Source organism: Paenibacillus sp. 7541 (genome assembly GCF_002276395.1).
GTDB lineage: Bacteria > Bacillota > Bacilli > Paenibacillales > Paenibacillaceae > Paenibacillus_AQ > Paenibacillus_AQ campinasensis.
Genome location: NZ_NQLZ01000035.1, coordinates 1 through 105,581, shown reverse-complemented (window position 1 = coordinate 105,581; position 105,581 = coordinate 1). Strand labels below are relative to the sequence as shown.

Sequence of the window (105,581 nt, the reverse complement as noted above, 5' to 3'; positions counted from 1 at the left end):
AGTATGCGGGCCGTCACCACCGGGTCCATGTAGCGGCCGTTGATAGTCGCCCCGGGCGATGGCGGGGTGCAGGAGGCCGTGGGTGGTGGCGGGGGTGGCTTATCCTGTGCTTCATAATAGAAATACAAGTAATACGTCGGGAATGAAGCATCATACGTAAACGGAGGATGATCCCCCGGCGTAATGGTTCCTCCACTCGGAGGGGACACTGTACTTTTTTTGTGTCCTACATAGGTGTAATCCGCATTGCCTGGGGTATGCGCGAAAGTATAAGACTTGCCTTTCTCCAGCTTCTCCTCACGGTCCGGGAATACTCCATTCAGTGAACGACCGTTCGTAGTATAGTGCTTGATAATCGCTTTGCCTTCCTCCGGTTCGAGCTCAATTTCGAACAAGGTTGGGAAGTAGAAACGCCAGCCTTGAACCAGAGGAGCAAATTGTTGGCCTTTTTGTTCTTCTTCCAATCTTCTGTTTACTGGATATTCAGCCTCCAAACGAGCCTGCACAACATATACAGGAACATTGGCTACATTTGTACCCTTTCCTGTCCAAGGACGATTGGTTAGGGAATAGTTCCTTGAAGTTGCCTGAACATAATAGGACTTTGAATTTTGTGACATTTCAAATGAACGCGAGGCTTCGAAAATTTCGTCACCATATTCTCGATAGTAATCAAATTTACTTACACGGACGTCCTTTATTTTTCGAGATGCACTGAACTCAAACACATAGTCAAAACCATCCACGTCAGTAATTCCTCCCGGAGGAGTACTGATCCATTGGCCGCCTGCATTGCTCCAAGTGTCATAATAGACCATTCCTACAAAATAATATTTATTCGGATTCTGTGGATTTTGGAACATTCGGTTAATCCCGATAGCTTCCGCCTTCCCGGGATTGACAAACATGACGGTAACAAGACACATTATAAAGCAGGACACAATCTGGATAATTGCTTTCACCCTGATTCTCATCTTGTACAATTCCTTATTTAAACGGATTGACTATTGCCACAAGATAGTCCTTCGGTTGATGTGTACTAAAAGCAATATAATCTGCAGTAGTTAAGCGGAATTTGGTCCAGTCATAATATTGGTTGTACTGTCCATTTTGATAAACATCAGAGGTGCTCATAACTGGATAATAATTGGTTGCCGTCCCGTCCTTATGATTTACAAAAGCATTATCAAGACCTTGACGGTACTTAACAAAATCATTCTTTACCATAAAAAACACGGGGGTGCCTCGCTCCGAACTACGAATCGCTATATAATCATTTCCATTACTTTTTTCAAGCCTTATGTCATAAATTATTTCCCCATTACCAAGTTTAATGGGCAATTGATTCGCCTGAATTATTTTGATCCCATCAAACGGTTCCTTATTGGCAGAGAATTTCCGGAACTGATTTGTTGATTTCATATACGCCTTAAAATCGCTGAGCGGCTGTAATTTGAACTCCGGGTCGTCCGTGTTTCGGAAGTTCTTCTCGCCGATCCATACCCACCGTCCGATTTTATCCCACTGCACCTTCTCACCGAGTCCTTCGCTGACGAGGCGTAATGGGACAAACGTGCGATTTTGCTTCAGAATGACCTTGGTGCCGTAGTCTTTTATTTGCCCATTCACCTCGGCGCTCGTTTGTCCTACCGTCATTTTCACCGTGTGATTGCCCTTCCTTACTTCTACCACCGATTTGCCGCCTGACTTGCTATAACTGATTGTTCCTCCGAGCGCATCCGATACAAACCGGATCGGAACCATTACGCTGCCTTGTCCATCCTGAAACGGTTTGGCATCGGGGAAATTCAGCTTGTTAGCATTCAGAAGCACTTCAACCGGCTGACTGGCTGCAGACACAGACCCTGCTGCAAAAGCGGATATCCCCAGTGCTAGAATCCCTGCCGCAACCGTTAACACTGCCTTTTTCATTTGTCCACTCTCCCTAACGCAAGAATGCGTTGTAGTCGTATTCAAATATGAAACCTCTTCCTCTCTACCTCCTCACCTCTCACAAATAAGGCACTGCTTTATGTATGATGAATCTCCTTCCTACGCCCTTGCTTAGGGACATGTGCGACTTCTCTCACAATCTTTTAATGAAAATTCCATATATTCATGCAAGAGAAATTGTAGATATTTTATCATAAATTGGAGTATAATGGTACAAATTCCCTATTAAATAATAATTTCATAGTCACCTTATGTTCTCCATCTAAATCCGCTACAATAAAAAAAGACCCAAAAGCCTCGTTACATACGAGACATTTTGGGGATTCTTTACCTCCATATATGTTCTATCAACTATGAAATCATCATAGATTAGGATTATTTCGCACTTCCACTTGACTTTCGTGTTTGTCTACCCGCTGTTTGTATACAGCAGCCAGCACTTTTTCATACGCGCTTTCAAAACTGTCTGGAAGTTTCGGTTTAATTTCCTCCATAATCGCAAGCAGCTTGTACAGGGATTGAACCTCGTCTTCTGTCAGTTCCATTGGATACATTGCAAATTGACCGATAAACATATAGCCGCGCCCTCTCCCTCTGTGGCTTATCGGGATATGCATAGCGCTCAATGCATCCATATCCCGATAGATCGTTCTTTCACTGGTTCCGCAGCGTTCCGCTAGCTCCCGGGCTAAAATTCCTGGTCTTGCTTGCACGAGTGTGATAATTCTCATGAGTCGAATCAGTCGATCAGTCATGTTTCATTCTCCCTATCTTCTAGTAAATTTGACATATTTGCCAATGTCAAATTAGTACATTCGACCCTGGAATAGGTATTCCCTTTTTGTTTATGATCATAATTTACCAATCGGAAGATAGGTATTTAGACTTATTCGATTTTTCGTTTATATGTATCTATAGGACTAAAGGTGCCAAAATACAATGTGCTTAACCTGTAAAGCGTCTCTGCCTCCTTCAAATAATCCTCATCATCTGCGCGAAGCGCGCACAGCATCATCTCATCTGCCCGCCTGCGGAGCATGCTTTCCCCCGCTTCCAGGTCACCTTGCTTAAACAGCTGCTCCGCTTCGTCCAGAATCAAAGGATTTTGAAGCAGCCTCAGCGCCTTCTCCACCCGTTCATCCGGCTTGCGGCTCCTCAGGTCTGTATGATTGCTGAATTGGAGCTGCAGCGTATACGATGGAAAATTGGTAACCTGCAGCGTATCCCGGTCCCGGTACGACCATCCGGATGTGATAACCGGATAGATACCGGAACGATAAGGCCCCGCCAATAACTCAAGCACGACTTGCTTGGTTCCATTATCGGACAATGGACCAATGGACACCGTGATATGCTGTCCCATCCGTGAATCGAGAATACCTCCGTATACGTTGGTAAGTTGGATTGGTTCCTCTAACTGGAGGTCCAGCTGCACATGTTCAGCAATCTGATGAGATTTCATGCCTTTATGCCTGCTCGGCCCCTGGATACCGCCTCTCCACTCCACCAAAAGAAATATCTGGGTTACGCCTCCGGCCGCTACACGATTCGTGCTCCATGTAAAATCCGAATTCAAGTCCGATCGCAACGCATCCACCTCTTTCCTCTTCTTCTAATAATGTACCAATAGAGACGGACAACTTACTGTCACGGAACAAATGTTCTCATCTAAATTTCGACAAAAAAAAAGAACCCCTCCACAAGTTGGAGGAGTTTTTTTGCAATATTTTTCGTTATGGATGTGGATACAAGGTACTTACGATGTGCATAAATTCCTCATATCCTTCCCAGATCCTCTCCAGACCAACAAAAAAAGGCGAAGGGTAGGGACGATTCCCTCCATTCGCGCTTGTTCAGCCGTATTCGCATCGGACGGCGGATTGTCAAATGCCGCTCTTAACGCAATCTTTGACATTAGATGGTGTCGGATGCACGGGGGCATAGGTGATTTTGTCGATGAACAATCCGTTCCCGACAGGCTTTCCGTTCACTGTAATCATAATCTTCTTAATATTATTATCTTTCATAATTGTAATCTCCTCTTCCAATAAGTTTTATATAATAACACAAATAAGATACATTATTTGGAGCAAGCTTTAGTGCGAATCGTGTATCTGGTGCAGCAAGCCGACGTTATGACTTTACCCAGCATTCCCGCCATTTAAACACCGAATCAATCACACTCGCTGACAACCGGATACGAGAAATTGTCGCGCCCTATCATTGTCGAAGTCTGTCTGTTAATTGGAAGGTATTACAATATTACAAACTACTGGGACAAGGAGTGATTGTGGCTATGAGAGATCGTTGGCGGATGAAGACGCTTCGTCTTTTTTCCACCCTGCTGGTAGCCGGGATCGCATTTTCAGCAGGAGAGCGTACAGTCAGTGCAAGCTTGGGCGGCTTCTATAACGGAATCAAGCAGTTTTCCGAGCTACCTCAAGAGGTTAATGAGTTAAAGGAAGGATACAACCATACCCTGCAGGAGCTGGAGCAGGCCCGAAATGACGTAAAGCAGTTCCAGGAGCAGAACGCCGAATTGGCTGAGCAGAATCGTAAACTGACCGAGATGGTGCTGGAGCTGCAGCAGGCCGAGATGGCCCGAAAACAAAACGCCGAGCGTATCAAGACGGTCGTATTGACCGCGATCGGACTCGCTCTTGGATATTTCGTACTTATTCGCGCCCTTCGTTTCGGCATGCGCCGAACCAATCGCTATCGGCGCTAACGCAACGAAGCACATAGGAGGTGACCTGATGATTATTCGCATGGAAGATACGACGGCTGCCGGCGCCGGACAAGCCGTTACCTTTTCACTGACAGAGGGCGATATGGCTCATGTGCTGCATCCCGACCAAATTGTGGCCTACCGTGGTCCGGCCTTCGGACGAAGCGACCGGCTGATGAACGTGAAGGGAATGTACCGGAAGAAGAAGCTGATTCGTGCGGATATGAAGGGCCCCTGCCAATTCACCGCAGCCCTTCCCCCGGGCTTTAGCATGCATGAGATCGAACTTACAGGAGAAGAGGACATGCTCTACGATTTTCGTCATGTGTTCTTCTACACACAGGGAATTCATATGCAGACGCGGATTCTGAAATTAAAAAATATGCTTGTCACCCGCGATGCCATAAAGATGAAGTTTTCCGGCAACGGAAGCCTCGGAATTCTTACGCAAGGGCCCGTCTGCAAGGTGAAACTGCATGCAACCGAGCCGCTGTATGTCGATGCCGGCAGCATTATCGCCTATCCCGAACAGGCCCAGCTGGATTTGACCGTCTACGGAAACCATCTGGCCAGCCAGCATATGAATTACCATTGGAAGCTGACAGGAGAGGGCTATGTGCTATTTCAGGCCGGAAGGCAAAATCAGAGGCTGGCGCAAGAATTCAACGATGAAGGACTGGTCAAACGCTTTCTAAGGGAAGTAATTCCTTTTGGCGGAGTGTTTATCAAATAACAGGAGCATGGTATAATGTAGGGCGTGCACAGCCGAGCTTAGACAAAAAGGCCCGTGTACATCACAACAGAAGACAAAGTCCATGCGCGAAGAGGCGTATGGGAGAGGTTCGCGAACTCCCTCTATAAAAAACTAAGTTGTCTTATTCAGGGCTGAATAAGGCTTGTTTTTTTACGGACTAGTTCAAGAACTTCTCTTCTTCTTCGGGTTCCATGACCAACCCATCATATTGAAGAATGAGAGGTTTTTTTATGCTTAAAAATGAAAAAGCAGTCGTTGTATTCAGCGGCGGTCAGGACAGCACCACCTGTCTGTTCTGGGCGAAGGAGCGCTTCGCCGAGGTCGAAACCGTCACCTTCGATTACGGTCAACGGCATAAGCTTGAGATCGAGTGCGCCGCACAAATTGCCAAAGAGCAGGGTGTTCCGAATACCGTGCTCGATATGAGCCTGCTGAACCAGCTGGCACCGAACGCATTGACGCGAAGCGATATCGCGATTGAGGAAGGGCCCCAGGGGCTGCCGACGACGTTTGTGGACGGCCGGAATCTGCTGTTTCTCAGCTTTGCAGCTGTGCTGGCCAAAGGAAAAGGCGCCAAGCACCTCGTGACCGGCGTCTGCGAAACCGACTTCAGCGGCTATCCCGATTGCCGGGACAGCTTCATTAAATCGCTGAATGTGACATTGAATCTGGCGATGGATTATCCATTTGTTATCCATACCCCGCTCATGTGGCTAAACAAAGCGGAAACATGGGCGTTGGCCGATCAGATGGGCGCGCTCGATTATATCCGCAATCATACACTGACATGTTATAACGGAATCAAGGGAGACGGCTGCGGGGAATGCCCGGCCTGCAAACTGAGAAAAGCGGGACTCGATCAATATTTAAGCAGCCGCTCTGCAGCAGAAGGAGGGCATGCAATATGAGCCGACAACCCGGCGAATTTCGCATTGTAGACCGTCTGCAGGAGCTCGGCAAAGACATCGATGCCGGAAGCCTGCGCTATCACCGCAAGCGCGTGCTCGTCTCCAAGGAATTTACCTTTGATGCGGCGCATCATCTGCATGCCTATGAAGGCAAGTGTAAAAATCTGCACGGCCACACGTATATCGTGGTGTTCGGCATCAGCGGCATGCCGGATGACGTCGGCATCACCGTTGATTTTGCGCAGATCAAGCATATATGGAAAACAGAGATCGAGCCTTTTCTCGATCACCGTTATCTTAACGAGACGCTTCCGCCAATGAATACGACCGCCGAAAACATGGTCGTCTGGCTGTTCGAGCAAATGGAAGCGGCGCTTGTGAAGAATGAAGCCTACCAGCGTCAGGGCTTGCGTACCGAGTTCGTGCGGCTGTTCGAAACGCCGACCAGCTATGCTGAGGTTAGACGGGAGTGGATGGAACATGAATAGCACGGATGCCACGCTGAGCCGAAACGCCGACGCTGAGCCCACATTGGCGCGTCCCATCCCCGTGATGGAGATCTTCGGCCCCACCGTCCAGGGCGAGGGCATGGTCGTCGGCCGCAAAACGATGTTTGTCCGCACGGCAGGCTGTGATTATCGCTGCTCTTGGTGCGATTCCGCATTTACGTGGGACGGATCCGAGGCTGGCTCCATCACCCGGATGAGTGCGGAAGACGTTTGGCAGGAGCTGTATCGTTTAGGAGGCGAGCGCTTCGACCATGTCACCCTTTCCGGGGGCAATCCAGCCCTTCTCTCCCAGCTTGGCACACTTGTTGACGAGCTGCATCGGCACGGCATTACCGTTGCGGTGGAAACCCAAGGATCGCGCTGGCAGGATTGGCTGATGGACGTCGATGAGGTGACGATCTCGCCCAAGCCGCCCAGCTCCGGGATGAATACGGATTGGACGAAGCTGGACGATATCATCTCCCGCTTGTCAGGACGCCCTCCCGGCAGAGCGTTCAGCCTGAAGGTCGTTGTGTTTGATGAGATTGACTTGTCCTATGCCGAGAGTGTACACGAACGCTACCCGAACGTTCCGTTCTATTTGCAGACTGGGAACCCGGATGTCAGCACGGGCGACACGCAGAGCCACGCCTCCCGGCTGCTGGAGCGCTACGAGATGCTGGTCGATGCCGTCATGAAATCGGATCGTCTGAACGATGTGCGGGTACTGCCTCAGCTGCACACGCTTGTATGGGGCAATAAACGGGGCGTTTAACGCTGCGAGCGCATTTTTTCTCATATTAAATGATAAAGGAGCTGCACCAACATGGCCGGAAGACAGCCGAATGAATTGGAAGATATCACCCTGCTCGGAAATCAGGGAACGAAATATACGTTTGAATATGACCCGGGCATTCTTGAATCCTTTGATAACAAGCACCCTTACCGGGATTATTTTGTGAAATTCAACTGTCCGGAATTTACCAGTCTCTGTCCGATTACAGGACAGCCCGACTTCGCCACCATTTATATCAGCTACATTCCGGATATCAAAATGGTCGAAAGCAAATCCTTGAAGCTGTATCTGTTCAGTTTCCGCAACCACGGAGATTTCCACGAGGATTGTGTGAACATCATCATGAATGACCTGATCAAGCTGATGGATCCGCGCTACATCGAGGTATGGGGGAAATTCACCCCGCGCGGAGGGATTTCCATCGACCCTTATTGCAATTATGGCCGTCCCGGAACGAAGTACGAGGAAATGGCTGCCCAGCGCCTGATGAACCATGATCTGTACCCTGAAAAAGTCGACAACCGCTAATATTTGAGCCATAACCTAAGGTTCGGTAAAAAAACCTCCGTCTGACGCGCAATAGGAACATTGCGTATCAAACGGAGGTTTCGTTTATGTTGATCAATCTTCTGAAGGCTTCATACTGCGCAGCCGATGCCGAATCCGCCGCTTTTTATAAAGCATCTTTCCGGCTTCGGCGACGTCTCGAATCGTACCTCGGTTGGAAATGGAGCCAAAGACGATGCCCGCAATCGGGATCAATTGGAACAGCTTTTTCATTCCGAAGCTGTCCGTATATGACTGAACCACCTCTCGCCAGCCCTGAAGCTGGGAGATAACCTGCTCACTTCCATCCTGATCGTCAAATTCGCCAAGCTCGTCCAGGATCGCCTTTTTCCCAACAATGTCTGCGGATGCAAACTGCAGGCATTTAACGATAAAAATGCGTTCCCGCTCCTCGTTCGGATCATATCCGTAGCATAGGGCCATCTCCTGAAGAACCTTTAGCGACTGGCCCAGCACGAGCGGAATATCTACTGCCATCGTGAACAAGCCGCCAGTGCCTGCAGCCGCTCCTTGAGCGGCAGCGAATTTCACGCGTTTCGCTGCAATGGTGTCGGCAGCGCTATCCATGATGGCCAAAGGCAGACGTGCAGCCTGTTCGAGGGTTAAACCGGAACCGGATGCTTCTTCACCTTCCCCATCGCGGTTATCCTCCTCATCCCCATAAACACTCGGACTTCCGGCAGTCTGGGCAAGCACATCCAGCACCGCCCGCTCCCTGATCAGATGTTTTCCTCCGGTCTGGATAAAACCTCCCACCTCGTTTAAAGCGCTGCCGATTTTCTCTCTTACGATCTTCGGCGTAATACGGTCCAGCAGCATAAACGGGATTCTACCGAGCTTCTCCCAAAACATAACATCCTTCTGCTCTTTCTCCCAGCGCTGAATATCCAGCAGCTGGGACTCCAGCTGCTCAAGCGATTCCATCCTGATCATCCCTATTCTCCCTTAAGTCATATCATTACACAGCTTATATACGCAGGAAAAGGAAAAAGGACTCACGCGGCAGATGCAGATTGTAAAAGGCTTCACGTTCGTCCGCCTTCACTGGGAGCATATAAAGATCAAAGCCCCTGCTTGATGCACGCAGGGGCTTTGATCCTATGAACGAATATGACCTGTTCCTGTTATTTTCCGAGAAAAGCGTTCAGCATCCACGCCTGCTTCTGAACATCGGCCACCATGCCAGTGAGCAAGTCGGCGGTTGCATCATCACCCAGTGAGCCTGCAACCTCAATGCCTTGCTTCAGCTCTTCTGCCAGTACGCCGAAATCAGCCACCAGCTGCTGCACCATTTGCTCCGAAGTATTCTCTCCAGCGGCTTCGGAAATGGTAGCCAGCTTCAAATATTCGGACATCGTTCCGGACGGCTTGCCGCCAATCGCCAGCAGGCGTTCCGCGAGTTCATCTACATAGCCTGCCGCTGCATTGTACAACGCTTCAAACTTCTCATGCAGAACAAAAAACTGCGGGCCTTTCACATACCAGTGGTAATGATGTAGCTTCACACCAAGCAGGCTCCAGTTCGCAACCTGAACGTTCAGAACTTGTTGCAGCTCCTGTACAGCATTTCCTTGGGCATCACGTGTCATATGACTCATATATCATCGACTCCTTATATTGTATTTAGACTTATTCTAAATCTTTGTATTAAGTATAGCATACAATCCTCGGTTTGGCAAAGACATCAACCGAAAAAAAGATGAAGAAACGATGAAGAAAATTCCAGTCTCGGCTTGCTCCTTTAATAATAGAACAGCTCTACCCGAATCGGCTGTGACCGCACTCATAGGATATACACATAGGATGTACAAACCGCCCCGTCCCTAAACAAATGCTGGATATCGGCAACCTCGTCGCCTTATACTGGTTACATTAAGCATTTTCATGACCTATGAAGGAGGCGTCGTAAAGTCAGTGAATATCGGCCTTTTGAACAAAGAACAGTTGCAGCAAGCCGTTGAATTGTCAGACCGCATTTTTCTTAAACAACCGGAGCAGCCCTCCATGGGCGTATCCTTCCCTTTGATCTTTCGTCCGGGAATCAATCATTCCTACGGTGTCAGCGATGGAGACAAGCTGGTGTCGTTCATGGGCTTCGTCCCTTTTACTATGAATGTCCGTGGAGCTTCGCTCCGCGTCTATTCGATTGGCTCCGTCTGCACCGACCCGGCCTACCGGGGCCAGCGCCTTGCCGGGACGCTGCTGGACTTATGTATGAAGCATGCCGAAGCAGCGGCCGCCCCATTGATATTCATTTCCGGCGCGCGCTCCCTTTATACCCGGGCCGGGGCCCGGCATTTTGGCCGGGCAATCAAGTACCGGCTGGGCGATGCGGTGGCGGACGCGCTTGAAGCCCGCAGCGCTCAAGACATTCACGTCCGTCCCATGGTTCCCGAAGATCTGCTGGCCGTGCATGATCTTCTGACTGCGCGCGAAGCGGCCTATGCGCTCACGCCTACCGAGCTCGGCAGGCTGCTGGAAGCAAGCGCCTATGCCAATGTGCTCCGCCTGGAGCAGCAGCTTCTCGTTGCCGAGAAGAACGGGCGTGTCACTGCCTTCGCTGCTATCGGTGTTCCTGGCGAGCGCATGACAGCCTCCCGTCCGGCCACCCTCGTGGAATGGGCCGGAGAGGCGGAGGCTGCCTCCCGCCTGCTGGCTGCCTGCATGCGAGGCTTCCAGCTGCCGGAACTGGTGGCCACCTTGGCCTGGCAGGATGACAGCCTGGGCGCGCTGCTCCAGGCCGCTGGCGCCGAAGCCGAGACCGTGCCGAACGATGGCACTGTCTATCTGGCTGACGGACGTGAGCTGCTGCGCCAGCTCCGTCCGTTTCTGCCGCCCGGCGCACTGATCGCCGAAGGCCAGCATGGCCCTTACCGATACCGGGCAGGCGGCAAGACCATCGAGCTTGACGACGAAGGGCTGCTGTCACTTCTGTTCGACCCGGCCTCTCCGTATCGGTTATCCGCCGAGCATCCTCCGGCGTTCAGTCCGATCCCTCTGCCATACTTGTCAGGGCTGAATTACATCTAAGAAAGCATGCAGCCAAGCCAAGCAGCTGTAGATGCTTCACCCCCACAACAAAGAACATCCGCACATGATTCGGCGGATGTTCTTTGTCCATGATATGATCAAGTCCAGACGCATATCGGCGTCGTGACTATCCTGTGCGCCATCTTCAGGTCCTTGTCAGGAAGGACCTTGCCCATGTTCAGAAGCGGTGTCCCTCAAGATCAGCGTCTTCTCACGTTCTCTTCTTCCATATCCGGGCTGACTGCACCGCCATCACCGCGTCCGTAACCATGATATACGTTCGGATCAGGCACAGCCTCCTCGGAAGCTGCCGCTGCCTCACGACTCGGGTCCAGTGCAGATCCAGTGCCGGTGAAGTTTCCTGTTTCGCGATAATGATGCTCATTCAGTGCCTGATTGCTGCGGAATACGCCGTACACCTGTCCCTCATTATCCGGATTGGTATCGACGATGACAAGAATGTTGCCTTCATGCACATAGTTGTCATATTCCTTGGCCCGGTCCTCCGGAATGCCAAGACCGATCAAGCCGCCTACCAGCCCGCCAGCGCCAGCACCGACAGCTGCTCCGGTCAACGTTGCCGCAATCGGGCCAGCCGCTATAATCGGGCCGATGCCTGGAATGGCGAGTGCGCCGATGCCGGCCAGCAGACCGGTTACGCCACCAAGCACACCGCCTGTGGCTGCACCGGAAGCCAATCCTTCAGGCGCTTTCGTATCCGTCTCATCCTGAATCGCGGCCGACTCCCCTCGATCCTTAGCGATAACCGAGATCTCTTCGGTACTGAAGCCTTGGCGCTTCAGTTCCTCTATCGCACGCGTCGCTTCCTGTTCTGTCCTAAAGGCTCCAACAATTTTGTGAGTCATATGAATTACCTCCTTAAAATCGTGATGCGCCTTACACTCCTTTCTTAAACGGGATCCCTTGTCATCAAACACTTATCTCGAAGACCGACCAGCGATATCCATCCATTCTGCACGAAGGACCTCGCTTATTCGAATGGTAATATTTAACTCATCGACCATATATGTTACGATAGATTTAGACATTACGCCCTGTTATTTGCCGTCACCTATTGACGATATTATGCGAAGGCTGGTGATTTGATGGAATGGTTCAAATCGTATGAGGACGAGCTGTCATCCGTGTTCTCCATGTGCGAAGCCAGCATCACAGAGTTCCCTTCCCCCTTGAACGAACTCGGCCTCCATTACCTGAAGAAATTCGACGTATTCGAGAAAGACAGCGCCAAAAACTACATCTGCTACCTGCTCCCCTTCTGGATGAGGGAGTCAACCAGACTTGCCCCGGAAATCTACCGTGACATATCGACAGCCAATATTTTCGGCATGCTCTACTATTTCATTCAGGATGATCTCATGGACACGCCCACAGATTCGACAAACCGCCCCACCCCACAGGATTTAAAAAGCTATCTTGCCCTTGCCAACTTACTCTATTATGAATTCATCTCGATCTATCAGCAGTACTTCCCTACGGATTCTACCTTCTGGCAGTACTTCCGCCAGTACACGCATGAGTGGGCCGAAGGCGTCCTACACGAGAGCCGCCATGACTACTTCACGGCCAACCCTGCCTTGGTTGCCAAAAAAGCGTCGCCCGTCAAGCTCGGCAGCACGGCCCTGCTTCTATTGTCAGAGCTTCCAGCCCAGATTGAACCCGCCAATGAACAGATGGCCCTCGTGCTGTTGACCCTGCAGATGATGGATGACTGGACGGACTGGAAGCAAGATCTCGAGGATGGGAGCTACAACTGCCTGCTCTCGCTGATCAAATCGGAGAAACAGCTCCCGCGCGACTATTCGCTGTCCGTGTCTGAAGTGGAGCAAGCGATTTATGTAGAGCAGATTGTGACAAAATATGCCGAGATCGCATCAGCGACTCACCGCCAGCTGAAAGCAGCGGGGATCCACACGCCGGATGTGCTCGCCTTCCATCAAACGCTGGTAACGGAGCTCGTGAACGATGCAAATGATATCGAAAATGCGAAAACATCGCTGGTCTATGGCGGATTAAACTATCATTTGTCTATTTTAAGAAAAAAATAATAGATTTCGTCTGAATTCCATGCTATTCTTTAAGAGTAAAAAATAACCATTTTTTTTGAAAGGGTGATTCTAATGTCAACAGAAGCCATCTTTCAAACACAATTGATCCAGAAAGCATGGGAAGATCCGAGCTTTAAGGCTAAACTGCTCAGCGATCCGAAAGCCGCAATCAAGGAGGCCCTTGGCGTGCTCATTCCCGACCACATCCAGGTAAGAACGGTTGAAGAGAAGAGTGATGAGCTGTTCCTCATCATCCCTCCGAACCCTGCGGGCGTCATCAAGTCCGAGGCGAAAGAGAGAGCCATCTGGTAATTGCATAACAGCAGCATGGGCTGTCACATAGAATGAAGAAGGAGCGGGGATGCGCCACACACTCCTTGCAGCGAATACCGGTATCAATCCGAAGCTGCAGGGAGCATGACCAGGGCAGCTGTCCCCACTCCTTTTTTGCTGGAAAAGTGTATGCTCCCGCCCATCGCCTCAATGATGCGAAACGTCACCATGAGCCCGAGACCCGTTCCTTTCGTTTTGTTGGAGAAATACGGCTCCCCCAGCCGGGCCAGCACTTCCTCCTCCATCCCCTCCCCGTTGTCCTGAACGTGGATATACACCTTGTTCTCATCGCGGTAAGAGCAAATATGCACCCGCCCTTCCTTGTCCAGCGCTTCAATGCTGTTCTTGATAATGTTGATAAAAGCTTGCTTGAATTTCGATGAATTGCCGCGTATGACGAGGTCCTCCGGAACATCTACTGAAATCCGGCCGCCGCGCAAGTTCGCCAGCGGTGCCAGAATGCCTTCAATGAGCTTGAATTCCTCCGCGATCTGCAGCAGGGAATCCTTGCCGAGCTCCGGCTTGGCGAAGGTAAGAAAATCCGTAATGATCCCGGCCGCCCGGTCCAGCTCGGTTAACGCGAGATCCAGATACTCCTGCTCGCCAGTCCGCGATCTGCCGGACAGAAGCTGAAGGAAACCGCGGGTGACCTGGAGTGGATTGCGTACTTCATGAGCTACAGACGCTGCCAGCTCGCTGATCATCTCCACCTTCTCCGAACGCTGCAGCTGATTGTTGAACATCTCCAGCTCTTTGGAATATTTCAAAATCTGCTCATGGTTCTGGGCGAACTGCCGACCCAGCATGACGATCAGCGCAATGATAAAGCTGACGACGCCCCACTTCCACAGCACAAAGCTGTAAGCGCCCCGGCTCATAAAAAACTGCAGCAGCTCCGCCAAACCCAGCAGGGCAAAAAAAGCGAACCCGATATTAAAAATGAGCGCATCCTTGTTTCCCTTAAAGGCATACATCGTCGAGCTGCCGACCAGGATCACGAATTGGATGATCATCAAGTATCCCAACACCTGCACGGAAAAGAAATAATACATATCAAAAAAGCGATTGTCCGTCACACTGTTGATGACAAGAAGCAACACGCAAAAAAGGGAGTACACGATTTGGAATTTGCGCAGCTTGGTTAGAATCTGATTCCGTCCAGGCCCGAATACCGTTTCGAAAAAATGACTGAAAGAAGGAAGCAGTACAAACAACGAGATGTCATACAAGTGAGTGTATAGGTGTCCGTATTCATCAAAGATGGTGTATAAAAACGGGGAATAGGTAATAACGACAATGCCGACCGATAAAATGATCAGCGACAGGGAGAACACGCCGGATAAATACTTTTTGTTCAGAAACAGGATGCAAATCAGCATCACGAGAGCTATAAATATAAAGGCGCTTCCAAGCACGATATCAGCCAGATTCGCTTTCACGAACTTTTGCAGCAGACGGTAGAATTCACCGGTCATGATCTTGCCTTCCAGCATGACATGATCTCTGTTCGTATCCAGCCATATGTAAAGGTTATTGTCCGACATACTCTTCGGTAAGGGGAGTAAAATATGGTTAAGCTCATAATTATATGAACGGCTCGATTCGTAGATCTTCTCATGTCCCGCGTAAACAGCTACCCGCTGGCCAAACGTTTCCCGAATCAGAATCCCTTGAGATAAGGAATCGAAAGCTGGCAGCTGCAGCCGAATCCATGCCGAGTGTGAGGCGGATGGCTTCATGTGGTCCGGTGCTTCCCTTCTGTCTGTCCAACCAGGCTCACTGGCATCAGGAATACCGAGCGGCATCTGTCCGCCTTCATCAGACCACAGAATACTCCACTCTGTAATCGGTGTGAAATCCGCTGACTCCGCCCGGACAGATGCGAAACTGCCGCATAAAGTCGTCATGATGAGTATGGCAATCATGAGAATTAACGTGTTCGATCGAGACTTCATTAACACACCTCAAACATTATAATCATTCGTCCTCTAAACAACTAATTCGCTACCCTTCACAGCGACACCTTCTAAATTTCGGTATTTTAAAAAATATTTTCTAAACGTAAAAAGAGATGCCCTCCGGCATCTCTTTCCAACATCTTGTGTTATGCTCCTGTCAATTCGGTATTCGGCGGGACAGCCGGGAAACGGATGATCGCTTCGGTCCCGCTTCCCTTGCGGCTTGAAAACTTAATCGTCCCTTTCATGCCTTCTATAATCCGGAAGGTAACCATCAGTCCGAGGCCGGTGCCCTTCAGCTTGTTTGTAAAGTAAGGCTCGCCGAGCCGTGACAGCTCGGCCGTACTCATGCCAATACCGTTGTCTTTGATATGGATGGCGACCTCGCTTCCCTCGGCATAAGCCCAGATCCGGACGACACCCTCTTCATCGAGCGCCTCGATGCTGTTCTTAACGATATTGATCATCGCTTGTTTCAGCTTAGAGGAGCTGCCGCTGATGTACAGTTCTTTCGGTTCGTCCAGATGAATGCTTCCCCCGGCCAGATTCGCCAGCGGCTGCAATATGCTGGTCACATGCTTCAACTCTTCATACACATCCAGCGTATTGACCTGCTCGGTCTCCGGCTTGGCAAACGACAGGAAATCCGAAATGATGCCGGTTGCCCGATCCAGCTCGTTGAGCGCCATTTTCAAATATTCGGCATCGCTCTGCTTCGATTTCTGGGCCAGAAGCTGCATGAAGCCCCGCGTAACCTGAAGCGGATTGCGGACCTCATGGGCGACGGAAGCCGCCAGCTCGCTGATGATCTCCATTTTCTCGGAGCGCTGCAGTTCATTGTTAAACAGCTCCAGCTTCTTGGAATACAGCAGCACCTGCTCGTGGCTGCGGATGATTTTGCGGCCAAGAATGACGATGAGGGAAGCGATCAGGCCGATGATCCCCCATTTCCACCAATAAAATTCGTAAGGCTCGTTCGAAATATAGAACCAGAGAAGGTCCCCAAGGGACAGAATTGCCAGCAAGCCGAATCCAAACGTGAATATATAGGCGTCCTTGTTTCGTTTGGATATGTTCAGCACCGTAATGCCGATCAGCACGAGAAACTGGATGATGAGCAGCACGCCCAGCACTTTGACGCTAACCCAATAATAAATATCATACAGCGCATAGCCGCTGCATAAGTTGGCCGCCAGCAGCAGCAAGCACAAGCCGGAATACACCAGCTGAAACCTTCTCAGATATCGGATCATTTTGTATGGACCAGGTCCGTAAATCTTCTCGAAATAAAAGTATACCGCCGGCATTACCGAGAATAGCGCCAGATCAAACAGCGTGGTCCAGACCGCCCCATAGCCCTCGTAAAATGTATACAGAAAAGGCGAGTACGTCAGCATCAGCGCCCCGGAGGATAGAATGACGAGACTAAGCGCCAGCCACGTAGAAATCGTATGCCGCGGCAGGAAGAAGGAGCAGAACAGCATGACAATCGCAATAAATAAAAAAGAGCTGCCGAGAATAAAATCCTGCATGTCCTTCCTTATGAAATTGCCTCGAAGTTCCTCATAGTCACCGACCAGCACGGCGCTTGTAATGCCCTGCGTTTCATCTCTGCCTGAAGTCCAGACGTACAGGTTCTTCCCAGCGCTGTCCGCTTGAATCGGAAGCAGGATGGAATGCTTGGTATAGCCATAATTCCGCCTTGATTCGTACAGCGGCTCATGCTCAAGATAAACCACGACTTCCTGCCCTTCCACTCTGTCCAGCATCAGCGCCGGCTGCTTCCATGACAAATCGGGCACAGTGAAGCGGCTCCAAGCCGAATGTACCCCCTCCGGTTTCGGAGGCTTCGCATCGCCTGGGGCTGCGTGAACCCAATCCGTCCTGTTCTGTAAGCCGTCAAGGGCAGGCTGGTCATCCGGCCAATCCCATATAAACTGCCAATCCGTTATAGCCGTGTGCGTATGAAGGGGCTCCGCTGCTGCGGGATACACCTTGAAATCAAGCACTAACATCAGTGCCATCAGAAGCAGGACTATGTAATTAGGCACATCCTTCATCTCTCCAGCACCTCTAACCGTGTATAGTCATTATGTGTATGTCAATAAGCTGATGAGCGGGCTATATTCGACAAACTTCGGGCCTTTCACATCCAATATACCATGAACGGGGCTACTGTTAGTAAAATTTTTTGAAACGCCTTTCAAAAATCAAGTCTAGGTCCTTTCTATCATCTAAGCCCTCGCTCTTGCCCTAGCCGTATCAGCCTAAACTGGCCGCCAGACCCGGACTGTACATAATTCGGAATTTGTTGAACACAATAAAGCAGTAAAGCAGAGAGTAAGCAGGAAGACTTGAGGTTGCCGCCTCAAATTCCGATTCAATCAACAGTCAGAGGGTAAAGTCCAAGTATAGATCGGCATACATGCCTGTGACAAGGAGATGAGAACGATGCGAGATGAGACGAATTTTAATAGACCGGCGGATATCAGCTCGCTGGAGCTCGAAGCCAGAGATAGAGTGGGCCAGACAAGCAGCAACACGAAAGTGGAGCCGCATTCGGCGGAGCGGCTGGGCACGGATGAAGAGACACCATCCCGGCTTGGCGACAGCGTCCTTGAAGAATATCCCCGGCAGGATGTCGACCGCGTTCACGCCGACGCAGCCTTGAGCGGAAGCGGAACCGCCTTCCTCAATCCGGCGCAGCCGTCCGCTTCTGCCGAAGCCGAGGCGGAAGGCGACGCTCCGCTTGAGGATGTGCCCGATGCAGATGAAATCCAGGCGAACAGCCCGGTTGACCCGGCAGCCCCGCCTGTCGATCATATGCATGGCACCGATCTGCTGAACGGCAGCAACGGGGACAATGTGGCGTACGAGGAACACGAGGAGTCATAACGCAATAAGACCTGCCTTTTACCCTCAGGGAAAAAGACAGGTCTTGCTGCTATATATGCGATTTATATGCATGTTTGCATGCACTTCCTAGCAAAACTTATGCGCTTTTATTTGCCGAACAAAATATCCATCCAGCCAAGAAAGGACATCCATAATACAAGGCCAATTACCGTGCCCCATATGATTCCTGTCACGATACTCCCCTGCTTTTCCATCCGGGTCTCCCCCCTTGTCTTCATGAACTCTATGAATTTCAGTATGGACAAGCCTCGGGGAAATATACCTGATAGCAGCGCTGTCTGTTCCTAGTTTATAAGAGAGTGACGAGAAGCATAATCATCAAATCATCAATCATCATCCACTTGTAGAGGAGGAAGCCATCATGAACACACACAATGACGATCCCAAGGACAGAAACAAGAACAACACCAAGTCCCATCCCAAGGAAACCAAGCCGCTTGTAACCGAGCGGGATATCGATGCCGAATTCGGCCTATTCGCAGAGGAAGCTGATCCATCGTATGTGCCCCTTCCGGAAAGCGTGAAGCAGGAGAAGCCCGACGGCAGCCCGCGGGGCCGCCACCGCCGCTCCTCCACCTGAATCATCTGCCCTGTCTCCCCATGCACAGCAAGCGGCTAGGGTGCGTATTCACCCCTGGTGCCCCTTCCGTCATATAATAGTGCATACGATCTGGAAGGATGATGCTGATATGACACGCTTGCTGTCTGGACGGATATGGAGCAGCTGCACGCTCCAGCAGCGTCTTGCAAGATTTGCGGGCCATCTGGTGGAGATCAACACGCCCAATACGGGCATGGAACCCGGCCGCCTGCAGCGAATATTCAAAAAGAATTTCATTCTCGTCCACGGGCAGCTCTTCGTCCCGTCCAGCCTGAATTCGATTCGGGTATTCGACGTGAAAGCTCCCCGCTATACGATTCCGGTCGGGATACGAACCACCTTCCGTACCGGCAAAGCCTTCAACCGGATCCGGCTCGTTCACATTGGCGCGGACTATATTGAGCTGCTTGCCAAAGACAAGAACCGTTCCCGGATCCTGCTGCCGCTGAACAAGGTGGAGGGAATCTATCGCGTTAAATAACGCACTCTGTCAGAGCGGCGCCTCCCTATTTTTCTGTCCTGGTCACCTGTGATAATATAGAACTGCACATCATGCAGCATAAGCATGGTGGAGGAATGACAGGAGGAATCAGGATGCTGAAACAACACAAGCGCTGGATGCCCGCTCTGATGATCATCTGTGCCATGTTGCTGGTTCTGGCCGGATGCGGCCAAAACCAAGGTCAGGCAGGGTCCGGTGAGCATGCCGGGGGCAACGATGCTGCTCCAACGGAAGAACAGACCCCACAGGAAGAAACGTCTCAGGAGGCGAATGTCCCTGATCCGAATGCAAGTCATCCGATCGTTACGATCGAGATGGAGAACGGGGATATCATTACAGCCGAGCTTTACCCTGAAGTAGCTCCAAATACGGTCAACAATTTTATATCCTTGATTAATCAAGGCTTTTATGACGGGACAGGCTTTCATCGGGTGATCCCGGGTTTCATGATTCAGGGCGGAGACCCTGACGGCAAAGGAACCGGCGGACCGGGTTATGGTATTAAAGGCGAGTTCCGCAACAACAACTTCCCGAATGATCTGAAGCATGAGACCGGCATATTGTCCATGGCCAGAGCGATTGACCCGGATTCGGCGGGCTCCCAGTTCTTCATTATGGTGGCTGACGCGCCGCATCTGGATGGAGATTACGCCGCATTCGGCAAAGTGATTGAAGGCATGGAGGCCGTTCAGGAAATCGTGATGCTGGAGCGTGACGAGATGAACAAGCCGTTGAACATGCCGCTCATGAAAAAGGTGACCGTCGATACGCTGGGTGAAGAGTACCCGGAACCTGAGAAAGTTGAATAGATAAAGGCTAAGCAATAGAGCAGCCATTAGGGAATTTCGGACAACGTGGGGCGGCCGACCGCCGGCATGCAGCCACCGCGCGCTGGGTTCCCCGTCTTCACGAACCCGGCTTCTGTATGGTACAATTTTTGTCCCGGTTTCAACATGGTGCATGAACAGGTTCCTGACGAAGCCGGATACTTACATGCGAATAGCGGGAGCCTCAATGGATAGGAGCCCCGCATCATTTTAAAAGGAGTGAGAGATTTGAGTCTACAGAACAAAACAGCTCTGATTACAGGAGCAGGAAAAGGAATCGGACGTGCCATCGCGATTGCCCTGGCCAAGGAAGGTGTACATGTCGGGCTCGTATCCCGTACAGCCGCCGACCTTGAGGCGCTATCTGAACTGATCACCAAGGAATACGGCGTGAAAACCGCCTCGGCCGTAGCCGACGTATCCGTACAAAGCGAGGCGGAAGCCGCTTATGCCGCCATCAGCATGGAGCTGGGCAATGTGGATATTCTGATCAACAATGCCGGCATCGCCCAGTTCGGCAATCTGCTGGAGATCGAGCCGGAGGACTGGAAACGCATCGTCGACGTCAATCTCATGGGAACCTACTACATGCTTCGCGCCGCACTGCCAGGCATGATCGAGAACAACAAAGGCGATATTATCAACATTTCATCGACTGCAGGCGAGCGCGGATTTGCAACCGGATCGGCTTATAACGCATCGAAATTCGCCGTTATGGGGCTTACCGAGGCCGTGCTGCAGGAAGTGCGCAAGCACAATATCCGTGTGACCGCTTTGACGCCAAGCACCGTGAACACCGAGCTCGCTGTGAAAACCGGCCTGAAAATCGGAGATGAAGACCGGATGATGCAGCCTGAGGATCTGGCTGAGCTTGTGGTCGCTGCACTGAAGCTGCCGCAGCGGGTATTTGTGAAAACGGCCGGCATCTGGACAACGAACCCGCAGTAAGGGCTTTAACCAGCATGCGGGTTGGGCGCTGGAGCTCGCCAAGCATCAACATGAACCATATCGCGATATGAATCGAGGGGATCTCCTGATAACAGTCCAGCCGGACCAGGGCCCCTCTTTTTCATGAAACCAGCTCACCGCATTAGGCAGAACCTTGGGCTATGCCCCATTTCACAAGTGTGTGTACGACATTCTCATGATATAATGACAGGGCATTCTTTAATCAGAATAGGCGCGCCTTTTACCAGCCATAACGAAGAAAGAAGATGACAACTGGCATGATTGCAGACATTTTACTCGAAGTAGTCCTTCCGATTTTTGTGCTGATTGGCTTTGGGGTGATTATGCAGTATGCCTTCAAGCTCGATCTGTACACGCTGGCCAAAATCAACTTTTATTACATCACGCCCGCTGCGGTTTTCATGAGCATGTACGAATCCGAAATGTCGCCGCAGCTGCTTGGAACCGTATCGCTGTTCTATTTTCTATACATACTCATTCTGTACGGCATAAGCTCGCTGATCGCTTGGCGGAAGAAATACTCCCGCGGCATGAAGGCCGCATTCACCAACAGTCTGATTCTGGACAATTCCGGGAACTACGGGCTGCCGGTCAACGCTCTCGCCTTCAAGGGAGATCCGCTCGCAGGCTCGGTTCAGGCGCTGATCATGTCCTTTCAAAGTCTGCTGACCTTCACCTATGGGGTCATATCCATTCAAGGCGCCAAGTCCAACGGATTATACAAGCAGGCCTTTATCGGATTTCTGAAAATGCCGGTCCCTTATGCGCTCGTGCTCGGGCTGCTGCTTCATGCGCTCGCATTGCCACTGCCGGTCTTTATATCCCAGCCGCTTGTATATGCCCACCAGTCCATGGTCGCCATCGCGCTGCTCACCCTCGGTGCGCAGATCATCAAATATCCGCTGCGGCTCAACCGGCTTGATGTATATTTAAGCGTGCTGCTGCGTCTGCTCGTCGCGCCGGCCGTCGGCATCACCATCGTGCTGTTGCTTGATATGAAAGGGATAGCCGCACAAGCGCTCATTATCGCTTCCGGCATGCCTGTCGGTGTCAACTCATCCATTCTGGCCGAAGAATACCAGAATGAGCCCGACTTTGCTGCACAAACCGTACTCATATCGACCATACTAAATATCATTACGATCACAGCCTTAATTTCGCTTGCCCAATATATCGCCTAACTTCATCGACATAAATGCTGACAAGGAGGATTTTCAATTATGAATTTTGATTTAGCCATTGACCGTAACCGCACCTCATGTGAAAAGTGGGATAATCTACAAGCCGTATTCGGCAACCCGGATGCGCTCCCGATGTGGGTAGCCGATATGGATTTTGCAGCGCCCCCTGCGGTAATTAAGGCACTTCACGAACGGGTCGAGCACGGCGTATTCGGGTATACCTTCCCGCCGGTGTCGTATAAGGAGTCCATCGTGGACTGGATGCAGACTCGGCACAACTGGTCCATCCAGCCGGAGTGGATTCAAAACTGTCCGGGTGTCGTTCCGGCGCTCAGCCTATTGGTTGAGGCCTTCACCTCGCCGGGGGATCAGGTGATGATTCAGACACCGGTATATCCTCCTTTTTATCAAGTCGTCAAGGAGCATGGCCGTGAGCTGATCACGAATCCGCTGATCCAGAACGAAGACGGAAGCTACGTGATGGACTTCGACCATCTGGAGCAGAGCTTGTCCGGCGGCCAAGTGAAAATGCTCATTCTGTGCAGCCCGCATAACCCGGTTGGCCGGGTATGGACCCGGGAAGAGCTAAGCCGTCTTGCGGAGCTATGCATCCGGTACGATGTGCTCGTCGTCTCTGACGAGATCCATTCCGACCTGGTGTTCGAGCCAAGTAAACATGTTCCGTATGCCGCCCTGTCCGAAGAGGCTGCTCTCAACTCGATCATCTGTACGGCGCCAAGCAAAACGTTCAACATCGCCGGTCTGAACACAGCCAATATGATCATCCCGAATGAGCAACACCGCTCCAAATTCCGCAAAGCACTTAAGCGGTATGCGCTCGGCTCGATTACACCTCTGGGCGCTGCCGCCACGGAGGCCGCATACCGTGAAGGCGGCGAATGGCTGGACACCCTGCTCGACTATATCCGGGGCAATATGGAGCTCGTGCACCGCTATGCCAGCGAGCATCTTCCGGAGGTCAAGCTGTCCCTGCCGGAATCCACTTATCTGTTGTGGCTGGATTTCCGTAAGCTGGGAATGGATAGCGATGAACTGAATCGCTTTCTCGTTCACGAGGCCAAGCTTGGTCTGAACAAAGGTTCAACCTTTGGCGATGAAGGAGAAGGCTTCATGCGAATGAATGTGGCCTGCACCCGGGCGACCGTGCAGGAAGCTCTCTCCCGCCTGCATAACGCGCTAGAAGCATGGCGGGCACGGAAATAATATAGCCAAGCTATGAAATGAAGCAACACCCCGAGCATTCCGGTTCCGGCCGGATTGCTCGGGGTGTTGCTCGTTGGCTTCGATTACAGCGACTTCTGCACGTCTTGCGTTCACGAAATAGAGGATCATGATCGTCGATGCCCTCGGCGACATCCGCATCCCGGTGCGGCGGCTTCCCTATATCCGCCTCCCAGCCGTAAGCCGCTTCCTATATAACGGTTTAACATTCAGCAAATTCAGGAGTACAATCCGGTATCATCCTCTGTCCCTACTGTATACGCATCGGTCTCTACCGCTTCTCCGGCACTCGGCGCCAGCTGGCTCCGGCCCATCTGGTACCCCGCATCCAGCAAAGACCCATCCAATTGATGAATTTGCTGGCTAAGCTGATCCAGCTGGTAGAATGCCTGCCTGTGGCGATAGCCCTCCGGGCTGCGGCTCTGCTGGCTGGCCTCGTCCAGCTGTTCGAATGCATCCTTCTCCTCCCCCAGCGCTTCCCGGTAACGCTCAGCGGATGTGGTCCGGAGCTGCTCAATTCGGCTCATCATCTCATGCAGCACCATTCTGCAATGCACCAGCTCTGTTCGAACCTGCTCGGAGCGATCCGGACTTGCCGCGGACTGTGCGCTCTGAATATCGCTTCCCATCTGCCCCAGCTCCTGAATGATCGAAGCAAGCGAATCGGAACTGCCTCCCTGCTCTACCTGCGCCAGCTGGGCAGATACCCGATTCAGCCGATCGGTCAATGCTTGTACGGACTGATCACTGTTCATGCGAATCCCCTTTCTTCAAGTATGCAGCTAGCTATAGCATGTGGATCACGATGGAATTGTATGCGCTGAAACTGCCGCAAACCATCCCTGGGATGTAAGAAACGACAAAAACCCCCACGCCCGATAAGTTCGGACACAGGGGCTACTCCGGGATAAGTCGGGGAAGCACAGGGAACAGCCAACACTTTGAAACTGGGGGAAGAGAAGATACAGGGCGATAAGCCCGACAAATGGCCGCTGTTTATTGGGGTGTGCGCAGCTTCAACTCCTTTGATCCTGGATAGTCCAGCTTATGCTGCCACTCTATGAAAAGTTCGGATTTCTATCACGTCTGGAAAAATTAGGGCTGCTATAATCATAGACTCTACCTGGCTGTTAGCTGGTCATGACAACAAACGAACTGGTATAATCGAATAGATGTCGAATCACGAATAGATCACGAAAGCAGGTAGATTCCGAGAAAAGATGGTTAAACGCAGAAAAACAACAATTCTTCTCATCGCCGTAGCGCTTCTGGCCTTCTATTACATGCAAATTCAAACCTCCATCCCGGGCGTCCTGCCCGAGCTGGAATGGAATAAAGAAGAGGCTCCGCCCATCACGGATCTTCATCCCTATGTGCTTGAACAGAAGAACAAGCTCGTAAGCCGTGCCAAAGAGCAGAAAATTTCGATCATTATTACCGACGGATTCCGCAGCCACGAGGAACAGACACGCCTATACAATCAAGGCCGCACGACTGACGGAAGCATTGTCACCAATGCAAGAGCAGGCGAGTCCTACCACAATTACGGATTGGCCATCGATTTTGCCCTGCAGCTGGAGGACGGCACCGTCATTTGGGATATGGAGTATGACGGCAATCGGAACGGGAAATCCGACTGGATGGAAGTTGTCGCCATCGCCAAGGACCTCGGTTTTCATTGGGGAGGCGATTGGACAGGCTTCCCCGACTATCCGCATCTGCAGATCGATTTCGGGTTGACGATTCGCGAGCTTCAGCGCGGGGAGCGACCGCCGCTGGATCCGGAAACCCGTGAGTAAGGAGTGGGAAACGGTGCAGTAAAGGGACGCACCGATGCAGTAAGTCCTTCAGCTGCCCTGTCTATAACCTTGAGAAAAGTCGCATGCGATAAACCGCATGCGACTTTTTTAATGGGATTCGGCCTCCCGCGGATTGTTTCTCCTTCGACTTGACATTACACACATCCGGTTATATAGTCATATATATAAGTATATAACTATTGTTGAACTAAGGATCAGGGGGTGATTCGAATTAACGGTTCCGTGCATCCGGACAACAAGCCTCTGTTTATCCAGATCAAGGAGAAGATTGAGGATCAGATCGTGAACGACCAATTGCTTGAAGGGGAGCAGGTGCCTTCCACGACGCAGCTGTCGAATTTTTACAAAATCAATCACATTACGGTCCTGAAGGGAATCAACATGCTTGTGGATTCCGGGCTCATTTATAAGAAAAGGGGTGTAGGCATGTTTGTTGCAGAAGGAGCCAAGGAGATGCTCCTCCGTACCCGAAGAGGCGCATTCGCGGATGATTACGTGGCACCCATGGTGCGTGAGGCGGATAAGCTCGACCTATCCACCGAAGATCTGTTTGAGATCATAACGCAAGTTAAGGAGCGTGAAGCGCATGAATCTTGATATACAATTCGATCAAGTCTCCGTCAACTACGGCGACGTCGAAGCTGTCCGGGACGTATCCTTCCAGCTTGACGGCGGGAAAATTTACGGCCTTCTCGGACGAAACGGCGCGGGAAAAACATCGCTGTTGTCCGTCCTGGCTTCCTTTCGCGAGCCATCCTCGGGGAAGGTTACGGTCGGCGGAGAGCCCCCCTTCGAAAACGCAAAAATCATGCGGGAAATCTCCTTCATGTATGATGTCGATTACAAGGACGAGTCGGATAAAGTGAAAGAGGGGATCGAGGCGGTTGCCCGATATCGGCCCCGCTTCGACAAGGAGTTTGCTTACGAGCTTGCCCGCAAGTTCAATCTTCCGATCGATAAGCCGGTCAAGGAGCTTTCCAAGGGCATGCAGTCGGCGTTTAATGTAACGATCGGGCTGGCGAGCCGCTCGCCGGTCACGATTATGGACGAAGTATACTTGGGGATGGATGCGCCGGCCAGGGAAACATTCTACCGGGAGCTGCTTGAAGAACAGGAGCGGCATCCCCGCACATTCATTCTATCGACCCACCTCGTGTCGGAAATGGACTATCTGTTCGAGGAAGTCATCATCATCCATCAAGGCCGGTTCATCTTAAAAGACGACTACGAATCCTTGACGTCCCGCGGCGTTTCCGTTACGGGACCAGCGCCGAAGGTGGACGAATTCATTCAAGGCATGAAGGTGCTGAACGTCCAGCAGCTCGGCCATACCAAATCCGTCATGGTATACGGGGAATTGAGCGAATCCTCCCGGTCGGCTGCTCACCGTGCCGGTCTGGAGCTCGGGCCGATCTCACTGCAGGACCTGTTCATCCATTTAACCGGGGAGGGATACACCACATGAAACAGTCTTCGTCCTCATCATCGAAAATTGCAGCCGAGATGTTCTATCATCAGGGCTCCTGGGCTTTGGCGTACCTGGTCATCGTCTTCCTCATCCACCTCGTGATCGGGATTACGAACAGCAGCGCTAGGCAAGAGGATTTCTTCTCCATCACGTACAGTTCAACCAAGGGCTTCATGCTGGTCATCGGTATTATTTCCGCCTTTGGCTTCCTAAGCTATTACGTGCGGAACGGCTTCACCCGCAAAGACTTCTTTACCGGCGCTGCCCTGGCCGCCCTGTTGCTGTCCCTTGCTTTTCCTGTCGTCGTCGGTCCCATCAGCATGCTGCTCAGAGCATTGAACGGGATGGGGGAGGATTCCACCGTCCTGCAGCAGTTCGGTGGCAGCTGGCTTATAGCGTTAGCCTCATACGGGATCCAGATTTTTGTCTTTTATTTGGTGGGCTGGATGATCGGCTCTGCCTTTTACAAATATAACTGGATTTACGGTCTGGGCTTCATTGCCATCGGCATCGTCCTGATCGGCATCCTGGATGTCTTGTGGCAGTTCGAGCTGGCCTCCCTATGGGAAAACTTCCTCCCTCCGGTATCGCTTGACGTATCGCTTCCCGTTTCGTTTGCCGGATCGGCGGGCTTCATCATCCTAGGACTCACGCTGATTCGCCTGTTAACCCGCCGCGTGACCATCAAGCTGTAAACCGAAATCGATGTTTTCGTGCCCAAAAAATAAACGGCCGGCTCCGCAGATTACAAATCATCTGCAGAAACCGGTCGTTCTTGTCTATCTTGAAGGAACAGGACTACGAAACGCTGTTCTTCTTCTTGTTATAAATATCGAAGGCGACGGCTGCGAGCAGAACCAGGCCTTTAATGCCTTGCTGCCAGTCGATGCCAAGGCCGATGAGCGACATCCCGTTGTTCAGAACCCCCATCACAAGACCCCCGATAATCGCACCGAACACTGTCCCGATTCCGCCGGTAGCCGAGGCTCCGCCGATGAAGCTGGCCGCGATGGCATCCAGCTCGAAGTTCGTTCCCGCCCTAGGCGTGGCCGCATTCAAGCGAGCCGCAAAGATCAAGCCGGAAATGGCCGCCATCACGCCCATATTAACAAACACCCAGAACGTTACCTTTTTGGTTTTGACACCGGACAGCGCCGCTGCTTTCTCATTGCCGCCAAGTGCGTAAATATGACGCCCCATCACCGTGCGGTTCATGACAAAAGAGTAGATAAGGATCAGCACGAGCAGCAGTATAAGGATGTTCGGCAGCCCGGCATAGCTGGCCAGCATATACGTAAATGCGTTAATGACCGCCGCCATGACCACGAGCTTCAGCACAAACAGGCTGTTTGAAATGACCTCGAATTGATATTTTTGCTGCGCTCTGCGGTCCCGCAATTCGTTAATAATATAGATCAGCGTGAATATGATACCGGCCAGAATCGCGATCAGATTGACACCAAAATCCCCGAAATCCGGTATAAATCCGGAACTGATCTTCTGGAAGCCGGCCGGAAATGGCGAGATCGACTGTCCCTCCAGCACAATCATCGTCAGCCCCCGGAAGAGCAGCATGCCGGCCAAGGTCACGATAAAGGCCGGAATTCGCACATAGGCAACCCAGAAGCCTTGCCAGGCGCCGATCAGCCCGCCGACAATCAGGGAGGCGATCACCGCCACCACTGGGTGAAGCTGCATATCCACCATCATAATCGCGGCTACAGCGCCAACAAATGCCGCAACCGATCCGACCGACAGGTCGATATGCCCCGTAATAATGACCAGCACCATGCCGATCGCAAGCACGAGAATGTAGCTGTTTTGCAGAATCAGGTTCGTAATGTTGATTGGCTCAAGCAGCAGCCCGCCCGTAATCAGCTGGAAAAAAATCATGATGACAACAAGCGCGATAATCATGCCGTACTGCCGTATATTATTTTTGAACAATTTCATCAGTGTTTCCATGCCCGTTCCCTCCCGTCTTGGTCATATATCTCATCAGTGTCTCTTGAGTCGCATTCTCCCGGTTGACTTCCCCGGTAATCCGGCCTGCGCTCATCACATATATCCGGTCGCAAATGCCCAGAATTTCCGGCAGCTCGGACGAGATGACCAGGATGCCTTTGCCTTCATCCGCAAGCTGATTAATGATCGTATAGATTTCGTATTTAGCTCCGACGTCGATGCCCCGTGTCGGCTCATCCAGAATGAGGATGTCCGGCTCGGAATAAATCCATTTGCTCAGCACAACCTTCTGCTGGTTGCCGCCGCTCAAGTTGCCGGTTTTCTGCAGAATGCTCGGCGTTTTGATCTTGAGCTTCCGTCTCATCTCCTCGGCCACCAGAACCTCCTCCCGCTCATTGATCACCGTACGATGGGTCAGCTTGCGCAGCCCGGTGAGCGAGATGTTGCGCTTGATATCGTCGATCAGGATAAGCCCGTAATCCTTCCGGTCCTCCGTCACATAAGCGAAGCCGTTCTCTATCGCCTCGGTGACGCTGTTGTTCTGAATTTCCTTGCCGTCCTTCAAGATGGTGCCGGTAATGCCACGTCCGTAAGACTTGCCAAAAATACTCATCGCCAGCTCCGTCCGCCCCGCCCCCATCAGACCGGCGATGCCTACAATTTCACCTCGCCGTACCACCATGTTGATCCGGTCCAGCACCTTGCGCTCCGCCTGCTGCTCGTGATACACCGTCCAGTCCTTGATCTCCAGCGTCACCTCGCCGATATTCGGCGTCCGCTCCGGATAGCGGTTCGTCAGATCCCGGCCGACCATCCCGCGGATGATCCGGTCCTCGCTCACTTCCCCGCTATGCATATCCAGCGTCTCAATCGTCTTGCCGTCCCGGAGGATCGTGATGGAATCCGACACCTTGGAGACCTCGTTCAGCTTATGGGAGATCAGGATACAGGAGATTCCCTGCTTCTTGAACTCCAGCATCAGCTGCAGCAGATTTTCACTGTCATCCTCGTTGAGGGCTGCGGTTGGCTCATCCAGAATGAGCAGCTTCACTTTTTTGGAGAGCGCTTTCGCAATTTCGACCAGCTGCTGCTTGCCGACACCGATGCTGCCCACCGGCGTGTTCGGATTTTCATCCAGGCCAACCTTGGCCAGCAGCTCCTTGGCACCGGTGATCGTTTCATTCCAGTCCATAATGCCGCGGCGGGATCGCTCATTGCCAAGATAAATGTTCTCCGCAATCGACAGATAAGGGATGAGCGCCAGCTCCTGATGGATGATCACGATCCCGAGCTCTTCGCTCTGTTTAATATTTTTGAATTCACATACGCTGCCTTTGAACAGAATCTCCCCATCATACGATCCGTGCGGATACACACCGCTCAGCACCTTCATCAGCGTGGATTTGCCTGCCCCATTCTCACCGCACAGCGAGTGGATCTCACCTTCGCGCACCCGCAAATTGACATTCTCAAGCGCTTTGACACCGGGGAATTCCTTCGTAATATTGCGCATTTCCAGAATGTATTCCGACATACGCCTCACCTTCCCTTCCTTTCCTTCGGGCTGTACCTTCGCTCCAGCCGCTCGATCTTGTCTCGAAGCTCACTCATTTCAGTCCGATCTCTTCGCGGGTATAATAACCGGTCTCGACCAGCTCCTTCTCCACAGCCGAAGCGTCTACCGGCACCGGAGGAAGCAGATAAGCCGGAACAACCTTGACTCCGTTATCGTAAGTTTCCGTATCGTTCACCTCGGCCTCCTGCCCGTTAATGATGCTTTCAGCCATATCGACCGCCTTCTCGGCCAGCTTCCGCGTATCCTTGAAAATCGTCATCGTCTGCTCGCCCGCAACGATCGATTTCACCGAGGCCAGCTCCGCATCCTGTCCGGTAATGATCGGCAGCGGCTTGTTCGCAGATCCGTACCCGACACCCTTTAGCGAGGAAATGATGCCGATGCTGATCCCGTCGTACGGCGAGAGCACCGCGTCCAGATTGGCATTCGAATAGTTCGCGCTGATCAGGTTGTCCATCCGGGCCTGGGCCAGCGCCCCGTCCCAGCGCAAGGTGGCGATTTGGGCCATCGTGGTTTGCTTGCTGCGGACGACCAGTTGTCCGCTGTCGATATACGGCTTCAGCACGGACATCGCGCCGTCGTAGAAGAAGTAGGCGTTGTTATCATCCGGGGAGCCGCCGAACAGCTCAATGTTGAACGGGCCTTTTCCCTCCTTCAGCCCCAGCTTCTCCTCGATATAGGAAGCCTGCTGCACCCCGACCTGGAAGTTGTCGAAGGTAGCATAGTAAGACAGATGCTCCGTATTTCGAATCAGCCGGTCATACGCAATGACCCTGATGCCCTGATCATGCGCTTTCTTGATCACATCGGTCAGCGTGTTGCCATCGATGGAGGCAATAACGATCACATCGACCCCTTTGGTAATCATGTTCTCGATTTGCGATATCTGGTTCTCCACCACATCCTCCGCAAATTGCAAGTCCGTCTTGTACCCTTTCTCCTGGAACAACCGCTCCATGTTCTTCCCATCCGCTACCCAGCGTTCCGACGACTTGGTTGGCATGGCCAAGCCCACGTAGCCTTTATCCTTGTCGCCAGCGCTGCTCTCCGCCAGATTGCAAGCCGTCAGAGCCATCAGCAATACGGCGCTCCATAGCGCTAACCATCCTCTTCTCATCGGCTTTTAGGTCTCCTTTCCGTCATGCTGATTGGAGAGCGCTTACATTCAGTGGAAATGTAAACCTCCCTTTACCTCCAAGGATACACCGACGTTGCTGCAGGGTCTTTTTAGGAATCCAACCTTTTTTATAAATTTCATACCTTTGTGGTAAAAAAATCCTCATCTACAAGCAGCACGCCCCGTTCACTCCTGCTCAGGCAGAAATGATCGGGGCGTAGAGTGCTTCGCCATATCGGTGGCTATGTACTTTGTCTTTGCGCTTTATGCTTTGTACTTTGTGCTTTGTGCTATGTACGATTTGTCGTACAAATCCGAGGCGACACCCAGGGAGGGCAGCCCATTTGTATGATTCATCATACAAATATCCCTCACGAACACATCCAAACCTTCGATGATGTACGATCCATCGTACATAACGGCCCATTCCATCGAATAAAAGGGGAATTTGTACGACACATCATACAATCCCCCTCTCCTTATTCATACCGCCTCGAAGCGGAGAACAATGCCGCCCGAGAATATATACAGGCGACCATGTCATAGTAAACAGCCGATCTCACGATCGGCTGTCTTCAAACGCATACATCTCATCCCATAACGCTTCGGTTATTCCTCGGCATAAGCCGCTCCCTTCCGGTAACGGTTGGGCGATACGCCCATCACCTTTTTGAAGGCAGTGCTGAAATAATGCTGACTGTCATAGCCGACCTGCTCTGCGATTTCATGAATCGTGTGATCGGTGGAAGTGAGCAGCTCGATCGCCTTCCGGATCCGGGTCTGGGTCAGGAAGCCGACAAAGGATGTGCCCAGCTCTTTTTTCAGCATGCGGCTTAAATAGACGGGCGACACCTGCAGCCCCGCTGCAAAAGCTTCCAGCGTCAAGTCATGCTGTGCGTATACCTCGTGGATAAGCTGCCTTGCTCTGCGCACGATCGGCGACAGCTGCGATTCCCGGAACACCGCCTCCCGGCAAGCATCATACGCCTCGCTGACGCCGCCCAGCTCTGACTCGACCGGCTCCAGATGCACATTGACGGTCCGTTTGATATATTTCAGCACCGCCTTCTCCATGTCCACGGCCGCTTCAACCGGAAGCTCTTCCCATAAGCAGATGCCGATCAGCCCGGTCTGCTCGCGAAACAGCATATGCGGCACATCGTGGATCAGCTCAGCGATAATGTTCTCAATCGCAAACAGGTACAGCTGCCGTTCGCCCTCCTTCATCAGCGGCTGATTCGAGGCCGTTTCCGGCCAGCGGACGATGCCAATCTGCAGCGGCAGCCTCGGGGGCAGCCCCAGAAACTCCAGCTGCTCCAGCGCCTCGTTATGACTGATCAAGCCATGAATCCATTCCAGACAGAAGCGCTCGCGCAGCAGCGGAATATTCTTCTCGATCTGCTCCGACGCTTTCTGGAAATACAGATCGCGCACATGCAGCTCGTCCAGCTCCTGCTTCACACTTCGCAGCACCTGATTCAGATGCTCGGCGTTCACCGGCTTTAAAATATACTCCTTCACGCCCAGCCGGATCGCCTCCTGGGCGTAAGCAAATTCATCATGCCCGGTGACGATCACAAACCGGCAGGACGGGCGCTCCTCCTTCAGCCGTTTCATCAGGGCAATGCCGTCCATAAACGGCATATTCATATCCACCAAAGCAATGTCGATATTCTCCTGCAGCGCCAGCTCCAGCGCCTCTTCCCCGTCCTCCGCTTCACAGGCAACTTCCATGCCCAGCTCTTCCCAACGCACCGCATCCCGAATCCCTTCGCGAATGATCGGTTCATCATCGGCAATCAATACCCGGTACTGCCTTCTCATCTTCTCACTCTCCTTGCTCGTTTGAGGCTTTGGGGACGGTATGCAGCAGCGGATGGCGAATGATGACGCGGGTCCCTGTACCCTCAGCGCTTTCAATATGAATGCCATATGCCTCGTGGAAGGTCAGTCTAATCCGGGCCTGCACATTCAGCAGACCATAGCTGCGGCTGGACCGCTCCTCCCCGCCGGCTGGCTCCTGCATCGCCGACAGCGGGTCTTCCAGCAGGCGGCGCAGCTCCGCCAGCCGCTCCGGCGACATGCCCGCACCGTTGTCCGTCACCGTCAGCAGCAGCATTCCCTCCTCCACTTCGGCCGAAATGACGATGCTGCCCGGGCCTCGCCGGGCTTTGATGCCATGATAGATGGCGTTCTCCACAATCGGCTGCAGCAGCAGCTTCAGCACATACAGGCCCTCCGCTTCCGGAGCCAGATGCAGCTCGTAATGCAGCCGGTCGCGGTATCGGGTCTTCTGGATTTGCAGATAGCTTGTAATATGCGTCCATTCGTCCTGAATAGGGATGATATCGCTTCCCTTGCTCAGCCCGATCCGGAACAGATGCGACAACGACTCCACCATGCCGGACACATCATCCGCCCCTTTTTTCAGCGCCATCCAGTGAATCGTATCCAGCGTGTTATACAGAAAATGAGGCTTGATATGCGCCTGCAGGCTTCGCAGCTCCGCCTCCCGCTTCTGCCGCTCCTTCAGCTCGCTCAGCTTCATCAGCTTGCGAATTTGCAGCAACATGCGGTTGAAGCTGCGCCCGAGCATGCCTACCTCATCCTGCCCTCCGCCCCAGTAACGGATCGTCAAATCCCCGGACTCCGCTTTCTGCATGAACGACATCAGCTGGCGAATTGGCCTCGAGATCGATTGTGACAGCGTGTACGATGCCGTTAAGCCGAAGAGACAGACGACAAACAGGAAGCACACCAAATAAAATTGAATTTTCCGGACCTCATGCACCGCCTCGCTCGCCCCGAATACCCCGAGCGTGCTCCAGCCTGTGAAGGAGGACGTCACGTACATGAACTGCAGCATCTGACCGCCGACTTCACGCACGAACGTGCCGCTCTCCTCTTCCGGAAACCAGGCGGGCGGGATTCCCGCAATCGGGGAATGATCCGGAGTGTAGATCGGCTTCCCATCCCTCGCGGTGACCATCAGATAGCCGTCTTTTCCAAGCGTAACCCCGCGCACGGCACCCGCTACCGCTCGCAGCTTCAGATCAATCAGAACAGCGCCAGTCACCTCCCGCGTATCCGGATCCACGAAAGAGCGCACAACCGAGATCAGTTCATCGTTGGAATAGAACACATGCGTGGTCACATTGCGCTGCACCGGATGGCCCAGCACAGTGAAGATCCCCTCGCGCTGTGCCGCTTCCACATACCAGCTTTCCTCCGTCAAATTCCCGTCGCTTCGGGCATACATCTCGTTGCTGATGTAGTCCCCCTCATGATTCACGACCAGGATCGCCGCAATCTCCGGATACAGCGTGGTGAATCCTTGGAGCAGCTGACGGATCTCATACCGCTCACTCTTCTCTTCGCTCAGCAGCGCATGCGGAGCTTCGCCATTCCCCTCGCCGCTCTCGGTGCCGTCCCCGGACATCTCCCCGCTTAAGAAACGCTTGACCGCAGGGTCAAATCCGATCAGATACGTAATGCTCTGCAGATTCTCCATGTTGTTGTCGAGCGTTTGATTCACTTTCCCGATCAGCTGAAGCGTATTGGCTGTCATCTGTTCGTCAACGATGCGGTTGACCGTCCAATTCACCAGCACGCCAAGCGCAATGGAAGGAAGGATGCCAATCATTAAGAATAAAACAATAAGCTTGTATTGCAGCGGCCAATCGCCGAAACCTGTCCACCGTTTAAAACGTCTCCGCCAGCTGCCCGGTTTGAATTCGTAATTATTTGGCATAAAAATCATCCACATTCTCACGGGTCACAATCGTGATCCCGGTATCTACGCGCGGCGGAAGCGGAGCCACATCATTGCCCAGCGTCGGAGCCGGAACGGTCAAGCCATGATGAAGGTGAAACAGATACTGAAGCGACCAATAGCCCATATTCCATGTACCCTGGGCAATCGTGGCCGACACCGTCCCGTCCGATATTCGGTCAAGCGTCTCCTTGTTCGTATCAAATCCGATAATTCGCAGCTCCCCCTTCCTGCCTGCCGCAATGACCGCATCAGCCGCGCCTGCCCCGCCGCTTGCTTCGGTGGCAAAGACGCCTCGCAAATCCGGATGCTCCTCCATCATCTCCAGCACCGCATCCCGCCATATAATCGCGTCACCCTTGCCTTCCTTCACCGCAACCACCTTCATGGCCGAATATCGATGGGCAATCGCTTCCTTGAAGCCGCTGGTGCGATCCGCGTGATTCTGCTGTCCGGACTGCGTAATGATGCCCACCTCGCCCTCTCGGCCCAGAAGCTGGGCCATCTTGTCGGCTGCGGCAGCCCCTGCGTTGTAATTGTTGGTGGCCAGAAATGAGTATGCCTTGCTTCCTTGCGCATCCGCATCAAACAGCACCACCGGGATGCCTGCATCCACCGCCTTGTTGATCGTCGCGGTCAATGCGCTGGAATCAATCGCTGACAGGGCGATGCCGGCCGGCTTCTTCGCAATGACCTGCTCCAGCACCATGATCTGCTCCTTCACGTCATACTGCGTAGCGCCTCGGTATTCGACCGACACGCCAAGCGCGTCGCCTCCGTCCTCAAAGCCTTTTAATATATTCTTCCAATATTCCATCCCTGACTGGAACGTGACCATGACGTAATTCTCGCCAATGCTTCCCCGCAGTCCTCCATCCTCCCAGGCCGCGGAGCGTCCCTCATCCATCCGGTACATCACCACATACACCAGAAACGATACAATCAGCAAGCCGTAAACCACCATCAGCTTTTTCACCGGTGCAACCTCCGATCCATTTCTCCCATGCTCTCATGCAATCGGTTACAAAAGTAATATACTGCAAGAACCGGGAAAATTTCAAACGCATGCCACTGCCAAGACTTCAGCTTAGCGGCATTCACGGCAAGCTGCCCTATGAAAAAAGACTGCGGCGGCCTTCACTTTTGGCTGCTGCAGTCCTCGGTCATTACGAGCATCTTCACTGTTACATATCTGCTATAAACGATCCGTTCAGGGGAACATGTCCAGGTATGCTATGTATGTAAACGTCTTGCTCATCAACGGTTTCATTATCGGACGATTTCATCCCGGGTGCAAGCCCGATCACTCGAGCCCGACGCTATAAAATTGGGCGACCTCCCCAGCCAGTTCCTCTGCCGAACGCTTGCCTGGGAGCAGCTGCTGCAAGGTCAGTCTCTCCACCGCCCCTACAAGGCAATCGGCCGCGACCGCCACATCGAATCGGGACTCCCCATCAAGCCCATGATGCCTGGACAGCAGACAGCGCGCAATTACCGCAGCCAGCTCCTCCTTCATATCCGCTGCTTCCTCGCTAAGGAAAAAACCGATCCGTGTCAAATCGGGATGGTGAGCCAGCTGTGCAAACAGCCGCGCCAGGAACGAGCGAACAGCAACCGTTACCGACTCACAGCCCCGCTCAGCCTCTCGCCCGCACTCTTCCATGAGCGCTTTCAATCCCGACCGGAACATGCCTGTCAGTTCGGCGAATATGGCCTCCTTGCTTTGAAAATACAAGTAAAACGACGGCTGTGTTAACCCCGCTTTGGAGACAATTGCACTGACCTTCGTCTCGTGATACCCTAACCGGGCGAATTCGCTGGCGGCAGCTGCGAGTAATCGTGTCCTGCTCTCTTGTCCATTGGCACCCTTCTTCCTCAAAGCTATCGAACCTCCGCATCCATCATGTTGTGAGTAAAAGTTATCGTTCATTATACTCCAACGTATTTGCCGGATGCCACGAAAAGAATGCAATAGAATGCAGAATCTATCTGTTCTGCAAATGACCTCCAAATGGCTGTCACCCATTTAAAACTTTACATCCGTCCCGGAACACGATAACGTTATTTATAGTGAAACTCACAAAATCCTGAGCAGCACAAACGATACTTAAACTGCCTTGGCACATCCAGAAGGAGAAATATAGCATGTCGGATATCGCATATACAAATTCATTCCCCTATGATTCCGGGGAAGCCTCGTCTTCCCCGGAATCCGCGCTGCATCGGCCGCATGTGCTGATCGCAACCGCTGTCGATGCCGAGCGGGAAGCGGTCCTGCGCGGGCTCGGTCAAGACGGCCGGTTTGATGTTGTTGCCGTCGGCGTCGGACCGGCGGCAGCAGCGGCCTACACCGCACGCGCCCTCGCCCGGCACCGCTATGGCCTCGTCATCAGCGCAGGCATCGGCGGCGGATTTGCCGGACAAGCCGCGATCGGCTCCCTTGTCATCGCGAACGCCATCGTGGCCGCCGATCTCGGTTCAGAGACCCCGGACGGATTCCTTAGCGTTCAGGAGCTTGGCTTCGGCACGGATCGAATCGTACCGGACGCCGATCTGTCACAGCGCTGGATGCAAGCGCTGGAACGAGGCGGATTATCGGCATACCACGGGCCGATTCTGACCGTGTCCACAACGACGGGCAGCGCCGAATCCGCCGCCTTCCTTGCCCGGCGCATTCCCGGCGCTGCTGCTGAAGGAATGGAAGGGTTCGGCGTAGCGACGGCGGCGGCAGCTTATGAACTGCCCGTTCTGGAGATCCGGGCCATCTCGAACGCCGTCGGTCCTCGCGACCGGGGGGCGTGGAAGATCAAGGAGGCGCTTGAAGCGCTGGAAGCGGCCAGCTCACATCTACTGGAGGTATTGACATGAAGATTGCATTTTCCCCTTGTCCCAACGACACCTTTGTATTCCATGCCTGGGTGCACGGGCTGATTCCCGGCGCGCCTGCGCTGGACGTGTCCTATGCGGACATCGATATAACCAACCACTGGGCTGCCGAAGACAGGCAGCATGATATATTGAAAATATCCTATGCCGCCTTGCCCTGGGTGCTGGACGAGTATGCCCTGCTTCCGTGCGGCGGCGCACTCGGCCGCGGATGTGGGCCGCTCGTGCTGACAGCGGACCACCTGACGGACGGCAGTGCGCCGGTTGGCCCTGCCAGCCTGTCCGGGCGCCGCGTGGCGGTTCCGAGCGAACGCTCCACCGCCTATCTGCTGTTCCGGCTGTGGGCTGCGCAGAACGTTCCGGGCGGACTCGGTGAAATTGTCGTGTTGCCCTTTGACCAGATTATGCCTGCCGTCCGGGACGGCAAGATCGATGCCGGACTCGTCATACACGAGGCCCGGTTCACTTACCCTTCCTACGGCCTGAAGCTGATGACAGACCTCGGAAGCTGGTGGGAGACCGACACCGGGCTTCCGATTCCGCTCGGCGCCATTGTCGCGCGCCGGTCGCTGGATCTGGCTCAAATCTCGGCCTGGGCTCGCGCTTCTGTCGAATATGCCTGGAAGCATCCTGAAGCCTCACGGCAATACGTACTGGAGCACGCCCAGGAGATGGACCCGGCCGTGGCCGATGCCCACATCAAGCTGTACGTCAATTCGTTTACTGCCGATCTCGGTGCTGACGGGTACGGTGCCATCACCGCGCTGCTAACCCGCGCTGCCGATGAAGGGCTAGTTCCGCGGGTAGATCCCGCCCTGCTGCGTCTGCCTTAACCGCATCATCCCACGACTAAAAGAGGATTGCCGCCCCCGGTGTCTTACCGGGTACTTGCGGCAATCCTCTCTGTGGTGAATCGGACATTATCCCTGTTACCTCCAGTCAACCTCTGTCCTCGCCATCTATTGCACCCTCTCCGCGGATTGCTTCTGACAGCTGGCGATATATGCCCACAATCTCCTCCATCGGCATGCGAACCAGCCCGCTGGAGGAAGGAGCAACGAACTCCCGGATTCCCTCGGTCACCGGTTCCGCCTGAAAGCCCCAATCCACCCGCTGCCTGCCGCTATATTCGGTATAAACTCCTTTTCCGACAAAGCAGGCTATCTGCGGCTGGTACTTCTGCAGCTTCTCCCTGAGCAGCGCCCGGCCAGCCTTGTATTCCTCCCGGGTAATGTCCTCCGCTCCCCTTGTCGGACGGGAAACAATATTCGTGAAGCCATAGCCGAGCTTCAGCAAGTCCCGATCCTCGGAAGCCGCGTATCGGCGCGGGGTCAAACCGGATTGATTCAATATTCTCCAGAAGTTGTTTCTCGGGTTGGCATAATGGTGGCCAACTTCCCCTGAGCGCAAGCTCGGGTTAAATCCGATAAACAAAATGGACAACCTATAATCCAAATGATCCGGAATTTCGTTCATGTCCATCCCTCCAAGCTCCATATCTCCTTCAGTGCAGCCCGAAACAAGGCATCCACTTCACTTTCCATCCCGCCTGGGGCAGCTCGATATTCACGGGTTGTATGTTCATAATGACCGATCTGCTCGGTCAGATAATGACGAAGTGACTGCATGCGCACTGCAGGCAGCGTCCGACTCCCCGCTCTTTTGGCCTCCAGCAGTTCGAGTGCCTCCGCGCGCACGATATCCTCTCCTCCCAGCAGCGTTTCCGTCAGCGCTCGGAGCGGAACCGGCGGCATATCGCCGAATCTCTCGATCCACCCGCAAGCCAGCATCGGCCGCAGCACTTGAATCAACCGTTTGACCTGAACCTGGTCCTGCTCCCAGGCTTGTCGGTCATTCCGAGCCGCCATCTTCACATAGTGATGAATACAGGCCTTCGGAGAGAACAGCATCCCGGCCAACCTACGGAGCTGCTCAAGAATAGCGCCATGCTCGATATACCGGATCGGCGAATTCAAGCATTCCAGCAGTGTGGGATTGGATTTTTGCATAAGCCTTAACGCTTTTATCATATCCCAGCCGCTCATATCCTCCTGGCCTTCCAGCGGATATACGAGAACGTCCTTTTTCTCCATAACGGATAAATACCACTCCACCGGCCGGAGGTACAGAAAACGAACGTCATAGTCGCTGTGTGCCGACGCAGTTCCTACAGCCCGGCTGCCAAGCTCGCAGGCATACACAACCACGATATTTTCTTTCCGCTCGATTTCCTTCAGTTTCTGCACAATCCCCTTGCGATCCCATAAACGCATTCTCCGCACCTCCAATCAGACAGCAACGTCAATGAATGGTCCAGCACCCCGAACTTATGCATGATTCCCACTCTTGCCCGTCCCATTGCCCATCAATCGATGCCATTATACCACGGTATGGCCCCTATCATTCACTTGACCATGATCCATGTAACCATGTTAATACACCGCAGGAACAAAGAAAGCTGCCCGTTCTGTAGAATATATCTGCAGATACGGACAGCCTTTCCCTGACTGTGGTTATATCTTATTGCGCATCTAGCGCCTCTTGAGGCACTTCGATTTTGTTGATGGCATTATGCTGGGCATAAGTGCTCTTCATCTTCATGTCAAGCTCTACCGATTGACCCTCGGCCTCCATCGTCAGAACCATGTCAACATCCGATCTCATCGGCAGATAAGATTCCTTGTTCACACTGTACACAATTTTGATGCTTTTAATATCCATTTGCTCAATCATAGCTTCAGTCTGTGGATCGCTTCCTGCCTGATCCATAATAGACTTGGCAAGATCCTTGAGGTTATTGCCGGACACATCAGCCGTCAGGACATACTCGTCACCCTCTTCGGTGATCTCAGTATCCTGTGCAATCATTTTGAATTGCTCAACCTGTTGTTCAGCGCTCTGTTCAACGCCTTCAATGGAGCTTCTGATCTCCCCTTCGGACTCCTCCGGAATCTTCATCCATTCGTCATCCATCTGCAAGTAGATTCCATTCTCCGTAATATATTGCAGCATCTCCATATTGCCTTCTGGAGAGGACATAACCATATTCTGCTTCATCTCCAACGGCTCGATGGTCACCTCGGAGTCCAGCTTCATATTAATCGATTGTTCTTCTTGACCTTCCCCATGGCTAACCACAAAATTCTGCTCGATGTCTGCTGCAAGCGCAAAACTTTTCATTTCTTTGCTCGCTTGTGCAGCCTTCTCGATCAGTTCATCAACCGTTGGAAGCTCCGATTCCTTTGGTTCTTCTTCATTGACCGGCGTCTCCTGCGGCTCAGTAGACTGCTCCTCCGATGATGGTGTTTGTGCCGCTGTTGGTTCGTCTTTCTTTGCATCCCCGCACGCGGTCAGACCGATTGCTAAAATTGCTCCCAGTAATAATGCTGTCCATTTCTTCAAAACAAGTTCCTCCTAAACATTATAAGTCCTGTTGCTTTGTCTTCTTTGCCCTATGTAATCTATCTCGTGTTGAAAAAAATGTGGAAAGAAGCTACATTAATTCTAGCATCAATGCGAGGTGAACTCAAATTGGAAAATCTGCTCGTCACTGGTTACCGTGCGCATGAGCTTGGCATATATGACCAGAAACATAAAGGCATACCTTACATTCTGCAAGCGATGGAGAACCGGCTCATTCCATTGCTGGACGAAGGTCTGAAGTGGATCATCACTCCCGGTCAATACGGGGTTGACCTGTGGGCGATCGAGGTTGCGATCCGGCTTAAACAACATTACCCCGAACTGCGATGTTCCATTCTGACCGCCTATCAAAACCCGGAAGAACGATGGAATGATCAGAAAAAAGCATACTACGAGCAAATTCTCCGCGGTGTGGATTACTATGCTCCCGTGAGCAAACAGCCTTATGCCGGCAGCTGGCAATTTGCCGCCCGGGATGAGCTTCTGCTTCGCAAAACCGACGGCATCCTGCTCGTCTATGATGAAGAGGCCGGTGTTGCCAGTCCGAAATTCATCAAGGAGCGGGCGCTGGCCAAGCAAGAAACGGAAGGGTACCGGTACATTAGCATCGGCACTGAGGAGATCCAGGCCGTCGCCGATGAAATGAACAGCTCGATGTTTGAGGAATGACAAGGTCCATCCCCGGCTATGATCCGCTATAGAAACGTGTAAACAACAAAGAGCCATCTCTCCAATCGCTCGGTCTGAAAGGATGCTCTCCGTACATGCTTGAACGTCCTCCCCCATGTGAGGCTTCCATCGAAATTGGAGTATGGCTCTCGCTATTAGAATCTGGCGCGATTATGCCAGAAGCTTATGGATATCTGTATAGGCATAGCCGTGCGCTTCTGCGACCGCTTTATAGCTGACCTTGCCGTCCATGACATTGATCCCCTTGGCCAGTGCCGGATCCGCAAGCGCGGCTTGACGCAGCCCCTGGCTGGCAATCTTCAGCCCGTAAGGAGCCGTCACATTCGTCAATGCGAGCGTCGAGGTACGGGCTACGGCGCCAGGCATATTCGCAACGGCATAGTGAATGACGCCGTGCTTCTCGTAGGTAGGATGATCATGGGTTGTAATCCGGTCGATCGTCTCGATCGAACCGCCCTGGTCGATAGCCACATCGACAATCACAGAGCCGGGACTCATCGCCTTGACCATCTCTTCTGTAACGAGCCTTGGCGCGCGGGCACCCGGAATCAGAACCGCCCCGATGACGAGATCGGCGGACTTGACCGTTTCAGCGATATGATAGGAATCGGAGATGATCGTTTTGACACGGCCTTGGAACAGATCGTCCAGCTGACGCAGCCGATTCGGATTAATGTCGAGAATGCTGACCTCCGCCCCCATGCCAAGAGCGATCTTCGCTGCATTGGTACCGACGATGCCGCCGCCGATCACCGCGACCTTTCCGGGCGCAACCCCGGGCACGCCGCTCAGCAGCACCCCTTTGCCGCCGTGGGCCTTCTCCAGAAAATGCGCGCCGATCTGAATCGACATTCTGCCTGCCACTTCACTCATCGGTGTCAAGAGCGGCAAGCTTCCGTCCGGAAGCTGAATTGTCTCATAGGCTACCGCACTCACCTTGCGTTCAACCAGCGCCCTGGTCAACTCTGCCTCAGGGGCCAGGTGGAGATAGGTATACAGAATTTGCCTTTCCTGAAAGTAAGCATATTCCTCCGGAAGCGGCTCCTTGACCTTCACCACCATCTCCGCTTGCCACGCTTCGGCAGCTGTGGGCACTATCCGTGCGCCGGCAGCCTCATAATCTTCATCTGTAAATCCAACACCAGCGCCTGCGCCGGATTGCACCAGCACCTCATGGCCGGCATGCTTGAAGCTGAGCACCGTTCCGGGGGTCATCCCGACCCGATTCTCATTGTTCTTAATCTCTTTAGGTACCCCTACCCTCATAAACTGTGACCTCCCGCATGCATTCTTGATTCTTGCACAATGGCCCAATGAAACTGTAGTTCGATCTATAGGGTCTAGCATGATGCCGATAATTGCAGTGTACTATATCCTATGAAAATATACGAGCGTCTGCAGCAGGAAAACGCCCCTAAATCATATTAGGGGCGTCCAGGCATCACAGCTCAGAAGCGATGATCAATACTCAGCGATCATAGCGCCTTCTCGCGATCCTTTCCTTTATCTGACTCGCCAGCGTTCTTGTTCGCGGCCTCCCGGTCCAGCTTCATTTCCTCCACCGTCTTCACCTTGAGCCTGGCCGCTCCCTCGTAATTGCGGGTTGGAACCTGCCGACCTGATGCTAACCGCTGCTTGGCCTCGGCAATCGCAGCTTTATACTGAGGCAGCCACGGCTCATGGGCGACCAGCATCTCATCTACCATCTGCCATATTTCCGGCGGATTGCAGACCGCGCCCACGAGCGGATCCATCATGAACGCCTGCCTAAGCAGCTTGTCATCCCCGTGAACGGCGGCCTCCACCGCAAGCCGCTGCACGGAAATGCTGGCACTGCACACCGCAGCCGGACCAAGCGGCAGCGGGCCGACATGCGGCATGGAGATGCCATTGCGATCCACATAGCCTGGCGCTTCGATCACCGCATCATCCGGCAGATTGGATATGATGCCGCGATTCACGACATTGAAGTGACCGCGGTATACCCGCCCGGTCTCCAAAGCTTCAATGATATATGATCCATGCTCCTCTCCCCGATTCTCCGGCTTAAACGGCATCGCCGGGTCCTTCATCCAGTTCGGGAAGTCCGTCTCGAACCAGTTCCGCCCTTCCGTGCAGACACGCAGGTAACCTCCCGTCTCCCCGTTGATCCAGCTTCCAAGATCAATCCAGTTCGGAATCTCCTCCGGACGTTTGCGGTACCATGGCACGTATTCGCTCAGATGGCCATTGGACTCCGTGCTGTAATATCCGAAACGCCGCAGCATGTCGATCCGCACCCGCTCGGTGCGGCTGTATTCGGGATGACGCTCGAAAGCTTCGAGCAGGCCCTGGGTCAAGTCCTCTCCCTTATGGGAAATTTGGATGTACCAGGTCTGGTGATTGATGCCTGCGCAGACGATATCAACCTCCTCTTTTGCCAGCCCATAGACGCTTGCTATCTGATGATGCCCGTGCTGCACCCCGTGACAGAGTCCGACCGTTCGAACACCGCCATACTGATTGCAGGCCCAGGTCAGCATCGCCATCGGATTGGCGTAATTCAGCAGCAGAACATCCGGTGCGCATACTTCGCGTATATCCTGACAGATGGACAGCATCTCGGCAATGCCGCGCTGACCGTACATGATCCCGCCCGCGCACAGCGTGTCCCCGACGCATTGATCAACACCATACTTAAGCGGAATGTCGACATCCGAGGCAAAGGCCTCAAGCCCGCCTACGCGAATCGTACAGATTACATATTTTGCATCCTTCAGCGCCTCCCGCCGGTCGGTCGTAGACTGGATCGCAATCTTCAGCCCATTCTCACGAATGTCCCGTTGACACAGCTCGGTAACCATATCCAGATTATGCTGGCTGATGTCCGTAAACGCGATTTCGATCTGATGAAACTCCGGCACCGTCAGCAAGTCCCGCAGCAGTCCCCTCGTAAATCCGATGCTGCCCGCACCGATAAAAGCAATCTTGAATGACATGTTGCTTCCCCTCCTGCACAAGTAAATTCAATCTGATTGTAGCAATCGGGGATTCGTAAGCGTTATCAAAATCATGACCACTTTGCCCGTAAAGAGTCAAAAATTCGAACTTCCGCACCGCTCCAGCTATTGTGCTAGTGGCCACCAGGTTCTGCTAATCTCCGGTCCCAGCTGTATTTATCCGAATTTTGGCGATATTGAGCGGGAGTCAACTTTGTATACTTTTTGAACAAAGCATGAAAGTACTGGCGGCTTGCCACACCGACATACTCGGAAATTTCGGGGATCGGGATATCGGTCCGGGACAGCAGCTGCTTCGCCTTTTCCATCCGGATCATGGTCAAATACGCCGTCAGCGTATGGCCCGTCTCCTTGCGGAATATTCGCTGCAAATAGCCGGGATGCAGATTTACGGACGAAGCAACGTCCTTAATCCGAATGTTCTGATCATAATGCTGATGCAAATAATCGATGCTTCGCTTGACGTACAGCTCACTGTGCCCGAATGCGCCCCGCTCCCGCTCCTCCACCAGCCTCGAGATCGTGACGAGCAGCTGAATAAACAGCACATTCGTGATCGTCCTGAGGTCCGTTCCTCTTTGATCCAGCTCAAGCACAAGGCTTCTCAGCACCGGATACACCTCTTCCTCATCGGACAACACCAGATACGAGCGGTCACGCCGCAAAAAAGCAGTAACTTCCTCTTCCTCTTCAGCAATCGTGCGAATGTCGGGAGCCGCCTGGCCGCGATCCGTAAAACCAAACTCCACATTCAGCATTCTGCACGAGCTGTCGGCGTCCACAATCAGACGATGAGGAACGCCGGAATCGAGCACAATAAACTCCCCTTTTCGAAGAACGACCCGCTGTTCCTGGCCTTCCCCTGCCCGCACGTCGATTCGGCATTGACCTGATATCATATACATAATCTCCGTGGAGTCATGAACATGAAACGGCATCTGGTAGTTGCTCCACTGCTTGTAATAAAAGGCGTAGAACTTCGGCCCGTAACTCCCGCTTAGCAGCGCCTCCTGAAATAAACTGCCATTCACCTGACGTCACCTCATCCTTTTCTCCCAAGCTCGGGTTCAGACAATCCCCTGGGCGTACTTGGGGCATCTGCGCCCTTGTTATCTACCAGTCTACTAAAAGCAGCCCCCGCCGAGAAAGTCCGTTTTTCGATCTTTCCCAAAATTCACGCTTGGTTTCAGGATAAGTCCCAGGCTTCATGCACCTTGGGCACATCGGAGATCAGCTGCCTCGTGTACGGATGCTGGGGATGGATGATGACGTCCTCGGCAGGTCCGCTCTCCACCACCTTGCCGCGTTCCATAATATACAGCGTATCGCTCACATAGTAGGCCAACCCGACATCATGGGTAATGAAGATGATCGTCATCTCATTCTCATCCCGCAGCTTTAACAGCATGTCAAGAATGGTCGAGCGGGAGCAGGCGTCCACCATCGAGGTCGGCTCATCGGCAATGAGCAGCTGCGGGTGCAGCATGAAGATGCGCGCGATCATCAGCCGCTGCATCTGGCCCCCGGACAGCTCGAACGGATACTTGTTGTGCAGCTCCTCATATTTCAGGTTGACGAACGAGCAGGCTTCCTTCATCTTCTGCAGCTGCTCCTCCTTGCTGCGCTTCAATCCCTGCAACCTGATGCAATCAAGCAGCAGCTTCTCGACCTTGTAGAATTGATTAAAGGAAGAGAACGGGTCCTGAAAAATCGCCTGGATATGCTTCCAGTACTTCTTGCGGTCGGCGTGGCGCTTAAGCTGTCTCGGCTTTCCCATATACGAAATGGAGCCGCTGCTCTCCTTCAGCAGGCCCATGATCATTTTGGCCAGCGTGGTCTTCCCGCTGCCGCTTTCCCCGACAATCGATATAATCTCGCCTTTATGGAATTCGAAGCTCACATCGTCCACCGCGGTTGTTTTATGTTTGCCATAGCCAAATACCTTCGTCAGATGCTTGCCGCTGATCAGCACCTCATTCGTCTTCATGGGCATACCACTCCCTTAATGTGTCTGCCGGAACGATGCAGCGATAAGACCGGTCCTGGAAGGTTTGCAGCTCGATCCTTCCTTGGCGGCACTCGCTCTGGGCATACGTGCACCGGTCTGCAAAACGGCAGCCTTCCGGCACCGTCTTCAGGTTTGGCGGCGTTCCGGGAATGGCCGCAAGCTTGTGGCCTCTCATCCCCTCTTCCGGCACGATGATGGAGCCCATCAGCTTTTTCGTATACGGGTGAATCGGATCAAAGATCATCTGCTCCGCCGTTCCGCGCTCCACGATCTCGCCTGCATACATAACCATAATATCGTCGGTCACATGGTACAGGAGCGGCAGCTCATGCGTGATGAACACAAGCGACTGGATATAGCCTTTCTCCAGCAGATGCTTCAGCAGCTTGATCACCGCTTTCTGTGAGGTAACATCCAGCGCGGACGTTGGCTCGTCGGCAATCAGCACTTTCGGGTTCAGAATGGTGGAGATGGCAATGACGGTCCGCTGCTTCATCCCGCCCGACAGCTCGTTCGGGTAGGACTCCAACACCCGGGCCGACAGATTCAGCGTTTCGAATCGCTCCACTGCCAGCTCCCACACCTGCTTCCTGCTCAGCTCCGGCCTGTGCTCCTTCATAATGTCTTCGATAAACCGGATAATGCGGAGCGTCGGATTCAGGGCGTTCATCGCCGCCTGGGGAATGTAGGAGATTTCCCTGCCGGACACCCGGGAGCGAAGCTGTTCCTTGCCCAGCGTCATAATGTCTGTCCCGTTCACGATGATGGAGCCCGAACCGAAATGGAGCGGGGGAAAATAAAATCCCATCAGGCTGAGCGCAAGCGTGGACTTTCCGCAGCCGGACTCGCCTGCAATCCCGAGCGTGCGCCCGGCCTCCAGCGTAAAGCTGACGCCGTCAACGGCGTGGACATGCTCCTTGAGACGGGTCCGATAGTACGTCTTCAAATCTTTCACTTCCAAAATATTGGTGCTCAAGGGTCATCAGCTCCTAATTTTCGGATTGAAGATTTCATCCATCCCGGTATTCATCATATACAGCGAGAATGTAATGACCGCGATGGACAGCGCCGCCGGAATGAAGGCCCACCAAGCCCCGGCTACCGGCGCCTCGAATACGAGCGCCCAGTTCATGATGATGCCGAGGGAAATCGTGTTGTAGGGGCCGAGGCCCAGCATCGAGATTGAAGCCTCCGCCAGAATCCCGGACGCCATCTGCAGCACAAAGGCCATCACTACATACGAAGCGATGTACGGCAGAATCTCATACATGATGATCCGGGGCGTGCTGTAGCCCGAGATTTTGGCAATATTGACATGATCGCGATTGCGGAGGGAGGACGTCTGCGCCCTAACGGCCCTCGCGGTCCACGGCCAGCTCGTAATGCCGATGATCGCCGCGGTCACGAAGGAACTGCGGGAATCAATGCTGACTGAGATCAGAATCAGTATGACGAAGGAAGGGATCACAATGAAGATGTTCGTGACAGCAGTCAGCAGATTGTCAATCATCCCTCCGATATAGCCTGAGGCGAGCCCGATCACAAGACCGATCGCGGTTGCGAACACCCCGGCAATCAGCCCGACCTGAAGCGAGGTTCGGATTCCGTAGATGAGCTCCAGGAACAGATCGCGTCCGAAATTGTCCGAGCCGAGCAGCAGCTTGGAATCCGGCGGCTGATAAGCGAGCGCAATCATCTCCAGCGGATCATTGCGATTGATCAGCGGATAGATCATAACTACCCCGATCATCAACAGCAGCAGGACCGCGCCCAGCATAAACTTAGGCGACTTGAGCAAAATGCGAACGGAATGATTCATATTACTGATCCTCCATCTGTGCAGCCTTGATTCTAGGATCAATCCAGCCGTAAATCAGATCGATGGTGAAGTTGGCCAGCAGGACAGCCAGCGCGATCAGCAGCGTACAGCCCGAGATGAGCGGATAGTCCAGCTGACGAATCGCCGTAAACATCCACGTTCCGATTCCCGGGTAGCTGAACACGATTTCGCAGATAAGCGATCCGCCAACCATCGTGCCGATCGATAGCGCCAGCCCCGTAATCTGGGGAAGCATCGCATTGCGGAACACATAGCGGGCAATTCGCGAATCGCGGATGCCAAGCAGCTTGCTATACAGCACATAGTCGGAATTCAGTTCATAGATCGACATCTCCCGCATTCCAATCGCTTGCCCGCCAATGGTCACCAGCACAATCGATAGAAACGGCAGCGTATGATGCCTCAGCACCGAGCCGATGAATTCCCTGCTTAGCGAAGGAATCATCTGATAATCATAGCCCCCGTGCATCGGGAACCATTTCAGTGTCAGAGCAAACGCATACAGCATGATGATAGCCAGTGTGAAGAAAGGAATCGAGTTCACAAACAGGGCTACCGGAAAAATCACTTTATCGAAGACACCCTTCCGATAAGCGGCCACCGCGCCGAGCACGTTGCCGATGATCCAGCCGACCAATATCGCGGGCAGTTGAAGCCCGATGGTCCACGGGATGGCCGAGGCCAGGATTTCCGTAACCGGCTTCGGATACAGCCCGAAGGAAGTGCCCCAATTGCCAGTCAGCAAATTTTTGACATAGATGAAAAACTGAACATGGAGCGGCTGATCGATGCCAAACTCGGCAGCAAACGTGTCATATACCCGCTTGATCGTATCGCTTTCGGTCATGCCCTGGGTCATCTGGGCCACAATGACGCTGACGGGATTGCCTTCAATCATTCGGGGAAGCAGGAAGTTCAGTGCGATCGCAACGATCAAGGTCACGAAGTACCAGAAGAACTTTTTGACGACATACTTTCCGTAAGCGCTCATACAGCATCACCCCTCCACATGATTCAGGCTAAAGGGAGCAGGCCTTGCAGGCAGATTCAGTATGCCATGGCCGAGCCAAGCCATCAGCCTATGGCAATGTCCCTTCACTGGGTGCCACTTGGCGATGCTCCTTGGCACGGCCCTTCGCTACGTCCCGATTGGCCAAACGCACTTTGGCGCCCTTTGCGACGTCCGGATTGGCCATACGCGCCTTAGAGTACCCCTGCCATGCCTGCCCCCTGCGATCAGTTGTGTATTTGGTACAAGGCTTTAATTCCCGCACCGTCCATCGAAATTTGCGGAGGAATATTGCTGCCGTCCCCTTCCTGCGGGAAGCCCTTCCATACCGTCTCGTTCACCGTGTCAAACACCCACGGGCGGTACATCAGCGGAATGGAAGGAATATCATTCAGCCAAATCTGGGTCAGCTCGGTATACAGCGCTTTCAATTCAGCTTCATCGGTAACCGTCGGAATCTTCTCAATGATGGCATCGGCACGGTCGTTCTGATACCGCCCCCAGTTCCAGAAAGCCATCTCTCCGATTGGAGCCACCCCTTTGGAATACATAATCGTCTGGGCCCGGTTCCACGGCTGGCTCGGGCTGACACCCCCGGCCGGGGTGTTCATAATGATATCGAATTTGCCGGTCTGCAAATTGTTCGTCCATACTGGCGCTTCCGGGAATTTGGTCCGAATTTCGACGCCGATGGCCTTCGCATTCTGGGCCACGATCTCCAGCGCTGCATTCCAGTCCGACCATCCGTACGGACATTCAATCTCGTAAGGCCCAAGCCGGACGCCGTTCAGTACGCGAATCCCGTCCTTGCCACGCGCAGCCCCGATGGAGTCGAGCAGCGCATTGGCAGCCTCAACATCGGTCGTCCACTGAAGCGGCTTGATTGCGGCCTGATCCACATATTTGGACTCCGCATCCGTATTCAAGGTAAGCGACGGCTGCATCGGCGCGGAATAGCCGCTGATCGCCAGCTCTGATATTTTGCCATAGTCGATGCTCATCGCAATGGCCCGGCGAACATCCGGGTTGTCTAGCCCCTCCTTGGACATATTGAAGAAGATCGAAGGCATCGAGCCCGGAACATAGTACGGCTCTTCCTTCAGATAGGTTTTCACCGGGGCTCCGTCCTCCCACATCTTCCATACCTGCGGGATGAACTGCTGGGACACGTCCACTTGGCCGCTCTTAAATGCGAGATCGCCGGCGGCATTGTCTTTATAGATGACATGCGTAATATATTTCGGGGCCGGAAGCTTGCCGAAGAGCACCTGTCCCCAGTAGTTGTCGTCCCGGACAATCGTAATTTTCTGATCGTTGTAGTAATACATTTTGTAAGGCCCGGTCCCGATCGGATCATCATTGATCTCCTTGCGAATCGTGGCCAGATCCCCGCCTGCCTGCTGCTCGATCTCTTCCCATACATGTTTCGGAAGCATCGGAATAAGCTCTATGCTGTCAAGCACCGTCAGCTTGTTCGGATTATCCTTGTTCAGCATGATGTCAACCGCATGTTCTCCGTCGGCAGACACCTCTTCGATGTACGTCCAGAAATTGCTCCAGTTGATATCATATCTCTGGCCCAGCTTGTAAGTGTATACGACATCATCAGATGTGAACGGCTGTCCGTCGCTCCACTTGGCCTCCGGATGCAGCTCAACACGCAGCGTGAGATCGTCGGTCCATTCGTACTTGGTTCCAAGCAGCGGCTCCAGTTCACCTGTGAGCTGGTTGACCATAAACAAGGTTTCATAGATCAGCTCTCTGGAGTTTCCATAGTTGATCGGGAAGGCCGGATTGCCGCTCAGCAAATTAAAGTTGGTCGGCGCTCCCCACTGCAGCCCGTTGACATACAGCGTTTCATTCCTCGGCGTTGCCCTCGGATCCTCCTGCGGCGATGTCTCCTCGCCGCCCCCTGGAGCCGTCACCTCCTGATTCGGCGGCGATTCTCCCGTTGGCGGCGGGGTGACCCCCTGACAACCTGCTACCATAAAAGATACGACAAGCAGCAACATCAACATCGGTCTGACAATCATGTGCACCTTCATTTCTGAACCCTCCATTCTTGGAATGAGTACGGCTCTAAAAAGGCTGATTAACACCCGTGCAGGTACTCCCCTGCTTTTTTGTAAACGCTTTCTAAAACGAATATATGTAGTCTTGTCATGTCTGATTCCATAAAAAAAGCCCGGTTGAAGGATACCTCCTTGACCGGGCCCCATCACTCGCATGATGTAAGGATTAAGAGAATTTCGGCAGCCAATCACCATGCGCTTCAATCAAGTCATCACAGAGACTTCTGATATCGTCTATGGACAGCTCTGCCGCTGTGTGCGGGTCCAGCATCGCCGCATGGTAGATATGCTCCCGCTTGCCTGTGGCCGCCGCCTCCAGCGTAAGCAGCTGCGTGTTGATGTTGGTGCGGTTCAGCGCCGCGCATTGCGGTGGCAGGTCGCCGACGAAGGTAGGTGTCACGCCGCTGGCGTCCACCAGGCACGGCACCTCCACGCAAGCTTCCTTCGGCAGGTTCGTAATGAGCCCTTGGTTCATAACGTTGCCTCCGATTTTGAACGGCACATTCGTCTCTATCGCTTCCATAATATACGAGGCGTACTCATGGGAACGATGATGCTCAAGATCCTTGTTGTTGACCAGTTCCTCACGTCTTGCCTTCCACTCTTCAATCTGGCTGACGCAGCGGCGCGGATACTCATCCAGCGGAATGTTAAAGCGCTCAATCAGCTCCGGATAATTGCGCTTGATGAAGTACGGATGATATTCCGCATTATGCTCGGAGGATTCGGTAATGTAATATCCGAAATTAAGCATCATCTCCAGGCGAACCATATCGTGATGCTTCTCCTTCTGCTTCTCGGCAGCACGGCGCTTGATCTCCGGATACAGGTCCACGCCATCCTTCGTCACTTCAAGCAGCCAGGCCATATGGTTGATGCCGGCGATTTTGGACTGAACGCCTGTCGGGTCCATGCCCAGGTTCTTGAACAGATCCGGCACGCATACCTGTACGCTGTGGCACAGTCCTACGGTCTGCACGCCGCCAAGGGTAATCATGGCGTTAGTTAGCACCGCCATCGGATTGGTGTAGTTCAGGAACAGGGCGTTCGGACATACTTCGCGAATATCAGCGGCAAAATCCATCATGACGGGGATGGTGCGCAGGTTCCGGAAGATGCCTCCGATGCCGACGGTATCAGCGATCGTCTGTCTCAGGCCATACTTCTTCGGAACTTCAAAATCCGTGATCGTACAAGGATCATAGCCGCCGACCTGAATGGCATTGACGACATATTTGGCACCGCGCAGCGCTTCCTTGCGGTCGCTGTACGATTTGACGACACAAGTGCTCCCGCTCGTTTTCTTTATATTATTCAGCATGTTCTCGGAGTCTTGGAGACGAACCGGATCGATATCATACAAAGCCAGCTCGAACCCTTGCAAAGCAGGCGTCTGCATGCAGTCGCCCAGCACGTTTTTAGCAAATACGGTACTTCCTGCTCCGATAAATGTAATTTTGGACATCGTTATGTTCCTCCCTATATTCTATGGAATAATCCGCTTTCACAAGTTAACTATAAGGGAATCGGCTTCCTTTGAATATGGAGCAAAACAATCACGATATGGACATTTGTCGTCTCATTGGCTAAGCTAGTGTCAAGCATGCGGAAGGCGCCGGCAGGCCTCTCAGCACCCGGCCGAGGCCCTTCACCACCATTCACCATCAAGGAGGACTTACCCGTATATGTCGATTTCACCGGATCATACGCTGTATGAAATCGGAACGAACCCTGCCCCCGGCGGGCATGATCTGGCTGTGCTGTTCAGCGGTGAAGGCAGACCCATTCCTCGCCACAAGGTCGGGCCGATGATTCATGATTACTGCCTCATTCATACCGTGCTGTCAGGCGAAGGATTCTTCGAGTGCGCAGGCAAGTCTCATGCATGCCGGGCCGGGGATACCTTCGTTATTCTGCCGGGCGTACTGTTCAGCTATGAGGCGCATGAACGAAATCCGTGGCACTACCAGTGGGTAGCCTTTCAAGTGAAAGGAGCCCCTCTGCTCATGAGCGACATGGGCGTTACGCCAGCCAGGCCGATCATCCGCTGCAGCGGTCAGGAAGCACTGGACAGCCTTTCGCTTATGTACCAGCACATCCGGCTGGGCTTCAACCAGTCCGCCTACCCGTGGCTGGAGGATCTCGAAGCCTCGGGCTGGCTGAAATTGCTGCTGCACAAGCTGGCCATGCTCAATTACGCGCAGCTGCCCGAGCCGGATACCTCCGATATTGAAAGAGGGGTCCGACAGGCGGAGCGATGGATATCTACCCAGTACCATCAGCAGCTGTCGATCGACCAGATGGCCAAGACGCTTGGCTATCATCGGGCTCATCTGTCCAAATTGTTCAAGCAGCATACAGGCCTGTCGCCAATGCAGTATTTGATGAAGGTGAGAATCGACAAAGCCAAGTCCCTGATGAATACCTCCTTCTCCATTCACGAGATTGCCGCCTCGGTCGGATTTAACGACGCCCTTTATTTCTCCAAGCAGTTCCGCAAGTGGACCGGCATGACACCAAGCGAATATCGGCGGCAGTCCGAATAAGGAAGGGCCGGGGCAGCTTCCGTCGGTGAAGCCGGTGAGAAGCCTGTCATAACCAGGAAGGATGACGGTTGCCCCTGAATCCTTAATCCTTAATCCTTGGGTAAATCCGGGAGCGCCGCCATCCCTGCTTATTCTTTGACCGACCCGAGGGTGATGCCGTGAATGAAGAACCGCTGCAAGAACGGATACACCACGAGCACGGGAATCATTGCGATGAAAATTTTGGCGCTGTTCAGCGTCTGATTCGACAGCTCGTTCATCCGCTTGTACTGATCCTCGGTCATGTTGGCCGCGTCGATAATGACAACAAGCTGCTGAATATAAGTTTGAAGCGGATAATGATCCTGTCTGGACATCAGCACCAGCCCATGAAAGAACTCATTCCAGTGATACACAATGGTAAAAAGCAGAACGGTGGCAAGAACCGGCACGGCCAGCGGCACAAACACGCTCCACAGCATCCGCCACGGTCCGGCGCCGTCCACGAGCGCAGCCTCCTCCATCTCCTTGGGCAGATTGCGGAAATAGTTAATGATCAGGATGACATGGAAGACCGGAAGACCTCCGCCAAGCACCAAAGCCCAGATATTGTCCATCAGCCCGAGCGACTTCATCGTCATATACCACGGAATCAGCCCGCCGTTAAACAGCATCGCAAAGATGAGAAACCACATGAACACGTTGCGCAGCCGGAATTGGCGCGGGGACTTGGACAGCGGGTAAGCCATCAGCGTCCCTATGCCGGTGGAAATAATGCCGCCCAGAACCACCCGTTGAACGGAGGTCAGGAACGAGCGGAAGAAAGCGCCATCTCCCATAATCTGCTTGTAAGAGTTGAAATTGAAGCCGACCGGCCACAGCCATACCCTGCCTGCCGCTGCCGCGGACTTCTCGCTCAGAGACACGGCCAGCGTATAGATCAGCGGAACGAGACAGAGTGCGGTAATGAGCAGAAGAATGGCAAGAAGAAGCCCATCGAATATTTTGGAGCCGATTGTAGATTCCTTGACCACCTCTTTATCCCTCCTTTGCAGGTTGTTCTTGAACGCATACGATCCCTTTAGAAGATGCGATAATTCGCGAATCTTGAAGCCAGTGCATACGAGATAATGATCAGGATGAAGCTGACCACCGACTTCAGCAGCCCGACCGCTGTCGCCAGACCGTACTGCAAATTGAGCAGCCCCTCCCGGTACACCCATGTGTCAATAATATCTCCGGTCGAGTAGACCAGCGGGTTATACAGGTTGAAGATTTGATCAAAGCCCGCATTCAGCACGTTTCCGAGGCTCAGCACCGCAAGCAGCACAATCGTGGTGGTAATCCCCGGCAGCGTCACATGCCAGAGCCGGCGGAACCTCGAGGCCCCGTCAATCGCCGCAGCCTCATACAGCACCGGGCTGATGCCCGTCAGAGCTGCCAAATAGATAATGGTGTTAAATCCGAATTCCTTCCACACATCGCTGGCCACAACCATGAACGGGAACAGCGTCGAATTGGCGAAAAACAGTACAGGCTCAAACCCCAGCGCCTTGAGCAGTCCGTTGACCGGCCCGCTAAAAGAGAAAATATCCAGTAAAATGCCGGCCAGAATGACCCATGACAGAAAATGCGGCAAGTATACAATCGTCTGAATCCAGCGCTTGATAAGCGCGAGCCGCAGCTCATTGAGCATGAGAGCAAACACAAGCGGAACCACCAGGTGAGCGGCCATCTTCATGACGGCAATGAACACCGTGTTAAAAAAGATCGAGCGTATGTCCGAGAGCGCAAACATATAATCAAAATTTTCAAGCCCAATCCAGGCCGAGCGGAAGAAGCCCGCACCCGGATTAAAGTCCTGAAACGCGATGACGATGCCAAACATCGGCACAATACTGATCAGAATCAACCAAACCATGCCGGGAAGCAGCATCAAATAGTAATGCTTGGAAAAGCTGCGGTTGTTCATAGGTCACCCCTATCCTTCACCTCGTCCAGAGGCGAACGTTCATCAGGAAGGTTTACTGCTGGATGTATTCTTTTACCTCTTCGGTAATTTTGTCGCCGCCTTGCTTCTTCCAATTGTCAACAAACGTATCGAACTCCTCGAGCGGAGCGGCACCTACGATAATTTTCAGAAAGGTTTCGTCCTCCAGCTTTTTCAGGTTCGTCCAGCGGGATTCCATCGTTTTCGTTTGGGAATAGAGCAGGCTGTACACTTTGTTATAGTCCTCAAGGAGTGTGGACGCCCCGACCAGGAGCGAATACTGGCGGCTCCATACGCCAAGGTCGGCCTGCGGGTCCCAATACTGGATATCCATGTTGTCATACGGCTCTTTTTTCACTTTTTTGACATTCTGCAGGTCGGCGGCAAGCAGCTTGTATCCCGGATCGTTGAAATCCTCGGGCGTCTTGGTGCCGGCCAGCACTTCCTGCAGTGCCTTGGCGGAATATTCGCTCTCATCCGGCGCCGATTGCGGCACGCGCAGCGGGTAGTAGCCGATGCCTACGCTGATATCAAACTTCGCCTCATCACGTATCAGCAGATTGAGCATTTTGACCACGGCCTCCGGATGTTCATAGTCTTTCCGGACGACCACGAACTGGGTGGAAGATGTGCCCATCCGGGCATTAAACTGACCTTCCGAATCCAGTGGAAGCAGATAGGCCTGCCAGTTGGCATCCGGGTCATTCTTGATCGCATCGGGCAGCGGACCGTAGCCCATCCACCACGGAGCGAAGAAGATGCCGGACTGACCGCTTTTGACCGGCTCATGGGCATCCTTACGGACGCCGATCTCCCGGTCGATCAGCCCTTTCGCATACCAGTCACGCAGCTTGCCGAGCGCCTCCTTCGTTTCCGGCAGTATTGAGCCGTATACCGGATCTCCGTCCTCACCTTCGATCCAGAAGCCCGGGTAAGCCCGGAAGGCGCCAAACACAGGATCAAGCCCGTACAGGTTGTTCGTTGAAGCCAGGAAATGAGCGTACAGCAGGCCGCCGCTTTCCGGTCCGGAAATGCCGATGGTGTCGTCCTTCCCGTTGCCATCCGGGTCTTGGGTAACAAAAGCCTCCGCTACTTTTTCAAGATCATCGATCGTCCGGGGCGGCTCCAGGCCGAGCTTATCCAGCCAATCCTTGCGAATCCAGAGCTGATGCACGCCATCCGCATGCACCTGCACGCTTGGAATGGCATACATTTTGCCATCGAATGTGACGGACTGAGCGGCGATGCCGCCGGTTTTTTCAATGAAGCTTTTCATGCTGGGCGAAGCGTAACGATCATAGATGTCAGTCAGGTCAGCCAGCTGGCCCGCCTTCACCATCTGCCTGAGCTGCATGTCATTCACGACCAGCGCATCCGGCAGATCGTTGCTGGAGATGGACAGATTCACCTTCTGATCGTAGTTGGGCCCCGAAGCCGCCTGCCAGGACACCTTGGTGTCTATGTTCAGCATGTCCTTGACGTAACGGGAATACTGATTGGTCTCGGGTGTATCGCCAACCGGCAAGCTTTTATCCGTAGCATCCACCGATTTGCCGTACGTCAGCGTAATCGTCTCCTCATACTTTCCGAACGGATCGGGCGTCTCCTCCTTCACCGCCCCGCCGCCATCCGCACCCGCGGATGCAGGACCAGTACTGCTGCCGCCTCCGCTGCAAGCCGTCAGGAACACAAGCAACAGTGTTAATCCAAGCAAACCTACCTTTTTCATCCCTTCATTCCTCCCCCTTCGAAATCAACAGATGAGTATGTTTGAATACCTGTATCCAAGTTAACATATATGAAAGCGCTTTAAGTTGGATGGATGGCGTCAATCCAGGGTGAGATATGAACGAAAAATACGAGCATTTACAGCCCCTTTCCTGATGCCGGTCAAATCTCCCCCTCTTATCGGTCAGATGTCTAACCTTCCGCCTCCCCGGAAGCCGATGAAGAGCTTCATGGGTCGGGTTCCTTAGCTTCCCGCTAGTCATAATCGTTCATCAACTGGAGCGGAACGGTGGCTTCGGCAGTGTTGGCGGTACTCGCTGGGCAGCATCGAGGTGAGTCGCCGGAACACTCTGCTGAAGTACTTCTCATCCAGATAACCCGTTCTTCCGGCAATCCACGGAATCGGCTTGGATGTTTCCCTCAGGTACACCTTCGCCTGCTCAATCCGGCACCAGCGTAAGTAATCATTGAAGGGCTGACCCACCAGATCCTTGAAGCACTGATTGAAATAGCTTCTGCTCATGTTGACCCGCCTGGATACGTCAACGGCATAGAGCGGCTGATCAAGCTCTGCGTGCATGATGGCCACCGCGGCTCGAATGCTCTCGACCACCTCGGGGGAATACTTGTGTCCCTGCCCTTCTTGCGGCAGCTGTGGCAGCTGCGGCTGGGCAGACCCGATGTTCACTGTCTCGGGCTGCTGCATCCGGGATGAGGAATGGCCAGGATCACGAGCGGCCCCGTCATAACGCTTCGCCTCTTCCTCTGCGATTCGCTTCCGAATCCGACCCAGCACCTCCTCAAAATGCTCCTTCTCCAGCTGAATTTTCGCTATATAATCGATGGCGCCGAGCCTCAGCGCCTCCTGTACATATTCAAAGTTCTGATGCAGCGTCAGCACAACGATATACATCTCAGGATACAGGCGCCGCACCTCCCGCATCAATTCGATGCCGGACATGACCGGCATCGCCAGATCCGTGAACAGAATGTCGGCCTCGTTACCTTCAAGCCATTCCAGCGCTTTCTCGCCGCTCGCTGCATCATGCACCACCTCCATGCTGAAGCTTGTCCACGGCATGGCAGAGAGCAGCCCTTTACGCACCAGCTTGTCGTCATCCACAATCAATACTTTCATCATCCCGATCCCCTCCTGTCATCGGCAGCCGCAGTACAACGGTCGTGCCTTGACCGCTCATGCTGTCCAGATTCAGCACGGCCTGCCCTTCGTAATGTGCGGCCAGCATCCGCTTCACATAGTTCAATCCAATGCCCATGCCAACCTTCTCATGATCGGCTTCCTCCTGCTCCAGCAGCCTGCGCAGCGCCGCCTCCGGAATGCCCATGCCATTGTCCCGGATGGCGATTTCGGCCATCTCCCCGTCCGGACGCACTTCCACCTCAATCCGGCCGTCATCCTTCAGGCCGTGGTAGAGGGCATTTTCTACGAGCGGCTGGAGGATGAACCGTGGAACCGGCGTATCCAGGAGCGCTTCATCCGCATGAATATGAACGTCAAACCGAAAATCGTATCGGATTTGCTGTAGTGTCAGATAAGCTCTGAGGGATTCGATCTCTTCGCCAATCGTTGAAATCTTGCCAAGCTTGCCCAGGTTATAATACAGCAGCTTGTTCAGCGACGTTACGAGCCGGTCGATTTCCTCCTGCCCATTCATAACGGCCAGCCAATGAGCCGTATCCAGCGTATTCATTAGAAAATGCGGATTAATCTGGTACAGCAGCTTCTCGATTTCAAGGTCAGCTCTCCGCTTCTCCTTCCGCTCCACGTCTGCGAACAGCTCGGCAATCTGCGCCTTCATCCGCCGAAACTGCCGAAGCACATGCTCGAATTCCGGAATGCGAGCGGCAGCCTTCTCATCAGCCGGACGATAGCTGTTATCTGTCATATGCTTGATCTCAGCCTGGAATTTGCGCAGCGGGTGGTACACCATTGCCCATAGCAGCCAGGCGAGCCCCAGACTGACCGCACCGAACAGCGCCGAAAGTCCTCCCATCTGAAGCAGCCACAGGTTCCGCTCGGCATTGTAATCCGCGGCCGGAATCAATGAGACGATGCTCCAGCCCTGATTGCTGGTACTTTTATTCCAATAATAGCCGTTATATACGCCGGAGGAGTCGGTTATCATTTCGGGGAGACGCATATTCTCCGGAAACACATCCTGCACTTCGCTGAACGAGATGCGCCCGTCATTGTCGAGGATCAAATGTCCCATATGCTTGCCAATTCTGTCGGTCTCCAGAATGTTCTGCGTAAGCTTGAAGCCGGATTCCACATAGACGTAAATATCATCGTACTCCGGGAGCTCCACCTTGCGCAGCGCTGACAGCACATATTGGTTGCTGAGGACGTCCTGGCTAATATGAGGCCCGTAATAGGAAATGGTATAATATCGTGCCAAGAGCGGAAGAGACTCCAGATTAAACGTGTCCTTGACATCAGAATTCTCGAACAGCGTCGCGCCGCTCTGGCTGAAATAATAGGTGGTAAGCCCGATATTCGGATTGGTAAAAGTGATCAGATTGAGCTGCGTCTTGATATCTTCGGTGCGCCAGATGCGCCCGTAAGGCTCTCTTTCCAGCAGAAACTGTTCCAGCTGCTTGCCGATGCTGCCTTGATATGCAAGCTGCTGGGATACATGATTCAGGTTGCTGATCGTGGTCTCCAGCGACAGCTGAACCTGCCGGAGATTGCTCTCAATGCTGGACTGCAGCTTGGTGTTCTGGATGGAGGTAATGGCGTTGTACGACACAAACGCTGTACTAATAAAGGGGATTAACGTGCTTGCGGTAAAAATCATCAGGATTCGTTTCTTCAACGTCAGTGAGATCGGGGCTCCTCGAGACAGCGCTTTCATCATTTTGAACGACATATTTCGGCATCACTCCCTTGCGATCGTGTACAGCTATCATGGCATGACTTCAGCGCACCCCGCAATCAGAACATATCATCGCGCCGATTCTGTCCGCTCCTCCGCGAAAAGGAGACTCATAGAAAAAGCCCGGGTACGCGGCACCGAAGCTGTATGCTTCGATGCCGCTCCCGGGCTTACACCGCTGCGATATCCTTCCTTTAAGCAGGCTGCGGGGCACAGCTGCTCCGCTGCTTCCTATACGCTGCAGGCTTAGGCCTGCGCTTCATACAGCTGCACGATTTCGATTATGGTCTTCACCGCCAGCACCATATTGTCGGCGGATATGTACTCGAATCGCCCGTGAAAGTTCTCGCCGCCGGTGAAAATATTCGGTGTCGGCAATCCCATATAAGACAGCTGCGAGCCGTCGGTTCCCCCGCGAACCGGTTCGATGATCGGCTTGATGCCAAGCTTCTCCATCGCGGTCTGGGCAATGTCCACCACTTCTTTTACAGGCTCAATCTTCTCTCTCATATTGTAATACTGATCGCGCATCTGAAGTATAATCCGCTCTTCGCCATACTTGCGCTGGAGCTGCTCCACGATGGAGGCCAGTGTGCTCTTCCTTGCTTCAAAACGCTCCCGATCATGATCGCGGATAATATACCGGAGCTCGGTCAGCTCTACATCGCCTTCAATGGAAGTGAGATGATAGAAGCCCTCATAGCCCTCCGTAAACTCCGGCGCCTCGCCTGCCGGGAGCATGCCATGCAGTTCCATGGCGATTTTGGCGGCGTTCACCATTTTGTCTTTTGCCGTGCCAGGATGAACATTTTTGCCCTTGCACGTCACCAGGGCTGCCGCGGCATTGAAGCTTTCATATTGCAGCTCTCCAAGCGGGCCGCCGTCCATCGTATACGCATACTTGGCGCCAAAGCCTTCCACATCGAACTTGTGCGGCCCCCGGCCAATCTCCTCATCAGGCGTAAAGCCTACGCGAATCCGGCCGTGCTTCAGCTCCGGATGCTGAATCAAGTAGGCCATCGCCGTCATGATCTCGGCAATTCCGGCCTTGTCGTCAGCGCCCAGCAGCGTCGTGCCGTCGGTTGTAATCAGCGTATGCCCCTTGTAGCGTGCCAGCTCGGGGAAGTCTTTAGGGGAAAGAATCACCTGCTGCCCCTCGTTAAGTACGATATCCCCGCCATCATAACTGTCCACGATCTGTGGCTTTACACCCGCTCCGGTAAAGTCAGTGGCTGTATCCACGTGGGCAAGGAACCCGATCGTCGGCACATCCTTGTCCGTGTTCGCCGGAAGGGTTGCCATCACATAGCCGTTCTCGTCCATGGTCACTTCCTGCATGCCGATCTCCTTCAGTTCTTCCACCAGCATGCGAGCCAGCGTCAGCTGTCCCGGAGTGGAAGGGCAGGTGCTGCTGTTCTCGTCCGATTGTGTATCCACCTGGGCGTACCTCACGAGTCTGTCGATTACTTCGTTTTTCATACTCTCAACTCCTATTACGGTTTAGGGCTTCTATATGTGACCCCGGCTTCATCAATCAAAATGAGTATACCATAATCCATGATGGACATTAAAAAGCAGCCGCGCCCTGTTTCTTAGGGTACGGCTGCACAGACATTCCTTAAAATGCAGGAAGCGCAATATCCGAATAATTCTCTTCGAAGAAGGCTTTCACTTCCGGGCTCGTCATGGCTTCGGCCAGCTTCTGAATCGGCTCGGAATCGACGTTATCCTTGCGTGCGATCAACGTGATCGTAAACGCCGAATCATTGCCCTCCGTAATGAGCGCATCCTTGTTCGGCGTCAAGCCGAGCGGCTTCGCATAGGCCGGTGTCATCGCCACCATGTCCACATCGTCCAGCGTGCGCGCCAGCATCAGCAGATCGACTTCCTGGAACTTGAAGTTTCTGTTGTTCTCGACAATGTCTGCCTGGGTCGCCTTAATGCCGACACCCTCCTTGAGCTTGATCAGCCCTTCCTTCTCGAACATGACCAGGGAGCGGCCAATGTTGGAAGGATCGTTCGGAATGGCGATTGTCGCACCGTCCGGCAGCTCCTCAATATCGCTGTAACGCTTCGAATATGCTCCGAATACCGCGTTGTAGATCGGAACTACAGGCACGAGCTCGGAGCCGTTGTTGGCGTTGTACTCTTCCATGTACGGCACATGCTGGAAGAAGTTCGCATCCACTTCCTTGTTGGCAAGCGCATTGTTCGGCTGCACGTTATCCGACAAAATAACGACCTCCAGCTCAATGCCCTCCTCCTGAAGCTTCGGTTTCACCAGATCGAGCACTTCCGTCATCGGCGGAATGAGCGATGCAACCTTCAGCTTCACAGGTTGTGCAGGCGCGGATTCTGCGCCGTCGCTGCCGGATGTTCCCTCTTCTGCAGGCTGTTGCCCGCAGCCGGCCAGAACCAGCATCACGGACATAAATAGTGCAAGTGCTTTATATTTCATGTTGATCTAACCCCCAAGTTTATAAAAATATCGCGATTGCTCTCGCTTCGTTGTATCACGGCCCCTTATCAGGCCCTTCTCTTATCCAGCAGCCTTGCGGCCAGGCTGCCGCCAAACTGGATGGATTGTACCAGTATGATCATGACGATAATCGTAAATACCATGAGCTCATTCTCGAATCGCTGGTATCCATAGCGGATGGCAAAGTCCCCGACACCGCCGCCCCCGACGATACCCATCACGGTGGAGTAGGAAATAAAGCTGATTGTCGATGTGGTGAGGCCCAGCGTCAGTCCGGACCGCGCCTCGACATACAGAAACTTGATGATCAGCTGCAGGGTGGAAGCACCCATGGAGGATGCGGCCTCGATAACCTCCTTCGGCACTTCGAGCAGCGACTGCTCCACCAGTCTGGAATAGGTGGCAATCGCTACAACGGATAGCGGCACCGCCGCAGCTACCGTGCCCAGCGATGTGCCAACGATCATGCGGGTGATCGGAATCATGGCCACCACGAGCAGCAGAAACGGAAAGGAGCGGATGATGTTCACCAGACCGTTGACGATGGAAAACACCGCACGATTCTCGTACAGCTGACCCTTGCGGCATAGGAACAGCAGCGTTCCGACCGGAAGGCCCAGGCATAGCGCAGCGGCAATCGAAATGCCCACCATCACGAACGTCTCCCCAATCGCATGCCAGATTTCCTTCTGGTACGGCATCACATGGGCCATGAAATCATGCAAATACTGAACAACGTCCAATTGCATCCCATTCATGTCGGGTCTCCCTCTTTCACAACCGGATAAGTCGTCACCAATCGTCCGCTCTCCATCACCGATATATGATCACAAATGCGGTTTACCACATCCATTTCGTGGGACACGATCACAATCGTCACCCCAAGCTGAAGGTTGATATCCTGCAGCACCGATAGAATGTCCGCCGTCGTCCTCGGGTCAAGCGAAGAGGTAGGTTCATCGCATAGAAGCACCTTCGGGTAATTGGCCAGCGCCCGGGCAATCGCAACCCGCTGCTTCTGGCCTCCGCTGAGCTGTGAAGGGTAATGCTTCGCCTTATCTTCAAGCCCGACATACTTCAGCACCTCGGCAGCGCGCTTCATCCGCTCCGCCTTCGGCATCCTGGCCAGCTCAAGCGGCATAGCCACATTGCCAAGCACGGTGCGGTTGCTGACCAGCTGGAATTGCTGAAAGATCATGCCGATCGCTCTTCTGGCTTCCCTCAGCTGCCGCTCTCCCAGCAGTGTCAGGTCCTGCCCGTTCACCATAACTTGACCGGAATCGGGCCGCTCCAGCACATTGATCATGCGCAGCAGCGTCGATTTCCCTGCCCCGCTGGTGCCGATAATGCCGTGAACGCTGCCTTCCTCAATATGAAGTGATACCGGCTCGACCGCCTGATGGCGGGTTCCCCCGGTAACAAAGCTTTTGCTGACATTGTGCAGCGATATCAGAAGAATCCCTCCCTTTCTTGGCCGCCGTGCTAACATGAAGAAAGCCCGCCCGGCCTTGCGGCCAGCGAGCGTAATTGCTTGAGCAACATATAGAATCATACCACAAATTAAACGGCAGGTGTTCATTCGTTCATCCAAACTTCAGGATAAATACAGCTGCTGGCCATACATGCCGGTCAGCCGCTCGACTGCACGGCTCAATATGTCCTCCTCAAATCCTTCAAGCGCCTCGATCGCTTCGACCTTCTGTGCGGGCGGCATCTCCTTGTCCAGATGGAGACTCCAGTTCACAATCGCCTGAACTGCATCTTCCATCTCGAATTGATGGTAATAGATGTAGGCTTTGTACAAATAGGTCTCTGCGTGATCCGGGATAATCTCCAGCACCTGGTTGAAGGCGTTCAGCGCCTCTTCTTCCTCGTTGTCCTTGTAGAGAATCTGACCCAGACGGAAGTATGCGCCCGGATGCCCCGGCGCCAGCGACAGAAATTTCATTGTGTCCTCCCTGGCCCGGGCATAGTCGAGCATGGAGTAATAGACGCCGCTGCGCAGGCTGTACAAGCTGCCAAATTCCGGATCAAGCTCAAGCCCCTGCGAGCAATCGGCCAGCGCCCGCTCCAGCTGTCCCGTTTCGATAAAGCAGACGGCCCGGAACTCATAAAACTTGGGACTGCCAGGCACGATCTCAATCGCGCGGGAATATGCATCAATCGCCAGATCCCACAGCTTCATCTCCTTATAGATATGTCCGCTTCCGGTCAAGAAAGTCGGATGATCCGCAAAGTCTTCATCCAGCCTCGCAGCTTCCTGCAGCTCGATCAGCGCCTCTTCATTGCGCCCCTGCAAATACAGGACATAGCTCAGCTTGTTGTGAAACTCGGCGTCATCCTGAAGCTCAAGGGCCTGTCTGAGCGCCGCTTCCGCCAAAGGCAGATCATACAGCTCGATGCCAATGTTGGCGCGCTGAACATAATTCGGCGCATCGTCATCCTCAAGCTCAAGCAGCTTGTTGTTCATCGCCAGCGCTTCCTCGTTGCGTCCCAGCCGATAATAGCCATCCGCCATCCAGTAGCACACCAGCGGATGCTCAGGCAGCCGGTCATACAGCTTGCGGATTAACTCGAAGGCCCGATCCTCCTGATCTTCTGCGCGGTACATTCTGGCCAGTTCGAAATAGCCCCGATAGTCCGCCGGTGCAGCCTGGATCACATGCTCCAGATCGGCCTCGGCCTTCGCTCTCCAGCCTGCTTTGGCGCGGATTGCTGCCCGCTTCAAATACAGCTCGTGGTCTTCCGGATACATCACGATCGCTTCCGTGATATACTTCTCCGCCTGTTCCCAATTCTCCAGCTGCACATAAAGCTCCGCCATCGCCGGCCGGAAGAATTGAGCCTCCTCCATCTCCTGCTGGAACGACTCAAATGCATCGAGGCTGTAATTCGAGCTACTCGCGAACAAGGCATAACCACCGTCGTCAGCGGCTGCATACCGATCGGCAAGCCGGATTCCTTCCAGCAGCACCTCAATCGCTTCCTGAACCTGACCGGTCAAGCCGAGCGAGACGGCCAGCCGGTAATAGTATAACGGGACGGCCCGATCCGGCCGGACGACACTCTGCCGCAAACAGTTCACCGCCTCCGCCGGGTTCCCGCTATCGTAGTAGGCCATTCCCAGCTCATAATAGGTAGAGGTAACGGTGCTCGCATCTTCACGCTTGATGCTCTCCTTCAGATCCCGGATGGCCTCGTCATAGTGCCCTAAATCTCTATTGGTAATTCCCCGGGTATACCAGGTGAGGTAATGATCCTTGTTCAGCCCAAGCGCCTGGTTCAAATCCTGGAGGGCTTCTTCATCCCTGTTCAGTTCACGCAAAACATGAGCCCGGAGCTCATAAGCGCGGCTGCTGCCGCTCGTTTCGATGACTCCGTCAAGATAAGCGAGCGCTTGCTCGGAATGACCGTTATGATGAAGCAGATTGGCATACTGAATCTTATCCTCAAAGCTGGTGATGGCGCTTTCGCCCCGGCGCAAATAGTGCAAGGCCTGATCCCAGTTCCGTTTCTTGTGATAATGCTTGCCGATAACAACCCAGATTCGTTTCATTATCTTCATGGTGCGTCACCCTTTTAATATAGTCAGTCAGGCTCCCGTTTGTCCTGTTTGCGTCTAGTCTCTATACTGTATGACGTTTTTTACCAAAAAGTAAAGAGGAACCTGTGCGGTTCCCCATTCTCTCGCCTGTTCTATTATATAGTACAAGATTGCCCAAATTGTCCATAGGATGATTCTAATACACCTTATGAATGACGTCCTCGAAATCCGGGTCCTGCATGTCAACGTCGGCCAGTTCGCCCCATTGCGCCAGCAGATTCAGAATATCCAGCGTATGAATCTCCTTCCGGTTCACCTCAATCGTTACGGTATGATCCTCCACCGCTATAATGTTCAGCCGAATCGGCAGCTCGGGTTCAGATGCCTCTTTGCTTATGCGGTAGCCTTCGGGAATGTGAAAAGCTCCCCGATAGGTGACCGTAATGACGGTGGGCAGCCCAATCGTATCCCGCAGCGACCGGACCGTGCCGTCATAGGACAGCTGACCGTCATTAATCACCATAACGCGCCGGCACAGCTGTTCAATATCATCCATATCATGCGTGGTCAGCAGAATTGTTTTGCCAAACTCGGTGTTGAGACGCTTCAAAAATTGCCGGATATTCCGCTTGGCGTTGACGTCCAGGCCAATCGTCGGCTCGTCCAGAAACAGCACGTCCGGATCGTGGAGCATCGCAGCGGCGAGATCGGCGCGCATGCGCTGGCCCAGAGACAGCTTCCGCACCGGGGTCGCCCAGAACGACTCCAAATCCAGCAGCTCCGCGAACTGCCGCATGCGCTTCACCTTCTCCGTTTCCCTGACCCCGTACATCCGGGCCAGAATATCAAACGAGTCTATCACCGGAAGGTCCCACCACAGCTGGCTCCGCTGCCCGAACACCACGCCGAGATTTCTTACGACCTCGCGCCGGGCCTTATGCGGGCTCAGGCCTCCGATGGACACATGGCCCGAGGTCGGGTGCAGAATACCCGTCAGCATTTTGATCGTTGTCGATTTTCCGGCCCCGTTCGGACCGATATAGCCTACAAATTCGCCTTCTTCCACCTGAAAGCTGATGCCCCGGACCGCCTCCTTCAGCCGATATTCCCTTGTAAACAGCGTGCGCAGGCCCGAGAAGCGCCCCTGCTTCACAACCGGTGTTCTGAATTCCTTGCGTATATTGCTCACTTCGATCATCACGTTCTCCTCCTCTAGCTACCGGTGCTCTGATATTTCGTAATTCCGTACTGCCAGAACCTCACGCTTAACAGCAGGCAGAACAGCGCCGCCACAGCCAGCAGCGGCAGTATCCATCCCCCGAGTTCACCGCGCAATATATACAGGGCCGGCACATAATTGACCAGTCCGACCGGAATGGCAAACAGCAGCAGCGAGATCATCCATTTTGGATACAGCGTCAGCGGATACTGGGCTGCCGAACGGGCGGCATCTTCCGTCAAATTTTGCAACACGGTAATTCTTGTCATCCAGAACCCGCAAGTTGCTGTCGCGAGTCCAATGGAAAACAAAATGACCGCACCCGTGCCAATGATGAGCAGCGTATACGGTACCGCTACCCAGCTGATCTGCCCGTCCGCCATCATGCCGTCAAGCGACCACCAGAGCAGAAACCCGCCCTGCAGGATTTCCCCAGGCATGAGCCGGAATTTCTGCGGCAGCAATGCCAGCAGCACCGGCATCGGCCGGGTGAGCAGCTGATCCAGCTCCCCGTTCACCAGATACTTTTCCAGATGATGCACTTCGTCGGCAAACATGCGGTAGATCGTTTTGGATAAGGTCATGACAGCAAACAGATATCCGATCTCATGCATGGACCAGCCTTGGATCGCTCCGAATTTATAAAGCACGATCGCCACCATCAGAAACTCAGAAATTTGGATCAGCGCAGCAAGCAGGGTGCCGAGCAGAAAGTTGAACTTGTACTGCATGCGGCTGCGAATGCTCGTTCGAATCAGCAGCGCATACAGAGATATCCAGGATCTCATCGTCATCCTCCCTGCACCTCCACCTTCCGTCTAAGGAGCAAAGTTGCCGTCAAACAGATGAGGGTCAGCAGTACGCACCAAAACAGCGTCCCCCATAAATAAGAGGCATCGCCAAAGCCTAGATAAAGTCTTGTCGGCACATACAGCAGATACGGATAAGGAGAGAGCCAGGCGATCGTTTGCAGCCAGGACGGGAGCCATTCAATCGGAATAAAAAAGCCTGCAAGCAGGTTGATCATGGCATGATTGCCCCAATACAGCCAGCTGGACTCCGTCGTCCATAACGCCGAGGCGCCAATGAGATAGTTCATGCAGATGGACAGATACGCAGCGCCGATCAGCGCGATGGCAACGTAAAGATAAGATGTAAGCGTGCCGGGTAATTGAATGGAGAACACGAAGTAATACACGAGATAGATCGGGATCGATTTGTAGATGAATTGGTAGGCGATTTGCCCCCATTCCCTAGCCATGAGGTGGGGAAACAGATGAACAGGCCTCATGAGGTCAAGCGAGATATGTCCGGTTCGGACCGTCTGGGGAATACCCAGACCGTTCGTGATGAAGCTGGTGACCCAGAGCGCAGACTGCGTGAAGGCGATATAAGCGACCATTCCCTGCGTCCCGTATTCTCCGAGCGCATGATCAGCACCGAGGCCGATCCAGATGCAGGCATACATGAAGCCGAACATCGCGCTGGCGATGTTGTGAACCATGTGGGCCCCACGGTACTGCAAATTGCGGGCATAGGCCTTCGAGGCCAAAGTGAAGTAAAGCATGTGACACCTCCGATAAGCATATTAGACGGTGAATCCGTCCACTTCAGACAAGGCGAAAATGAGAGAAGGACACCATCATACCAGATCCTTCCTAAGGAGGCAACCATTTTTTAGGCGTGAACTTCGGCCCTCGCCGTTTTGATTCAAACCGCTTTTTGCATTATTTGCATTATTCGGAACATCCGTTGTCTGACAGAGAGAACACCCAATAAGAGCTGTATACGATCCCAGAGCTTCCTCGTCCAATGTGGAATCCTAACCCGAAAAAAATAAGACGCGAGTCGTCACATCGCGTCTTTGCGCTGCACCGGTTCCTGCAACCTGCTGAAATAATCGACCAGAAACTCCCGGAATAGGACCGCCGCTTTGGACAAATAACGTCGTTCCAGCCATGCGACGGAGAACGTTCGGTAGCACGAAGGCGTCTCGATCCGTACCAGCGAGTAAGGCGGCTTGTCGTCGCCTTTGCAGCCTGGCACAAAAGCCAATCCGAGGCCCGCAGCCACAAGGCTCGACAGCGCTTCCGGTTCGTCCACCTCGCAGACAACGTCCCTGCGAATGCCGGCGGCTTCGCAGTTTTCGTCGTTCATTTTACGGAAAGGATGGCCCGCTTTGTACTCGATGAACGGCTCGCCTTCGACTTCCCGAAGCGCGATGCAATCGCGCTCCTCCAGCCGATGCCCAGACGGTACGGCCAGAAAGACCTCGGCGCGCAGGACGGGAAGCTCGCGAAGCCGTTCTTCCTCTAGCGAGGCTCCATTAAAGCACAAATCCACCTCGCCGTTCTCCAGCATCTCGACCATATCCATCATCGAGCCGGGGGCAATCTGGACAATTCGGAAGTTTACTTCGGGATGAGCCGCGCGGAAAGCGCCTAGCGCCTTCGAGAGGCGATTTAAGACGGTCGTCGCAAGGCGAATGGTGCCCTTCTCCATTCCCGCCAGATCTGCCACTTCGCGGCGTCCCTCCTCCAGCACGGACAATGCCGTATCCACACTTTTCAAAAAAGCCCTGCCAAATTCATTCAGCTTGATCTGCCGGTTTTGCCGATCAAATAGCGGGACGCCCAAATCCTCCTCAAGTCGGGCGATCGTCTTGCTAAGGGCAGGCTGGGCAATGCGCAGCTCCTTCGCAGCCTTGGTCATATGCTCCATGCGGGCAACGGTCCGGAAATATTGAAGCTGAAGCAGCTCCATAATATAACCCTCCTTTTCATAACCTTTAGTATATGAATTTATAACTTAATATATATTTTTATTTATCAACTATCGATTGTAAAATAAATCGTATCCAAAGGAAAGGGGGAATCAACATGCAAGCCGATCCCGTTCGGCCTTACGCCGACAAATTGATTCGCATTCTTGCTTTGACGATGATTATCTCATCGATGAGCGCCACGATGTTCAACATCGTCCTGCCTGAAATGAGCAGGGATTTTCGGCTCTCCTTTGCCGAGGTAAGCTGGGTATCATCGATTTACATGCTCATTTATGCCATCGGCTCAGTCATATACGGCAAGCTGGCCGATACGTATAAATTGAAAAATCTGCTGACCTTTGGGCTGCTCCTGTTCTTCGCCGGCTCTATGGTCGGCCTCGGAGCGCAAGCTTATTGGGTGGTTCTGCTCGGGCGGATTCTCCAAGCCATGGGAGCAGCGGTCATCCCGGCGACGGCCATGATCATTCCGGTCCGCTATTTCCCTCCAGAATCGCGCGGCCGGGCACTGGGCATTACGGCAACCGGGCTTGCGATCGGCAGCGCGATCGGCCCGATCGTTTCCGCGCTGCTGGTCAGCGCGTTCCATTGGCGGTGGCTCTTCTGCATTCCGCTGCTCATTCTGTTCACTGTGCCCCTGTACCGCAAGTACTTAGGCGACGAGCAGAGGCAGGGCGGAACGATCGACTGGCTTGGCGGTGGACTGCTCGCCGGAACGGTTGCCCTGCTGCTGCTCGCGGTTACGCAAGGCGGCTGGTTATACGCCGCAGGCAGCCTGGTTTTGTTCGTTCTGTTCATGATACGCATCCGGACGGCGAAGGCTCCCTTCGTCCAGCCTCGACTGTTCTGCAATGCCGGCTATTCGGTCGGCCTGACTCTTGGCGTCCTCGCGGTGAGCGTCGGCTACGCCCTGCCGTTTCTGACCCCGCAGCTGCTGTCGGACGTCCACCAGCTCCTGCCAGGATGGATCGGATTCGCCATGGTGCCCGGGGCTGTCGTAGCCGCGTTCCTTGGCAGAACCGGAGGCCGTTTGGCCGATACGAAAGGAACGTCCTTCCTATTCTATGCCGCCTCCGCACTCCTTCTGTCCGGCTTTATCCTGCTGTCTTCCTTTGCGGGCGTATCCCCGTTCTGGATCGCGCTGTTCCTCATATTCGGGAACGTCGGGCAAATGTTCACGCAGATTTCACTGTCGAAGACGATCTCGCTGTCCCTGCCGAAGGAGCAGACCGGGGTCGGAATGGGGCTGTTCTCCCTGTTGAACTTCCTGTCCGGCGCAATCTCGACGGGCATATATGGCAAGGCGGTCGAATTGGACGCTTCCTCGGCCTGGAATCCACTGAGCCTCAATCCGGGCGCCTCCACTTACAGTAATATTTACGTCGTGTTGGCGGCTGTGCAGCTCGGCATCCTCCTGCTGTTTTTTGTCCAGTTCGGGCGGCGCGGGCGTCTGCTCCCTGAGCTTCAGGCGACAGGCAGCAAGGGATAGGCCGCTTACACTAGCGGCTGCTATTGACGCCGGCCTGGCTCTGCAGTTCGAGGAAGCCTGCCGCGATGCGACAGGGGAGGCATCGCTTGCTCCCACCTCCATGCAAGCCGGCAGCAGGCGGCCTTCGCGGCGGCGCTGAAAAAACCACCGGGCAAGGGAACTTCATTCTCCCTTGCCCGGTGGTTCTGTTGTACCGAGCAGACCCTCGGCAAACACGCATCGTTGCCCCATGGTGCCCGAAACTTTAGCTGCTCAGCCGTTGCGGCGCAGCCCGTTCGGCTTGGGGGTTCCCGCATTCATCCTCGGATCCCCTCGTTCATCGCCGCTTGCATCACCGCCCGCTTCAGCTGCCCGTTGTACAGGTCGCTGTAGAAGCCGCCCTGCCGCAGCAGCTCGTCATGCGATCCCTGCTCAATCAGCTTGCCTTCCTTCAGCACCAATATCCGGTCGGCCGAGCGGATCGTATTCAGACGGTGAGCGATCACAAAACTGGTGCGCCCCTGCATCAAGCGCTGAAGCCCTTCCTGGATCTTGATCTCCGTCACCGTATCGATGCTGCTGGTCGCTTCATCCAGCACGAGCATCGCCGGATTGGCCAGAATCGCACGGGCGATGGCAAGCAGTTGCTTCTGCCCCTGGCTGATGCCGCTGCCATCGGCGTCCAGCATTTTGTCATAGCCGTCCTTCAGCCGGACGATGAACGAGTGGGCATTGGCCAGCTTGGCCGCTTCCTCCACCTCTTCATCGGTTGCGTCGAGCCGCCCAAAACGGATATTTTCACGAATCGTGCCTTTGAACAGGAACGAATCCTGGAGCACAAACGCCATGTGGGAGCGAAGGCTTTCCCTCTGAATCGTGGACAGATCGCGCCCGTCGAGCGTAATCTGACCGCTATCGGGAATGTAGAACCGGGATATGAGCTGAATGAGCGTCGTTTTGCCCGCGCCTGTCGGCCCGACGAGCGCAATCATCTCCCCCGGCTTCGCCTCAAAGCTGATGCCTTCCAGCGTATCCCCGCCCTTGTCATAGGAGAAGGACACGTTGTTGAACTTCACGGCACCCTCCACTTTGCTCAGCGTAACGGCACCCGTCTCGTCCTTGGCCTCCACTTCCTCGTCCAGCACCTCGAATACCCGCTCCGCTCCGGCAATCGCCGAAAGCAGCGTATTCCACTGGTTGGCCAGGTCGTTCAGCGGCCTGGTAAACTGTCTGGCGTAACTCTCGAATATAATGATGACTCCGACCGAGATGTAGCCTTTAATGGCCATAATCCCGCCGATGCCAGCCACGATTGCAAAGCTGAGGTTGTTTAAGCCGTTCATCAGCTTCGGAATAAAGCCTGAAATGCTCTGCGCCCAAAATCCGGACCAGCGAATTCGCTTGTTGCGCTCCCCGAACTCGCGGATAACCCGCTCCTCCTGCGAGAACGCCTTAATGATCCGCTGTCCCGACAGCGTCTCCTCGATGTAGCCGTTCAGGTCTCCAAGGTTGCGCTGGCGCTCCTTGAACAGCGGACCGGTTCGCCGGGTAATCCAGCGCATGCCGAGAACCATCAGCGGCACAACAAGGAAGGTGAGCAGCGTAAGCAGCGGGCTGAGCCACAACATGACCGACACCGTTCCGACCAAGGTCAGCACACTGGAAAAGATCTGAATCGCCGAGCTGTTCAACGTGGAGCTGACATTCTCGATATCGTTGGTCAGGCGGCTCATGATTTCGCCCTGCTGCCGCTTCCCGTAGAACGGAATCGGCAGGCGATGCAGATGGGTGAACAAATCCATCCGCATTCGGTACACCGTCTCCTGGGCAATCCCGATCATCCAGATGTTGTGCAGCCATGTTGTCAGTGCCAGAAGCCCATAGACGCAGGCCAGACCGACAAGGAAGTATATCCAGTCAGGTCCCCCCGGGCCTTCCAGGAAGTTGTCCACGCCTACGCCCAAGAGGTAAGGACCGAGCAGAGACAAGCCGGAGCTGGCTACAACCATCAGCAGCACAAGGGTCAGCTTGCCCTTGCGGCGGGCCAGATAAGACCAGATGCGGCCCAACGTTCCCGACCAGTTCTTGGCCTTGGCTTTAGGCTTGCTTCCACTGCCACCCTTCGCGCCGCTGAGATCCAGCTTCGGGCGCGGATGGCGGAAAGGTTCAATCAATGCCTTAAGCATGGCGCACCTCCTCCTCTCCGTATTGGGACTCATAGATGCGTCGATAGAGCGGAGAGCTGTCCATCAGCGATGCATGATCCCCCTTGCCGATCAAGCGGCCGTCATCCAGCAGCAGGATCAGATCCGCCGACGTAGTGGAGCTGATCTTCTGCGTGATCAGGAATGTCGTACAGGACAAATCCTTCAGCGCATCAAGCAGCTTCGCCTCCGTGCTCACATCGAGCGCGCTCGTGCTGTCATCCAGAATAAGAATGGCCGGACGGCGCACCAATGCCCGGGCAATGGAAAGGCGCTGCTTCTGCCCGCCGGACAGATTGACGCCACGCTGACCGATGATCGTATCATACCCGTTCGGCAGCTGGGCAATCGTGTCATGGATTTGCGCTCTGCGCGCCGCCTCCTGGATCTCCTCCAGCGAAGCATCCTCGCGGCCCCAGGCGATGTTCTCGCGTATCGTGCCCGAGAACAGCATCACCTCCTGCGGTACATAGCCGATGCTGCTCCGCAGCCGGAGCGGATCGATCTCCTTCGCCTTGATCCCGTCGATGCGGACCGTACCGCCATCCTCCTCGTAGAGCTGCGGAATGAGCTGCACCAGCGTTGACTTGCCGGAGCCGGTTGCGCCCATAATAGCGATTCGATCCCCCGGAGATGCCCTGAACGAAATGTCAGACAGTACCGTTATCTCGCTGCCAGGGTAACTGAAGCCGACCTTGTCAAATTCGACTTCGCCTTTCAAGGACGCAGGAACCGATGCGGACCGGGCCCCAGCCGTCTGCTCGGAAGCATCCTGGGATGCTGTGCTCATGACATCCTGCACCCGGCCGGCCGAAGCCTGGCCGCGGGAAAAGGCAGCCACAACCCAAGACAGGGTGGACATGGCGCCGATGCAGCGCAAAGAGTAGTTCAGTACGGCAACGACCTGCCCGAGCGATGCGCTGCCAGCCTCGATATCGTTTCTGCCAAACCATAGAATGGCCATGATGCTGGCATTCATGATGAGCAGAATGAACGGCATCGTGATTTCCGTCAGACGCAGCGTGGACACGGTGCTGCGCATCAGCTTGCCTGTCGTGTTGGCAAAGCGCTCAATCTCGTGACCCATACGTACAAAAACGCGAATGAGACGGATACCCGTCAAGTTCTCCTGGATTACACCGTTCACCGCATCCAGACGCCGCTGTACTTGACGAAAGGAATCGGCCGCTTTTTTCATCATCCATGCGATGAAGATAAATAGCGGAGGTACCGTGAGCACAAGCATCAGCCCGAGCTTGACATTCACGACCAGCGCCATCACAATGCTGCCGATCACAACAAGCGGGACCCGCGTCATAAAGCGCAGCCCCATAAACACCGTGTCCTGGATCTGGGTCACATCCCCTGTCAGCCGAGTGATCAGCGACGAGGTTGCGAAACGGTTGAACACGGAGTAGGTGAAGGATTGGACCTTCTCATATAGACTTTCCCGCAAATCATATGCAAGCCCCTGGCTCGCATGCGCGGCAAAGAAGGAGCTCGCTATTCCGGCAGCAAAGGCTATGGCAGCGCTTCCCAGAAGCACGCCTCCCCACATCCATACCACCGACATATTTTGAACCTGAATGCCATCGTCAATGATCTTGGAGATCAGCAGCGGCTGGATCAGCTCGACCGTCAATTCAATCAGCATCATGGTGAGCGCCGCAATCGCAGCTACGCGATATTTCTTCAAAAAAGAAAAAACAATTCCCATATGCATTCCTCCGAAGTTAAGGCCCGTCTATGTAATAGTGCACACGGCGTCAGGCCTACATTAAGCTCAGTTAAATGGATTCTCCCCCCTCAGGTCGTTCGGACCTTCAGACCCGGCAGAAGCTCCTGATTCCGCTGGTGCAGACGCTTCGGCTTCTTCCTTATTCTGCAGATCAAACAGCTGCATAAACTCATTGATCACCATATCGATCGCCTTTAATTCACCGAGCACTATCGGACGGATGGATTGATACTCCTGTGCGTCCAGCTGCTGCTTCAGCGTCTCGCGCTTCACATGCATTCGCTCTAAAAACTCAATCGCCCGGCCGCGGCGGTATGTCTGGGGACCGCGCTGGCATTCTTTCCGCTTTCCGCCTCCCCCTGGACGTTTGAATTCATCATGGGAAGGGCCCCCGCCTTGATGATCGTCCTTCCAATACAGTCGATTCTCGGAATGATTCACCCTAACACTCCTTATGTATACAATGATATATGAAATCATCGTATACAATTGTATGCATATTGTCAACGAATCTTCATGACGCATTTAGTGAACGTATATTGTGATTCATCGAGAAACCAGAAAATCTAGCTTGATCGACTATATATGCAAACATACATTGGGATTTCAGTCTATAAAAAAAGTACCCCTAGCTTCAGCTTCTGAAGCTAAGAGGCACCCATTACTTAACGCATTCCTGGATGCTCTGATGGGAGATTCTCGTGATTGGGTGTCCATCTTGATCCTAGGGTTAGGAGCTAAGACTATACTATTTCCCGGAAAATATTGAAAGCGGGTCCTCACCGAACTGACGAAAACTAAACTCTCATTAAGCGAAACCCTGTACCCGAAAAAGCGGACTAAGGTACACTCACCTTTCAGACCGTGAAGCTAATAAAGGATCTAGATCTTCCGGCCGTAGTCTGTTAACCAAACCGAAGGGGAAATCATATCTATAATTCATCGTCTCTACTATCCAGTTATCATCTTTTCGGAGGTAGTGCAGGATAATGGTTCCCGAGTCTGCAAGCCGATGTTCACTAATCGCACGTTGATGATCAGGATGAATTGCTATTGGAGGCGAGTACGGATCTATTTTTCCCACCTCCCGATACGCCATGTGTTCCCGGAATAATCGCGCAGAAATCTCTTCTTTCCAGAAGTCTTTTCAAACGCCATTCATCTACAATTCTCCCAGTAGTGTCATAAAGAGTGATCAAGCGACTGCCATCGGATATGTATCGAATTTCATACATACCATCCTCTCCCTCCCTGACAACATCCGGGCTTCCGAACCTGTCGTAGCTATGATCCTTCGTATAAGCAACCGACATCGCAATCCTGAATGTCTGAGGGGTATTGCGATAGGTTCTCAACTCGCGATTGCCATCCTCATTACCGCCCAGCGTTAATAGACAAAATAGAACAGCAAGGCCCATCACGGCCCGAAGAGCTCGTCTACGCACGGAGCTCACTCTCCCTTACGTTCCAGCCGCCCCGATAGGTGCATCTCGCTGAGATCGCGGCCATCCATCCATTCACGGAATGAGAACTGCAGGGTATTGCCACGGGCAAGGGCCGTCATAATGGTGCTTTCCTCATAGTTATAAGAGAACGTATGCAGTGTACCGAACCACTGCTCATAATCGGTAAAAAACAAGGGTGACTGCAGATCCTTAAACATCTCGAACGCTTGCCTATGGGACAAATCACCAGTCTTCAGTCTCTGTATATATCGACTGCGCCGAAGCGAATGCTCAATCGACTGCCTGTTCTTGCCCTTCTGCTCTTCAAAATGGTTCACACAATCCATCGCGACTCCCCCTTTACGCACCGTAACCCCGGACGGGCTGGCCTCCACTACCGCCATATTGCCCATGGCATCCCCCAATGAAAAGTTATAGCAGGCTGCATGCGGAATCTCCTTCAGCATATCGGAAGCCTCGTCTACGTCCCTGCACATCTCCAATATAAATCGAACGCTTATCCAAGGGGACAGCCCCTTGCGGTATCCGTCAAAGCTGACAAAATGAAGACCCGCGGCAAGCCCGTGCTCATTCACGCCGTCATGCCTGCCAATTCCCTGCAGATTATAGCCTGCCGAGGCATAAGCTTCTCCTGTCTCATTCAGCGTAAACAAGCCATCATAAATCGCTGGTGTGAAATCGTAATTTCTTACATAATACCGGTCCGTTATCAGGGCAGAGCAGCCCATCGCGGGAATACTCGGAATATCGTATCCGCTAAGGAGGGCGGATGCCTTCGCCACTCCACATCCCAAACCTTCAGCCGCTCCGTAAATTTCCTCAAGAAGATGCGGCGCAAAGCCGGTGTAGATGCGCTTCATCTCATCGAAATCAATCTGCGGCCTGACCATCGCTTCAAAACGCTGCTGTACTGCCCGAAAGGCTTCTCCAAGTCTTACCCCATTGTTATAAGCTTGGTCTCTTAGCTGCAGAATCCTCACACGGAATTCTGACACTTTACTCCCCTCCCGAAATTACAAAGTCTGGAAATGTGTAGTTACTACAATTATAAACTTACTGTATGTTTATAGCCAGTTTCCGACTAGAGATCTGTTGAATCTTCATTAGAAAACGGTTTACGGAGCATGTAAGCATGGATAAAAAAGGACGTCCGGCACAGGTCCATATGATCAATTACTTAACAGAATCAACCAGTTACACGATATAATAATTAAAAGCTTTAATTAGCTGAAACTTTTCTCCTGGCAAAAACGTCATAGTTAGGGAGGAAAATTATAACATCATACAAGATACTATTCAGGAGGTTGAGCAAGTGAAAAAAGTATGGACTGCCCTGTTGGCCGTGCTACTCATTGTGCCATTAATGTTTCAGTCTCAGGCGCAAGCGGCCGTCAACATTACCGTGCTGATTGATGGGACGAAGGTAGCATCCAATCAAGCACCGATCATGATTCAGGGGCGTGTAATGCTGCCGATGCGGGCGATCTTCGAGTCCCTGGGCGCATCCGTGAAATGGAATCAAAAAACGCAAACGGTAACCGCAAGCAGAAACGGCACCACGATTGTGCTGAGAATCAACGCCAATACGGCCACGATCAATGGTCAAACGGTTAGCCTTGACGTACCGGCCAAAAACTTAAAAGGTACAACAATGGTTCCTGTCCGCTTCGCAAGCGAAGCGCTCGGCGAAAAGATCGGCTGGAACTCCAGAACCAAAACCGTAACGATCACAACGTCAAAGCCGGCCCCTCCCCCAACCAATTACATTTCAGCACCGACAAACGTGAGCATGCAGGACATCGGGAACGCAGGTGACGGAAGAGATATTCAGGTCAGCTTCACCAAATCGTCAACGGAATCAATGATCTCTCACTACCGCATTCTGATCGTTAAGCAATCCAAATCGCTCAATCTGGCGGCAGCGCGCCAAGTGCCGATGGGCGGCTACACGGCCGTATACCCTAATGGATCGAATGTGACCCAAGCGTTATCCTCCGGTGCGCGGGATACCGATGGCGAACTGATTCGTGAAAACCAGGCTTATCGAGCCTATGTTCTCGCATTCGGCAACAGCGGAAACGTGGCCTTATCCACGCCTTCGCAAGCACTGACGCTGACGAACAGCAATGCGGTTCAGCCGGCGACGAATGTTCGCGTAAGCGATGTTAGCGACCATAACGATGGGCGCGACCTGTCGGTCAGCTTTACTCGCGCCCAGAATGAGAGCAACATTCTCAACTATCGCATCATGGTTGTAAAAACGAAGGATATCGGCAGCTTTAACCTCGCTGCAGCCAAGGACGTATCCAGCCAGTACTACACCAGCGTCAACAAAACGAGCAGCACCAGCACGACGTTGACGGCGAACCTAAGCTCAAGCGCAAGGGATACATCCGGAGAGCTTATCCGCAACGGCATCCCTTATACGGTGTTTGTCATGTCTGTGAGCACCAATGAGAACTCCGTTTCCAGCCAGCTGTCAGCAGCTTCTTCCTCCATCACGCTGGCATCAGGCGCAACCACTGCACCGGTTATTACTCAGGTAGCCGATGTTAGCGATTATGGGGACGGACGCGATCTGCGGGTAACCTTCAACAAGGTATCCAATGAGTCGAATATTAGCGCATACCGCATCTTTGTTGTCAAGGAATCCGAGCACTCATATTTCAGTCTGAGCAGAGCCAATTCGATTACCAACAGCAGCTATTACACGCAAGTGGGCAAGACGAATTCCGGCTCGAACATCACAACCACCTTGTCTTCCAATGCAAGGGATGTGGACGGCGCTCTACTGAGAAACGGTGTGAATTATCGAGTATTCGTTATGGCAGTCAGCAACAGCGGCAGTGGAAGCAATGTGCTGTCCCCTGTCTCTAATCCGATCGTCCTTGTCTACAATACGGGCAGTGTCGGGGCTGTCTCCGGGCTGTATGTCAACGATGTAGGCAACAGTAACGACGGCCGGGACCTTCAGGTGTCCTTCACCCGTCCATCGGATGAATCGAACATCAGCCATTACCGGGTATTTGTTGTTAAAGCGTCTGATAACAGCACCTTTGATCTGTACAGAGCCAGCAACATCAACAGCAATTATACGAATATTAACAAAACTGGCGGCAACACCATCACGAGCACATTGTTGGCGAGCAGCCGCGATATCGACGGCGCACTGATTCAGAACGGGGTCAGCTATCGCGTGTATGTCATGTCGGTTGCTTATTCCGGCAATCATGCATTGTCCTATCCTTCGAGCACGATTACGCTGACCAGCAGCCAGACGATTTCACCTGTCTCTACACCTGTGGTCAGCGATACGAGCGACAATGGAAACGGCACGGATATGAGGGTGTCGTTCAATCCGACAACGAATGAAATGTACATCAGTCACTACAGAGTTTATGTTGTAAAGTCGAACAAGAGCCTCACGCTCTCCCAGGCGATTAACAACAATAACTACAAGTATGTCGACAAACGCGGCGGCCCGATTACGATCAACCTGGACGCTGCAAGCAATGACACCGACGGCGAGCGCATCCGCAACGAGGTCGGCTATCGTGTCTATGTGATGTCCGTGGCCAACAGCAACACGACCGGGGGCAATGCACTGTCCGCTTCGTCCAATGTTATTACTCTCAAGGGGAACACCCAGGTCGCTGCCGTGACGAATGTTCAGGCTAGCGATGTTGACAATCGGGGCGATGCCAGCGATCTGTCTGTCTCCTTCACGAGAGCGGCCAACGACAGCAACATCCAGGAATATCGGATCATGGTCGTGAAGCAGTCGAAGGCTGCCAGCTTCAACCTGAGTCAGGCCAACGCCGTTCAGGCTGGCCGTTACGATACCGCTTCGGCTGGAAACAATTTCAGCAATGTGCTGCGGCCTACCCATGTCGATGTTGACGGGGAAGCCATCCGGAATCTGGTCGATTATCAAGTGTTTGTACTGTCGGTCAGCAAGGACGGAAATGCCAATAATAACGCCTTGTCCCAGCCATCCGGCGTCGTCCGCCTGACGGGAACGACGGTCGGGGTTCCTACGGACGTATATGCCGGCATCGAAGGAACGAGCGGCAACGCCAGCGATATTCGGGTTCGCTTCACTCCAGCTCCGAATCCGGGCACCGTACAGGAATACCGCATCATGGTTGTACCTGAGACGAAGCCTTTCGGATTAGCAGAAGCGACCGCCGTTGCCAGCGGAAACTATATCAAGGTTGATCCGCCTGCCGGAGAATATTCAGCTACCCTTGACGCAAACGCGAAGGATGTGGATGGCAATGTTATCACGGCTGGTCAATCGTACCGGGTGTTCGTTCTCGTAATAGCTGACGGTAAAGTGTCAACCAACCATGAAATATCAAAGTCTTCGAGCGTGTTCACTGTACCGGATCCAGTGCAAGTAACCAACGTGAAAGCCGAGCTGACCCAAGATCCGAACCCGCTGAAGATCAGCTTTACCAAAGCAATCGATGAGCGTAATGTTGAAGCTTATCACATCTTGTTGGTGGCCAAGGAGGATCTGAAGGATTTCGATCTGAAGAAAGCTACCGAGGCTGGCACCCAACTTGACAGTGAGCTGAAAATCAAGCCGGATGGCAAGGACGTCGCCGTTCAGCTGAAATTCGCTGATAAGGATGACACAGCAACGGACGCCATCAAAAAAGACGCGTTAGGCAAGGATATTAAGAAAGGCACTGAGTACGCTGTATTCGTGCTGTCCTCTGCCAAGAAAGGCAATACGAAATTGTCGTCCACGGCAGTAGCGGCCAATCCGTTATCCAAGCCTTCCAAATCGCTTGTTATCGTTCCATAAAATGAGGACAACACCGCGCGAGCTGGACTCGTGCATGAAACAAATGAATAGGAAGCTTACCAAGCTGCCCTTCCTGCGGATGATTCCGACAGGGAGGGCGGTTTGTTTTATCCGCGAGGAACAACTGACCGAAAAACGGCCAAGTGATGTCAAGAGAACCTTCTGCCAGTCAGGGGCATCTCGGGCATCTAGGTATCTCATGCATCTCATGCATCCCGGCTATCTCAGGCATCTCTGGCACCCCAGGCATCTCCCTCATCTCTAATTTTCCCATGATTTTTCTTCAAATTATTGCAGTACTCCCAGCTGGATTTTTATGTTAACTTTATACAGAAAGCGCTTTCAACAAGCTTATCGCTAATATCCGGATTTAGCCTGAAGCTAATGTGCAATCAGCTTGGAGCTAATCTCGCAGTTCGCCTAGAGCTCAAAGGTAACCAGCTTGGAGCTGGCTGCCATTCGCCTAGAGCTCATAGGCAACCGGCTTGGAGCTAGCATGCCATTCACCTAGAGCTCAAGAGTAACCAGCCTGGAGCTAGCATGCCATTCGCTTGAAGCAAACATCGCAGCAAGTGAGGTGATGCGATTCATCCCGATTGCAACAGCTCTCGGTGATTTCATGCCGCCAGACACGAAACTTCAAGTAAAGGAGAATGACCATGACAAAACGACTGCTTCCTGTTCTGCTCACCTTAGCAATGGTGTCGAGCCTTCTCTTCTCACTCGCTCCTTCCCAAGCTTCAGCAGCCGATGCAAGCCCGGAGGCTGCAAGCACCAGCACGCTTCAGTCCATCGTTGACGATATGCAGCCTGGCTGGAACCTTGGCAATACGCTGGATGCTGTAGGTGCTGATGAAACCGCATGGGGGAACCCTCGAGTCACCCGCGAGCTGATTCAGCACATTGCTGCCCAGGGATATAAGAGCATCAGAATTCCGGTGACCTGGGATTATCACATCGGGGACGCGCCGAACTATACCGTGAATCCGGCTTACATGGACCGGGTTCAGGAGGTGGTGGACTGGGCGCTTGAGGAAGATCTCTATGTCATGCTGAACGTCCATCATGACTCTTGGCTGTGGATCAGCCATATGGAGAACAACCGTGCTCACGTGGTTGCCCGCTTCAATGCGCTCTGGACACAAATCGCCGATCGCTTTAAAGATCATCCGCATCAGCTGATGTTCGAAAGCGTGAATGAGCCGAGATTCACCGATGGCGGAACGACAGATGAGCATAAGCAATTTCAAATGCTTGATGAACTCAACGTCTCCTTCCATCGCATAGTGCGCAGCTCGGGAAGCCTGAACGCGGACCGGCCGCTGGTGTTGTCTACGCTCGAAGCGTCGCCTACGCAGGAACGTATGGACGAATTGTACAAAACGATGTCCAAACTCAATGACGACCATCTGATTGCAACTGTGCATTTCTACGGCTTCTGGCCGTTCAGCGTCAACATTGCCGGGTACACCCATTTCGAAGAGGATACGAAGAACGATATTGATGAAACGTTCCGCAATGTCCATCAGACGTTTACCGCGCGGGGGATCCCTGTCATTCTTGGAGAATACGGACTGCTCGGCTTTGACAGAAACACCGGTGTCATTCAGCAGGGTGAGAAATTGAAATTCTTCGAGTATCTGACGCATGTGGTTCAGGAGAAACAGATTGTGCACATGCTGTGGGATAACGGGCAGCATTTCAACCGTTCTTCTCTGACGTGGAACGACCCCGACTTCTTCCATATAATGAAGGCCGGCTGGAGCGGGCGGTCATCCACCGCGGAAACGGACCTGATCTTTGTCGGGCAAGGAAGCACCCTCCAGGATGTTTCCATGACGCTCAATCTGAATGGAAATCACTTTACTGCGCTCACGCTGGGTGAACAAACGCTGAATGCCGGCTCGGATTATACGATATTCCGTGATCGGCTGACGATCAAAGCCAGTCTGCTCTCAAGGCTCGTTACCCCTGGGCAGTATGGCGTCAACGCCGAGCTGACCGCCAAGTTCAACCAAGGTGCAGACTGGAAGTTCCATGTGATCGTGAATGATCAGCCGCAGCTTCAACCGGCAACCGGGACAACCGAATCCTTCCTTATCCCGGCTTCCTTCCGCGGCGATCAGTTGGCGACGATGGAGGCTGTATATCCGGATGGCAGCAATGCCGGCCCGCAGAACTGGACTTCGTTCAAAGAGTTCGGTTATACCTTCTCCCCTTCCTACGATGATGGAACCATCGAGCTCCATTCGAACTTCTTCAATGAAGTACGGGACGGGGACGTACATCTGAAATTCCATTTCTGGAGCGGTGAAATGCTGGAATACAGCATAACCAAGAACGGAAACCACGTAACCGGAAGTCCGAGATAAGGGTTATATCTATCATATAAAAGCCCTACAAGTGATCTCTATGATCCTTGCAGGGCTTTTCGCGCTGCTGCGCGGGCAGAGCCGGCTCCCGATGGACGGATATGACGCGAGGCATCGCACATATCCATATCAATCGCATGGACTTGAGCGCACAGCAAAGCTTATACCGGCGCCTCGGCCATTTTTCGATAGTGCTGAATGACCCGGGACACCTCATCCATGCTGACGGGCTTGCTGATGTATTCATCCATCCCGAGCGCCAAATATTTCTCCCGATCATTCTTGATGGCGTGGGCCGTCACCGCGACCACAAAGGGAGGCCGGTCCCCTGCTGCCAGCTCCCGGATCTTCTTGGTAGATTCCAGACCATCCAGGTATGGCATTTGGATATCCATGAAAATGATATCGTACGGATAGCGTTTAAATGCCTCGATCGCTTCCTGCCCATTGTCCACCACCGTGGAGTTATAGCCGAGCTTCTCAACCATCTTTTTCAATACGAGCTGGTTCACTTCATTGTCTTCCGCGATTAGAATTTTCAGCGCATTCCCCGATCCAGGCACGCCCTCCAACGTTTCTGCCTCCGGGGTTTCCACAACATCTTCTTCCACCTTGAAGTTTACAGTAAACATAAATACTGATCCCGGATGATCCGGGGATGGCTCGTACCATATTTCTCCGCCCATCAGATGCACCAGCTTCTTGCAGATGGCCAGCCCGAGACCCGTGCCTTCCACATGCCGGGTCATGTAATGATCCACTTGGTAAAACGGCTCGAACAGCTGTGGAGCCTTATGCTCCGGCACGCCAATCCCTGTATCACGCACCGAAAATTGCAGCGTCACCGTATCCTTTTCCTGTGCCAGCAGCTTCACTGTTGTGGTGATTGCGCCGTTTGGCGTAAACTTGATCGCATTGCCAAGCAGATTGATCAGCACCTGCCTCAGCTTCGTAACATCCCCTTCAACGACTTCGGGCACGCAAGGCGATACCGACGTGGTCACTTCAAGATTCTTCTCAAGCGCCTTAGGCAAAATGAGATTGATTGTCTCCGATATGGTGCTGCGCACGCCGAAGATTTCCTCGACCAGCTCGGTTTTGCCAGACTCGATCTTCGAGAAATCCAAAATGTCATTGATGATGTTCAGAAGAGTGGTGCCACTTTTCTTGATGATATCAATATATTCCCGCTGCTCTGGAGACAAATCGGTCTCCAGAATCAGATCCGTCATGCCGATAACTCCGTTCATCGGTGTGCGAATCTCGTGACTCATCATGGCCAGAAATTCACTCTTGGCCTTGTTGGTCTTCTCCGCCGCTTCCTTCTCGATAATGAGCCGTTTCTGCTCCGTCATATCCTTGGCGATGATGTAGTAGCCCACCGTATTTCCATGGATAATGATTGGGGCCAGAGTGGACAGTACTTCGACCATTTTGCCGCTTTTGTGCCTGATCTCGGTAATATCCTGCTCGATCAATGTGTAGTCCTTCGCCGGATTCAGAATGCTCGCCAAGTTCTGCTCCCCGATCAGCTTGGAGATTCTCCTTCCGATCAGCTCCGGAATCTTATAGCCCGTCATCTGCTCTGTCATCTGGTTGCCGTTGATGATGCGACCGTCCAGCCCGAACGAGATGATGGCATCATGGTTATATTTTTTCAAAGAGGTATAACGTTCAATGCTTTCCTGCAGCTTCTGTTCCGCCACCCTGCTGTCGGTAATATCCACCAATTGCGAGATGAAAAACAGCGGCTCGCCGCTCTCCTCATCCCGGACCAGGGAGACATGAACAGCCGCCCAGATGTTATTGCCATTCTTATGATGGTATTGCCGCTCCGTCTCGAATTTGTCTGTCCCTTGGCTCATCATCTCAACCAATTCTTCCAAGTTGTCGAGCCTGTCGGACAATATAAAATCCGTTGCCGGAAGGGCCGTAAGCTCCGCCTGGGTGTAGCCTAAAATTTTGCAAGCAGCCGGATTGACATCAATCCAGTTCCCATCAATCGCAACCAAAGCGATGCCAATGGGCGCATTTTTATATACATGCTCGAACAATCCCTGATTGCCAAATACACTGATATTGCTCATGCTAATGTTCACACCTCCTGCTATCGCCTATTATACCTTAACTTATTTTATGATGAGGGATGAAAATCGGCGTACCCCCCATCCAACATTTGTGAATTCAAACCAACCGATAAATTTAGCACATCTTATGTATTTTAAACCGGTTCAGCGGTTTGGAAACAGGTTTGTCTGATTCTTTTTTCCTAAATACGCACATTTATAGCTCCAGCTTATATCCGGTCAGATGCGCATTGCCGGACAGTATGCCCCGGGCCCTCGCCCGTATGCGATCGTCAGCCGGTACAGCCCCGGTTCTGTGCAGCAGCACCCACCGGAGACATGCCAGCGCTTCCCAGCCTTCAAGATGCTCCGCTGGCAGGGGAAACGCCGATAAATACGCCGCCCGAAATGAAGTGGCCAGACACTCGGAAATGTAGATTCTTGTCAGCAGGAGAGACCAGGCATAATCATACCCCGCCTCGCCCAGACGCGCGTTCGTCCAATCGATCACGGTGAACCTGCCATCTTGCTCAAGAATGTTGCGGATATGGAAATCGCCATGAATGATATGTCCGTGACCCACCGGGGTCGTCATAAGTACAGTTCTCAGTGCCCGATCCAGGTCCGGATGCTCATGAATCGCAGGGAAGAAATAATTCACATCATCGTTTGCAGGTAACCGCAGCTTAAGGTCAGGTGCGGCTTGCATATGATGCAGGCTTGAGAGCATATGCGCGAGCCGGGTCATGGTCGCTGTATTGACTTTAGTCAGCTCAGTACCGTCATAGGTGGTCAGCAAAGCGGAAGCTCCGTTCGGATCACGCCCCCAGCCCAGCGGCCGGGATACCGGCAGCCCTTGCTCATGCAGCATAAGCAGCAACTGGTACTGGAGTCCGACATCAGGTCTTGAATGGCGATTCCACAGCTTGAGCACAGCGCTCTGCTGCCGGGAGCTTAGCTTATAGACCTCCGCCTCCATCCCATGCGTCATAGCCTCTACTGTCATGTCCTCCTGTCGAAAATCCCGCATTCGATCATCCTGTTCAATCCACGCAATCGCGTCAAACCAATTCTCCAACTGAAGTCATCCTCCTTCTATAAGATCGTTACGGGGTTATCGTGAACTTACGTCAGAGCCAAAACATGATACACTTGATTCATATAAGAATACGCCGGGGAGCGGACAGCAACATAGCAGGAGGTGCACCGGACCGATGAATAAGTAAGAAGCAGACGCCATGAACAATGAACTATCATGAGGGAGTTGAAAGAAAGATGACCGTTCAACATATCATACAGCAAGTCACCAAAGAGCTGGCAGACATCCCCGGCATCGTTGGCATCGTTCTCGGAGGTTCCAGGGCGAGAGGCACATCGCATGAACATTCCGATATCGATATCGGCATCTATTATGATGAATCGGCAGGATTTGATCTGCAGCAAGTAAACATCGCGGCTACCCGGCTTGATGACCAGCACAGAGAGAAGCTGGTTGCCGCGCCTGGCGAGTGGGGAGCCTGGGTGAATGGCGGCGCCTGGCTCATCGTCCAAGGCTATCACGTCGATCTCTTGTTCCGGGATATTCACAGAGTGAAGAAGGTTATGGAGGACTGCCGATCCGGCAACGTATCGAGCCATTATCACACCGGGCATCCCCATGCTTATCTGAACGTGATGTATATGGGCGAGGTCGCTGCCTGCCGCATATTAAGCGACCCCGACGGGGAAATCGCCAGGCTGAAGGCGCAGACCCTTCCGTATCCGAAGCCGCTGAAGGATGCGATCACCGGCTTTTTCATGTTCGAGGCTTCGTTCTCTCATCGCTTTGCCGAGAAGAATATGGATAAGGATGACCTGTCCTACGTGGCAGGCCACTGCTTCCGCAGCATCTCCTGTCTGAATCAGGTGCTGTTTGCCCTCAATGAAGAATACTGCATCAATGAAAAGAAGGCGGTGCGCATGATCGACGGATTCGCCAACCGACCTGCGGACTACAAGCGCAGGGTGGACCATCTCTTCAGCCTGCTATCGACGAACCCCGAGAACACCGGGCAGGCGATCAAGCTGCTGGAGGATCTGGTGGGTGAAACGGGAGCGCTGCTCGGCGAAGTCCAGAATTAGCGCGAGCATATAGGCGAGCATGGAGTTCGAGCGAGCATTGGAGCCTGGCATTTGCCAAATTAGCCAGATGCTCCAGATTTGCCGCTCCAGCTGTGCTGGAGCAGCATGAGGGGACCTGCGGGTCCCCTTTTTTCCACCCACGTTACTTCCCAGCCGTTAAGCTTACAATCTGGTCCAGGGAATCCGGAATCCCGCCGCTGGAGTAATACCGGACAGCCTTGCCCTGTTGCTTGGCATACTCGATCTCTCGTCTGGTGCTGTCGCCGATATATCCCCCGACATCGATCACGTAGATTTCATCAGACCGATCTATTTTTCGAAAATGGAGCTCTCCCAGCAGCTCCGCCTGCTCACAGGTAATCTCGAAGCCTTCGCTCTGCTCGAAAAACGCCAGTCCGAACACAAGATGGCCTTGCAGCGTCAGAAACGCGTTCGCCAGGTCGAATTGCGGTTTGAACTTCGTGGAGCCGCATAAGGTGATCACCTTCATCGTAACCCTTCCTTCTATCTTAATCTCGTTACGTTCCATTTCGCTATGAGAAGCATTATAATGGAACTCCAGAAGCAATTCTATTGTTTTTTTGGGCATGGAAGCAGCCCCCAGTACACGGGTGGAAGGGAGATCGATATGCTGAATCATTATCACGTCATTCTGTTTGACCTCGACGGCACGTTGACTGACCCCAAGGCAGGGATTACGAGATGTGTTCAATATGCGCTGGAGAACATGGGGATCATCGAGCCCGATCTGGACCAGCTTGAAGGCTTTATCGGCCCGCCGCTGCAGGAGTCCTTCTCCACGATGTATGCTTTTGACGCCGACCAGACCAGCCAGGCTGTAGCCTATTATCGCGAACGATTCCAGGCGACCGGCATGTATGAGAATGAACTTTACCCTCTGATTCCCGAGCTGCTGGCAGAGCTTAAGGAACGCGGCAAGGTGCTGGCCGTGGCGACCTCGAAGCCTACGGTATTCTCCGAAAAAATATTGCAGCATTTCCACCTCGACGCCTATTTCGACGTTGTGGTCGGCAGCAATCTGGACGGCACTCGATCGGCCAAAGCCGAAATTATCCAAACGATATTAGATCAATATCCGGAGTATGACAGACAGCATTTCGTGATGATTGGCGACCGAAAGCACGACTTGATCGGGGCGAACCGGACCGGCATCGATGCGATTGGCGTCACCTATGGCTATGGATCAATCGAGGAACTGAGGAGCGAGAATCCGGCCCACATCGTACATAGTGTCGAGCAATTAATGCACCTGCTGGCCGAGGCCGCCCCCAAGGGGCTGGAGACTCAACGTGGACAGTAGGTACCGGTTCCTGGAGGAATATTCGATCAACCACTGGCCGTCCTTATCCACGCTTATGTTCGACGGATGGGTGCTTCGTTTCGCGGACGGTTATACCAGACGGGCCAACTCTATCAGTCCTCTATATCCCGCTGGCCGGGGAGCCGGCGCGGAGACAAGCATGGACGTAATCGAGAAAATTCGCCATTGCGAGCGCATATATGCGGAGAACCGGCTGCCGACTATTTTTAAAATCACACCCGGGGTGCATCCGGCTCATCTGGATCGCGTCTTGGAGGAGCGGGGTTACTCGTTAGCGGATACATGCTGTGTCCTAACGTTGCATTGGGAGCAGCTGCCAGAGCCTGAACCTGCTGCTGTCACCATCGATGAGGGTGATGGATCGGAATGGATGGCGCATTTCTGCGCTATCAGCGGCGTAACAGACCGGGATACACAGATCCTGACCCGAATGCTGGCGAATATGAAAGCGAGAAAAGGATTGATTTCACTGTCCCACGAGGGACAGGTCGTCGCCTGCGGTCTCGGTGTACTGGAAGGCGATTACATCGGTCTATACAATATTGTGACGGCACCAAGCTATCGAAACCAAGGGTTCGGCAAGCAGCTAATCCTGAATCTGTTAAGATGGGGGCAGGAGCACGGGGCCAGACACAGCTACTTGCAAGTCGTATGCAGCAATGCTCCGGCGCTCAGGCTGTATGGCAAGCTCGGGTACACCGAGACTTACCGGTATTGGTACAGAGTGAAGGAAAACTTGAATATAGGATAAAAAAGAGGATGTTCCCAAGCCGCCCATGCGGCCTGGGAACATCCTCTTCTTATGTTATCGTATGCATGCTCACGCACATAGCTGCTGCGAATCGATGAAATTCGGATTGCCATTAAACCGTATTGCTCGCGCTATTTCCGCTTCAGCTTGCTGCTCCTTGACATCAGGAACAGCAGATACGGCGCCCCGATCAGCGCGGTCACGATGCCCGAAGGCAGCTCCTTCGGAATGATGACGACGCGGCCGATCCAGTCGGCCGCAGCCAGCAGTATGCCGCCGAGCAGTGCGGCAATGAGCATCGACCGCCGGTGGTTCGGGCCGACCAGCATTCTGGCCGCATGCGGCGCCAGAAGTCCGATGAAGCCCACCGAGCCGACATTGGCGGCAGCGATCGAGGCGAGCAGCACGGCGATGATGGCGACATACAGGCGCGCATTGCGCACATGCAGGCCGAGGCCGGTAGAGCTCTCCTCGCTAAAGGCAAGCAGGTCCACCCTGCGGCCAAGCCATAGGGCAATCGGCAGCAGAATGAGAAGGGTGGGCACGATCCGCTGCACCTCGGTCCAGGTCCGATTGTAGGTGCTGCCCGCCATCCAGGATAGCGCTGGCGCGACGTCCACCTTCGCATGAATAATCATCAGGTTGATGATGGCGGAACCGAGCGCGGCTACAGCGATGCCGACCAGAGTCAGGATGGTCGGATGCAGCCCCCTTCTCCAGGAGACTGCGTACACCAGGGCCGAGGCGGCGATGCCTCCGAGCACCGCGCCCACCGGCACCCAGGCTGCCGACAGCTGCGGGAAGCCGACCATCAGCAGCAGCGCGCCCGCCCCAGCCCCGCTGGTCACACCTACGACCTGCGGATCGCCGAGCGGGTTGCGGACGGCCTGCTGCAGCAAGCTTCCGCTAATGGCAATCGCCATGCCGGACAGCCCTGCCGTCAGCAATCTTGGCAATCGGAAGTCCAGCAAGATCTGGCGGTACATCGCTTCCCCGCCACCGGTCAGAACCGCAACCACTTCCGATAGCGGAATGCGCAGGCTGCCGCTCATCAGGCTGAGGATCCAGATGATCACCAGCAGGGTGCCGAACAGCGCTACCAACACCGGATAAGGCACACGCCGTAAACTTCCGCCCATCATCATGGAGCCTCCAGAGCTTCTCGGGCTTCCGATCATCGAGCGGGATACGCGCAGCGCCAGCCAGATCAGGCAGGGTGCCCCGAGCATGGCCGTAATGGCTCCAACCGGCAGCTCGCCATAAGCGTTCACGAACATGCGGGCCACCGTATCCGCTCCCACGAGCAGCGCGGAACCCCATAGCGCGGCCAGCGGGATCAGTCCGCCGTGACGGATGACACCGGACAGACGGACGAGATGGGGAGCAATCAGGCCGATGAACCCAATCGGCCCGACAACACTCACCGTCACGCATGCCAGCACGATCGCTGCGCCCATCGCCAGCAAGCGGGCGGTGCCCACCTTTTGCCCAAGCGAGCGGGCGGACTCCTCATTCAGCAGCAGAATGTCCCATTGGCGAACTGCCACATACAGCACGAGCAGGCCGCCGACAATCCATGGCCAGGAGAAAGCGACACCATCCCAGTCATTCTGGATCAAGGAGCCGGAGCCCCACAGAAAAATGCCCTGCGTTGTCTGCTGATTCAGCAGCACGAGCGCACTTGTCACGGAGGAAAGCACCAGCGTCACAATCATGCCGGACAGGGCAATCCGCAGCGGCGAACCGGAGGACCTCCCCGCCAGCGCATACACAGCGACCGCTGCGAGCGTCCCACCGGCAACGGCCAAAGGAAGCGCGTATTGATGCAGCAGTCCCGGCCAGAAGATCAGACCGACCACTACCGCGAGATAAGCGCCCGCATTGACGCCAAGCGTTGTCTCCGATGCCAGCGGGTTGCGCGTGACGGTCTGCATCAGCACACCCGATACCGCCAGTGCCGCTCCTGCCAGCAGCCCCATGACCGTTCGCGGAAGGCGAACGCTGCGGATCATATGGTGGTCCGCGATGTCCTGCGGGGATACCAGCGCTTGAACTACTGTCTTGACGGAGATATCAGCCAGCCCTTGGGTCAGACTGACAAACGTAAGTACGATCAGGGATAGAAGGCCCAGAACCAGCACCCATAACGGCTTCCAGCCCCTCCAACCTGTAGAGGCGGGCGGGGCCGGATGGATGCTCGGCGGCTGAGCGCCTTGAGCCGGATGCTGAGCGGAACTCATTGCGCGAGCAGGTCAGCTGTCTTCTGCGCCATAAGCTGGGCGGACAGCGGGCCGCCGTATGGCCACATGTCCCCGCCAAGCGCGTAGACGCGGTCTTCTTTTACAAAATTCAGACCTTTCCACACCGGATTGTCTTTCAGCTGATTGTCGATAATGTTGTCGGTCTCCTGGATAATATGCAGGAAATTCGCATCCTGAAGTGCCGGCAATGCCTCCACATCCGTCGTTGTGAAGCCGTATATTTCGAATTGATTCGCTTTATACGCGTTGGTCAGGCCGATATGCTCCAGCGTTTTGATGGCGAGCGCATTGTCCGTGGAGATCCGGAATGTCACCGCATTCTGGTTGCTGTACCCCATCGCAAGCACGATCGGACGCTCGGTCATACCGGCCGCCTCCAGCTTGGCCTTGGCATCCGCGTACGTCTCTTCCAGGCTGCTCAGCACTTGCTCAGCCTCCTCCTGCTTGCCAATCGCATCGGCAATGGTCTTGAAGGTATTGATCATTTCGTCATACTGATCGCCTTCCCCTTCGCCCGGATAGGGATCAAATATCAGAGTTGGCGCGATGCTCTTGAGGGCATCATAGTTCGCTTCCGCCGTCGACTTCACGCCGATGATCAGATCCGGCTTCAAGGAAGCGATGATCTCCAGGTTCGGCTCCTGACGCAGACCGATGTCGGTTACCTCCGGCCCGATCTCAACCGGGATGTTCACCCATTTGTTCATGCCTTCAATATCGGCGATGCCGACAGGCTGTACCCCAAGCGCCAGCACATCCTCGGCGTACACCCACTCCAGCGCGACGATACGCTCCGGCACGCCGGTGATTTCCGTCTCTCCAAGCGCATGCTCAAACTTGCGGGTCTGCGGGCTGTTATTCGCATTGTCCCCGCCTTGACCCGTCTCTCCCGCATTCGAAGCAGACTCATTCGCTCCGGAATTGGCTGCAGGACTCGTTCCCCCGGCTCCTCCGCCGCAGCCGGCCAGAACCACTGCAAATATGAATAAAATCATTACTAAACTCTTGGCATTACGCACTGTGTTTCTCCCCCTCGATTCTTCCTATGTATTGTGATCCATGAATGATGTCATCATTGCAATCATTGACGTCAATAAAAATGATAATCATTCTCAATTGTATTGTCAATAGAATTATAGCGAGCGGTGAAAATTTTGCCTGCCCTTGCTTCGGAACCGTGATATAAAAAGGCTGCCGCTAGCGCAACAGCCGTTCGTGCTCGCCTTCGTGCATGCGAACATGAAGCTGGTTGTCTTTCTTTACCTTCACCTCATATTGCAGCTTCAAATGTTCAATGGAATGACATTTTCCCCGGGTGATCAAGGATAACGCACAAAAAAACAGCCAGCCGACATAGTTCAGCCCTGCGTCCTCATGAGGACGGATAATACGGATTCGCTTCATATTCTCGCCTCCTCTAATTTATTCGTTACGTATCTCTTGATCCGAAATCGAAAGAGCCGTTAAGGACCGTTACGACTCTATAATTATGTTCCGCCATCCTGCTCCAGAAGCCTGTCTCTTTCCTCAGCGTTGGGATAGAGGGCATGAAATACAGGCACTCCCGCTCCTTCTTCATCATCATGCTGCCAAAGAATGGTCAACCACTCTTCAAAGCTTGGCAGGGTTGTAACGATCGCCTTCGAACGCTGGCTTATAAAACCGAGCCTGTACTCGTCATTCGGAATCCCCTCTTCATATATGAACACCCAATGGTCATTGGATAACCCAACCGCATCGAACATCGTGAAGGACACAAGCCGACTGGCCTCCACCTTCTCTGTTAATCCGGCGACAGCTACTTGCTCGGGGAGGTCTGGCAGGATAACCTTCGTCATACAGATCTCCCCGCAAGGGGACTCGCTGCTGCACCCTCCTACCGGCTCGCTGTCCAGCAGAAACATCCCGTTAGAAAGCTCGCTCAGAAACATGCGGAACGATTGCGGCAGCGGCACGCCCAATCTTCCTTCCAGCTCTGTAATCTCTCGACTGCTATTCCGTGCACACCGGTCCACGTCAGGATAACGGGCATTGAATTGGCGGATAAAATCTTTAACATTCATGGCGTCGATCCCCCTATAAGGCAGTCTTCCTGATCCGTCTCGACTCCTTAATCCCACTCCCTCGATCATACTATATATCTGAGAATATTGTTATATATTGACATTTGAATTCGCTTTCATATAAAATGAACAAGAACACATCACTATACTTACATACAAGCTAAGGGCTATGCATTCCTTACCTTACCCCCGGTATGGAACAACCCCGGTATCTCTATTAGAGACGCCGGGGTTTTTTATGTAGCCGAGATGAAGGAGGTGATCCCCAAAGCGACGGACAGGCCTGTTATCCCCAAGCATTGTATACGATGAGGAGGTATAGTATGAAAAGATTTATGAAACTAACAGCCGTATGGACACTCTGGTTATCCCTCACGCTGGGCCTCTTGAGCCCGGTCCACGCAGCCCCGGATACCTCGGTATCCAACAAGCAGAATTTCAGCACGGATGTCATATATCAGATCTTCACCGACCGGTTCTCGGACGGCAATCCGGCCAACAATCCGACCGGCGCGGCATTTGACGGATCATGTACGAATCTTCGCTTATACTGCGGCGGCGACTGGCAAGGCATCATCAACAAAATCAACGACGGTTATTTGACCGGCATGGGCATTACGGCCATCTGGATTTCACAGCCTGTCGAGAATATCTACAGCGTGATCAACTACTCCGGCGTCAATAATACGGCTTATCACGGCTACTGGGCCCGGGACTTCAAGAAGACCAATCCGGCCTACGGAACGATGCAGGACTTCAAAAACCTGATCGACACCGCGCATGCGCATAACATAAAAGTCATCATCGACTTTGCACCGAACCATACATCTCCGGCTTCTTCGGATGATCCTTCCTTTGCAGAGAACGGCCGCTTGTACGATAACGGCAATCTGCTGGGCGGATACACCAACGATACCCAAAATCTGTTCCACCATTATGGCGGCACGGATTTCTCCACCATTGAGAACGGCATTTATAAAAACCTGTACGATCTGGCTGACCTGAATCATAACAACAGCAGCGTCGATGTGTATCTGAAGGATGCCATCAAAATGTGGCTCGACCTCGGGGTTGACGGCATTCGCGTGGACGCGGTCAAGCATATGCCATTCGGCTGGCAGAAGAGCTTTATGTCCACCATTAACAACTACAAGCCGGTCTTCACCTTCGGCGAATGGTTCCTAGGCGTCAATGAGATTAGTCCGGAATACCATCAATTCGCTAACGAGTCCGGGATGAGCCTGCTCGATTTCCGCTTTGCCCAGAAGGCTCGGCAAGTGTTCAGGGACAACACCGACAATATGTACGGCCTGAAGGCGATGCTGGAGGGCTCTGAAGTAGACTATGCCCAGGTGAATGACCAGGTGACCTTCATCGACAATCATGACATGGAGCGTTTCCACACCAGCAATGGCGACAGACGGAAGCTGGAGCAGGCGCTGGCCTTTACCCTGACCTCACGCGGTGTGCCTGCCATCTATTACGGCAGCGAGCAGTATATGTCTGGCGGGAATGATCCGGACAACCGTGCACGGATCCCTTCCTTCTCCACGACGACGACCGCATATCAAGTCATCCAAAAGCTCGCTCCGCTCCGCAAATCCAACCCGGCCATCGCTTACGGTTCCACACAGGAGCGCTGGATCAACAACGATGTGATCATCTATGAACGCAAATTCGGCAATAACGTGGCCGTTGTTGCCATTAACCGCAATATGAACACACCGGCTTCGATTACCGGCCTTGTCACTTCCCTCCCGCAGGGCAGCTATAACGATGTGCTCGGCGGAATTCTGAACGGCAATACGCTAACCGTGGGTGCTGGCGGTGCAGCTTCCAACTTTACTTTGGCTCCTGGCGGCACTGCTGTATGGCAGTACACAACCGATGCCACAGCTCCGATCATCGGCAATGTCGGCCCGATGATGGCCAAGCCAGGGGTCACGATTACGATTGACGGCCGCGGCTTCGGCTCCGGCAAGGGAACGGTTTACTTCGGTACAACGGCAGTCACTGGCGCGGACATCGTAGCTTGGGAAGATACACAAATCCAGGTGAAAATCCCTGCGGTCCCTGGCGGCATCTATGATATCAGAGTTGCCAACGCAGCCGGAGCAGCCAGCAACATCTACGACAATTTCGAGGTGCTGACCGGAGACCAGGTCACCGTTCGGTTCGTAATCAACAATGCCACAACGGCGCTGGGACAGAATGTGTTCCTCACGGGCAATGTCAGCGAGCTGGGCAACTGGGATCCGAACAACGCGATCGGCCCGATGTATAATCAGGTCGTCTACCAATACCCGACTTGGTATTATGATGTCAGCGTTCCGGCAGGCCAAACGATTGAATTTAAATTCCTGAAAAAGCAAGGCTCCACCGTCACATGGGAAGGCGGCGCGAATCGCACCTTCACCACCCCAACCAGCGGCACGGCAACGGTGAATGTGAACTGGCAGCCTTAATAGTCACTTGCAAGGTAAGCAAGCGGCTCCGGGTAGAGGCACGGGGCCGCTTGTTACGTTATGTGGGGAAGGGTGCTGTAGAGTCTTGCCTCCACACGCACGATTCTTAAGGTGTATTCACTGACCATAGAAGTACCCCCAGGATTTATCGATAAAATAAATGGAGACTCCTGCATTTCATCCCTTATAATTGATTAGAAAGGCCCGTTTTTAAGTGTGTATATATTTTATCGTGACGGCATGGTTCTTTAGATGACTACACATTAGACATCAATGAAGAAGGAGAACTTATAGTTGATCATAAGAAATATAAAATCCAAGATAATGGAAGCTATGTTTTTGAGATATTATACTCCGCGTTAACCAAGATAAGTGAAGAATGATCTTAGAAATACCATGAGGTGAACCCTGTGAAGAAGACGGTATGGCTTGTTATTATGGCGTTATGGCTGACAGTAGGATGCAGCAGCTCTAATAGAGAGGCGGCTATGGATTACTTTCTCTCGGATTCCAGCGATACCTATGTGATTCACTTATTTTACGAAGAGCGAACCCCGCTCGATATGGAGCTGCTTGACTATATGAACTCAAGCGATGAATTGCTGACCGTGATTAAAGGCATCCAGGTGTATGATGTGACGAGAGTGGATAACGAGAAAAGAGCCAAAAAAATAAAGGTCAAGAAATTCCCGACCATGTTAGTGACGAATGATAAAGAGATTGTTGTAGACACGCAGGATATTGAGGAGGTTAAGGCGTTTTTTGATCAGATCTTCCGCGCCAAGTAAAGATCACGGCCCCCCATCGGCTGCCGGGCAGCGGACAGGCGCACAAGCACATAGGGGGCGTTGCGATAATGATCCGTGATGTAGTAGACAGCGGGATTGAGCTGCATGAAGAAGTCCCGAATGACCATAACAACATGCAGCATCCCTCCATGCAACGGGGATTCGTTCATATCGGATAACAATCGAACACAGATACCATTTACTTTAACCCTTGCCCTGTTGCCCGAATTTTAATTTTTCTTTTCATAAAAATGGCCACTTCTCCATCTGATACATCATCGTTCGTGTAATAGGATAGATCAATTCCTTCTATTTCAAATCCACATTTTCTATAGAACCTTATCGCATTTACATTGGTATTCTGCGTTTCCAGGTTGATAGCTCGGATTCCGTTTCCCTCTGCAAGACGTACTAATTCTTCCATCAACTGTCGACCCACAGACATTCTTCTATAGTCTTCTGCAACTTGAAAATGCCAAATCAATACGGTATTATTCCACTTTACCTCCTCAGCTATGACTACACCAATTAATGATGTGCCTATATAGGCTCCTAATGAATATCCCTGGGGAGCAATCCTGCTATAAAGCTCCCAATCATCTTCACTGGCTGTGTATGCTTTATGATACGGTTCTTCAAGTTCAACCAGCTGAATGTCGATTATGGTTCGACGCTGCGGATGCATCCTAACGTTTAATAAACACAATCTTCACACCGACGACCTGATCCTGGGCATTAACCGCCTTATACACGCCGTACGCCCCGTCACCTATGCCGCTGCGCGAGACGGCCCCTCCATCCAGCACGCCGGCCTCTTCCCCGCTCTCGGTCATATCACAACAAGCGTAATACCAATCAGAGTCTGTATCGGAGCTGCCCGGTGCTGCTCCTGCATCCGGAATCCGGTACTTGCGAATATCAAAAATCCCCGCCTGCCCGCTATCCACCCCAACGACAAACGGACATTTGATCCATTCCAGATATTCGCCCTGTTCGGCAACAGATGGATGATATGCCGTCAGCTTGGCGTTAGCCTCGCCCCAGTCCGGGAGCTCGATCTTCTCCACCTCTGCGGACCACATGCCGTTCAGCACAGGCTCCACCGTACCTATGATCACGTTGCTTGTCGTCTCCAAATCATAGCAAGGATCGGCCACTACCAGTTGACCGGAATTCACTTCGAAATTACCCAGTTGAATGATCAACGAGGATACCTCCATTCACAATGTTGTTGTACATCTATTCTAGCATGCATCGAAGGCATCGGATCAGCTTATTGAATACGCAAGGAAAATAGCCATGCTGCTTATGTACCAGATTTCTGTTGTAAGGCATTGACCACGGGTGTATTCGTACAGTAAATTACTTATATACGTCATTTCCTGAATATGGAACACGTCTTGGAGGGTGAGTGTGATGGTGCCTACCGACTTCACGATCAGCACAGCGCTTTTACGATATATGGAGGAGAATCATGTGAGCATCTCTGCCTTTGCCGCATTATCGGGAGTGAACTCGGGAACGCTCAGCCGATTCCTTCATGCACAGCTGCAGCTGTCTGTAGCAAGCCTGGACGCGATTACGCGCGCGATGGGCCTTGAGGAAGGGCACTTCTATGCGGCGTATGTACAAGAATCCACGGCCAACTGGAGAAGGCTCGGTCCTTATATCATCCGCTGTGCTGAAATAGGCAAGCTCGATTGTATCGAGCAGGCGGCAGGTATGCTGACAGAGCATCTGAGTTACTCCGATCAGCTATTTGATTGTGCAGAGGAACTGTATCATCAAGGATATGCCGAAGCTGCCCTCATCCTCTACACAAAAGTTGCCGAAAGTGAAAAATATCAGCATTCGGAACGCTTGAGCTGGTGCCAGTATCGAATATTCACGTCCTCCTTAAATGCCGATCAGGAGCATAACCTGAACTGTGCCATTCAATTTGAGCCCTATGTCCGGCGGCTTCCGGAGGCTCTGCAATTGGACGGTCTGAAGGACCTGGCGAATATTCTGCTGTCTTTACGTAAGTGGGACAAGGCACGAGGGTACGCGCAGGAAATGGGACGCATCGCTAGAATGCGGTATAACGCCAAGCATCATGCTTCCAAGACGAAGAGAAGCGTGATCGAGCCGGCGAAGCCGTTATTTGGTTATATTTTATACTCGGACCTGATTCTAGGTTCTATTGCCGCCGAGCATGCCGATTATGAGCTGGCTCTGGAGTACGTATCCCGCTACGAGGAGCACAGCTGGGTTGTAGAAGGTGATGAGGCTGCCGAAGACACCAAGCAGCAGTTTAAGGTGTGGGCGACGGCCAACCGCTATCTGTATCAGTTGATGATGGGAAAAGTAGAGGTGCTCGATGCCTACATGGCGTACATCTCTTCCCATGAGAACGAAATTCTTCGTGCTCTATTCAACATTGTCCAGGCTGCCAATAGGTATCAGTTTGAGATTGAGAGATATCTTGAGCCGAATGAACATCTTATCGCAGCGTTTCTTCAGGACAAAAGCGCCACCGGAACCTATACCGGCCAGATGATCGATGACGGCTTTGCCATTTTTCTGGCGGATGTCGGGGAGTATTATTTGCGACAGCAGAACACCTCGAAAGGCATCGGGTATTTATTAGACGCATTAGAGGTCTCCTATCAAATCCGCAATCCTGTCAACGTTATGAGATGTAAGACGATCCTGGAGCATCTTCGGTCCAAGTTAAGTCATGCCGATCTGGAGCGATATGAAGCGATACGACAAAGCCGCAGAAGCAGCGGAATGCTTGTGATTTAATCCATTTCTACATTTTCAGATGACAATGGGATTGCAACTTGAAGTTGAATTGTTTATTATGGATAACATAGATCTATAATAAAGACACCGCCGAGAAGAAAGGTGAAAAATCGCAGCCGTTCTTGAAAAGTACGGATTAATGATGATGTCAGCAAGTTCAGCCTTTTCGCGCCTCAATAATGGATATTGTAGATCTATAATTATAACGAATAAACAATTGGAGGCGACAACATGAATGAATTTTTTAATGCAGCTATATGGGAAAAAGCTTGGAAAAACGACGCCAACACCGTGATAAGCAAAATGAGAAAGGCCGGCATTGATCCTTCCAGATCTTTCGATCAGAAGGCCGAGGCATTCAACGAGCAATCGTTTAACGAAGAGGGACGGAAGCGGTCCAGGAGAATCATCAATTGGCTGGAAGGACAGGGCGTGCGGTTCGAGCATGCCTCAGTGTTGGATATCGGCGCCGCCTCGGGCGTGTTCACCGTGCCGTTTGCAGAGCGTGGAGCTGCGGTAACGGCCATTGAGACCTCCCCTCCGCTGATCGAATTGCTGGACTACAACATCGCGCATCTGACCAAACATCAAGTCAAGATTGTACCCGAGAGATTCGAGGATATCGACGTCGCGGCAAGAGGCTGGAATCAGGCATTCGATCTCGTCTTTGTCTCCATGTGTCCGGTTGTCCATGATTGGGATAGCGTGAACAAGATCCTCCAATGCGCCCGACAGTTCTGTTATATCAGCATGCCGGTAAATACGCACGAGCATAGCCTGGTGAATGAGATCTGGCCGCTCGTCACCGATCAGCCCCTCCATTCGAAACCTACGGAAATGGCATACTTGCTGCATCTGCTGTATTTGAAAGGTTACGCTTACGAATCGCTGATTACACGGGAAACGAAATCAAAGGAACTCTCCGCAGAAGAGGCGCTGGAAGAAGCGATAACTTGGCTTCGTCATCATCGACTGCCTGTGGATGAGCGGAAGCGAAAGATCATTGCCGACTATCTGGAGCAAGCCTATCCGTCTGGCAAGGTTGTTATCCAGGAAGGCGGACGATTCGGCAAAGTACTGATTCGATTGCAGGATCAGAACATGTACACCCGAGAGAACTGAGTGCTTATCGCGAAATTACTGAAGGACCGTTAAGCCCGAATCCCTTATTATCCGTGTGGATACTGCACAGGTTGTTAAACGCCTGACGGGTATCCACACGTTCTCTTCATGACTCGCCATGAGCTTTAGCCTATCGTAACTGCCCTCTATGAAAAGTCCTTTTTATATTGTATGGCCATGTAAACTCCACCAGCTAAAAAGCCCAGCGAATATTTGAACAAGAAAAAGATGTTCCACATATACTCTTTGGGAAAAATCATGTCACATAGAATAATGGCCCACAGCATACAGTAACTGCTTTTCAAAAAGATTTTATTTGTCCGTTCGTCGTCTTGCCCAATCATCTTATGAAATACATAGACAAAAATCATACTACCAATAAGCAGTAATCCACCCACACCAATGAGAATATTCCAATTTCCCGGAGATTGTTCAGCCCAGGACTTTAAAGGTAAAAAAATTGCGTCGTGGATATCTGAGAAAAACTTACTTATCATTTTGATCATTTCCTTTCACGTAACTAAAAATATCGTTTACATCAACATTAAAAAACTCCGCAATTCGAAAAGCTAACAGCAGCGTCGGAACATAATTTCCTTTTTCCATGACGAAGATGGTTTGTTTGGAAACTCCGACCTTCTCAGCTAATTCTTGCTGAGACATTCTGGCAAGTACACGATATTCATAAACCTTGTTAGATATCGAATCACCAAAATCTTTCTTCATGACCATCACCTCTTGAAACAAATTATAAACTCACTTTTTATAAAAGTAAAGTATACTTATACAAAAGCGTTAAATAACTTTACTTTTGATTGGATTGCTTTGATACAACAAGAGCCCGAATGCAGAAAGAACCTGACGAAATTCATGATTTCGTCAGGTTCGTCAAAGCATTATTGGAGGTATAAAATTCAAGCATTATTGTGCGTACAATCGAAATGGAAAAATTTCAATACAGGTATTACATGGGTTTATTTGTGTTATTGTTGGATAATGGGTTCATTCGGCACTGGGTGTCCCCCCCACCACCAGTCAAGTATTGCTTACCATTATCCATGAATTTTATTTTTTATTACATCTATGTAGCCTTGATACGTCTCCTTCTGTTCATCGAACATCCAAATATCCGCTAAATTTATTAAGTCATTCTTTTCAACATTTTCAATCATTTTATCCAATTTACTCTTATATACTGAAAGTATATCCGAACTAACAGATGATAACTTTTCCATCAATTCCATTGAATCAATATCAGCATAGAACGGTGTATTCTGTTCATCAATCCTCTCAATAATTTCAAACGTCGCTAAATCTGTAAAAACATCCTGTCTAATACAACGGATCAAATCGAAGTTCGATAACTCACACAGACATTTACCTGTAATCTCCAAATGCCACACAGGTAGCGACATATCAGAAAACTTTGTTGCATTTTGTACTACACTTTCATAATCTTCATCAGTCAAATACTCTTTTAATGTCTTTTTTCTATTAATCATATACATTACTCCAATCATTATTTAGGTGGAAACACTCCGCCATGTGGACTAAACATAGTTTCAACTTTTTCCATTGTAGCGTTTACCTCATTCAACTTAGATGTGTAAAGTTGCCGAAGTTCATCATCTAAATTAGGATTTTTAAGCATCCCTTCCCAACTTCTTTTTAAATCAACTAAACCACGATATGCATCAGAAACTTCTTGAGCATGATCATAATAACCTCCACCTGGTTTGGGAACAGGAGCGCCATCTAAGTCTCTCTGTGCTCCTTTTAAATCCATTTCGGTTAAATGCGAGTATGTTCTCTCCTGTTGGTTCAATGTAGCTCTTTGGCTAGTAGTAATTTTAGACTTTGCAACTTCTGATAAATCATCAACACTAGAGATTATCTTACCACCCTTACCCGTCCCCACATCCCCCGACTTCTTACCGTCACCATCACCACTACTATTACCACCACTGTTGCCTCTACTTCCACGATCGCTGCCACCATTACCGCTACCGCTTCCACCACCACTTCCGCCGCCAAGATCATCATGCTTATTATTCCGCGGGCCTCCCCCTCTAAGTCCAGCACGGTTGAGGAGTGCGCCTCCAATGATCATTGCCGACTGTGTG

95 protein-coding genes, 1 pseudogene and 1 riboswitch are annotated in these 105,581 nt (G+C 52.8%); of the genes and pseudogenes, 34 read left to right on the top strand and 62 right to left on the bottom strand.

The window, feature by feature from the left end; all coding sequences use genetic code 11:
* The 5 genes and pseudogenes from CHH75_RS20255 to CHH75_RS24955 all read right to left on the bottom strand — a co-directional run.
* A pseudogene (locus CHH75_RS20255) lies at window positions 1-962 on the bottom strand (DUF5704 domain-containing protein); the annotation flags it as partial.
* Window positions 963-987: 25 nt separating this feature from the next.
* Window positions 988-1,932, bottom strand: coding sequence for a copper amine oxidase N-terminal domain-containing protein (locus tag CHH75_RS20250; RefSeq protein ID WP_095268194.1), 945 nt, complete (start codon window positions 1,930-1,932; stop codon window positions 988-990).
* 383 nt (window positions 1,933-2,315) lie between these two features.
* A complete protein-coding gene (locus CHH75_RS20245; protein ID WP_095268193.1) occupies window positions 2,316-2,708 on the bottom strand; it encodes a helix-turn-helix transcriptional regulator in 393 nt (130 codons plus the stop codon).
* A gap of 131 nt (window positions 2,709-2,839) precedes the next feature.
* On the bottom strand, window positions 2,840-3,529 hold the full coding sequence (locus CHH75_RS20240; RefSeq protein WP_255223085.1) for a hypothetical protein: 690 nt from the start codon (window positions 3,527-3,529) through the stop codon (window positions 2,840-2,842).
* Between the two features lie 307 nt (window positions 3,530-3,836).
* A complete protein-coding gene (locus tag CHH75_RS24955; protein WP_176475623.1) occupies window positions 3,837-3,980 on the bottom strand; it encodes a hypothetical protein in 144 nt (47 codons plus the stop codon).
* A gap of 269 nt (window positions 3,981-4,249) precedes the next feature.
* Between CHH75_RS24955 and CHH75_RS20235 the strand changes: the two genes are divergently transcribed.
* The 6 genes from CHH75_RS20235 (at window position 4,250) to queF (ending at window position 8,155) form a co-directional block, all read left to right on the top strand.
* Entirely contained in the window at window positions 4,250-4,681 is a 432-nt protein-coding gene (locus CHH75_RS20235) for a hypothetical protein (protein WP_095268185.1), read from the top strand.
* A gap of 28 nt (window positions 4,682-4,709) precedes the next feature.
* Entirely contained in the window at window positions 4,710-5,414 is a 705-nt protein-coding gene (locus CHH75_RS20230) for an AIM24 family protein (protein ID WP_095399040.1), read from the top strand.
* A gap of 98 nt (window positions 5,415-5,512) precedes the next feature.
* A riboswitch (PreQ1 riboswitch) is annotated at window positions 5,513-5,551 on the top strand.
* A gap of 114 nt (window positions 5,552-5,665) precedes the next feature.
* A complete protein-coding gene (gene queC, locus CHH75_RS20225) occupies window positions 5,666-6,343 on the top strand; it encodes a 7-cyano-7-deazaguanine synthase QueC (protein WP_095268183.1) in 678 nt (225 codons plus the stop codon).
* Window positions 6,340-6,831, top strand: coding sequence for a 6-carboxytetrahydropterin synthase QueD (gene queD / locus CHH75_RS20220; RefSeq protein ID WP_095268182.1), 492 nt, complete (start codon window positions 6,340-6,342; stop codon window positions 6,829-6,831). The genes queC and queD overlap by 4 nt, the downstream gene beginning before the upstream one ends.
* The gene (queE, locus tag CHH75_RS20215; protein WP_095268181.1) at window positions 6,824-7,606 is read left to right on the top strand and encodes a 7-carboxy-7-deazaguanine synthase QueE; all 783 of its coding nucleotides are present in this window, start codon (window positions 6,824-6,826) and stop codon (window positions 7,604-7,606) included. Before queD ends, queE begins: the two co-directional genes overlap by 8 nt.
* Window positions 7,607-7,657: 51 nt before the next feature.
* Entirely contained in the window at window positions 7,658-8,155 is a 498-nt protein-coding gene (gene queF, locus CHH75_RS20210) for a preQ(1) synthase (RefSeq protein ID WP_095268180.1), read from the top strand.
* 93 nt (window positions 8,156-8,248) lie between these two features.
* On the opposite strand, the gene CHH75_RS20205 is transcribed toward queF, so the two are convergent.
* Entirely contained in the window at window positions 8,249-9,127 is an 879-nt protein-coding gene (locus CHH75_RS20205) for an EcsC family protein (RefSeq protein WP_095268179.1), read from the bottom strand.
* A 191-nt stretch (window positions 9,128-9,318) separates the two neighbouring features.
* The gene (locus CHH75_RS20200) at window positions 9,319-9,792 is read right to left on the bottom strand and encodes a Dps family protein (protein WP_095268109.1); all 474 of its coding nucleotides are present in this window, start codon (window positions 9,790-9,792) and stop codon (window positions 9,319-9,321) included.
* A gap of 331 nt (window positions 9,793-10,123) precedes the next feature.
* On the opposite strand from CHH75_RS20200, the gene CHH75_RS20195 reads away from it, so the two are divergent.
* Complete coding sequence (locus tag CHH75_RS20195; RefSeq protein WP_255223084.1) at window positions 10,124-11,224, top strand: GNAT family N-acetyltransferase; 1,101 nt, start codon at window positions 10,124-10,126, stop codon at window positions 11,222-11,224.
* A 200-nt stretch (window positions 11,225-11,424) separates the two neighbouring features.
* Here the strand turns inward: CHH75_RS20195 and CHH75_RS20190 are convergent, their stop codons facing one another.
* Window positions 11,425-12,090: a general stress protein gene (locus tag CHH75_RS20190; RefSeq protein WP_095399038.1), complete on the bottom strand. Its 666-nt coding sequence runs from the start codon at window positions 12,088-12,090 to the stop codon at window positions 11,425-11,427.
* Between the two features lie 240 nt (window positions 12,091-12,330).
* Between CHH75_RS20190 and CHH75_RS20185 the strand changes: the two genes are divergently transcribed.
* Together CHH75_RS20185 and CHH75_RS20180 are read left to right on the top strand one after the other, a co-directional pair.
* Window positions 12,331-13,293 carry a class 1 isoprenoid biosynthesis enzyme gene (locus CHH75_RS20185; protein ID WP_095399037.1) on the top strand — a complete coding sequence of 321 codons (963 nt, stop codon included), beginning with the start codon at window positions 12,331-12,333 and terminating at the stop codon, window positions 13,291-13,293.
* A 72-nt stretch (window positions 13,294-13,365) separates the two neighbouring features.
* The gene (locus CHH75_RS20180; RefSeq protein ID WP_095268105.1) at window positions 13,366-13,605 is read left to right on the top strand and encodes an NHLP leader peptide family RiPP precursor; all 240 of its coding nucleotides are present in this window, start codon (window positions 13,366-13,368) and stop codon (window positions 13,603-13,605) included.
* A gap of 83 nt (window positions 13,606-13,688) precedes the next feature.
* Here the strand turns inward: CHH75_RS20180 and CHH75_RS20175 are convergent, their stop codons facing one another.
* Window positions 13,689-15,533, bottom strand: coding sequence for a sensor histidine kinase (locus tag CHH75_RS20175; protein WP_255223083.1), 1,845 nt, complete (start codon window positions 15,531-15,533; stop codon window positions 13,689-13,691).
* 197 nt (window positions 15,534-15,730) lie between these two features.
* Window positions 15,731-17,608, bottom strand: a complete 1,878-nt coding sequence (locus tag CHH75_RS20170) for a sensor histidine kinase (protein ID WP_244908323.1) — start codon at window positions 17,606-17,608, stop codon at window positions 15,731-15,733.
* Window positions 17,609-18,035: 427 nt separating this feature from the next.
* Here CHH75_RS20170 and CHH75_RS20165 point away from each other — a divergent pair, with 427 nt between their 5' ends.
* From CHH75_RS20165 to CHH75_RS20135, 7 genes are all read left to right on the top strand, one after another.
* On the top strand, window positions 18,036-18,479 hold the full coding sequence (locus CHH75_RS20165) for a hypothetical protein (RefSeq protein WP_095268102.1): 444 nt from the start codon (window positions 18,036-18,038) through the stop codon (window positions 18,477-18,479).
* Window positions 18,480-18,861: 382 nt separating this feature from the next.
* Window positions 18,862-19,080, top strand: a complete 219-nt coding sequence (locus CHH75_RS20160; protein WP_095268101.1) for a hypothetical protein — start codon at window positions 18,862-18,864, stop codon at window positions 19,078-19,080.
* 109 nt (window positions 19,081-19,189) lie between these two features.
* A complete protein-coding gene (locus CHH75_RS20155) occupies window positions 19,190-19,582 on the top strand; it encodes a hypothetical protein (RefSeq protein ID WP_095399035.1) in 393 nt (130 codons plus the stop codon).
* A 113-nt stretch (window positions 19,583-19,695) separates the two neighbouring features.
* Window positions 19,696-20,412: a peptidylprolyl isomerase gene (locus tag CHH75_RS20150; RefSeq protein ID WP_095399034.1), complete on the top strand. Its 717-nt coding sequence runs from the start codon at window positions 19,696-19,698 to the stop codon at window positions 20,410-20,412.
* A gap of 246 nt (window positions 20,413-20,658) precedes the next feature.
* Entirely contained in the window at window positions 20,659-21,378 is a 720-nt protein-coding gene (locus CHH75_RS20145; protein ID WP_095399033.1) for a 3-ketoacyl-ACP reductase, read from the top strand.
* 278 nt (window positions 21,379-21,656) lie between these two features.
* Window positions 21,657-22,580, top strand: coding sequence for an AEC family transporter (locus CHH75_RS20140; RefSeq protein ID WP_095268097.1), 924 nt, complete (start codon window positions 21,657-21,659; stop codon window positions 22,578-22,580).
* Window positions 22,581-22,619: 39 nt separating this feature from the next.
* Window positions 22,620-23,804, top strand: a complete 1,185-nt coding sequence (locus tag CHH75_RS20135; RefSeq protein WP_095268096.1) for a MalY/PatB family protein — start codon at window positions 22,620-22,622, stop codon at window positions 23,802-23,804.
* Between the two features lie 236 nt (window positions 23,805-24,040).
* On the opposite strand, the gene CHH75_RS20130 is transcribed toward CHH75_RS20135, so the two are convergent.
* Window positions 24,041-24,577 carry a hypothetical protein gene (locus tag CHH75_RS20130; RefSeq protein WP_095268095.1) on the bottom strand — a complete coding sequence of 179 codons (537 nt, stop codon included), beginning with the start codon at window positions 24,575-24,577 and terminating at the stop codon, window positions 24,041-24,043.
* A 465-nt stretch (window positions 24,578-25,042) separates the two neighbouring features.
* On the opposite strand from CHH75_RS20130, the gene CHH75_RS20125 reads away from it, so the two are divergent.
* The 4 genes from CHH75_RS20125 (at window position 25,043) to CHH75_RS20110 (ending at window position 27,805) form a co-directional block, all read left to right on the top strand.
* On the top strand, window positions 25,043-25,621 hold the full coding sequence (locus CHH75_RS20125; RefSeq protein WP_095268094.1) for a M15 family metallopeptidase: 579 nt from the start codon (window positions 25,043-25,045) through the stop codon (window positions 25,619-25,621).
* Window positions 25,622-25,852: 231 nt separating this feature from the next.
* A complete protein-coding gene (locus tag CHH75_RS20120) occupies window positions 25,853-26,239 on the top strand; it encodes a GntR family transcriptional regulator (protein WP_095268111.1) in 387 nt (128 codons plus the stop codon).
* Window positions 26,229-27,107 carry an ATP-binding cassette domain-containing protein gene (locus CHH75_RS20115; RefSeq protein ID WP_095268093.1) on the top strand — a complete coding sequence of 293 codons (879 nt, stop codon included), beginning with the start codon at window positions 26,229-26,231 and terminating at the stop codon, window positions 27,105-27,107. Before CHH75_RS20120 ends, CHH75_RS20115 begins: the two co-directional genes overlap by 11 nt.
* A complete protein-coding gene (locus tag CHH75_RS20110) occupies window positions 27,104-27,805 on the top strand; it encodes a Tat pathway signal protein (protein ID WP_095268092.1) in 702 nt (233 codons plus the stop codon). The genes CHH75_RS20115 and CHH75_RS20110 overlap by 4 nt, the downstream gene beginning before the upstream one ends.
* A gap of 103 nt (window positions 27,806-27,908) precedes the next feature.
* Here the strand turns inward: CHH75_RS20110 and mmsB are convergent, their stop codons facing one another.
* The 7 genes from mmsB to CHH75_RS20070 form a co-directional block, all read right to left on the bottom strand.
* The gene (gene mmsB / locus CHH75_RS20105) at window positions 27,909-29,075 is read right to left on the bottom strand and encodes a multiple monosaccharide ABC transporter permease (protein WP_095268110.1); all 1,167 of its coding nucleotides are present in this window, start codon (window positions 29,073-29,075) and stop codon (window positions 27,909-27,911) included.
* On the bottom strand, window positions 29,044-30,609 hold the full coding sequence (mmsA, locus tag CHH75_RS20100) for a multiple monosaccharide ABC transporter ATP-binding protein (protein WP_095268091.1): 1,566 nt from the start codon (window positions 30,607-30,609) through the stop codon (window positions 29,044-29,046). The genes mmsB and mmsA overlap by 32 nt, the downstream gene beginning before the upstream one ends.
* 73 nt (window positions 30,610-30,682) lie before the next feature.
* Entirely contained in the window at window positions 30,683-31,768 is a 1,086-nt protein-coding gene (gene chvE / locus CHH75_RS20095) for a multiple monosaccharide ABC transporter substrate-binding protein (protein WP_095268090.1), read from the bottom strand.
* 609 nt (window positions 31,769-32,377) lie between these two features.
* A complete protein-coding gene (locus CHH75_RS20085; protein ID WP_095267334.1) occupies window positions 32,378-33,592 on the bottom strand; it encodes a response regulator in 1,215 nt (404 codons plus the stop codon).
* A 4-nt stretch (window positions 33,593-33,596) separates the two neighbouring features.
* Window positions 33,597-35,528: a cache domain-containing sensor histidine kinase gene (locus CHH75_RS20080; RefSeq protein WP_095399031.1), complete on the bottom strand. Its 1,932-nt coding sequence runs from the start codon at window positions 35,526-35,528 to the stop codon at window positions 33,597-33,599.
* Window positions 35,509-36,516: a substrate-binding domain-containing protein gene (locus CHH75_RS20075; protein WP_095267332.1), complete on the bottom strand. Its 1,008-nt coding sequence runs from the start codon at window positions 36,514-36,516 to the stop codon at window positions 35,509-35,511. The genes CHH75_RS20080 and CHH75_RS20075 overlap by 20 nt, the downstream gene beginning before the upstream one ends.
* 327 nt (window positions 36,517-36,843) lie before the next feature.
* The gene (locus CHH75_RS20070; protein WP_095267331.1) at window positions 36,844-37,419 is read right to left on the bottom strand and encodes a TetR/AcrR family transcriptional regulator; all 576 of its coding nucleotides are present in this window, start codon (window positions 37,417-37,419) and stop codon (window positions 36,844-36,846) included.
* 266 nt (window positions 37,420-37,685) lie between these two features.
* On the opposite strand from CHH75_RS20070, the gene CHH75_RS20065 reads away from it, so the two are divergent.
* Window positions 37,686-38,408: a futalosine hydrolase gene (locus CHH75_RS20065; RefSeq protein WP_095399030.1), complete on the top strand. Its 723-nt coding sequence runs from the start codon at window positions 37,686-37,688 to the stop codon at window positions 38,406-38,408.
* Window positions 38,405-39,259 (top strand): 1,4-dihydroxy-6-naphtoate synthase, encoded by an 855-nt coding sequence (locus tag CHH75_RS20060; RefSeq protein ID WP_095399029.1) that lies wholly within the window; start codon window positions 38,405-38,407, stop codon window positions 39,257-39,259. Before CHH75_RS20065 ends, CHH75_RS20060 begins: the two co-directional genes overlap by 4 nt.
* Before the next feature lie 106 nt (window positions 39,260-39,365).
* On the opposite strand, the gene CHH75_RS20055 is transcribed toward CHH75_RS20060, so the two are convergent.
* From CHH75_RS20055 to CHH75_RS20045, 3 genes are all read right to left on the bottom strand, one after another.
* Window positions 39,366-39,902, bottom strand: a complete 537-nt coding sequence (locus tag CHH75_RS20055; protein ID WP_095399028.1) for a mismatch-specific DNA-glycosylase — start codon at window positions 39,900-39,902, stop codon at window positions 39,366-39,368.
* Window positions 39,899-40,699, bottom strand: a complete 801-nt coding sequence (locus CHH75_RS20050) for a nucleotidyltransferase domain-containing protein (RefSeq protein ID WP_095399027.1) — start codon at window positions 40,697-40,699, stop codon at window positions 39,899-39,901. The genes CHH75_RS20055 and CHH75_RS20050 overlap by 4 nt, the downstream gene beginning before the upstream one ends.
* Before the next feature lie 247 nt (window positions 40,700-40,946).
* Window positions 40,947-41,828, bottom strand: coding sequence for a DUF6612 family protein (locus CHH75_RS20045; protein ID WP_095267326.1), 882 nt, complete (start codon window positions 41,826-41,828; stop codon window positions 40,947-40,949).
* 129 nt (window positions 41,829-41,957) lie between these two features.
* On the opposite strand from CHH75_RS20045, the gene CHH75_RS20040 reads away from it, so the two are divergent.
* Window positions 41,958-42,518: an SLOG family protein gene (locus tag CHH75_RS20040; RefSeq protein WP_095267325.1), complete on the top strand. Its 561-nt coding sequence runs from the start codon at window positions 41,958-41,960 to the stop codon at window positions 42,516-42,518.
* A 171-nt stretch (window positions 42,519-42,689) separates the two neighbouring features.
* On the opposite strand, the gene ald is transcribed toward CHH75_RS20040, so the two are convergent.
* From ald to melA (CHH75_RS19995), 9 genes are all read right to left on the bottom strand, one after another.
* Complete coding sequence (gene ald / locus CHH75_RS20035) at window positions 42,690-43,805, bottom strand: alanine dehydrogenase (RefSeq protein ID WP_095399026.1); 1,116 nt, start codon at window positions 43,803-43,805, stop codon at window positions 42,690-42,692.
* Window positions 43,806-44,014: 209 nt separating this feature from the next.
* Window positions 44,015-45,517, bottom strand: a complete 1,503-nt coding sequence (gene melA, locus CHH75_RS20030) for an alpha-glucosidase/alpha-galactosidase (protein WP_095399025.1) — start codon at window positions 45,515-45,517, stop codon at window positions 44,015-44,017.
* Between the two features lie 134 nt (window positions 45,518-45,651).
* Window positions 45,652-46,569 (bottom strand): helix-turn-helix transcriptional regulator, encoded by a 918-nt coding sequence (locus CHH75_RS20025; protein ID WP_095399024.1) that lies wholly within the window; start codon window positions 46,567-46,569, stop codon window positions 45,652-45,654.
* A gap of 155 nt (window positions 46,570-46,724) precedes the next feature.
* The gene (locus CHH75_RS20020) at window positions 46,725-47,525 is read right to left on the bottom strand and encodes an ABC transporter ATP-binding protein (RefSeq protein ID WP_095399023.1); all 801 of its coding nucleotides are present in this window, start codon (window positions 47,523-47,525) and stop codon (window positions 46,725-46,727) included.
* Entirely contained in the window at window positions 47,512-48,522 is a 1,011-nt protein-coding gene (locus CHH75_RS20015) for an ABC transporter ATP-binding protein (protein ID WP_095399022.1), read from the bottom strand. Before CHH75_RS20015 ends, CHH75_RS20020 begins: the two co-directional genes overlap by 14 nt.
* A gap of 6 nt (window positions 48,523-48,528) precedes the next feature.
* The gene (locus CHH75_RS20010; protein ID WP_095267320.1) at window positions 48,529-49,365 is read right to left on the bottom strand and encodes an ABC transporter permease; all 837 of its coding nucleotides are present in this window, start codon (window positions 49,363-49,365) and stop codon (window positions 48,529-48,531) included.
* 1 nt (window position 49,366) lies between these two features.
* Window positions 49,367-50,377, bottom strand: a complete 1,011-nt coding sequence (locus CHH75_RS20005) for an ABC transporter permease (protein ID WP_095399021.1) — start codon at window positions 50,375-50,377, stop codon at window positions 49,367-49,369.
* A 245-nt stretch (window positions 50,378-50,622) separates the two neighbouring features.
* Window positions 50,623-52,440 (bottom strand): ABC transporter substrate-binding protein, encoded by a 1,818-nt coding sequence (locus CHH75_RS20000; protein WP_095267318.1) that lies wholly within the window; start codon window positions 52,438-52,440, stop codon window positions 50,623-50,625.
* 193 nt (window positions 52,441-52,633) lie between these two features.
* Window positions 52,634-53,932 (bottom strand): alpha-glucosidase/alpha-galactosidase, encoded by a 1,299-nt coding sequence (gene melA / locus CHH75_RS19995; RefSeq protein ID WP_095267317.1) that lies wholly within the window; start codon window positions 53,930-53,932, stop codon window positions 52,634-52,636.
* Between the two features lie 220 nt (window positions 53,933-54,152).
* On the opposite strand from melA (CHH75_RS19995), the gene CHH75_RS19990 reads away from it, so the two are divergent.
* On the top strand, window positions 54,153-55,013 hold the full coding sequence (locus CHH75_RS19990; RefSeq protein ID WP_095267316.1) for a helix-turn-helix transcriptional regulator: 861 nt from the start codon (window positions 54,153-54,155) through the stop codon (window positions 55,011-55,013).
* Between the two features lie 128 nt (window positions 55,014-55,141).
* Here CHH75_RS19990 and CHH75_RS19985 read toward each other — a convergent pair whose 3' ends face one another.
* The 14 genes from CHH75_RS19985 to CHH75_RS19920 form a co-directional block, all read right to left on the bottom strand.
* Complete coding sequence (locus CHH75_RS19985) at window positions 55,142-56,026, bottom strand: carbohydrate ABC transporter permease (RefSeq protein WP_095267315.1); 885 nt, start codon at window positions 56,024-56,026, stop codon at window positions 55,142-55,144.
* Between the two features lie 47 nt (window positions 56,027-56,073).
* Complete coding sequence (locus tag CHH75_RS19980; RefSeq protein WP_095267314.1) at window positions 56,074-56,964, bottom strand: ABC transporter permease; 891 nt, start codon at window positions 56,962-56,964, stop codon at window positions 56,074-56,076.
* 52 nt (window positions 56,965-57,016) lie between these two features.
* Window positions 57,017-58,711 (bottom strand): extracellular solute-binding protein, encoded by a 1,695-nt coding sequence (locus CHH75_RS19975; RefSeq protein WP_095267313.1) that lies wholly within the window; start codon window positions 58,709-58,711, stop codon window positions 57,017-57,019.
* Between the two features lie 258 nt (window positions 58,712-58,969).
* On the bottom strand, window positions 58,970-59,851 hold the full coding sequence (locus CHH75_RS25615) for a response regulator transcription factor (protein WP_095267312.1): 882 nt from the start codon (window positions 59,849-59,851) through the stop codon (window positions 58,970-58,972).
* Window positions 59,826-61,589 (bottom strand): sensor histidine kinase, encoded by a 1,764-nt coding sequence (locus CHH75_RS19965; RefSeq protein WP_369680155.1) that lies wholly within the window; start codon window positions 61,587-61,589, stop codon window positions 59,826-59,828. Before CHH75_RS19965 ends, CHH75_RS25615 begins: the two co-directional genes overlap by 26 nt.
* 264 nt (window positions 61,590-61,853) lie before the next feature.
* Window positions 61,854-63,086 (bottom strand): peptidase T, encoded by a 1,233-nt coding sequence (pepT, locus tag CHH75_RS19960; protein WP_095267311.1) that lies wholly within the window; start codon window positions 63,084-63,086, stop codon window positions 61,854-61,856.
* Between the two features lie 139 nt (window positions 63,087-63,225).
* A complete protein-coding gene (locus CHH75_RS19955) occupies window positions 63,226-64,065 on the bottom strand; it encodes a MetQ/NlpA family ABC transporter substrate-binding protein (RefSeq protein ID WP_095267310.1) in 840 nt (279 codons plus the stop codon).
* A 68-nt stretch (window positions 64,066-64,133) separates the two neighbouring features.
* Window positions 64,134-64,835, bottom strand: a complete 702-nt coding sequence (locus tag CHH75_RS19950) for a methionine ABC transporter permease (RefSeq protein ID WP_095267336.1) — start codon at window positions 64,833-64,835, stop codon at window positions 64,134-64,136.
* Window positions 64,836-64,840: 5 nt separating this feature from the next.
* Window positions 64,841-65,539 (bottom strand): methionine ABC transporter ATP-binding protein, encoded by a 699-nt coding sequence (locus CHH75_RS19945; protein WP_095267335.1) that lies wholly within the window; start codon window positions 65,537-65,539, stop codon window positions 64,841-64,843.
* Between the two features lie 141 nt (window positions 65,540-65,680).
* Window positions 65,681-67,651: a tetratricopeptide repeat protein gene (locus CHH75_RS19940; protein WP_095267309.1), complete on the bottom strand. Its 1,971-nt coding sequence runs from the start codon at window positions 67,649-67,651 to the stop codon at window positions 65,681-65,683.
* Between the two features lie 175 nt (window positions 67,652-67,826).
* Window positions 67,827-68,828 carry an ABC transporter ATP-binding protein gene (locus tag CHH75_RS19935; RefSeq protein ID WP_095267308.1) on the bottom strand — a complete coding sequence of 334 codons (1,002 nt, stop codon included), beginning with the start codon at window positions 68,826-68,828 and terminating at the stop codon, window positions 67,827-67,829.
* A 14-nt stretch (window positions 68,829-68,842) separates the two neighbouring features.
* On the bottom strand, window positions 68,843-69,643 hold the full coding sequence (locus tag CHH75_RS19930) for an ABC transporter permease (protein ID WP_095267307.1): 801 nt from the start codon (window positions 69,641-69,643) through the stop codon (window positions 68,843-68,845).
* A complete protein-coding gene (locus CHH75_RS19925; protein ID WP_095267306.1) occupies window positions 69,640-70,416 on the bottom strand; it encodes an ABC transporter permease in 777 nt (258 codons plus the stop codon). Before CHH75_RS19925 ends, CHH75_RS19930 begins: the two co-directional genes overlap by 4 nt.
* A 284-nt stretch (window positions 70,417-70,700) precedes the next feature.
* A complete protein-coding gene (locus CHH75_RS19920; protein WP_095267305.1) occupies window positions 70,701-71,612 on the bottom strand; it encodes a LysR family transcriptional regulator in 912 nt (303 codons plus the stop codon).
* Window positions 71,613-71,728: 116 nt separating this feature from the next.
* Between CHH75_RS19920 and CHH75_RS19915 the strand changes: the two genes are divergently transcribed.
* Entirely contained in the window at window positions 71,729-73,120 is a 1,392-nt protein-coding gene (locus tag CHH75_RS19915; protein WP_095399020.1) for an MFS transporter, read from the top strand.
* Between the two features lie 296 nt (window positions 73,121-73,416).
* Here the strand turns inward: CHH75_RS19915 and CHH75_RS19910 are convergent, their stop codons facing one another.
* From CHH75_RS19910 to CHH75_RS19890, 4 genes are all read right to left on the bottom strand, one after another.
* On the bottom strand, window positions 73,417-75,285 hold the full coding sequence (locus CHH75_RS19910) for an ABC transporter ATP-binding protein (RefSeq protein ID WP_095267300.1): 1,869 nt from the start codon (window positions 75,283-75,285) through the stop codon (window positions 73,417-73,419).
* The gene (locus tag CHH75_RS19905) at window positions 75,278-77,020 is read right to left on the bottom strand and encodes an ABC transporter ATP-binding protein (RefSeq protein ID WP_095267299.1); all 1,743 of its coding nucleotides are present in this window, start codon (window positions 77,018-77,020) and stop codon (window positions 75,278-75,280) included. Before CHH75_RS19905 ends, CHH75_RS19910 begins: the two co-directional genes overlap by 8 nt.
* 66 nt (window positions 77,021-77,086) lie before the next feature.
* Window positions 77,087-77,482, bottom strand: a complete 396-nt coding sequence (locus tag CHH75_RS24950; RefSeq protein ID WP_176475624.1) for a hypothetical protein — start codon at window positions 77,480-77,482, stop codon at window positions 77,087-77,089.
* 1,009 nt (window positions 77,483-78,491) lie between these two features.
* Window positions 78,492-79,502, bottom strand: a complete 1,011-nt coding sequence (locus CHH75_RS19890) for a C45 family autoproteolytic acyltransferase/hydrolase (RefSeq protein WP_095399018.1) — start codon at window positions 79,500-79,502, stop codon at window positions 78,492-78,494.
* A gap of 317 nt (window positions 79,503-79,819) precedes the next feature.
* Here CHH75_RS19890 and CHH75_RS19885 point away from each other — a divergent pair, with 317 nt between their 5' ends.
* Window positions 79,820-83,320 (top strand): copper amine oxidase N-terminal domain-containing protein, encoded by a 3,501-nt coding sequence (locus tag CHH75_RS19885; protein WP_095399017.1) that lies wholly within the window; start codon window positions 79,820-79,822, stop codon window positions 83,318-83,320.
* Window positions 83,321-83,979: 659 nt separating this feature from the next.
* On the top strand, window positions 83,980-85,692 hold the full coding sequence (locus tag CHH75_RS19880; protein WP_095399016.1) for a cellulase family glycosylhydrolase: 1,713 nt from the start codon (window positions 83,980-83,982) through the stop codon (window positions 85,690-85,692).
* 161 nt (window positions 85,693-85,853) lie between these two features.
* Here the strand turns inward: CHH75_RS19880 and CHH75_RS19875 are convergent, their stop codons facing one another.
* Complete coding sequence (locus tag CHH75_RS19875) at window positions 85,854-87,779, bottom strand: PAS domain S-box protein (RefSeq protein WP_095399015.1); 1,926 nt, start codon at window positions 87,777-87,779, stop codon at window positions 85,854-85,856.
* 196 nt (window positions 87,780-87,975) lie between these two features.
* Window positions 87,976-88,836, bottom strand: coding sequence for a phosphotransferase (locus tag CHH75_RS19870; protein ID WP_095399014.1), 861 nt, complete (start codon window positions 88,834-88,836; stop codon window positions 87,976-87,978).
* A gap of 197 nt (window positions 88,837-89,033) precedes the next feature.
* On the opposite strand from CHH75_RS19870, the gene CHH75_RS19865 reads away from it, so the two are divergent.
* Window positions 89,034-89,879 carry a nucleotidyltransferase domain-containing protein gene (locus CHH75_RS19865; protein WP_095399013.1) on the top strand — a complete coding sequence of 282 codons (846 nt, stop codon included), beginning with the start codon at window positions 89,034-89,036 and terminating at the stop codon, window positions 89,877-89,879.
* 142 nt (window positions 89,880-90,021) lie between these two features.
* On the opposite strand, the gene CHH75_RS19860 is transcribed toward CHH75_RS19865, so the two are convergent.
* A complete protein-coding gene (locus CHH75_RS19860) occupies window positions 90,022-90,369 on the bottom strand; it encodes a hypothetical protein (protein WP_095399044.1) in 348 nt (115 codons plus the stop codon).
* A gap of 141 nt (window positions 90,370-90,510) precedes the next feature.
* On the opposite strand from CHH75_RS19860, the gene CHH75_RS19855 reads away from it, so the two are divergent.
* A complete protein-coding gene (locus CHH75_RS19855) occupies window positions 90,511-91,200 on the top strand; it encodes an HAD family hydrolase (RefSeq protein ID WP_095399043.1) in 690 nt (229 codons plus the stop codon).
* Window positions 91,190-91,972: a GNAT family N-acetyltransferase gene (locus CHH75_RS19850; RefSeq protein WP_255223082.1), complete on the top strand. Its 783-nt coding sequence runs from the start codon at window positions 91,190-91,192 to the stop codon at window positions 91,970-91,972. The genes CHH75_RS19855 and CHH75_RS19850 overlap by 11 nt, the downstream gene beginning before the upstream one ends.
* A 131-nt stretch (window positions 91,973-92,103) precedes the next feature.
* Here CHH75_RS19850 and fhuB read toward each other — a convergent pair whose 3' ends face one another.
* The 4 genes from fhuB to CHH75_RS19830 all read right to left on the bottom strand — a co-directional run bounded on the left by fhuB (window position 92,104) and on the right by CHH75_RS19830 (window position 96,296).
* Window positions 92,104-94,212, bottom strand: coding sequence for a Fe(3+)-hydroxamate ABC transporter permease FhuB (fhuB, locus tag CHH75_RS19845; RefSeq protein WP_095399012.1), 2,109 nt, complete (start codon window positions 94,210-94,212; stop codon window positions 92,104-92,106).
* Window positions 94,209-95,252, bottom strand: a complete 1,044-nt coding sequence (locus CHH75_RS19840; RefSeq protein WP_413773630.1) for an ABC transporter substrate-binding protein — start codon at window positions 95,250-95,252, stop codon at window positions 94,209-94,211. The genes fhuB and CHH75_RS19840 overlap by 4 nt, the downstream gene beginning before the upstream one ends.
* A 178-nt stretch (window positions 95,253-95,430) precedes the next feature.
* Window positions 95,431-95,637: a hypothetical protein gene (locus CHH75_RS19835; protein ID WP_095399011.1), complete on the bottom strand. Its 207-nt coding sequence runs from the start codon at window positions 95,635-95,637 to the stop codon at window positions 95,431-95,433.
* An 83-nt stretch (window positions 95,638-95,720) separates the two neighbouring features.
* Window positions 95,721-96,296, bottom strand: a complete 576-nt coding sequence (locus tag CHH75_RS19830; protein ID WP_095399010.1) for an SMI1/KNR4 family protein — start codon at window positions 96,294-96,296, stop codon at window positions 95,721-95,723.
* Between the two features lie 323 nt (window positions 96,297-96,619).
* On the opposite strand from CHH75_RS19830, the gene CHH75_RS19825 reads away from it, so the two are divergent.
* Window positions 96,620-98,761: an alpha-amylase family glycosyl hydrolase gene (locus tag CHH75_RS19825; RefSeq protein WP_095399009.1), complete on the top strand. Its 2,142-nt coding sequence runs from the start codon at window positions 96,620-96,622 to the stop codon at window positions 98,759-98,761.
* 410 nt (window positions 98,762-99,171) lie between these two features.
* Complete coding sequence (locus CHH75_RS19820; protein WP_095399008.1) at window positions 99,172-99,549, top strand: hypothetical protein; 378 nt, start codon at window positions 99,172-99,174, stop codon at window positions 99,547-99,549.
* Here CHH75_RS19820 and CHH75_RS24690 read toward each other — a convergent pair.
* Genes CHH75_RS24690 through CHH75_RS19810 form a run of 3 tightly spaced genes read right to left on the bottom strand, consistent with a single transcriptional unit; the run spans window position 99,528 to window position 100,754 of the window.
* Entirely contained in the window at window positions 99,528-99,719 is a 192-nt protein-coding gene (locus tag CHH75_RS24690) for a hypothetical protein (RefSeq protein ID WP_141235869.1), read from the bottom strand. The two genes, CHH75_RS19820 and CHH75_RS24690, sit on opposite strands and share 22 nt — an antisense overlap.
* A gap of 29 nt (window positions 99,720-99,748) precedes the next feature.
* Window positions 99,749-100,234 carry a GNAT family N-acetyltransferase gene (locus CHH75_RS19815; RefSeq protein WP_095399007.1) on the bottom strand — a complete coding sequence of 162 codons (486 nt, stop codon included), beginning with the start codon at window positions 100,232-100,234 and terminating at the stop codon, window positions 99,749-99,751.
* A gap of 1 nt (window position 100,235) precedes the next feature.
* Window positions 100,236-100,754: a DUF4241 domain-containing protein gene (locus CHH75_RS19810; RefSeq protein WP_095267286.1), complete on the bottom strand. Its 519-nt coding sequence runs from the start codon at window positions 100,752-100,754 to the stop codon at window positions 100,236-100,238.
* Window positions 100,755-100,965: 211 nt separating this feature from the next.
* Between CHH75_RS19810 and CHH75_RS19805 the strand changes: the two genes are divergently transcribed.
* Together CHH75_RS19805 and CHH75_RS19800 are read left to right on the top strand one after the other, a co-directional pair.
* Window positions 100,966-102,336, top strand: a complete 1,371-nt coding sequence (locus CHH75_RS19805; protein ID WP_095399006.1) for a helix-turn-helix domain-containing protein — start codon at window positions 100,966-100,968, stop codon at window positions 102,334-102,336.
* A 231-nt stretch (window positions 102,337-102,567) separates the two neighbouring features.
* Window positions 102,568-103,458 carry a class I SAM-dependent methyltransferase gene (locus CHH75_RS19800; protein WP_095399005.1) on the top strand — a complete coding sequence of 297 codons (891 nt, stop codon included), beginning with the start codon at window positions 102,568-102,570 and terminating at the stop codon, window positions 103,456-103,458.
* Between the two features lie 146 nt (window positions 103,459-103,604).
* Here the strand turns inward: CHH75_RS19800 and CHH75_RS19795 are convergent, their stop codons facing one another.
* From CHH75_RS19795 to CHH75_RS19780, 4 genes are all read right to left on the bottom strand, one after another.
* The gene (locus CHH75_RS19795; RefSeq protein WP_095399004.1) at window positions 103,605-103,955 is read right to left on the bottom strand and encodes a DUF2178 domain-containing protein; all 351 of its coding nucleotides are present in this window, start codon (window positions 103,953-103,955) and stop codon (window positions 103,605-103,607) included.
* Window positions 103,945-104,184 carry a helix-turn-helix transcriptional regulator gene (locus CHH75_RS19790; RefSeq protein WP_095267282.1) on the bottom strand — a complete coding sequence of 80 codons (240 nt, stop codon included), beginning with the start codon at window positions 104,182-104,184 and terminating at the stop codon, window positions 103,945-103,947. Before CHH75_RS19790 ends, CHH75_RS19795 begins: the two co-directional genes overlap by 11 nt.
* A gap of 326 nt (window positions 104,185-104,510) precedes the next feature.
* Complete coding sequence (locus CHH75_RS19785; RefSeq protein ID WP_244908280.1) at window positions 104,511-104,960, bottom strand: contact-dependent growth inhibition system immunity protein; 450 nt, start codon at window positions 104,958-104,960, stop codon at window positions 104,511-104,513.
* Between the two features lie 17 nt (window positions 104,961-104,977).
* Window positions 104,978-105,581 (bottom strand): polymorphic toxin type 28 domain-containing protein (locus CHH75_RS19780; RefSeq protein ID WP_255223081.1); only part of this gene is annotated, 604 nt, incomplete at its 5' end.

What these genes read in the sequence shown, in the direction of transcription:
- CHH75_RS19910 (WP_095267300.1), bottom strand. Translation starts at nt 75,285, where the DNA reads ATGCTTAAGGCATTGATTGAACCTTTCCGCCATCCGCGCCCGAAGCTG.
- CHH75_RS20055 (WP_095399028.1), bottom strand. Translation starts at nt 39,902, where the DNA reads ATGAACGAAATTCCGGATCATTTGGATTATAGGTTGTCCATTTTGTTT.
- CHH75_RS20060 (WP_095399029.1), top strand. Translation starts at nt 38,405, where the DNA reads ATGAAGATTGCATTTTCCCCTTGTCCCAACGACACCTTTGTATTCCAT.
- CHH75_RS19790 (WP_095267282.1), bottom strand. Translation starts at nt 104,184, where the DNA reads ATGAAGAAAGATTTTGGTGATTCGATATCTAACAAGGTTTATGAATAT.
- CHH75_RS20165 (WP_095268102.1), top strand. Translation starts at nt 18,036, where the DNA reads ATGCGAGATGAGACGAATTTTAATAGACCGGCGGATATCAGCTCGCTG.
- CHH75_RS24690 (WP_141235869.1), bottom strand. Translation starts at nt 99,719, where the DNA reads ATGAACGAATCCCCGTTGCATGGAGGGATGCTGCATGTTGTTATGGTC.
- CHH75_RS19975 (WP_095267313.1), bottom strand. Translation starts at nt 58,711, where the DNA reads ATGAAAAAGGTAGGTTTGCTTGGATTAACACTGTTGCTTGTGTTCCTG.
- CHH75_RS19805 (WP_095399006.1), top strand. Translation starts at nt 100,966, where the DNA reads ATGGTGCCTACCGACTTCACGATCAGCACAGCGCTTTTACGATATATG.
- CHH75_RS19835 (WP_095399011.1), bottom strand. Translation starts at nt 95,637, where the DNA reads ATGAAGCGAATCCGTATTATCCGTCCTCATGAGGACGCAGGGCTGAAC.
- mmsA (WP_095268091.1), bottom strand. Translation starts at nt 30,609, where the DNA reads ATGTCGGAATACATTCTGGAAATGCGCAATATTACGAAGGAATTCCCC.
- queC (WP_095268183.1), top strand. Translation starts at nt 5,666, where the DNA reads ATGCTTAAAAATGAAAAAGCAGTCGTTGTATTCAGCGGCGGTCAGGAC.
- chvE (WP_095268090.1), bottom strand. Translation starts at nt 31,768, where the DNA reads ATGAGAAGAGGATGGTTAGCGCTATGGAGCGCCGTATTGCTGATGGCT.
- CHH75_RS19865 (WP_095399013.1), top strand. Translation starts at nt 89,034, where the DNA reads ATGACCGTTCAACATATCATACAGCAAGTCACCAAAGAGCTGGCAGAC.
- CHH75_RS20065 (WP_095399030.1), top strand. Translation starts at nt 37,686, where the DNA reads ATGTCGGATATCGCATATACAAATTCATTCCCCTATGATTCCGGGGAA.
- CHH75_RS19795 (WP_095399004.1), bottom strand. Translation starts at nt 103,955, where the DNA reads ATGATAAGTAAGTTTTTCTCAGATATCCACGACGCAATTTTTTTACCT.
- CHH75_RS20230 (WP_095399040.1), top strand. Translation starts at nt 4,710, where the DNA reads ATGATTATTCGCATGGAAGATACGACGGCTGCCGGCGCCGGACAAGCC.
- melA (WP_095399025.1), bottom strand. Translation starts at nt 45,517, where the DNA reads ATGTCATTCAAGATTGCTTTTATCGGTGCGGGCAGCATCGGATTTACG.
- CHH75_RS19825 (WP_095399009.1), top strand. Translation starts at nt 96,620, where the DNA reads ATGAAAAGATTTATGAAACTAACAGCCGTATGGACACTCTGGTTATCC.
- CHH75_RS20160 (WP_095268101.1), top strand. Translation starts at nt 18,862, where the DNA reads ATGAACACACACAATGACGATCCCAAGGACAGAAACAAGAACAACACC.
- CHH75_RS19830 (WP_095399010.1), bottom strand. Translation starts at nt 96,296, where the DNA reads ATGAATGTTAAAGATTTTATCCGCCAATTCAATGCCCGTTATCCTGAC.
- CHH75_RS20000 (WP_095267318.1), bottom strand. Translation starts at nt 52,440, where the DNA reads ATGAAGGTGCACATGATTGTCAGACCGATGTTGATGTTGCTGCTTGTC.
- pepT (WP_095267311.1), bottom strand. Translation starts at nt 63,086, where the DNA reads ATGAAAAACGAAGTAATCGACAGACTCGTGAGGTACGCCCAGGTGGAT.
- CHH75_RS20050 (WP_095399027.1), bottom strand. Translation starts at nt 40,699, where the DNA reads ATGCGTTTATGGGATCGCAAGGGGATTGTGCAGAAACTGAAGGAAATC.
- CHH75_RS20245 (WP_095268193.1), bottom strand. Translation starts at nt 2,708, where the DNA reads ATGACTGATCGACTGATTCGACTCATGAGAATTATCACACTCGTGCAA.
- CHH75_RS20185 (WP_095399037.1), top strand. Translation starts at nt 12,331, where the DNA reads ATGGAATGGTTCAAATCGTATGAGGACGAGCTGTCATCCGTGTTCTCC.
- CHH75_RS19950 (WP_095267336.1), bottom strand. Translation starts at nt 64,835, where the DNA reads ATGCAATTGGACGTTGTTCAGTATTTGCATGATTTCATGGCCCATGTG.
- CHH75_RS19965 (WP_369680155.1), bottom strand. Translation starts at nt 61,589, where the DNA reads ATGATGAAAGCGCTGTCTCGAGGAGCCCCGATCTCACTGACGTTGAAG.
- CHH75_RS20170 (WP_244908323.1), bottom strand. Translation starts at nt 17,608, where the DNA reads ATGGCACTGATGTTAGTGCTTGATTTCAAGGTGTATCCCGCAGCAGCG.
- CHH75_RS25615 (WP_095267312.1), bottom strand. Translation starts at nt 59,851, where the DNA reads ATGATGAAAGTATTGATTGTGGATGACGACAAGCTGGTGCGTAAAGGG.
- CHH75_RS20190 (WP_095399038.1), bottom strand. Translation starts at nt 12,090, where the DNA reads ATGACTCACAAAATTGTTGGAGCCTTTAGGACAGAACAGGAAGCGACG.
- CHH75_RS19935 (WP_095267308.1), bottom strand. Translation starts at nt 68,828, where the DNA reads ATGATCGAAGTGAGCAATATACGCAAGGAATTCAGAACACCGGTTGTG.
- CHH75_RS20115 (WP_095268093.1), top strand. Translation starts at nt 26,229, where the DNA reads ATGAATCTTGATATACAATTCGATCAAGTCTCCGTCAACTACGGCGAC.
- CHH75_RS20110 (WP_095268092.1), top strand. Translation starts at nt 27,104, where the DNA reads ATGAAACAGTCTTCGTCCTCATCATCGAAAATTGCAGCCGAGATGTTC.
- CHH75_RS24955 (WP_176475623.1), bottom strand. Translation starts at nt 3,980, where the DNA reads ATGAAAGATAATAATATTAAGAAGATTATGATTACAGTGAACGGAAAG.
- CHH75_RS20085 (WP_095267334.1), bottom strand. Translation starts at nt 33,592, where the DNA reads ATGAGAAGGCAGTACCGGGTATTGATTGCCGATGATGAACCGATCATT.
- CHH75_RS20205 (WP_095268179.1), bottom strand. Translation starts at nt 9,127, where the DNA reads ATGATCAGGATGGAATCGCTTGAGCAGCTGGAGTCCCAGCTGCTGGAT.
- CHH75_RS19875 (WP_095399015.1), bottom strand. Translation starts at nt 87,779, where the DNA reads ATGAGCAATATCAGTGTATTTGGCAATCAGGGATTGTTCGAGCATGTA.
- CHH75_RS20135 (WP_095268096.1), top strand. Translation starts at nt 22,620, where the DNA reads ATGAATTTTGATTTAGCCATTGACCGTAACCGCACCTCATGTGAAAAG.
- CHH75_RS20180 (WP_095268105.1), top strand. Translation starts at nt 13,366, where the DNA reads ATGTCAACAGAAGCCATCTTTCAAACACAATTGATCCAGAAAGCATGG.
- CHH75_RS20175 (WP_255223083.1), bottom strand. Translation starts at nt 15,533, where the DNA reads ATGACGACTTTATGCGGCAGTTTCGCATCTGTCCGGGCGGAGTCAGCG.
- CHH75_RS20130 (WP_095268095.1), bottom strand. Translation starts at nt 24,577, where the DNA reads ATGAACAGTGATCAGTCCGTACAAGCATTGACCGATCGGCTGAATCGG.
- CHH75_RS20010 (WP_095267320.1), bottom strand. Translation starts at nt 49,365, where the DNA reads ATGAATCATTCCGTTCGCATTTTGCTCAAGTCGCCTAAGTTTATGCTG.
- CHH75_RS19980 (WP_095267314.1), bottom strand. Translation starts at nt 56,964, where the DNA reads ATGAACAACCGCAGCTTTTCCAAGCATTACTATTTGATGCTGCTTCCC.
- CHH75_RS20005 (WP_095399021.1), bottom strand. Translation starts at nt 50,377, where the DNA reads ATGAGCGCTTACGGAAAGTATGTCGTCAAAAAGTTCTTCTGGTACTTC.
- CHH75_RS20020 (WP_095399023.1), bottom strand. Translation starts at nt 47,525, where the DNA reads ATGAAGACGAATGAGGTGCTGATCAGCGGCAAGCATCTGACGAAGGTA.
- CHH75_RS19880 (WP_095399016.1), top strand. Translation starts at nt 83,980, where the DNA reads ATGACAAAACGACTGCTTCCTGTTCTGCTCACCTTAGCAATGGTGTCG.
- CHH75_RS19800 (WP_095399005.1), top strand. Translation starts at nt 102,568, where the DNA reads ATGAATGAATTTTTTAATGCAGCTATATGGGAAAAAGCTTGGAAAAAC.
- CHH75_RS19920 (WP_095267305.1), bottom strand. Translation starts at nt 71,612, where the DNA reads ATGGAGCTGCTTCAGCTTCAATATTTCCGGACCGTTGCCCGCATGGAG.
- CHH75_RS20250 (WP_095268194.1), bottom strand. Translation starts at nt 1,932, where the DNA reads ATGAAAAAGGCAGTGTTAACGGTTGCGGCAGGGATTCTAGCACTGGGG.
- CHH75_RS19955 (WP_095267310.1), bottom strand. Translation starts at nt 64,065, where the DNA reads ATGAAATATAAAGCACTTGCACTATTTATGTCCGTGATGCTGGTTCTG.
- CHH75_RS20155 (WP_095399035.1), top strand. Translation starts at nt 19,190, where the DNA reads ATGACACGCTTGCTGTCTGGACGGATATGGAGCAGCTGCACGCTCCAG.
- fhuB (WP_095399012.1), bottom strand. Translation starts at nt 94,212, where the DNA reads ATGAGTTCCGCTCAGCATCCGGCTCAAGGCGCTCAGCCGCCGAGCATC.
- CHH75_RS19860 (WP_095399044.1), bottom strand. Translation starts at nt 90,369, where the DNA reads ATGAAGGTGATCACCTTATGCGGCTCCACGAAGTTCAAACCGCAATTC.
- CHH75_RS19930 (WP_095267307.1), bottom strand. Translation starts at nt 69,643, where the DNA reads ATGACGATGAGATCCTGGATATCTCTGTATGCGCTGCTGATTCGAACG.
- CHH75_RS19785 (WP_244908280.1), bottom strand. Translation starts at nt 104,960, where the DNA reads ATGATTAATAGAAAAAAGACATTAAAAGAGTATTTGACTGATGAAGAT.
- CHH75_RS20125 (WP_095268094.1), top strand. Translation starts at nt 25,043, where the DNA reads ATGGTTAAACGCAGAAAAACAACAATTCTTCTCATCGCCGTAGCGCTT.
- CHH75_RS20200 (WP_095268109.1), bottom strand. Translation starts at nt 9,792, where the DNA reads ATGAGTCATATGACACGTGATGCCCAAGGAAATGCTGTACAGGAGCTG.
- queE (WP_095268181.1), top strand. Translation starts at nt 6,824, where the DNA reads ATGAATAGCACGGATGCCACGCTGAGCCGAAACGCCGACGCTGAGCCC.
- CHH75_RS19925 (WP_095267306.1), bottom strand. Translation starts at nt 70,416, where the DNA reads ATGCTTTACTTCACTTTGGCCTCGAAGGCCTATGCCCGCAATTTGCAG.
- CHH75_RS20235 (WP_095268185.1), top strand. Translation starts at nt 4,250, where the DNA reads ATGAGAGATCGTTGGCGGATGAAGACGCTTCGTCTTTTTTCCACCCTG.
- CHH75_RS19940 (WP_095267309.1), bottom strand. Translation starts at nt 67,651, where the DNA reads ATGAAGATAATGAAACGAATCTGGGTTGTTATCGGCAAGCATTATCAC.
- CHH75_RS19915 (WP_095399020.1), top strand. Translation starts at nt 71,729, where the DNA reads ATGCAAGCCGATCCCGTTCGGCCTTACGCCGACAAATTGATTCGCATT.
- CHH75_RS19990 (WP_095267316.1), top strand. Translation starts at nt 54,153, where the DNA reads ATGTCGATTTCACCGGATCATACGCTGTATGAAATCGGAACGAACCCT.
- CHH75_RS19905 (WP_095267299.1), bottom strand. Translation starts at nt 77,020, where the DNA reads ATGGGAATTGTTTTTTCTTTTTTGAAGAAATATCGCGTAGCTGCGATT.
- queD (WP_095268182.1), top strand. Translation starts at nt 6,340, where the DNA reads ATGAGCCGACAACCCGGCGAATTTCGCATTGTAGACCGTCTGCAGGAG.
- CHH75_RS20140 (WP_095268097.1), top strand. Translation starts at nt 21,657, where the DNA reads ATGATTGCAGACATTTTACTCGAAGTAGTCCTTCCGATTTTTGTGCTG.
- CHH75_RS20150 (WP_095399034.1), top strand. Translation starts at nt 19,696, where the DNA reads ATGCTGAAACAACACAAGCGCTGGATGCCCGCTCTGATGATCATCTGT.
- melA (WP_095267317.1), bottom strand. Translation starts at nt 53,932, where the DNA reads ATGTCCAAAATTACATTTATCGGAGCAGGAAGTACCGTATTTGCTAAA.
- mmsB (WP_095268110.1), bottom strand. Translation starts at nt 29,075, where the DNA reads ATGGAAACACTGATGAAATTGTTCAAAAATAATATACGGCAGTACGGC.
- queF (WP_095268180.1), top strand. Translation starts at nt 7,658, where the DNA reads ATGGCCGGAAGACAGCCGAATGAATTGGAAGATATCACCCTGCTCGGA.
- CHH75_RS20080 (WP_095399031.1), bottom strand. Translation starts at nt 35,528, where the DNA reads ATGATTTTTATGCCAAATAATTACGAATTCAAACCGGGCAGCTGGCGG.
- ald (WP_095399026.1), bottom strand. Translation starts at nt 43,805, where the DNA reads ATGAGGGTAGGGGTACCTAAAGAGATTAAGAACAATGAGAATCGGGTC.
- CHH75_RS19815 (WP_095399007.1), bottom strand. Translation starts at nt 100,234, where the DNA reads ATGCATCCGCAGCGTCGAACCATAATCGACATTCAGCTGGTTGAACTT.